Genomic DNA, 111,119 nt, shown 5'->3' with positions numbered 1-111,119 from the left:
AACAGGTCGGGCCGGATATGCGCCGCCGCCGCGATCATGCCCGTGCCACCCAGGCAAAGCGTCGACAGCGATTGCAGGTCTTCACCCGCCAGCACGTTCATTCGGCCGTCGGCGATCAGCGCCAGCGTCTTCGCAAGCGACCCGCCGCAGTCCTTGATGGCGGCGATGTTGGGGTGCGCCGCCAACGTCAACAGGGTTTCCGTGTCCAGCGTCGTGCCCGTCCGGTAGGGAATGTCGTAGAGCACCAGGGGAAAACGCGACGCATCGGCCAGACAACGGAAGTACGCCGCCGCGCCTTCCTGCCCGGCCCGCACGTAATATGGCGCGGGCGCCAGGATGCCCGCCAGCGGCCGGGTACCGAACGCGGACAAACGCTGCAGCACGTGGCCCTGATGGTTGCCGGCCAGGCCCATGACAACAGGCAGGCGGCCGGCCTCGGTCAGCACGGTGTCCAGCACGGCCAATTGCTCGGCGTCGTCCAGCGACGCGGCTTCCCCGGTGCTGCCGCACACGACCAGCCCGTCCACGCCCGCCGCGGCGTAATGGCGGACCAGCCGGCGCAAGGCGCCTCCGTCCACGGCGCCGCCGGAAAACGGCGTCACCAGCGGCACCCAGACGCCCTGGAAAAGAGAAGATTGAGACGGCATGAGAACACTCCTTCGATGTAAGCGGACCGTGGTGGTGGCCGTACAGAAGTGCTCGGGATATCAGGGGGTGCGCAGAGGCGCCAAAGCGCCGCCAGGAGGCCGCTGTTCCGTCGCCCATCTGACGGAACAGCATGCTCCGGTCAGATGAGCGGCTGTTTTTTGGATTTCAGGCCGACGGCAGCCAGCACCACGCCCAGGGCGCGGAGACAGGAAGCAGATTGGAAGGCCTGATGAATCATGAATGTTTGGAACGCGCGATAAGCGACGGATGCAGAAATCTACCGGGCGCCTGCCACCGTGTCAACGGCGGCAGGCGCAACGTTCGAATGCGTGCCGCGCCGTTCAGCCCAGACTGGCCAGGAACACCGCGCACAGTGCTTCCATGCCCCGGCGGTCGTCTTCGTCGAAACGGTCAGGCACCGGGCTGTCCACGTCCCACACGCCGATCAGTTTGCCCTGATGCACCAGCGGCACGACGATCTCGGAGCGGGACGCGGCGTCGCAGGCGATATGGCCAGGAAACGCATGCACATCGGGCACCAGCTGCGTCTGGCGCTGGCTGGCCGCCGCGCCACATACGCCGCGGTTCAGCGGAATGCGCACGCAGGCCGGCTTGCCCTGGAACGGTCCCAGCACGAGTTCCGTGCCGTCGAAGAAATAGAAACCCGCCCAGTTCAGGTCGGGCAGGGCCTGGTAGGCCAGTGCGCTCAGGTTGGCGGCATTGGCGATGCGGTCGGGCTCGCCCTCCAGCAGCGCGCGGGCCTGGGCGGCCAGTTCGGCGTACAAGGCGGCTTTGGAATCGGCGACGATCGGGGCGGCTTCAAACATGGCGTCAAATGTAACTGTACAGGCGGTTATCGATGCAGGTGATTTTAGGGGTTTCGTCCGTTAAAGGGGCCGGGCTGCTACCGTATGGGACAATAGTTTTTTGTCGCAGTCCCCTTCACAAGCCTCTCCCTTTACCCTTCTTCTTCAAGAAGCAATCCATGGACAAGCCTTTCGAACCTGCGTTTTCCTTTTCGGAACGCGCTCAGCAACTTACCAGCTCCGCCATCCGCGAAATCCTCAAGGTCACCGAGCGCCCCGAAGTCATTTCGTTCGCTGGCGGCCTGCCTGCGCCCGGCGGCTTCCCGGTAGAAGTGGTACGTGCTGCATTCGACAAGGTATTGGCCACCAACGGCCGCGCGGCCCTGCAATACGGCCCCACCGAAGGCTACGCGCCGCTGCGTCAATGGGTTGCCGACGACCTGAACCGCGCCGGCGCCAATGTTGCCGCCGACCAGATCCTGATTGTCTCGGGTTCGCAGCAAGCGCTGGACCTCCTGGGCAAGGTGCTGATCGACAAGGACAGCAAGGTCCTGGTTGAAGATCCCAGCTACCTGGGCGCGCTGCAATCGTTTAGCCTGTACCAGCCGAAGTTCGTGCCGGTGCCCACCGACGAAGGCGGCCTGATCCCGGAAGCCATCACCCCTGAACTGGCCGACGGCGCGCGCTTTCTGTATGCGCTGCCCAACTTCCAGAACCCGACGGGCCGCACGCTGAACCTGGAACGCCGCATCGCGCTGGTCAAGCGCGCCGCCGAATTGAACCTGACCATCATCGAAGACGACCCCTACGGCGAACTGCGCTACGCAGGCGAGCCGCAGCCGGGCCTGGTGTCGCTGGCAGCCGAATACGGCGCCAACGTCGTGCGCCTGGGCACGTTCTCGAAAGTGCTGGCCCCCGGCCTGCGCCTGGGCTACATCGCCGGCGCGCGCCCGCTGATCAACAAGCTGGTGCAGGCCAAGCAAGCCACCGACCTGCACACGCCCACGCTGACGCAGATGGCCGTGTACGAAATCGTCAAGGATGGCTTCCTGGACGAGCACCTGCCCAACGTGCGTGAAATCTATCGCGCCCAGGGCACCTGCATGCTCGAGGCCATCAAGCGCGAATTCCCGTCCACCGTCACCTGGACCCAGCCGGAAGGCGGCATGTTCATCTGGCTGACGCTGCCCGAGCACATCGACAGCACCAAGCTGCTGGAAAAGGCCATCGCGCAAAACGTGGCCTTCGTGCCGGGCGCGCCGTTCTACAGCGGCGCGGGCCGCGCCAACACGCTGCGCCTAAGCTTCGCCACCGTGCCGGAAGACAAGATCCGCACCGGCATCGCTATCCTGGGCAAGCTGCTAAAAGGGGAGTAGAGCCCCCCCGAAGCGCCTGCGGCGCCTCCCCCAGGGGGCGCCGCGACGGACCGGCGGAGCCGGATCCGTGCGGCCCCGCTTTGAGCTGCGCTGGCGGCCTATGAGGGAGGTGCCTCGTAGGGGCGCCTGGCACGACGGAATATCCGGCGGCCGGACTGAATGTCCGGCCGTTGTTTTATGCTGTCGGCTTTCCCGACCATTTTCCGACCGTGACAGTGAGCGCTCCGCAACAATCTCCCGTCGACTTAAGCGACATCGTCTTCACCGACTGGGTCGAACGCTGGCTTCCCAGGTCGTGGCGGCCGTATGCCCGCCTGTGCCGCCTGGACCGCCCCATCGGCACGTGGTTGACGCTGCTGCCGGCCATCGCCGCGCTGGTCCAGTCGGCCGGCGGCCTGCCCGACTTGCAACGGCTGATCGTCTTTTCTCTGGGCGCCCTGCTGATGCGCGGCATTGGCTGCACGGTCAACGACATGTGCGACCGCAACTTCGACAAACACGTCGAACGCACGCGCTTCCGCCCGTTGACCAGCGGCCAGCTGACGATGAAAAACGCCGTGTGGTTCCTGCTGGGCCAGTTGCTGGTGTGCGGGTCCCTGCTGTTTTTCCTGAACGAAATGAGCCGCTGGCTGGCCGTGGCCGTGCTGCCCTTCGTCTTCATCTACCCGCTATGCAAGCGCGTCACGTACTGGCCGCAAGTGGTGCTGGGCATCTGCTTTAACTGGGGCATGCTCATGGCCTGGTCCGATACGCAGAACCACGTGCCGCTGGCCGCCGTGGCCATGTGGCTGGGCGCGGTGCTTTGGCAGGTGGGTTACGACAGCATCTACGCCTATGTCGACGTGCGCGACGACCGCAGCCTGGGGCTGCACTCCACCGCCATGCGCTTTGGCGACCAGGGCAAGCTGTGGATCGGCGGCTTCTACGTCGCCACCGTCTTGCTGTGGGCCTGGGGCGGCTACGCCATGGGCCTGTCGTGGGCGTACCAGGCGGGCATCGCCGCCGTCGCCGTCCATCTGGCATGGCAATTGAAGGTATTCGACATCCAGCGCCCCGACCGCAATTTCATGCTGTTCCGCGCCAACTTGTGGCTGGGCGCCCTGCTGGTGGGCGCCGCGCTGGCTGGCACGCTTATCCGCTGAGCCCGCATGCCGGCGCCCGGAGGCGATTGACCTTGCGCATTGCCGACGGCGCGGGATCGCGCGATCATGGGGTCCCGCCACGCTTACGGAGACAACGCATGCCTGCTTTGATCAAATCCCTGACGGCCGCCGTCGCCGCATGCGCCCTGTTCGGCGTATTGCCGGCGCAAGCCGCCACCGACTGCTCGGCACAACGCGGCTGCGCAGCCAAGTTCTGCGAGATCGAAAACGACATCGCGGCCGCCCAGGCCCAGAACAACACCCGCCGCGAAGCGGGGCTGCGCAAGGCCCTGGCCGAAGCCAAAGCCCATTGCACCGACACTCGCCTGCAATCGCAGCGCGAAGCCGACGTGCGTGAAAAGCAGTCGAAGGTGGCCGAACGCGAGCAGGATCTGAAAGAGGCGCGCGCCAAGGGCAAGCAGGACAAAATCGACAAGGCCCAGCGCAAGCTGGAAGAAGCCCAGTCCGAATACAACGCCGCCTTGGTCGAACTGAACCGCTAAGCCAGCCCCCCCCCGATTTCCCTTGCGCAGCCCCGGGCCCGTCCCGGGGCTGCGTTTTTCATGGGCCCTTGGCTGGCCTCCGGAACTACTACCTATTGCGTCATCAAATGGAAATATCGCCACCTATGGTGTCATTTGGAAGAATCGAAATCGATTAGTGCGGATTTTGGAAAGATGTTTTCAGGTAATAAGGGTTTATCCCAGGGTTGTTTGAGGACAGAATGCATCTCATCGGGACACAGCAAGCGAACCCCCAGCAATGAGGCCAGAGGTTCGGATCCCAAGCTCACAAGACACCGGAGGTCTGCTATGAAAACCCTTGCTACCGCATTGATGCTGTCCATGTCCGTCCTGGCTGCCGGCGCTCAAGCCGCTGAAGCCGACCAAGGCCCGACGCGCGCCCAGGTTCAAGCCGAACTGCAACAAGCCAAGGTTTCGGGCCAATACACGTTCGGTGAAGAAGGCTACCCCGCCGCCATCGCCCAGAAGTCCAGCCTGACCTCGCAACAAGTGCAAGCTGAACTGGCCCAGGCCAAGACCGCCGGCGAAGTCACCTTCGGCAACCTGGACTACCCGCCCACCGCCGCCGCTGAAACCGCCACGTCGCTGACCCGCGCTCAAGTGCAATCGCAACTGGCCCAAGCCAAGGCAGAAGGCCTGGTCACCTTCGGCAACATGGACTACCCCCCCATGGGCAGCTGATCGCCTGGCCTGAAAAGGCCCTGTGATCGCCCATCGAAAGCCCTTCGGCCACAAGCCGAGGGGCTTTGTTTTTGCCATTTCGACGTAGTTTTAAGTCATAACGACGTTAAATTAAGCCGTTACGACACTTTCGGATCTACAAATCGACAGCACTCCCGCATAGGATGAGGCCAACCCATCCCCCTCTACGCAGGAGTTGCACCATGTCCACCCCCAACCGTCCCATCGTTCTGCTGGGCGCCGGAAAAATCGGTTTCGCCATCGCGTTGATGCTCCAGCGCAGCGGCGACTACTCCGTCATGGTTGCCGACCAGGATCCCGCCCGCTTGGCCCTGCTGGCCGAGCTGGGTTGCGAGACGCGCCAGATCAGCGACGATGCTTCCGTGGCGCGCTGCATCGAAGGCGCCTATGCGGTCGTCAACGCGCTGCCGTTCCATCGGGCCACCGCGGTGGCTGGCTTGTGCGCGCGGGCAGGCGTCCATTACTTCGACCTGACCGAAGACGTCGCCAGCACCCACGCCATCCAGGCGCTGTCCGAAGACGCGCGCAGCGTGCTGATGCCGCAGTGCGGGCTGGCTCCCGGCTTTATCGGTATCGTCGGCAACGCGCTGGCGCGCCGCTTCGATACCTTGCTGGATTTGCGCATGCGCGTCGGCGCCCTGCCGCGCTATCCCTCCAATAGCTTGCGCTACAACCTGACGTGGAGCACGGAAGGGCTGATCAACGAATACTGCAATCCGTGCGAGGCCATCGTCGACGGGAAAATGACCAGCGTGCCCGCGCTTGAGGGCTATGAAACCTTCGCGCTGGATGGCGTCGAATACGAGGCCTTCAACACTTCGGGCGGACTGGGCACGCTGCCCGCCACACTGCTGGGCCGCGCGCGTAATGTGGACTACAAGTCTGTGCGCTATCCCGGCCACTGCAACATCATGAAGCTGCTGCTCAATGACCTGCGCCTGCGCGACCGCCGCGATCTGCTCAAGGACATTTTCGAGTCGGCCATCCCCACCACCGAACAGGACGTGATCGTGATCCAGGCCTCGGCATCGGGTTATCGCCACGGCCGGCTGGAAGAAGAGTCGTACCCGATCCGCGTATTCGGCACCGATGTGGACGGGCACCGCCTGAGCGCCATCCAGCTGTCCACGGCGGCAGGCATCTGCGCCGCGCTGGATCTGGTGGCACAAGGCGCGCTGCCCCAGCAGGGCTTCGTGGGCCAGGAGACGATCGACCTGGACACCCTGCTGAACAACCGCTTCGGCCGCATCTACGCGGGCAAGCCGCTGGCCTTGGCCGGCTGCGCCATCGCCGACCGTTAAGCGCCGGCGCATTCGCCGCCGCGGCGCGACGCTACGTCCAGCCCTCCAGACGCAGCGTCGCGCGCACCAGGCGCTGTTCTTCCTGCTCGATCTCGGCCAAGCTTTGACGCACGCTGTCCACATGGTCTGCCGCGGCCTTGCGGGCCAAGTCGGGCTGCCGACCGGTCACGGCATTGAACAGGCGCGTGTGCTGCCGGTCGATCTGGCGCTTCTCGGGTTCGCGGTGGTAAAGGTTGTTCACGCACGCGAACACAGAGCCCAACAACAGGTCGGTCAGCGATTGCAGCGTGTGCACCAGCACGGGATTGTGCGAGGCCTCGCAGATGGCCAGGTGGAACGCGTGATCCAGATGGGCGTGCGTGGCGGTATCGGTGGCGGTGCCCTGCGCCGCCACCATCTCGTCATAGCGTCGGCGGATCATGATGAAATCGGCCTCTGTGCCGCGGATGGCCGCCAACCGGGCCGACTCGGCCTCCAGCAAGGAACGCACCTCCAGCAGATCGTAGAGCGTGCGCGGCTGCGAGTTGAATAAGTGCATCAGCGGCCCGGCGTCCACTTTCGAAATTTGCGCGACGAATGACCCCTTGCCCTGGGCGGTATGAATGATCTCGCGCGCCCGCAGCAGTTTGAGTCCTTCGCGTAGCGCCGTGCGCGATACGCCCAGCTTTTCGGTCAGGCGCCGCTCGGACGGCAGGGCCTGGCCCGCCTTGAGCACCCCGTCCAGGATCAGGCGTTCGATCCGTTCGGCCACCTCGTCCGCCACCTGGCGGGGCCTCTCTTCTATTTCCGCGTACATGCAGTCTCCGGGACCAGTGGTATGACCAAGGCTTATTGACGATTTGGGTCGCTTGATCGCGTCACTGTAAGTTGCTGATATAAAACCATAAAAATAATAGTTTTGCCTGGCAGGACAAAAATAAACTGGTATGACCAGCTGGTTTTGATATAGACATTGCGGCAGGTGCGAACGATGATGTCAGGACAGATTCGCCCGGCGCCCGGCGCCGGCCAGCCCTTCTTATCGCTAGAGATCCGCATGACTCAACGCATCCAGCACCACGGCCTGCAAGTGGCGGCCAATCTCAATCAGTTCATCGAACAAGAAGCCCTGCCCGGCACCGGCCTGGATGCCGACGGCTTCTGGCAAGGCTTTGCGGTGCTGGTGCACGACCTGGCCCCCAAGAATCGCGCGCTGCTGGCCGAACGCGACCGCCTGCAAGCCGAACTTGACGCCTGGCATCGTGCTAACCCCGGCCCCATCACCGACCCGGCCGCCTACCGCAAGTTCCTGGAAGGCATTGGCTATCTGCTGCCGCAACCGGCCAGCGTGCAAGCCACGACCGACAACGTCGATACCGAGATCTCGCAACAGGCCGGCCCGCAATTGGTCGTGCCGATGTCGAATTCGCGCTATGCGTTGAATGCCGCCAACGCCCGCTGGGGCAGCCTGTATGACGCGCTCTACGGCACCGACGCCATTCCGGCCACCCCGGGCGATACCGGCAAGGGTTACAGCCCCGAACGCGGCGCCGCCGTCATCGCGCGCGCCCGTGCCTTCCTGGATACCGCCGCCCCGCTGGCCCAGGGTTCGCACGCCGACGCCCGCGGCTACACGGTCGAAGGCGGCCAGTTGCGCGTGGCGCTGGCCAACGGCGCCACCGGCCTGAAGTTCGGCTCGCAGTTCGCCGGCTACCAGGGCGACGCGTCCGCCCCCGTCGCCATCCTGTTGAAGAACAACGGGCTGCACTTTGAAATCCAGATTGATCGCGCCAACGCCATCGGCGCCACCGACGCCGCCGGCGTCAAGGACGTGCTGGTCGAAGCGGCGCTGACCACCATCATGGACTGCGAAGACTCGGTCGCCGCCGTCGATGCGGCCGACAAAGTCCACATCTACCGCAATTGGCTGGGCCTGATGAAGGGCGACCTGACCGAAGCCGTGACCAAAGGCGGCAAGACCTTCACCCGCAAGCTCAATCCCGACCGCGAATACACACGCCCCGACGGGTCACCGCTGACCCTGCATGGCCGTTCGCTGATGTTCGTGCGCAACGTGGGCCATCTGATGACCAACCCGGCCATCCTGGACCGCGACGGCCTTGAAATCCCCGAAGGCATTCTGGACGCCGTTGTCACCAGCCTGGCCGCGCTGCATGACCGCAGCGCCAAGCTGAATTCGCGCACCGGGTCCGTATACATCGTAAAGCCCAAGATGCACGGCCCCGTTGAAGCCGCGTTCGCCAGCGAACTTTTCGACCGCGTCGAAGACCTGATCAAGGTGCCGCGCAACACCTTGAAGATGGGCATCATGGACGAAGAACGCCGCACCAGCATCAACCTGAAGGCGTGCATCGGCGCGGCCGCGTCGCGCGTCGCCTTCATCAATACGGGCTTCTTGGACCGCACCGGCGATGAGATGCACTCCAGCATGGAAGCCGGCCCGATGCTGCGCAAGGGCGACATGAAATCCACCGCCTGGATTACCGCCTACGAACGCAACAACGTGCTGGTCGGGTTGGATACCGGCCTGCGCGGCCGCGCCCAGATCGGCAAGGGCATGTGGGCCATGCCCGACCTGATGGCCGCCATGCTGGAACAGAAGATCGCGCATCCCAAGGCCGGCGCCAATACCGCTTGGGTGCCCTCTCCCACCGCCGCCACGCTGCACGCGCTGCACTACCACCAGGTCGACGTGCAGGCCGTTCAGAAAGAGCTGGAACGCACCAAGCTGGACGACGTGCGCGACGATCTGCTGAGCGGGCTGCTGACCGTGCCGGTTGGCGACCCCGCCAAGTGGTCCGCCGCCGACATCCAGCAAGAACTGGACAACAACGTCCAGGGTATCCTGGGCTATGTGGTGCGCTGGGTGGACCAGGGCGTGGGCTGCTCGAAGGTGCCAGACATCCACAACGTGGGCTTGATGGAAGACCGCGCCACGCTGCGCATTTCCAGCCAGCACATCGCCAATTGGCTCCGCCACGGCGTAACCAACCAGGACCAGGTCATGGAGACCTTCAAGCGCATGGCGAAGGTGGTTGATGGCCAGAACGCTGGCGACGCGGCCTATCAACCCATGGCCGGTCACTTCGATACGTCGCTGGCGTTCCAGGCGGCATGCGCGCTGGTGTTCGAAGGTCTGACGCAGCCCAATGGCTACACCGAGCCGCTGCTGCACAAGTACCGCCTGCAATTCAAGAACGCCGTCTGATCGCGCGGCCCGCTGGCAAATCGAATCGGACCGCCCTGTGGCGGTCCTTTTTTTGTCTGGATGCCGGTTTCAGACACCCAAATAAATATCACTTTTTCGCACAGTCGTGCTAAATTTTTCCGCATGACTGCTAAAACGGAAAAAAGCGAGCTGACCTTCGCGGCCATTGTGGACGCGGCCGTGGACATGGCCGCCGCCCAAGGCATTGAAAGCTTGTCGCTTGGCCAAGTTGCCCGGCATCTGGGCATCAGCAAAAGCGGAGTGTTCTCGCGCGTGGGGTCGCTCGAAGCCTTGCAGCAAGCGGTATTGGACGAATACGACCGCCGCTTCGTAGCCGCCGTATTCACGCCCGCCATGGCCTATCCCCGCGGCCTGCCCCGCATGAACGCGCTGGTTTCGCTGTGGGTCGAACGGGCCAGCAACGTCGAAATGCTGACAGGCTGCATCTACGTGGCCGGCGCCTTCGAATACGACGATGTAGAGTCGCCCCTGCGCGCGGTGCTGGAAAGCAATTTGCGGCGGTGGCGCGCAGCCATGGTGCGCACCGTCACGCAGGCACTGGAGGCGGGCCACCTGCGGCCGGACACCGACCCCGAACAACTGGTGTTCGAAATCTACAGTTTGATGATCGGCCTGATGCACGACGCGCGTTTCTTGCGCGACCCGAAAGCGCCCACGCGCGTGCGCGCCGCCTATGACCGGCTGATTTCAACCTATCGCAGCTTTACTTACCTGGAATAACCCGTCCCCGCGCCGGCTCGTGCCGGCGTTCCTTTTCATCAATTTCGCACGACCGTGCGAATATTTAGGAGCCCGCCATGTGGATTCTGATCGCAGTCATCGCCGCCGGCCTGGTGGCGCAGCTATGGCGACAATGGCGCGCGTTGCTTCGGCAATTGCCCGACTGCGCCGAACATCTGGTGCTGTTCTAGTGGATACCGCGCATCCCGGTCTATATTCCGGGATATCCCTACCGAATCCCGTCATGCCGCGTTCAATCCATCTCTTGATCATTGATCCGCAGAATGATTTCTGCGATTTGCCCGAGGCCTACCTGCCCACGGACCCGCTGACCGGGGACATCACGCGGCCCGCGTTGCCGGTGGCGGGCGCGCACGCCGACATGCAGCGGCTGGCGCGTTTCATCGATGCCACCGCCCCGGTGCTGACCTCCATCACCGTGACGCTGGACTCGCACCATCGGCTGGACATCGCCCACCCCACGTTCTGGCGCACCGGCGACGGCGAGCCTGTCGCGCCTTTCACGCCGATTACCGCCGCACAATTGCACGCAGGCGATTTCCAGCCGCGGCATGCCGACGACCTGCCGCGCACCCGCTTGTATCTGGAAGAACTGGAAGCGCGCGGCCGCTACACCTTGATGGTGTGGCCCGTGCATTGCGAAATCGGCACCTGGGGCCACAACGTGCACGCCGACGTGCGCGCGGCCTACAGCCGGTGGGAAGACGCCGGCCAGTTCATCGTGCGCAAAGTGCCCAAGGGCGCCAACCCGTGGACCGAGCACTACAGCGCGCTGATGGCTGAAGTGCCGGACCCCGACGATCCGCGTAGCCAGCTCAACCGCAGCCTGGTCGACTCGCTGGATCGCGCCGAACTCATCCTGATCGCCGGCGAAGCCGGCAGCCATTGCGTGAAAGCCACGACGGAGCACTTGGCCGAACACCTGCCCGGCGGCAACCTGTCGCGCGTGGTGCTGTTGACCGACTGCATGAGCCCCGTCGCCGGATTCGCCGATGCGCAATCCCTCTTCCTGCAGCGCATGCGCGACCTGGGCGTGCAGGAACGCACCAGCGTGGACATGGCGCGCGCCTTGCAAGCCTGAGTCCGCACGGCGCGGACGCCAAACGTGACAACGGCCGCCTGCTTGGCGCATGGCGGCCGTGTATCAGGTGGTGCGAAACCGTTTGCTATGCGGTAGAGGCGGGCTTTCCGGCCTTGTCGCATTCCACGTACAACGCGCTGATGGCCTCGCACAAAGCGGGCGGCTGCTGAAACAGGCGCGCCACCAGCAGGCAGCCCTGCACCGTGGCGAACACTGCCCGGCCGGCCGCGTCGGCGGTGCCCGAAAATTTCAATGTGCCCTGCGCCGCGCCTTCGGCCAGCACACGCGCCAGCCATGCCTCATGCGCACGGAAGAAACCCTGCAGTGCGCCACGCACGCGATCGGACAAACTCATAACGTCGGCGGCCAGCATGCCGCCCAGGCAAAGTTCACCGGCGCCACAGGCGCGCGATTCCATCATGGATAGATATTGTTCCAGCTGCGCTTGCGCGGGCTGCGCGGTATCGATGGCGCGCACAGTGCCCAGCGCGCGGGCGCTGTAGGCCTCGACCGCTTCGTAGAGCAGGTCGTCCTTGCCTGGAAAGTAATAGTGGATGCTGGACGTCTTCACGCCCACATGCTCCGCCAGGTCGCGGTAGCTGAAACCATTGCATCCGCGCGTGCGGATCAGCTTCTCGGCGTGCGCCAGCAGCAGGTCTCGGGTGGTGTTGGGGGTCGGAGTGTCCATGGCTGAATATTACCTACTAATAGGTCGGTTCGTCATCGGGGGCCGCCCTATGTGCGGTCCAAGCGCCCGTGCGGACCCCGGCCGGGAAACATCCCGCCCCCCGGGGTCCGCATGTGCCGGCATCCTGCTTAGCCTTGCACGGGCGGGTAATCCAATTCACCGCTTTCAGTCAGGCCTTGGGCGCGAGCAGCGGCCAGTTCCTGCGTCACTTGGGCGCGGGTCTTGTCGTTGCCGACGGCGGCAAACGTGGTGGCGGCGTAGCCTTCTTCGCCGGACACCAGTTCACCGTTGGCGCGGGCGGCGGCCAGCTCTTGCTGCACTTGGGCGCGGGTGACCGTGCTTTCGGTATTCAGGGCGGGCGGGTAGTCCAGTTCGCCAGCTTGCGCGGCGCCGATGAAGGAAGCGGACAGGATCAGGGCGGATACGAGGGTCTTCATGGTTGATCTCCAGTAAGGATCAGTGCTGCATCAGAGATGGGGCAAGAAAGCTATCTATGGCTAGATAGATACGACTTCAAAAATGAGACTTCAAACATTCAGCCTTGGACGGGCGGGTAGTCCAGTTCGCCGCTTTCGGTCAGGCCTTGGGCGCGGGCAGCGGCCAGTTCCTGCTTCACTTGGGCACGGGTCTTGTCGTTGCCGACGGCGACGAACGTGGTCGCGGCGTAGCCTTCTTCGCCGGACACCAGTTCACCGTTGGCGCGGGCGGCGGCCAGCTCTTGCTGCACTTGGGCGCGGGTGACCGTGCTTTCGGTGTTCAGGGCGGGCGGGTAGTCCAGTTCGCCAGCTTGGGCGGCGCCGATGAAGGAAGCGGACAGGATCAGGGCGGATACGAGGGTCTTCATGGTTGATCTCCAGATAACGGGTTCGATGCGGGTTTCGGTTTAAGCTATCTACTTATAGATAGACAACAAGGGAAATAAAAAAGCGGTCCTACTGTATTTCTGGCTTCGGCGTCAGCGGCTTTGGTTTGGTTTGCTGCGTCGATGGATGAATCTTACCTACTACTAGATAGACAACGCAAGCGGGTATTGTGAAACAATATATTTCTTGATGCCGCCCCGTTCGAAGAATTCAGGGGCGGCATAGCGGTTCTGAGTCATGGACGGCTCCTGTCAGGAGCCGTCGTCCCTTACGCCCGTTCAGGCGGATAGCGTCTGCATGACTGCGTACAGGTCCGCCTTGCCTTCGAAGCCAATGCCGGGCAGGTCGGGCATGGTCAGATAACCATTGTCGACGGTCACGCCGTCCGGAAATCCGCCAAAGGGCTGGAACAGGTCCGGGTAACTCTCGTTGCCCCCCAGGCCCAGCCCCGCCGCGATGTTCAGCGACATCTGGTGACCGCCATGCGGGATGCAGCGGCTGGCCGACCAACCATGCTGCTTCAGCATGTCCAGCGTGCGCAGGTACTCCACCAGCCCGTAACTCAGCGCGCAATCGAATTGCAGCCAATCGCGGTCCGGACGCATCCCGCCGTAGCGGATCAAGTTGCGGGCGTCCTGCATCGAAAACAAGTTTTCGCCAGTCGCCATCGGCTTGTCGTAGTAGTTGCGCAGCGTGGCCTGCAATTCGAAGTCCAGCGGATCGCCCGCCTCTTCGAACCAGAACAGGTCGTACTGCGACAAGGCCTTGGAATACGCGATGGCGGTGTCCAGGTCGAAGCGTCCGTTCGCGTCCACCGCCAGCTTCTGGCCGTCTTGCAGCACGCTCAGGATTGAATCGATACGGCGCAGGTCCTCGTCCAGCGACGCGCCCCCGATCTTCTTCTTCACGACTGTGTAGCCACGATCGATATAGCTGCGCATTTCGTCTTTCAGTTTGCCGTGGTCCTGCCCGGGGTAGTAGTAACCGCCCGCGGCGTAGACAAACACGCGGCGATCGGCACGGCCATTGCCGTAACGATCCGCCAGCAGCTGGAACAAGGGCTTGCCCTCGATCTTGGCTACGGCGTCCCATACCGCCATATCGATCGTGCCGATCGCGACGGACCGTTCGCCGTGACCGCCCGGCTTCTCGTTCGTGAACATGGCGTCCCAGATCTTGTGGGGGTCCAGGTTGTTGCCCGTGGCGTCCAGCAGCGACTCCGGCGCCGCTTCCATGACGCGCGGAATGAAGCGTTCCCGCATCAGCTTGCCCTGGCCGTAGCGGCCATTCGAGTTGAAGCCGTAGCCGACAACCGGCTTGCCGTCCCGGATCACGTCCGTGATCACGGCGACCAGGCTCAGCGTCATCTTGCTGAAGTCGATATAGGCGTTACGGATGGGCGAACTGATGGGCAGGGTCTGCTCGCGAATCTCGACGATTCTCATGATGTGTCTCCGGGGTGCGACAGCGGCGCTTTGACAGGGGAACCGCTAGCGTAGCCGTGCCGGCTGGCACTAAGATTCACCTCTATTCATTTGATTATTCACTTTTAGTGAAAAGCGACATCGCCTCCGAACTGGAATTTTTTGTGCAGGTCGCGCGGCAGGGCAGCCTGTCGGCCGCCGCCCGCGAGCTGGACTTGACGCCGCCGGCCGCCACCAAACGGTTGGCGCTGATGGAACGCCGCTTGGGCGTCCGGCTGGTCAACCGCACGACCCGCAGCATCAGCCTGACCAGCGAAGGCGAGACCTATCTGTCCCACGCCGTGAAGATCCTGGCGGATCTGCGCGACATGGAAGATGCGGTCTCAAGCAGCGGAGCCACGCCACGCGGCCTGCTGCGGGTGAACGCCACGTTGGGCTTCGGCCGGACCACCATCGCGCCGCTCGTGTCCCGCTTCGCCAAGCGATACCCCGACGTCGAAGTCCTGCTGGAAGTCACCGACCGGCCCGTCGACCTGGTCGAAAGCGGTTTCGACTTGGCCATCCGCTTTGGCGAATTACCCGATAAACGCCTAAGCGCGCGGCGCATCATGACGAACCGCCGCTTCCTGTGCGCATCGCCCCGCTACCTTGAGCGCTTCGGCACGCCCGCTACGCTGGCCGATCTGGCGCGGCACCGCTGCATTCTCCATACGCAGAATGACGAAGCCCACGGCGTCTGGCGCTTCACGCGCGCCAAGCAGACAGAGGTGGTGAAGGTGCAAGGCGCGCTATCCAGCAATGACGGCGACATCGTGCTGGGCTGGGCCCTGGACGGCCACGGGATCCTGATCCGTTCGGAATGGGACTTGGCGAAGTACCTGGAAAGCGGCCGGCTACAAGTGGTGCTGCCCGATTTCCTGCTGCCTTCGGCGGATCTCTTCGTGTATTACCCCCAGCGCCGGCACCAGACGGCAAGGGCTCGCGCGTTCATCGATTTCCTGGCCGAACAGTTCCAGAAGTCGAGCGGCTAGATGGCGGCCGCCCCCGCTGCGGTTTTCAGCCACTGACTCAGGTCGCCTACCGCCGCGCTGGCGTCCGCGCGGAAATACAGGCGGAACCAGCCTCCCGTTTCTTTGAACCCCAGGGGCGCGAACAGCCTTCCTGCTTGCAGATCGCCCTGCACCAGCATTTCCGGCGCGATCGCCACGCCCAGGCCCACCGCCGCCGCGTCGAGCATGTGATTCAGTTGATCGAACTGGCGTTTTGGCCGAACCTGGGCGGGCAGCAATCCGCAGGACCGGGCCCACTGTTCCCAAGCCTCGGGCCGGGAAGAGGTCTGCAGCAGCGGCAAGCCCAGCACGTCGGCCGGCGTGGCGACCCGTTGGGCAACGTCGGGCATGCAGACGGGCCCTATCGCCTCGGGGAACAGCGGCATGGCGTCGATCCCTGCCGAGGCATGATCCTGGGCGACGATCAATACATCAACGACCCGACGCTCCAACAGGGAGATGTCGGTTGCCGTTTGCAGCCTGACCTGAATCTGCGGATGTTCGCGCTCGAAATGTTCCAGCCTGGGAATGATCCAGTTGGACAGCAAACTGGCCGGAGCGCCGACGACCACATCGGCAGATGCGGTTCTGCCGCGCAGCTCGACGCATCGTTGTTCGAGCATGTCGAAGGCCGGCTGGGAAGCCCGCAGCAGATCGTGGCCTGCGGCAGTCAGCCGCACGCCCCCCGAATGCCGTTCGAACAGCTTGCCGCCCAGCCAGGTTTCCAACTGCCGTATCTGCTGGCTGACCGCGCTGTGCGACACGCGCAGTTCGCCAGCGGCCAATGAAAGGTTCAAGTGCCGGGCGGCGCTGTCAAAGACACGCAGCGCGTTCATCGGGGGCAATTTTCGCATGCAGGAATATTAGAAAATCTAATAACGGAAAGCAAGAAATCTATGATTTATCAGGGAATTTTGTCTCGTTACCATAGCCTTAACGTGTTCAATGGGCTAAAGCCATGTCTCTTGCTCCCCACCCTGCCTCTCCCGATACGCTTGGGCAATTCGGCCAATATGGCGGCCGGTACATGCCCGAGACGTTGATCCCCGCGCTGGATGACCTGGAACGGACCTATCGCGGCGTTCTGAACGATGACGCGTTCTGGCACGAGTACCGGTCGATGCTGGCGGACTACGTCGGGCGGCCCAGCCCCCTTCTTTATGCCCGGGCGATCACCGAGTCGTTGGGCGGCGCCCGCATCTTCCTGAAACGGGAAGACTTGAACCACACCGGCGCCCACAAAATCAACAACTGCCTGGGCCAGATTTTATTGGCCCGGCGGATGGGCAAGACGCGGATCATCGCGGAAACCGGCGCTGGCCAGCACGGCGTGGCGACGGCCACCGTCTGCGCGTTATACGGCTTGAAATGCGTGATTTTCATGGGCGCGGTCGATGTCGAACGCCAAGCCCCCAATGTGGCCCGCATGAAGATGTTGGGCGCGGAAGTTCGTGCAGTACCGGAAGGAGGCGCCACGCTGAAAGACGCGATGAATGCGGCCATCCGCGATTGGATTGCCCACCCGGACGACACGTACTACCTGCTGGGAACCGGCGCCGGGCCGCACCCATATCCCTGGATCGTCCGCGAATTCCAAAAGGTGATCGGCGAAGAGACCCGCGCGCAGATCCTGCAAAAGACAGGGCGCTTGCCCGACGCGATGATCGCCTGCGTGGGCGGCGGCTCGAACGCAATCGGCCTCTTCTACCCGTTTCTGGGTGATGCCCAGGTCCAGTTGCATGGCGTCGAGGCCGCCGGACATGGCGTCGGCACCGCGTATCACGCGGCCAGCATCGGCGCGGGCCGGATGGGCGTGCTGCATGGCTGTTGCAGCTACTTCCTGCAGGATCCAGACGGCCAGATCACGAACGCGCATTCGATTTCGGCCGGGTTGGATTATCCCGGTGTCGGGCCGGAACACGCCCTGCTGCACGACACTGGCCGGGTGAACTATGTCTCGGTGACTGACGACGAAGCCGTCGACGCCTATCGGTGGCTGACGCAGAAGCAAGGGATCATCCCCGCCCTGGAAAGCGCGCATGCCTTGGCCTATGCCCGAAAGCTTGCCCCGCGCCTGGATGCGGACAAGACCATCGTGGTCTGCCTGAGCGGCCGCGGAGACAAGGACCTGAACACCGTCGTGCAATTTGCCGGAGCATCGATATGAGCCGTCTTGAACATAAGCTCGCCGCGCTGCGAGCCGCCGGCAGAGCGGGGCTGGCCGCCTACTTCACGGCGGGCGACCCATCCTATGACGAATGCCTGCGCCTCTTGAATCGGCTACCCGCCGCCGGCGCCGACATCATTGAACTCGGCATGCCATTCAGCGATCCGGTAGCGGACGGCCCCGTCCTGCAATTGGCCAACGACCGCGCGATCCGCGCTGGCCAGACGATGCGACGGACGTTCGACCTGGTTCAAGCGTTCCGGCAGCAGGACCCGCAAACCCCGGTCGTACTCATGGGGTACCTGAACCCGCTCCTGCGGTTCGGCGTCGCGGAGTTCATGGCCGACGCGGGCCAGGCCGGTGTGGACGGGCTGATCATCGTGGACCTGTCGCCGGACCACGGCGGCGAAATCGGCAGGCTGGCGCAAGCCCATGGCATCGACATCATCCGGATGACGGCCCCGACGACGCCCGCCGCCAGACTGGACGCCGTGTTGCGCGGGGCAAGCGGTTTCGTCTACCACGTCATGCTGGCAGGGACCACGGGCGGCGCACTGCCGCCCGATGACGCGATCGCCCAGTCCCTGCAACGGGTAAGAGCCAGGACGCCATTGCCTATCGCGGCAGGCTTCGGCGTGCGATCCGCCGAGCAGGCTCGCGCCGTCAGCCGCCATGCCGACCTGGTCGCCGTCGGCACGCGGCTGGTGGACGTATTGGCAACGGACGGCATCGACGCGGCGTTGAATGAGGTTCGAAACCTATCCGACGGCATTCGGGCCGGGGCCTGAACGACGCGTGGCCCGTGTTTGCGGCACAAGTCGGCCGGTTTAGCTCTGGCCCCGCCCTCCTTGAGCACGCCGGTGATTTATTCCTTCGTGGATTACTTCTGCATTGCCATTCGTTTGTAATCGAAGTCCGCCGCTTTTTCGTAAGGAACCCGGCCAGTGCTCGGGTTACTCAGGCCAGTCATGACATTTGAATGGATTGGATATGTGGCCGTCTAACGTTGGCTCAAAAACACAAGAAGGCTTCGCTCCGCGGGCCGATAAAAGGGGAACACGTGATACAGGAGGGGATGTAAACGTATCCGTGCAGCCCTCGCCCCCGTCGCGCGTGAAACCAGCCGCTACCGTATCAACGGGCAACCCTCTTCACATGCTTTCAATGGCTCGACCGCCGGAGACTCCAACGCAATCCGGCATTATTTCGACGCAGTCGTACATTCAACGAAGCTCGACTGAATCGCGGCCTTATGACTTTTTACGTTCTCTAACTGCGGCAATGGCCAAAGGCGCGCACGCGGGCTTGGAGAAAATGGTGCAGTCCCCCTTCTACGAACCCTTTCGGACAGCCACGATCTCGTTCAACGACGCTAACGACACTAGGCTGCTGTTAGGGTTTGCCATTGCCTGCGACGCACTGACTCCGGACAACTTCGAAAAATGGCGATTCAATAAGGACACGTTAATGAGTGTCGATTCCGGCGATATGAACGTGCTGTACTACGTCGTGAATAAGAAAAGCGTCGCGCTCGCCGATAAATTTATGTCACTTGCCCAAACGGTGCTAAGCGAGAGAGAGCTTTCAGCTTTTGTGACGGGTCGCGCCAAGAGCGGCTGGACCAATCTTGCTACGGCAATCATCAACGGTTTATATGGAACAGCAGGGCGGATGATTGGACTGGGAGCAGATATAAATAATGTCGATGGAAGCGGTCGAACCGTATTGCACATTGCAGCATTAAGCGTGTGCCAAGACACGTCAGAACATAGCAGGGCCTTTCTGGATTATGTTTTGACGTTGCCTGGCCTACGCGTGAGCAAGGCAAATTCGCTGGGCGAAACAGCTCATGATCTCTTAAACAACTATCCGCTTGAGCAAGCGAAGGTCGCAGCCGTTATAAATACGCAAGCTAAGGTTTCCGCCCTACTAAACTAGTATTTTTCTGTTTAGCGAAGCTGTCGCAGAAACGCGATGCCGGTAACGGATATAGGCGTCTAGAGAAAAAGTGATGTAAATGGAAAAACCCCGACAAGCCGTAGCGTTGCCGGGGTTTTTTTAGATTTGAACTGACGCTTTTTTTTAGAACGGAATATCGTCGTCCATATCCGCCAGGTTGGCGCCGCTGCTGGCCGGAGCCGCTGCGGGAGCCGGGCGCTGTTGGGGCGCCGGGCGTTGCGCCGGGGCGCGTTGCTGTTGCGGACGCGACGGTGCGTCGTCGTAGCCGCCGCCACCGCCGAAGCTTGCGCCACCGCCGCCGCCGTCTTCGCGGCCGCCCAGCATTTGCATCTGGTCAGCCACCACTTCGGTGCTGTAGCGGTCAGCGCCGGTGTCCTTGTCTTGCCACTTGCGCGTCTTCAGGCGGCCCTCGATGTAGACAGAGCGGCCCTTCTTCAGATATTCGCCGGCGATTTCAGCCAGGCGGTTGTACATGACGACGCGGTGCCATTCGGTTTCTTCGCGCTTTTCGCCGCTGGCCTTGTCCTTCCAGGACGAAGTGGTGGCAATCGACATGTTGCAGATTGCCGCCCCGTCGGGGCTGTAGCGGACTTCCGGGTCGCGTCCCAGATTGCCCACGAGAATGACTTTGTTAACCGATGCCATGCCGTTGTCCCTCTGTTGTTGTCAGCCTGCGCCTGTGCGTTGCCGCGAGCGCGCCGGCAACAACATAAAAAGCGATGTTGAAGACCGGCTTCATGAAACACGCCGGTCATCGCAACGATGACCGGCGACGCCGGGTGAAGCCCTAATTTGGTACGTATTATCGACGAAAAGCGGCTGCCGCGCCAAACGCCATTGGTGACAAATCCGTCCAGCCCGGAAAACGAATTCGGGGCGGTTGGCCGGCGTAGACGGCACGATCGGCGACGGTTCCATGCAGTCGGGGACGCATCCCCGTGAAGTCATGCCAGAGGCCGAAGCGCCCAGGTCACGGCCAGCCAAATCGCGGACAGGACGGCGGCGCCGATGAAAACCGCGCTTGCGCCTGAATGCGATGCCAGCCATCCGCCCAGCGCGCCGCCCGCGAACAGGCCAGCCGCCTGGGCCGTGTTGTAGAAGCCCAGCGCCAGGCCTTTGTAGGCCTGCGGAGCCACGCGTGACACCAGCGACGGCTGCAGCGCTTCCAGCACGTTGAAGGCCACGAAGAATCCCGTCAGCGCGATGGCCAGCGTGTAGAAACCGTGACTGGCCGCCGGCAACAAGGCGCACACGACCACCAGGCCCGCCACGGCCGCGCGCAAGGCCCCCCGGTGGGCGCGACGCTTTTCCGCGACGAAAACCACGGGCACCATCAGCACGAACGACACCAGGATGACGGGCAGATAGACCTTCCAGAGTTCGCGCGCGTCCAGGCCGCCAACTTTAGCCAGCAGGGCCGGCACCACGACAAACAGCGACACCTGGATCAAATGCAGCACGAACACGCCAAAATTCAGGCGCAGCAGATCGCGGTGGGTCAGGACTTCACGCGCATTGGCCCCCTGCATGGTGCGGGCCTGCGTGCGTGGCACCACCGGCACGACAAAGCGCGCCACCGCCAGGCAGACGACGCCCAGACAGGCGATGGTCCAGAACAGGCCCGACAGGCCCCACCAGCCGACCAGCACGGGGGACAGGACGAGCGACACGGCAAACGACAGGCCGATCGACCCGCCCACCATGGCCATGGCGCGCGTGCGCACCTCGTCGCGGGTGGCGTCGGCCAGCCAGGCGGTCACGGCGGCGGAAATGGCGCCCGCCCCCTGGATGGCGCGCCCGATGGTGATCCAGTAGACGTCCGTCGCCTGGGCGCAGACGATGCTGCCGGCCACGAACAGCAGCAGGCCGAACAGCACGACCGGGCGCCGGCCCCAGCGGTCGGAGGCCAGCCCGAACGGGATCTGCATGAACGCCTGGGTCAGCCCGTACATGCCCAGCGCCAGGCCGACCCGGGCGGGATCGTTGCCGCCTGGCAACCCGGCGGCGGCCACGGCGAACACCGGCAACAACAGGAACAGCCCCAGCATCCGCGCGGCGAACAGGCCGGCCAGCGCGATGCTGGCGCGGCGCTCGGAAGGGGTCAATTTCAGTCTGGTATCTGCCGGCATGCGGAAATTTCAACAATGACAAGGGCGGGCGCGCGTGAATGTCACACGCTCACGGTCTGATCTAGCGGTGCCGCGCCGGCCCCGGTTCAGTCCAACTTGACGGACTACCCTGAACACGGGGGGATTCGGCGCGCTATAGTACCAAGTTGGCCTTTGAAACCGCTTAAAAGAGCCTATGGACGCCCGACCGACGTGACAATACGCATCCGGGGTGCACGCACCCACAATCTTAAGAACGTCTCGCTGGACCTGCCGCGCCACAAACTGGTGGTCGTAACCGGCCTGTCCGGTTCGGGCAAGTCGTCCCTGGCGTTCGATACGCTGTATGCGGAGGGCCAGCGACGTTACGTGGAAAGCCTGTCCGCGTATGCCCGCCAATTTCTCCAGCTGATGGACAAGCCGGACGTGGACCTGATCGAGGGCCTGTCGCCGGCCATCTCGATCGAACAGAAGGCCGCGGGGCACAATCCGCGCTCCACGGTCGGCACCATCACCGAGATCCACGACTACCTGCGCCTGCTGTACGCACGCGTGGGCACGCCCTACTGCCCCGACCACGGCCTGCCCCTGCAAGCACAAAGCGTCAGCCAGATGGTCGACGCGGTGCTGGGCTGGACGCCCGAGACGCGCCTGGCCGTGCTGGCGCCCATCGCACGCGGCAAGAAAGGCAGCTTCGAGGACGAATGCGCCAGCCTGCAAGCACAAGGCTACGTGCGGCTGCGCATCGACGGGCAACTGGTTGAGATCGACGGCATGGCGCCGTTGAAGAAAACCGAGAAGCACGATATCGACGTCGTCATCGACCGGCTGCGCATCAAGCCCGAAAGCAAACAACGCCTGGCGGAGAGCTTCGAAACCGCCTTGCAGCTGGCCGACGGCCGCGCGCTGGCGCTGGACATGGACAGCGAGCGCGAACAGGTCTTCTCCAGCCGCTACGCCTGCCCGGTGTGCAGCCACAGCCTGCCGGAGCTGGAACCGCGGCTGTTCAGCTTCAACAACCCGATGGGCGCCTGCCCCAGTTGCGACGGTATCGGCCAGGTGGGCTTCTTCGACCCCAAACGCGTCGTCGCCTTCCCGGAACTCAGCCTGGCCGCCGGCGCGATCCGCGGCTGGGACCGCCGCAATGCCTTCACGCATTCACTGCTGACCAGCCTGGCGGCGCACTACGAATTCGACATCGAAGCCCCTTTCGAAGAGCTGCCCGAAGCGCTTCGCGACAAGGTGCTGTACGGCTCCGGCGAAGAAGAAATCTCGTTCCTGTACCTGAACGAGAAAGGCCGCAGCACCGTCAAGCGGCACACGTTCGAAGGCGTGATCCCGAACCTGGAGCGCCGTTGGCGCGAAACGGATTCGGCCACCGTGCGCGAAGAGTTGGGCAAGTACCGCAATATCAAGACCTGCCCGGACTGCGCCGGCTCGCGGTTGCGCCCCGAAGCACGCAATGTGCTGATCGGCCACGATCCGCGCGGCGGCGAACGCCATGGCCAGGCCATCTATGAAGTCGAAGCCATGCCGCTGTCCGCGTGCCTGGCCTGGTTCCGCGACCTGAACCTGACCGGCTCCAAGCAAGAGATCGCGCAGCGCATCGTGCGTGAAATCGAAGCGCGGCTTAGTTTCCTGAACAACGTCGGCCTGAACTACCTGTCGCTGGACCGCAGCGCCGACACGATCTCGGGCGGCGAAGCGCAGCGCATCCGGCTGGCCAGCCAGATTGGATCGGGGCTGACCGGCGTGATGTACGTGCTGGACGAGCCCTCCATCGGCCTGCACCAGCGCGACAACGACCGCCTGATCGGCACCCTGCAGCACTTGCGCGACTTGGGCAACAGCGTCATCGTCGTCGAGCATGACGAAGACATGATACGCATGGCCGACTGGGTCGTGGACATGGGACCCGGCGCGGGCGAGCACGGCGGCGAAGTGGTGTCGCAAGGCGATCCCGACACCGTGCAGCGCGACCCGAATTCGCTGACGGGCCAGTACCTGAGCGGCGCGCGCGAGATCGCGATCCCGCCGCGCCGCCCGGTCAACGACGAACTGCCCTGGCTGACCCTGACCGGCGCCAGCGGCAACAACCTGAAAGACGTGGAGCTGCGCATCCCGGCCGGGCGGCTGGTCTGCGTGACGGGCGTGTCGGGATCCGGCAAGTCCACGCTTGTGAATGACACGCTGGCGGTCGCGGTATCGCGCCAGCTGCACCATGCGCAAAGCGAGCCCGCCCCCTACGTGTCCATGCAGGGGCTGGAGAACTTCGACAAGATCATCAGCGTGGACCAAAGCCCCATCGGGCGCACGCCGCGCAGCAATCCTGCCACCTACACGGGCCTGTTCACGCCCATCCGCGAACTGTTCGCCGGCGTGCCGGAAGCGCGCACGCGCGGGTACGATCCGGGCCGATTCAGCTTCAACGTCAAGGGCGGCCGCTGCGAGGCCTGCCAGGGCGACGGCGTGGTCAAAGTCGAAATGCACTTTCTGCCCGACATGTACGTGCCTTGCGACGTCTGCCACGGCAAGCGCTACAACCGCGAAACGCTCGAGATCCGGTACCGCGGCCGCAATATCAGCGAAGTGCTGGACCTGACGGTCGAGCAGGCGCTGGAGTATTTCGACTCCGTGCCGGCGATTTCCCGCAAGCTGCACACGTTGATCGACGTTGGTCTGTCTTATATTCGTCTGGGCCAAAGCGCGACCACGCTGTCGGGCGGCGAAGCGCAGCGCGTGAAGCTGTCCCTGGAGCTGTCGCGCCGCAGCACCGGGCGCACGCTGTACATCCTGGACGAGCCCACGACGGGCCTGCATTTCCGCGATATCGAGCTGCTGTTGCAAGTGCTGAACCAACTGGTCGATAGCGGCAATACCGTACTCATCATCGAACACAACCTGGACGTCATCAAGACGGCGGACTGGGTGATCGACATGGGTCCGGAAGGCGGCGACGGCGGCGGCTATGTGGTGGCGCAAGGCACGCCCGAAGACGTGGCGGCGGCAGAAGCCAGCCACACCGGGCAGTACCTGGGCAAGCTGCTGCGCCGCAATGCAGGACGATGACCCCGCCCATTGAAGCGAACAACCCCGGCCCCACTGCGTAAGGAAATACGGCATGTACACCTTGATCATCGGCAACAAGAATTACTCTTCGTGGTCTTTGCGCCCGTGGATCGCGCTGCGGGCCACGGGGGTTGCCTTCACCGAGCAAAAGCTGGGGTTCTTCACGGAAGCGTTCTCGCGCCAGGTGGGCGCGGTATCGCCCGCCGGCCTGGTGCCCGTGCTGCTGGACGGAGATTTCGCCGTCTGGGATTCGCTGGCCATCTGCGAGTACGTAGCCGAACAGCACCCCGACGCGCAGCTATGGCCTGAAGAGGCGAAGGCGCGCGCCCGTGCACGGTCGCTGGCGGCGCAGATGCACAGCGGGTTTTCGGCGATGCGCCAAGCCATGCCGATGAACGTCGAAGCCCATCTGCCCGGCATCGACCTGCCCGAAGCCGCCAGGCAGGACATCTCGCGCCTGCAATCCATCTGGCATGACACGCGGGCGGAATTCGGCCAGGGCGGCCCGTTCCTGTTCGGGGCCTTTTCGATCGCGGACGCCTTCTTCGCGCCGGTCGTGTCGCGCTTCACCACTTACGGCGTCGCGGCCGCCGGCTCCGTGCGCGACTACATGGACGCGGTGTTGGCGCTGCCCGCCATGCAGGAATGGATGCGCGATGCGCGCGCGGAAGCCACGTTCGTTCCCGAAGACGAGCCCTACCGCAAGCATCGCTAACGCGTTATCCCACCCGGTCAATCGTGCAGCCGCTGCGCCATGAACGCGCGCAGCAGCGCCATCGCGGGCGCTTCGGTCCGGCCGGTCAGCGTCACCAGCGCGAACAGCGCGTGGCTGCGCAGGGGTGGATCGCTGGGCAATTCGATCAGCTCGCCGGCCGCGATACCGGCGCGGGCCGCGCCCACGATCCCCAGAAACACCGCGTCGGAGACGCGCACCGCCTCAAGCAGGCTGCCGATCTCGTCGCAGCGCAGGCGCACCGACACGCGCGGGTCCGGCTCGATGCCGAAGTGTTCGATCAGGATCCGCTCGGTGTCGGCGGCAAGGAAGGTCGACGCCAGGGGATAGGCCGCGATCTCGGCGAAGCGCGGCGGCCGCGCGCGGCGGGCCAACGGATGCGCGCGGCGGCAGATGAAGCCGGCACGCATCTGCGAGACCGGTTCGATACGCAGATCCGCGGCAGGCGCGATGCCTCGGGTATCAACCACCAGCGCATCCAGGCGCCGTTCTCGCAGCAGCGCCAAATGCGCCTCTAGCGGCCCGCGCATAAGCTCCAGGTGCAATTGGGGATGGCGCTGCGCAACATGCGTCAGCAATGGCGTCATCAGCATCGCGCCAGGCCCCGAGCCCAGGCCGATGCTGATGGTCCCTTGGTCCCCGTGGGTCAAGAGTTCCGCGCTACGGCGCAATTCCGCCGATTCGAACAGGATTCGGCGCGCCCGGCCGGCCACGGTCAAACCGAACGGAGTCAATTCGGTGCGCTTTCCCATACGGTCAAGCAGCAACGCGCCCAGGTCTTCCTCTAGCAGGCGCACGCTGCGGCTCAGCGCCGATTGCGTCAGATGCAGGCGTTCGGCCGCGCGGCTGAATGAGCCCGCTTCGGCCACGGCCAACAGGTGTTCGAGCTGCTTGAGGTTCATGCCTTGCTATGAGTTTTTTTTCTAGCTTCCAGAATAACAATTCGTTAGACAACTAGCGAGGCCAGTCCCTAGCATGCGAATCACAATCACATCACAAGGGGAAACTCGTGAGCATGCTTTCCGTTTACCTGCGCCCGGCGGCGCGTGTCTTGGCGTTGGGCGCGGTGTTATTGCTGGCCCAGGGAGCCCAGGCGGCGGACTATCCCAGCCGGCCCGTCATGATGATGGTGCCCTACCCGGCCGGCGGCACGTCCGATGCCATTGCCCGCCTGGTGGCGCCCCCGGTATCGAAAACGCTGGGCCAACCCGTGCTGGTCGAGAACCTGGGCGGTGTCAGCGGCGCGCTGGGCGCGCAGAAAGTCCTGGCGGCCAAGTCCGACGGCTACTACCTGTTCCAGGGGTCACCCAACGAGCTGATCCTGTCTCCTATCGCCAACCCCGCGGTCAAACTCAAGAGCGAGGACTTCCGGCTGGTGCAGATGATCGGCATGGCGCCGCTGGTGATCGTGGCGCGCCGCGACCTGCCGGCCAACAGCGCCGACGACCTGGCCGCGCTGGCGCGATCGCGCTCGGCGTCGCAGCCGCTTACCTTCGGCAGCGTGGGCGTCGGTTCGCTTTACCACGTGCTGGGCGAACACCTGGCCCGCACGCTTGGCGCCACCATGGTCCATGTGCCCTACAAAGGCGGCGCGCCGCTGATGCAGGATATCGGCGGCGGTCAGGTCGATCTGGCCATCCTGCCGCTGTCGCAGCAGCAGATGGCCTTGGCTGAACAGGGCCGCGTCAAGCTGCTGGCCACGCTGGACCCGCAACGCAGCCAACTCCCCTCCCTGACCGCGGTGCCGTCCGTCAATGAAGGGCAACAGTTGAAGGGCTTTAACTTCACCACATGGACTGGCTATTTCGTAAAGCGCGACACCCCCGAAGACGTCGTCCTGCGCCTGCACGCGGCGCTTAACAACGCCATGCAGGACCCCGCCGTGAAGCGCGGGCTGGAATTCCAGAACATCAAGGTGTCGGAACCGATGGACGCGGACGCAGCGCAAGCGATGTACCGCGCCGAGACGAGCCGCTTCCGCGAGATCTCGCACCGCGTGGAATTGGCCGATAAACCCTGACCGCGGCACTTAACAACAAGGAACCACCCGCCATGCATCCGATTCTGCAGACCCTTACCGCCCAAGCCGACGCGTTCATCGCCATCCGGCGGGACATCCATCGCCATCCCGAGCTGGGCTTCCAGGAATTTCGCACCAGCGACCTGGTGGCGCAATGCCTGACGCAATGGGGCTATGACGTGGAACGCGGCTTGGGCGGCACAGGCGTCGTGGGGCAATTGCGCCGCGGCAACGGCGGCAAGCGCCTGGGGCTGCGCGCCGATATGGACGCGTTGCCCATCCAAGAGGCCACCGGCCTGCCACACGCCAGCGGCAACGATGGCGTCATGCATGCGTGTGGCCACGACGGCCACACCGCGATGCTGCTGGCGGCGGCCCACCACCTGGCCCGGCACGGCGACTTCGACGGCACGCTGAACCTGATCTTCCAGCCTGCGGAAGAAGGCCTGGGCGGCGCCAAGCGCATGATGGAAGACGGGCTCTTCGCGAAGTATCCCTGCGACGCCATCTTCGCCATGCACAACATGCCTGGCCACCCGCAAGGCCGCCTGCTGCTGCGCGATGGCCCCACCATGGCCTCGTCCGATAACGTCACCATCGTGCTGGAGGGCGTGGGCGGACACGGCGCGGTGCCGCATCGCGCCGCCGATCCCGTCGTCGCCGGCGCGGCGATCGTGATGGGATTGCAGAGCATCGTCGCCCGCAATATCGATCCCTTGCACATGGCGGTGATCACCGTCGGCGCGTTCAATGCCGGCCGCGCCAACAACGTCATCCCGCAGACCGCCACGCTGAAGCTCAGCGTGCGTGCGCTGGACCGCGACGTACGCGATACGCTGCAGGCGCGCATCACCGAGCTTGTCCACAATCAGGCTGCCAGCTACCAGGTGCAGGCAACGATCGACTATGGCCGCGGCTATCCGGTGCTGGTGAACACCCCGGCCGAAACCGATTTCGCGCGGCAGGTGGCGATAGAGCTCGTCGGCGCCGACAACGTGGATCCGCAGACGCGGCCGCTGACCGGCAGCGAAGACTTTGCCTTCATGCTGGAGGACGTGCCCGGTTCTTACCTGCTGGTGGGCAACGGCGACGGCTCGGCGGACGGCTTCAATAGCGGGCATGGCGCCTGCATGGTCCACAACCCCGGCTACGATTTCAACGACCACAGCCTGCCCGTGGGCGCGGCGTACTGGGTCTTGCTGACGCAGCGCTATCTGACGCGCTGACGCGTGCCCTGGCCGGCCTACGCCATCTGGAACAAGCGTTTGTGTTCGCGGATGGCGTAGCGGTCGGTCATGCCGGCGATGTAGTCGGAGATGGCGCGGGCCTGGTCATTGAAGGCCGGGCGACGGTAGTCCGGCGGCAGCAGGCGCGGGTCTTCCAGGAAGGCCGCGAACAGTTCGCGCACGATGCGGCGCGCCTTGGTGGTCATGCGCAACACTCGATAGTGCCGGTACAGGTTGTCGAACAGGAACTTCTTCAGCGCATCGGCCTCGCGGCGGATGTCGTCCGAAAAACCCGCTAGCGGCGGCGCGTGGCGCACATCGTCGACGCTGGCCGGCGCGGCGTCGCGGATGCGCGCCAGCGACGTTTGCGTCAGGTCCACGATCAGCGTGTTGATCATGCGGCGGATGGTCTCGGCCACCGCGCGGCGCGAGGCCAGGCCCGGATAGCGGTCCAGCACGTAAGCGTGGTGGCGTTCGAAAATTGAAACCTCTTGCAGCTGTTCCAGCGTGATCAGCCCGGAGCGCAGGCCGTCGTCGATGTCGTGGTTGTTGTAGGCCACCTCGTCCGCCAGGTTGGCCAGTTGCGCTTCCAGCGATGGCTGGGTGCGGTTCAGGAAGCGTTCGCCCACATCGCCCAGCTGGCGCGCATGCGCGGCCGAGCAGTGCTTCAGGATGCCTTCCCGCGTTTCAAAGCAGAGGTTCAAGCCATTGAAATCCGCATAGCGTTCTTCAAGCTCGTCGACCACGCGCAGGCTTTGCAGATTGTGCTCGAAGCCGCCCGCCTCGGGCGCCAGTTCCCGCATGCACGCGTTCAGTTCGTCCTGGCCGGCGTGGCCGAACGGGGTGTGGCCAAGATCGTGCGCCAGCGAGATGGCCTCGGTCAGGTCTTCGGACAACCCCAGGCTGCGGGCCAGCGTGCGGGCAATCTGCGCCACTTCCAGGCTGTGGGTCAGGCGGGTTCGGAACAGGTCGCCTTCGTGGTTCACGAAGACCTGCGTCTTGTATTCCAGGCGCCGAAAGGCGCTCGAATGCACGATGCGGTCGCGATCGCGCTGGAATTCCGTCCGATTTTCAGGGGATGGCTCGGCAAATTTCCGGCCGCGCGATTGAGACGGGTCGGATGCGTAGGAAGCCAGTTCTTTCATCTGCAACACCGTCTCCGGTCGCGGTTATTGGGTGGTGCGGGCCAGGACGGCGCGCACCGCGTCGTCCGGGGCAGCCTGCATGAAGGCTTCGCCGATGCGCGGCATGAGCACGTAGCGGATCGAGCCGCCCTCGGTCTTCTTGTCTACCTGCATCAGGTCCAGCCAGCGGTCGGCGCCCAGGTCGGGCGCCACCACGGGGCAGCCGATGGCCGCCACCAACGCGCGCACGCGGTCGACGTCGGCGCGGTCGAAGCCGGCCACGTCCACCGACAGTTCCGCCGCCTGCACCATGCCGCAACCGACCGCCTCGCCATGCAGCCAGGCGCCATAGCCCAGGCCGGATTCGATCGCGTGGCCAAAGGTATGGCCCAGGTTCAGGATGGCGCGCAGGCCGGACTCGCGTTCGTCCTTGCCCACCACCTGCGCCTTCAGTTCGCAGGAACGGCGGATGGCGTAGGCGACGGCCTGCGGGTCCAGGGCGCGCAGCTGCCGGACGTTGTCTTCGCACCAGGTCCAGAAAGCCGGGTCCAGGATCAGGCCGTACTTGATCACTTCAGCCAGGCCGGCGGACACTTCGCGCGCCGGCAAGGTGTTCAACACATCGGTATCGATTTCCACCGCCACCGGCTGGTAGAACGCGCCAATCATGTTCTTGCCCAGCGGATGGTTGACGGCGGTCTTGCCGCCCACCGACGAATCCACCTGGGCCAGCAGCGTCGTGGGCACTTGCAGGAAGCGCACGCCGCGCATGTACACCGCCGCCGCGAACCCCGTCATGTCGCCGATCACGCCGCCGCCCAGCGCCACCAGCACGCAGCGGCGGTCCAGGCGATGGGTCAGCAGGGCATCGAATATCAGGTTCAGCGACTGCCAGTCCTTGTAGACCTCGCCGTCGGGCAGTTCGATACGCAGCACCCGCTTGCCGGTGCGGGCCAACGCCGCCTCGGCGCGTTCGCCGTACAGCGCCGCCACGGTGGGGTTGGTCACGACCGCGATCGCGGTGGCGTCGGCGGGGATGCATTGGTCCAGGGCATCGATGCGGCCGGGGCCGATATGGATCGGATAGCTTCCGCCCGGGGTGTCGACGTCAACAACGTTCATATACGCTTCTCAAAGGCTTGTAATTGCGGCAGCAGCGCCTTGACCAGGGTGTGGATGGGCGTCGAGCCGGTTTCCACCACCAGATCGGCGACTTCCTTGTAGAGGGGCTCTCGCAGGGTCATGAGGTCCCGCAGGGTGCCGCGCGGGTCGGCGGTGGCCAGCAAGGGGCGGTTGCGGTCGCGGCAGGTCCGGCGGAACAATTCGTCCACGCTGGCCCGCAGGTAGACGACGATGCCACGTTCGTGCAGGCGCTGGCGGTTTTCCTCCGCCAGGATCGCGCCGCCTCCGGTGGCAAGAATAATGTTGCGCCGTTGGGTACACTCTTCCAAGGCGGCGGATTCACGGCGACGAAAACCGGTTTCGCCCTCGATTTCAAAGATTACCGGCACCCGCACGCCGCAACGCGCCTCGAGCTCATGATCCAGATCCATAAACTCGCGTCCCAACGCACGCGCCAGGCTCCGGCCGATGGTCGTTTTGCCCGCCCCCATCATTCCGACCAGGAAGACGGGCAGGTCGTGCGGCAACGACACGGTCTTGCCTGTGCACTCGACGGCGCAAGGCAGATTTTCAGGCCCCTCGTCGGAGGGCGCTGGGTCCGGATCAGCCTCCGGACATGAGTTGGCGGAAAAGTTCATGACGGCATTATCACATCTGCCGCCAGTTGCCCGCGCACCACATTGAACTATCTTGTTACAGAAACCGATCCCCCGCGCTAAGCCGGGCCCGGAGAGTCCCGTAAAATCGCCGCGATGAGCAAGCCCCAGAATTCCTCCAAGAAAGACAAGCCCGCCAAGAGCGGCTCCCCGATACTGCGATTCTTCGTGAAGGCCGGCATCTTCTGTGCCGGCCTGTTCCTGTGCGGCGTACTGCTGGCGGGGATGGCGTTGGCGCTGGCCTGGCCAAACCTGCCGGACCTGAACGCGATGACGGACTATCGCCCGCGGGTGCCGCTGCGCGTCTATACGGCGGACCGCGTCCTGATCGGCGAATTTGGCGAAGAACGCCGCAACGTGCTGCGCTTCAACGAAATTCCGGACGTCATGAAGTCCGCGGTGCTGGCGGCCGAAGACGACCGCTTCTACCAGCACGGCGGGATCGACTGGATGGGCGTGGCGCGTGCCGGCCTGACCAACCTGATCAACATGTCGAAGACGCAGGGTGCCAGCACGATCACGATGCAGGTGGCGCGTAACTTCTACCTGTCGTCGGAAAAGACCTATTCGCGCAAGTTCTATGAGCTGCTGCTGACGTTCAAGATCGAATCCGAGCTTACCAAGGACCAGATCCTTGAGCTCTACATGAACCAGATCTACCTGGGCCACCGCGCCTACGGTTTCGCCGCGGCGTCGCGCGCCTACTTCGGCAAGCCGTTGTCGGAAGTGACCCCGGCTGAAGCCGCCATGCTGGCCGGCATCCCGAAAGCCCCGTCGCGCTTCAATCCGATCTCGAACCGCCCCCGCGCCGAATTGCGCCAGCGCTACGTGCTGGGCCGCATGCAATCGCTGGGCTACCTGACCGAGCCCGAATACAAGCAGGCGATGGCGCAGCCGATCGTCATGAAATCGGCGGAAGGCACGCCGGCAGGCGGCTATTCCATCCACGGCGAGTACGTGGCCGAACTGGCCCGCCAGTTGCTGTACAACGTGTACCAGGACAACGTCTATTCGCGCGGTATCAACATCTACACCACCGTGCAGTCGAAGGACCAGGAAGCGGCTTACCGCGCCGTGCGCGAAGGCGTGCTGGAATACACGCGCCGCGCGCCCTACCCCGGCCCCGAAGAGCAGTTGGACCTGCCCCCGGGCACCGAGAACAATCCGGCCGCGCTGGACGAATTCCTGGACGGCGTGTTCGACAAGTTCAGCGACAGCGGCGACCTGCTGACCGCGCTGGTGCTGTCGGCCAGCCCGACCGAGGTGAAGCTGGCACGCAGCTCGCGCGAAATCATCACCGTCACCGACAAGAAGGTGCTGGGCGTCGTGGCCCGCGCGTTAAACGACAAGGCCAAGCCCGAACAGCGCATCAAGCGCGGTTCCGTCGTGTACATCCGCAAGTTCGGCGACAACTGGGAAATCATCAATCTGCCGTCGGTGCAGGCGGCGTTCGTGGCGCTGGCCCCGCAGGACGGCGCCATCCGCGCCATGGTGGGCGGCTTCGACTTCTATCGCGGCAACTTCAACCGCGTGACGCAGGCATGGCGCCAGCCGGGCTCGAACATCAAGCCCTTCATCTACGCGGCCTCGCTGGAGCGCGGCCTGACGCCGGCCACGCAGATTTCCGACCAGCCGTTCGAACTGACCGCCGCCCAGACGGGGTCCAAGGCCTGGAACCCCAAGAACTACGGCAACCAGTACGAGCCCATGCTGACCCTGCGCCAGGGCCTGTACAAGTCCAAGAACATGGTGTCGATCCGCATCCTGCAAGCCATCGGCCCGCAGTATGCGCAGGACTACCTGACCCGCTTCGGGTTCGACAAGGCCCGTCAACCGGCCGTGCTGCCGCTGGCGCTGGGCGCGGGCTCGGTCACGCCCCTGCAGCTGGCTGGCGCGTTCTCGGTATTCGCCAATGGCGGCTACCGCGTCACGCCCTACCTGATCGACCGCGTCACCGACAGCAACGGCAAGGTCATCATGCAATCCAAGCCGGTCGTGGCTGGCGACGCGGCCGCACGCGCCATCGATCCGCGCACCGCCTGGATCATGGACGACATCCTGCGTGGCGTGGCCACCTACGGCACCGCGGCACGCGCCCGGGCCCTGCTCAAGCGCAACGACATCGCCGGCAAGACGGGCACCACCAACGAATCCGTGGACGCCTGGTTCTCGGGCTACACACCGAACCTGGTGGCGACGTCTTGGCTGGGCTTTGACCAGCCCAAGTCGCTGGGTTCACGCGAGACCGGCGGCGGCGTCGCCATGCCGATCTGGGTCGACTACATGCAGGACGTGCTGAAGGGTGTGCCGGAAGAAAAGCCGCGCGCCCGGCCGGACGGCATCATCGTCGAAAACGGCGAGTTCTACTTCTCGGAATTCCCGCCTGGGCAGGCCGTGGCCCGCCTGGGGCTGGCGGAAGCCGACACGCTGGGAGAGTTCCTGCACGGCCTGGGCAGCAGCAACGAAGACACGAAGATCAAGGTTGCGCCAGGCGTCGGGACGCAAAACACCGCGCCCTGGTCGCAGAAGATCCCGTTCTAAAAAAATGGCCGGCCTTGATAGGCCGGCCTTTTTTTATTGGGGTGGCGAGGTTTACAGTTTCAGCGTCACGGGGACGCCTGCCGCGGCGGAGCAGATTTGGGACAAGGCGTCGGGCAGTTGCGGGCCGCCTCGGGTATCGTTCCAGTGTTGGCCGTCGTAGCGGTAGTGGAAGCCGCCGCTGCGCGCGGCCACCCACAGCTCCTGCATGGCGGCCTGGCTGTTCACCACGACGTGGGTATTGTCCTCGAACACCATCGTCAGCACGTTGCCGCTGCGGCTGGCTTCGACGTCAACGTCGAGCGACGCCGCCCAGTCATCGGCCTGGCTTTCGATGCTGTCCAGCACCTGGTCGATCAACGCAAGAAATTCGGTTTCGGTCATAATCGAGCCTGCAAGAATTACGGAGTTCCCAGTGTTCCAATTGGCATTCAGCCGCATGGCTCTTCGCATTGTAGCCACGCTCTTGGCCTCCGGCATGGTTGCGGCCTGCGGGTACAAGGGGCCTTTGTATATGCCGACGCCTGACGGCAAGCCGCCGTCGCGCACGCCGACGCAGACCGCGCCGCAAATTCCACCTGCGCCGACGATCCCATGACGCCCGCCTATCCCGCGCAGCCAGACCTGGCCGGCCATCCCTACTTCCAGTACCGCAATAACGTACTGTACGCCGAGGACGTGCCGCTGGACCATCTGGCGCATGGGCTAGGCACACCGCTGTACGTCTATTCGCGCGCCGCGCTGAAAGCCGCCTGGGAAACCTACCGCAGTGCGGTTGGGCTGCGCCCGGTGCTGGTCTGTTACGGCATGAAGGCCAATTCCAACTTGGCGGTGCTGAAGGAATTCGCGCGCCTGGGCGCCGGCTTCGACATCGTGTCTGGCGGCGAGCTCAAACGCGCGCTGGCCGCGGGCGCCGACCCGTCCAAGATCGTATTTTCGGGCGTGGGAAAGCAGGCCTGGGAAATGCGCGACGCACTCACGGCCCAAGTGAAGTGCTTTAACGTCGAATCCGTGGCGGAATTGCACCGCCTGTCGGAAGTGGCCGAAGACATGGGCCTGCGGGCCCCGGTGTCGCTACGGGTCAACCCGGATGTCGACGCGCAGACGCACCCCTATATCTCCACCGGCCTGAAAGAAAACAAGTTTGGCATCGCCATCGACGCGGCGCTGGACGCCTATCGCACGGCGCGATCCTTGCCGGGCCTGGACATCGTGGGCGTCGATTGCCATATCGGCTCGCAGCTGACTGACATCAGCCCCTATTTCGACGCGCTGGAAAAGCTGCTGGACCTGATCGACACGCTCGGCCGGGAAGGCATCCAGATCGCGCACCTGGACCTGGGCGGCGGCCTGGGCATCCGCTATGCGGACGAGACACCGCCTTCGCCCATGTCCCTGCTTGACCGCGTCTTTGAACGGCTGAACGCACGCGGCCACGGGCACCTGCATGTGGTGCTTGAACCCGGCCGCTCGCTGGTCGGCAACGCCGGCGTGCTGCTGACCACGGTCCAATACCTGAAGCATGCCGACGCGCGCAACTTCGCCATCGTCGATGCGGCGATGAACGACCTGCTGCGTCCGGCGCTGTACGACGCGTTCCACGGCGTGCGGGCCCTGCGGCCACGCGCGGACGAACCCACCGACTACGACATCGTCGGCCCGGTCTGCGAAAGCGCCGATTGGCTGGCTCGGCAGCGCCCCCTGGCGATCCAGCAGGGCGACGTGCTGGCGGTGGAATCGGCCGGCGCCTATGCCATGGCCATGGCCAGCAATTACAACGCGCGCGTCCGCCCGGCCGAAGTCATGGTCGATGGCGACAAGTACTACGTGGTGCGCCAGCGGGAAACGCTGGACGACCTGCTCAAGGGCGAGTCCACGCTGCCTTGAGCCGGCTCCCGCCGGACAGCGGCCGCGTCAGGCAGCCCATGCGCGCTTTCCCGTCTGTTCACTTGAACTCGTGCGAAATGACGGCGGGCCGGTTCGGCGCGACGCTCAGCGTCATGCTGTGCTCTCCCGCCGACGCGTTGCGCACCGTCACCTGGTAGCGGCCCGGCGCCAGGGAAAGCTCCCGCAGCGGCGGGCTTACCCCGCGTGAACGGCCATTGACCAGCACCTCGCCCCACGGACGCACCGCCACGCGGACCACCACGGGCGCGGCTTTGGGTGGCGTCGGCGGCACCGCAGCCGATGGCGGGGGCATATCGGAGGTGCCGGCTGCGGCGGCCGGACCAGCGCCCGGCGGGCCGGCTTCGGAGGGGGGTTCGGGAGCGGGTTCAGGGCTGGAGCTGGCTTCAGCGATCGGCTCGGCGACGGATGCGACGGGCGCGACGGCAGCCGGCGCAGGCGCCGCAGCGACAGGAGGCGTGGTGGGAGGCGTCGTTTGAGGCGCAGCCTGGGGCGCAGCCTGGGGCGCAGTCTGAGGCGCAGTCTGAGGCAAGCCCTGCGGCGACGCTTCGGGTCCGACAGGAGGCGCGGCGGGAGGCACCTCCGGCGCTCGTGCGGGAGACGGGGACGATGTCTGCGGCGTACCGGCCAATTGCACGGGCGGCGTCGTCATTCGGACCCACGCATAGCCTCCACCGGCCAGCAGCAGGGCAAACATCACCAGCATCAACGGCGACATGCGCCGACGACGAACCGGGATTTCCGGCGGCGCCTGTGTCAACACACCAGCCGTGGAACGCGCCAGTGCGTCGTCATCGGCAGGACGCCCGTCCGTCGGCGATGCCGCGAGGGGGATGAAGGCGGGTTCGTCCGTGGGCGTGGGCTCAAGCTCAAACTCAGGCTCAGGCTCACGCTCAGGCCCGGGCTCTGGCCCAGGCCCAGGCCCAGGCTCCGGCTCAGGTGCGGACATGAGCGTGGCCGTGCGCTCCGCTGCCTGCAATGCCCCCATCGCCGCGGCAAACGCCGCCACGGTCGCGGGCCGGGCGTGCGCGGGCATCGCCAGGCCGCTGTCGACCGCGTCGCAGAATGCCTTGCCGTAGGCGTCTCCGCCCCAATCCGCCAGCGGCACGTAGTCGTCGCGCACACGACGCGCCAGCGCGCTGGACGGCGCGCTGCCGGTCGCCAGGAAATAGGCCAGCGCCGCCACGCCATAAACGTCCGTCCAGGGGCCGCAGGGATAGGCCGGGTCATCCGTGTATTGCTCGAACGCCGCGTAGCCGGCTTGCCGGGGCGCGTCTTCCGCGTCGGGCGCCGGTGCGACGGGCGGCGTCGCCAGAACGGCCTCGCGCGACGGGTCACCGCCCACGGCAGCCGGACAAATGCCGCCGTGCACCTGCCCCGCCTCGTGCAGGGCCGCCAGCGGCGCGGCCAGGCCGGCAACGATCCGGGTGATCGCCGCTTGCCGTGCCGGGCCCGGCGGCAGGCGGATAAGCGCTTCCAGACCCGGCTCGCCGGGGGCGGCGGGGGCGGTGATGTGCGGGTCCGGCGGCACTGCAGAAGGGCTGGACATGTGCGGTCCTCCGGGATCGAAAAGGGTCATGGCCGCCACGTGGGCAGCGACGAGAACAGGCGGGCGAACAAGGTGGCATTCAACGCGCCACCATGGACATAGGTCTGCAACGCCGCGCCGTCGGCCTGATTGGTCCACCAATAGCTGGTGTGCGAGCTGGGATTGAAACAAAACGGCAGATCCGGCCACGCGCCCAAGGCGCGGCGTGCCACGGGCGCCGTATCCGGCTCCCGCCCGGCACGCAGGATGTCCATGATGTCGTTGCCCGCTGGCGGGGCGGCCTGGCGTGGCGCGGCGGGCGGCATGCGCACCTGCTGCAGGCTGCGGTCGAACTGTTCGGGCGCGCAGCCATGGCGCACCGCGGCCAGCATGCTGGCGCCCACCTGGCGGTAGTAGTCGCTGGCGCCGTCCAGGATGCTGCTGTGATATTGCGCGGGCGGCAATGCCACGACCACGCAGAGGGGATAGCCGCGCCCCACCCGGTCACGGCTGGGCGTTATGCAGCCCAATTGCGCCACGCCCGCGCCGGGCCCGGCCGGAATCGCGAAATTCCAGATGGGCGCGGACGCGAAACTGCGCGCCGCGGCGGCGTCGGGCGCCTGCTTAAGCGCCATCAGCCCGAATTGCAGCCAGCGGTCCCACCACGCGATCAGTTCACGCGGCAAGCGCCGATGCACGAAATCGCCTGCGGCCGGGATCTTGCCATACCAGCCTACCTGTCCGAACGCTACGCCTAGCTCCATGTCCCTGTCCTGGTCACGACGCGCCGGGGCAGGCGAAGCCCTGCATCTCGGCAAGATGAAAGGGGCTTTTAACGCTGCTGGCGGTGATCTCCAGCACCACCTTGCGGCCGCCCAGATCGAAGGTGGCCAAAGTGATCTCCGGCGACGCGCCGCGTTGCAACTGCGCACGGTCCAGCATGCGGTTCAGCGCCCACGGGCCCGACGTCGTCATGCCTGCCGCGCCGCCTTGCGGCGTCAATTCGATGCGCACCTGATTGCTTCCTCGCGGGCCCGGCCATTGCACCGTGGTCGCCACCTGCGGCCCGTGCGCATAGCGCACCGCCTGGCCGTCCACGTCCATCACGAACTGCGTGATGCCCTCGTCCATCTCGACCGGCCGGATGGCCACCCGATAGGACGGCATGGGGTTGCCGGCCATGAAGTACACATCGCGGATGACGCCGGCGCGCTGGAAGGCGTCCAGCGTGGCGGAGTTACCGCCCGACCGCCCATCGACGCCGGGCTTGAAGCGCCAGCGCTGCCCCGAAACGTCGATCTGGGTCGCAAGGTTCTTTTGGAAGAAATCGTCCATCATGCCGTTGGGCGCGAACAGGCGCGCCATGTCATTGGGCGCCACGTCCCGCGTCGACCGACTGGAAAACGGGTAGCGTCCCGCCACCGACTGGCCGCAGAACACGCCAATGGTGGCGGACACGGTTTCGCCCATGCGCGCCCTTGCCACATCGGACACTTCCCCCGAGGCGTTCACCGACAGCGAATTGAGCACATCGCGCAAGGGGCCGGGCAGCCGGCCGGCTTCGGCGCGCAGCTTCGTCACCGAGTCCGAGCTGGGCGCCGGACTGCCGCTGCGCAGGGCGGCGTCCGCGGCGGTCAGGTAGGTGTAGAGCTCGTTGATGAGGCCCGTGGTCGCGGCAATGGGCGGGGCGGCGCCCGTCGCGCCGCCTTCGCCTTGCGCCAGCCGGCGATACGGCTCGAAGTACTGGTCCACGATGCGTTCCAGTTTTTCATCGGACGCGTCGGCGCGCGTGGCCGCGTCCGGCCCGGTGGGGCCGAACATCTGTTCCAGCGCTTCGCGCGTGCTGCTCACGCGGTCACGCGCCTGATCCACCAGCGACCGGTCGTCCTTGCCCGATTCGCGTAGCAATGCGGTCTCTCGCGCGACGCCGCGCACCAGCTGCACCAGCGGCGATTCCGGCGCCGACAGGGTTCGCGCCATCTGGATGTTCTGCAGCAAGGACTTGCTGGGCGCCAGCTGCAAGTCGTTCAGATAGCCGTCCCACTGCGCCACATAATCGTTCATGTAAAGGCGCTTGATACCGGCCACCAACTGGCGCTGCGCCGCTTGGTCCAGCAGCCCGGGCGCAGGAATATTCAAGATCCAGGCATCGTCTGACCGCAGCACCTCCGCCACGCTGGCGACCCGCTTGTTGAACACGTCCCAATAGCCCCGATAGCTGTACAGCGACGGGATGCCCTGGCTTAGCGGCTTGCCGCTCTTGCGCACGAACACGGCGCTGGCCTGCGCGCCGCCCAGCGTTACCACCGTGTTCTCGGGCGCCGCATGGGTATTGGCCAGCGTGCGGCGCAGTCGGCTGTAGGCCCGTTGCGCCAGCGTGTAGCGCGCCAGCTTCTCGCGGGCCTGCGCCACCAGCGCATCGTCCTTCGGAAACGGCGACGCCAGCACGCGGCCCTGCGTCAGGTTGCGCAGATGTAGCGACAACTGTTCGTACTGACGGCGCGTATAGCCGTCCGGCAAGGTAGCCTGCATGTCGGACAACAGCCACGCATGCATGAACTCCGGGTCGTAGCGGTCGGCCTCGTACAGCATCAGATAGGCGCGCAGCGCTTCATACGAATACTCAAGGTCGCTGGCCGACGCGTCCCGCAGCGCCGCCTCGACACGCCGCGCCACTTGTGGCAACAGCACCTGGTCCAGCGTGTTGTCATAGACGCCCTGCGCGGCCGCTTGCAGCTTCTGGCCCTGATACAGCCCGAAGCGATAGCCAAGCGGCGGCTTATCGATTTCAAACGCTTCATGCCGCGGCAGATACCACAGGCTGTCCAGGAAAGGCATCAGGCCCAGCAAATCGCCCGTGCGCGTGATCTTGATGTCGCGCGTCAATTTTTCCACGGCGGGCACGCGCCGCGCGACCTCGTCCACATAGGCCGCGTTGTTGCGGTAGCTGAGCGCCCAGCCTGCGATCAGCGCGACGAACATCGCGGTGACCAGCCCATAGCCTGCCCAATGCAGTTGCCGGTAGCGGCGTTCCCAACGGAGGTTGCGTCCCGCCAGCCCCGCTTCGCGGAAGATGACATCTCGCAGCAGGTTCTTCAGGAAGTAGCTGCGGCCCTCGCCTTCGCCCGATATGCCGGACGCCGGGGCGGCGGCGCCTTCGATACGCAGATAACGCTTGAGGTGCCCGGTTACCTGGTCGAACGTTTCGCCGCCCTGGGTGCCGCTGGTGAAGTACACGCCCCGCGGAATCACCCGGGCTTCGAACTTCGACGTGGCGAACACGTCGCTCAGGAAATGGCCCAAGATGGCTTGAAGCCCGGCGAATTGCTGCGGCAGCATGTAGGCAAGCGCGCGGCGCGACGGATCTTCCTCGGCCGCCACCACTTCCGGCAGCGCGTCGTCCAGGCGCCGTTGCAGCAGTGCGTACTCTTCGTGGAAGGCCTCGTAGAGGTCAAAGCCGGGCTCCTGTGCACGCGCGTAGGGCAACGTAAAGCCCCATACCTGCGCCAGCTCGTCGCGGCTGAAGGAAGCGAAATATTCTTCAAAGCCGGACAGCAGGTCGGTCTTGGTCACCAGCACATAGACGGGAAACGCAATGCCCAACTGTTCGCGCAATTCCTGCAGGCGCCGCCGCAGCACCGCGGCATGCTGCGCCCGTTCCGCATCGGACGCAGACAGCAGGTCTTCGACGCTGACCGTCAGCATTGCGCCGTTGATCGGCTGCCGCCCACGGTACTTGGTCAGCAAGCCCAGAAAGCCGCGCCACTCTTGCTCGTCGCCCGTCGGGTCGCTTTCGTGGGTGGTGTAGCGCCCGGCCGTATCCAGCAGCACCGCATCGTCGGTGAACCACCAATCGCAATTGCGGGTGCCGCCTACCCCGCGCAAGGCCACCTTTCCGTAGCGCTCGGCCAACGGGAAATTCAGCCCCGAATTCACCAGCGCCGTGGTCTTGCCCGACCCGGGCGCGCCGATGATTACGTACCAGGGCAGCTGATACAGGTATTGCTTAGAGAAGCGATCCAGCGGGCGGCGCTTGCTGCGGCTCTCGAAGCGCGTCTTGCGCAGCAGTTCGACCGCCTCGTCGAATCGCGCCTCCAACTGGCGTATTTCATCGTTCTCCGCGGTCTCTTCCACGGCCTTTTCGGCGCGTGGGCGGGGCCGCAACTGACCCAGCAACTGCGCATTCAAGCGCCCTTCCCGCCATTTTCGCCACAAGAGGCGCAGCAGCCATATCGCGAATATCGCCACGATCACGATAATGCGCACCGCCTCGCTTTCCAGCGGGCGCACGGTGCCCACCGCGACAAGCGGCCCCGCGATCCAGATCAGCAGCGCCAGGGCCACCAGCCCCAGGAAGTTCCACACGCGCCGGCTGAAAAACCATCCGAACAGCCTGTAGATCATTGTCGGCCTCCCTGTCCATCATCCTCATGCGGCGTGGGCGGCACCAGCACGGTGATCTCTACCCGACGATTCAGCGCGCGCCCTGCAGCCGTATCGTTGGGCGCCACCGGATCGGCGTCTCCGCGGCCTTCCGCCCGCACCCGCCCCGGTTGCCCCAGGCGTTGCTCCAACATGTCTTTGACGGCGTCGGCGCGCGCCTGCGAAAGATGCCAATTGGACGGAAAACGCGCGCTGCGCATCGGCGTGTTGTCGGAATAGCCGCGCACCAGAATCGCGCCCTGGGTCTGACGCAGCGCATCCGCCACGCGCGACAACACCGGCAGGTAGGGGTCGCGCACGGAACTCGCGCCGGACTCGAACACCCCGTCGCCGCGCAGCACCACCACGCTGCGGTCGACTTCGTCGCGCACGCTTACCAGTTGGTCGCGGATCTCGGGTGCCAGGAACAATGCCAGCCGAGGCGCCGGCGCTGGCCGTTTCGCGACCGCCGGCGCGATTTGCACCGCGGGCGGCTTGAGCTGGCTGATGGACGCGAACACGCGATCCGACTCGCTGCCCAGCCGCCAACCCAGCCCCCAGTACAGGGCCAACGCAAGCACGGCGGCCAGCGCGCCAAACACCCACAAAGGCACCGGCAGCCGACGCAGGGGCGTCTGCGCCGGCGCGTCGCGCCAATGCGGAGACAAGGCCAGCGCGTATTCGCCGCGCGCGCTACGAAGGATGCGCAACAGCCGCTGACGCAACGTTTCCAGCTGCGAGCGGCCATTGTCCATCACGCGGTAGCGGCCTTCGAAACCCAGCAACAGGCAGTAGTACAGCAGCTCCAGCAGGTCCAGATGCTGCGCGGGATTCTGCGACAGCTTGGCCAACAGCTGAAAGAATTTCTCGCCACCCCAGGTCTCGTTGTGGAACGTGACCAGCAGGCTGTGCGCCGACCACACGCCGCCTCCGCCCCACGGCGTCAGCGCCGCGGCCTCATCCAGCGCGGTGCACAGGCAGTAGCGCGCGCCAAGAATCGTCTCGTTCGAAATACCCGCCTGCTGCGCGCGCAACTCGAACTGGCGGATCTCGTCCAGCAAGTGCTCTCGCAGCATGGCCGCCGACGGATGCGCCGCAGTTGCGCGGATCTGCGGGATCAAGTCCAGCAGCGGGTTGGCCGCCGCCACCAGCGGGTTTGTCCCACTGATGACATAGTCATGGGGCCGCAACCGGCCGGCGCCTTGGGCGGCGCTATCGCCCAGCCCGCCCGGCGGTGCGGACATCGTGTGATCCGATGCGTGCATAGCTCTCTCCGCGCTTAATCGCGCAATGCCCAGAACTCCATCGTCAGCCCCGGAAAGTCACCGGCCAGATGCAGCGCAAGCGCGCCGGTGCGTTCCAGCTGTTTCCAGAATTCGCCGCTTTTATCCAATTCGAAATACACGTGCCCGGCGTTGTAGGGAATCTGCCGTGGCGCCACCGGCAGCGCGCGCACCGTCACGCCGGGCAATTGCAAATGCACCAGGTCGCGGATGCGTTCGACGGGGCCGATCTTGACCTGCGCGGGAAAGCGCGCGCGCACGGTGTCCGCGCCCAGGTCCGCATGCACCGCCAACACGAAGCCGGCGGTCTGTAGCAGTTCGGCGTCCGTGATCTGCGCCACCCTCACACCCTGGCCCCTGTCCTGCAGCGGGATCTGCAAAGCGCGCTGCTCCAGCACTGCCGACAACGAACGGCGCAGCTCGGCCATCAACGGCGCGAAGCTGGCCTGCAGGTCGTCGTGGACGTACTCGGGCAGCACCTCCGGACGCCGCGTCGCGGACGTGAACGTCGACAGGTCGCAGGCCAGCATCAGCCAGTCGTGGAACAGGCGCTCCGGATGCAGGGCGGCGCTTTGCCGCGCATGCCACAGCGCGCCCAGGTAGCGGTTGACGGTTTCCAGCAGCATGAAGTCGGAAACTTCAGAGACGCCTCCCCGGCCGGGTTGTGACAGGCGCTCGGCCAGCGCCTCGCTGCGGGCGCCCAGCAGGCCGTACAGCTCGTTGACCAGCCCCCGCAACACCGGATGTTCACCCGCCGCCAACCAGGGCGCCACGTATTCGTCGTCCAGCACCACCCGGTTGTCCTGGCGGCGCTCCATTACGCGCGCCACGCCCAGGCCCAGCCAATCGTCGGTCAACTCGTTTTCCAGCATCAGGCGCAGCCGCAGGCGGCCCAGTTGCAGCAGGGCCGGCTCCAGCCCCATCGAACCGGTGTCTTCCACATCGGCTTCGTGCACCAGATAGCGCGCCAAGGTGTCCTCTTCACCTTCGTAGATCACGTCGGTGGCGCCCGGCCGCGCGCGCGGCATCGCCAGCAGGACCCGCGTGCCACGTATCTGCGGCGGCACCTCCAGCGCGGCGGGCGCAGCATCCGGCTCCGAAAAGTCGAAGGGCGTGCCGTCGGGCATGACACCCTGCGCCTGCGTCAGCACCAGTTTGCCGATCGCCAGCGCATCGCGGTCCAGCGACAGTTGGCTGAAACCCCAGAAGAACCCTTGCGCCGCGGCCGCGCGCTGCTGCGCCACATGCAGCAGATGACGTTCAAGCTGCTGGAAATGCTGGGGCCGCAGGAACATTCCCTCCGACCAGATCACTTTGTCTTTACTCACCATGGTCCGGTTCTCTTATTGTGTTTCTAAAAGGGCCACCACGAACGTTCGCGGTCCACTTCCTCCAGCCCGGCGCGCTTGACCGCGACTTTCACCGTTTCCTCGTTCGGCGAAAACTGCCAGACCTTGTAGATATTGGTGTCCTGGGGTTCGGGTAGCGGCACCAGCAGGCGCCATTTGCTTTGTTCGAGCTCCCGGTAGGCCGCCACCACGCCCACCACGCGCGCCTCCGGGTTGCCGGGGTAACGCAGCACCTTGGTCTCGCCCGGCCGCAGGATCACTTGTTCGGTATTAAGCAGCTCGGCGCCCAGCGCCGCCTGCGCGTCGGCCTGCAAGGTGAAGAAATCCCGCGATTCGAAGGTGCTGGCCGACTTCAATTCATAGATGGTTACCTGCACCGGCGACGGCCTGCCGCTGGCGTTCGCGTTCACCTTCGGATCCGCGCGCAATTCAATGGCATAAGGCGCTGGCACACGCTTGGCCGTGGACGAACACCCTGTGATCAACGCGCCGGCCGCCAGGCTCGCGGCGATCAGCGCGGCACGGCGCAATAGCCCGCGGGCCCGATATCCCGCGAGGACTGTTCGATGGAGTAAAGCGTCCATAAGACCTCGGAAATAAAAACACACACGTCTGTTACGCCGAGACGCACCCCTGCCGCGCAGGGCCGCTATCATCGGCGCAATAGCCTTGTCTCTTCTTCTTCGACCGACACGCCCGCGCCATGAAACAGCTCGTCCGTATCAGCTTTATGTTCCTCTTCGCGGTCCTCGCGGCCTGTACTTCGGCCCCTTCGCCGCAAGCCGCGGACGCCTTGCAGCAAGTCCGCGACGAATACGCCGCCAGCCAGTTCGGCGCCGTCGCGCGCACCGTCGCCACGTCCGATGCCTTGGCCACCGCGCCCACGCCCATGCGTGTCGAAGCCTTGAAGCTCCAGGCCTTCAGCTACTGCGTCATCGGCTATCGGCAACTGTGCGAAGACAGCTTCGCCCGCATCCTGCAACTGCAACCTTCGTTCGAACTCGCGCCCAACGAAACCGGGCATCCCCAATGGGGGCCCGCCTATCGGGCAGCCAAGGCCGCCCAGGCCCACTGAGGCGCCGCAGGCGCCAAGGAGACAGGCATGAAGCTCACCGCGTTCCAACATGCCGGCAATCCGGCCTTCGAACCCATTCATGCCGAATTCATGGCGCCCGGCGGCACGGTGGGACGCAGCCTTGAGAACCACCTTGCCCTGCCCGACCCGGCACGCGGGATTTGCCGCGTACAGGCGGCCATCCGCGTCAATAGCGCGGACGCCACCGGTTTCCTCGTGAACCTCAGCAGCATGAGCACGGTCAGCGTCAACGGCCGCCCCGTGGCGCAGGATCAAGAGGTGCCGCTGATCCCGGGCGACGAGCTCCAGATCGGCGCCTACCGGCTGCGGGCGGAAGCCACCACGCCCGCCGTGGATGCAGCGTCGCCGGCCGCCGTGATCGACGACGACATCTTCAGCGACCTCATCGGGCCCGGCACCTTGCCGGTCGGCAGCGCCCCCGACGTATCCACCCATCCCTTCGACCTGGCGTCCGCGCAAGCGCGCAACCCCGACGACCCCTTGCGGCACCTGCCGCCGGGCGATGCCGCGGTGTCGCGCCCCATCACCGATCCGCTGGCGCTGTTCGACACCCCCGGCGAGGGTCCGCCCAGCGTCTTCGCCGACAGCACGCCATCCACGCTGCCCAACCAGGACCCGCTGGCCGAACACCGCAGCCACCCCGTCGACGCTGCCTTGGGCGCGCCGCGCGAGGGCACGGACGGCCGTAGCGCGTCCGACCACCTTCGCGAAGTCGGCAGCTACATGCGCCCCGCGCCCGTGAAAAAAGCAACCGACGGCAACGGCCGCTAGCGGTTCACGCGTAGTCATAGTCATAGCAAAACTCCCCGGCATCCACGGACAGACGCACGCCCCGCAGCCGGCGGTCCTGCATCGACGCGCCCAGCAATTCGCGGCTGATCTGCGGCAGGACCGTATTGGTGAGAATGGCGTCCACCATGCGCGCCCCCGACTCGACTTCCGTGCAGCGCGCCACCACCAGCGCCGTCGCGTCGGCCGCCACGTCCAACGCAACCTCGTGATGCGCCTGCAGCCGGCGGCGCACCCGTTCGAATTGCAGGTCCACGATGCGCGCCAGCATGGCGTCCGATAGCGGCAAGTAGGGCACCGTGACCAGCCGGCCCAACAGCGCCGCCGGGAAAGCCTGGAGCAACGGTTCCCGCAGCGCCGCCGCCAATCCTTCGGCGTCGGGCATCAGCGCGGGGTCGCGGCAAAGGGCGGCGATGCGGTCCGTGCCGACGTTAGAGGTCAGGATGATCACGGCGTGGCGGAAATCGATGTAGCGCCCTTCGCCGTCCTCCATCCAGCCCTTGTCGAACACCTGGAAGAAAATCTCGTGCACGTCGGCATGCGCCTTCTCCACCTCGTCCAGCAGCACCACGCTGTAGGGCCGCCTGCGCACGGCCTCGGTCAGCACGCCGCCTTCGCCGTAACCCACGTAGCCGGGCGGCGCGCCTTTTAACGTCGAGACCGTGTGCGGCTCCTGGAATTCGCTCATGTTGATGGTGATCAGGTTCTGCTCTCCGCCATACAGGGCCTCGGCCAGCGCCAACGCGGTCTCGGTCTTGCCGACGCCGCTGGGGCCGCACAGAAGGAACACGCCCACCGGCTTATCCGGATCGGTCAGCCGCGCGCGCGATGTCTGGATGCGGCGCGCCACCGCCTCAAGTCCGTCGCGCTGACCGATCACGCGCTTCTCCAGCGTATCGGCCAGCGCAAGCACGGCCTGCGCCTCGTCGCGCACCATGCGCCCCACGGGGATGCCGGTCCAATCGGCCACCACGGCAGCCACGGCCGCCGCATCGACCGACACATGGATCATCGGCGCTTCGCGCAGATCCAGTGCCGAGGTTTCCCGCGCCAGCGCCTGCCGCGCGGCGGCCTGTTCGGACGCCGACCCGTGATCCAGCGCCTGGCGCAGCGAAAACACCTTCGCCGCCAACGCGCGCTCGTCCTCCCAACGTGCCGCCAAGGCCTGTTCCGCTTGTGTCGCGTCAGCGTGTTCCGCAACCAGACGTTCAAGACGCTGGGCGTCACCCGCGCCAAGATGAAGCTCGCGCCGGGCGATGCGCTGCGCGATTTCCAGCGTCTGGATGCGCCGCCGCGCATCTTCCAGGGCCGGCGGCACGGCGTGCTGGCTGATGGCCACGCGGGCGCAAGCTGTATCCAGCAACGCCACCGCCTTGTCGGGCAACTGCCGCGCGGGGATGTAGCGGTGCGACAGGCTTACTGCGGCGGTGATCGCCTCGTCCAGCAGCAGCACGCCATGATGGGTCTGCAGGGTCTCGGCCAGGCCGCGCAGCATGCCGAATGCGCGCGCTTCGTCCGGCTCATGCACTTGCACGACCTGAAAGCGCCGGCTTAGCGCCGGGTCTTTCTCGATGTGCTTCTTGTATTCCGACCAGGTGGTCGCGCCGATGGTGCGCAACTGGCCGCGCGCCAGCGCCGGTTTAAGCAGGTTGGCGGCATCGCCCGTGCCCGCCGCGCCGCCCGCGCCCACCAGCGTATGGATCTCGTCGATGAACAGCACAATGGGCCGTTCGCTGGCCTGGACCTCATCGATCACGCCGCGTAAGCGCTGCTCGAACTCGCCCTTCACCCCCGCGCCGGCTTGTAGGAGGCCGATGTCCAGCAGATACAGCGACACGTCGCGCAAGGGCGGCGGCACATCGCCGGCCGCCAAACGCAAGGCCAGCCCTTCCACCACGGCGGTCTTGCCCACGCCGGCCTCTCCGGCCAGCAGCGGATTGTTTTGCCGGCGTCGCATCAGCACATCGACGATTTGGCGAATCTCTTCGTCGCGCCCGGACACGGGGTCGATCGCGCCAGCGCGTGCCTTGGCCGTCAGGTCCACGGCAAACCGCTCCAGCGCTGCAAGATTTCCCCCCTGCGCCGCATCGACGTCTGACGCGTCGGTGGCCGACGCGTCAGCGGCCGCTTCCGGCGAACCCTGCGTCATCTGGCGCATCTGCGCCAACAGCTTGTCGGGCTCGATGCGCGAGAACTGCGGCGACATGCCCAGCAACACGTGGCGCAACGCATAGGTGGTGACCAGCCCCGCCAGCAGGTGGCCGCTGCGAATGCGGGCCGCGCCATAGCGCAAGGACCCCAGCACCCACGCCCGTTCAACCGCGTGGTCGATGTGCTCCGACAAGTCGGATACCGATCCGGCGCCGGCGGGCAGCCGGTCCAGCTCGGCCGTCAGGTCGGCTTGCAATTGCGCCAGATCCAGGTCGAAGCCGCGCGCGATGCGATGCAGATCGCTGTCCTGGCACTGCAGGATCTGATGCATCCAGTGCACCAGCTCCACATAAGGATTGCCCCGCAGCTTGCAGAACGCCGTGGCGCCTTCCAGCGCCTGGTAGAGCGCAGGATTGAGCTTTCCGAAGAGTTCGATGCGGCCGATATCCGACATGGCGTCATGACGCGTTCAAGCGCGCGCATTCCTGGAAGGTTGAGCCGGCGAGCGGCCACGTGCCGGCGTTTGCCCCCGGCGCTCATAGTCCAGCAACAGATCGCACGCGTCTCCCTGCGCCGGCCGTCGCCGGCCCAGCCACGCCGACAGGCCCAGCGGCCGTGGGGCGCCCAGGGCCAGTCCCCTCGCGTCTTCGGCGCGCAGCACGGGCCGCACGTCCCAGGCCAGTTCCACGCCGACGTAGTGCCTGACCCAATGCGTCAATTGCCGGGCGCGCAGACCGCCCGGCAGGAAGCTCGTGTAGTCCTCCAGCGTCAGCGGCCCGAGTTCGATCCGGAACTTGTGCTGGGCGTCGCGCACGGCGACGCCCAGCACCGTGTCGCGCCCCAGCCCCGCCATGCCGCCCAGGCCCAGCCGTTGCTCGGGTTCCAGGCGGATCCACTGCGGGACGAATTCGCAAATGCGCACGGGCAGCCCGAAAAAACACTGCAGGATGTGCTTAAGCCCTTCGGGGTTGCGCGTCTGGCGCACCAGATGCCCCGCCATGAAGTACTTGGCGTGGTCCAGCACGGCATCGCGCCGCCGCATCGACGGCTCGCCCAGATGCAGCAGGCTGGCCACGTACCGCGTGAAGCGCTCTTCCTTGCGATCCAGGCTGACGGTGCTTTGCGCGTCCGCCCAGGCCCGGTAGAACAGCAAGATGAGCCGGTGATGGAACACATCGGCGAACGCGGACAGGGTGCGATCCCCGTAGTGCGCCATGCGTTCATGCGCGTGCTCGGTCAGGTGCAGCGGCAAGGGGCCGTTGGGGCCGAACAGGCCAAACCCGTATATGGACATCTCCGCCGGCCGGCCCTCGCGGCCGGCCCGGGCGCGCGCCACGGTGGACGGCGCGAAGGCCATCGACGGTTCCTGCCGCATGCGCACAGGCTCGTAGCGCGCCACGGTCTCGCGTCCCAGCGGCTTGCGCGCGCCGGCTTGCGCATCGATCCAGCGCAGGGCGTGAAAAAGGTCGTGCGCATACGGCTCGCGCTCAAGGGCGCGCCACCATTGCGCCACCGCCTCGTTTTCATCGGTGGCGCCAGCGGGAACCGGATCGGCGACAGGTTGCGTGACGTCCACCGCGTCACCCCATGTGTATTTGCTTGGCGTCCACCTTGACCAGGTCGGAACCCGTCACCAACGTGTACGACGCGTGCAGCCGCGCGCTCTGCTCGGCCTGATAATCGATGGAGCCTGCCCGCACCTGTTCTACCTCGCTCACGCTGCGCATCGACAAGCGCGCCATGAGGGTCATGCGGTCCAGCACCGCCTCATAGTTCCTTCCGACAAGCAGGGTCTCGCCCACCGTGGCGTGCAACTGTTCCGCCACCAGCCGCACGCGCTTGCACGCGTGGCGTTCGTCTTCGGCTTCGATCGCGTATTCGGGCGTGCGGATACGCACCGCGCGCTGGCCTTGCAGCAGCACGTCACCCGCGCTTTCCACCCGCACGTTTCCGCCGTTCGACCGCAGCACCAGTTCGCCTTGCGCCTCCAGCGTGGTGTGCGCAGGCGCTGCCTGCACGGTGACCGCAATGAGGTACACCCGCGACGGATCCGGTCCGCTGATCAGCACTTCGTCGCCCGGTCGCGGCGCCAGCAGGCAGCTGGCGGCGCGCCGCGTGCTCCACATGCGGCCATCGCACGCAACGGCGTAGCTGCCGTCGGGTTCGCAGCACAGCACCTCGCCCAGCAGATGGACGGGGTCATAAGCGATGCGGTTCAAACTTGCGGCGGATTTCATCTTGCGCTCCTGTTCATGGCGGGTCGACGGCTAGACTGCGGGCCGGCGACCCATGCGGGGCTTGAAGCGGGCGACTTCGCCGCGCTGCAGGGTCGACAGGACCAGCTCCGACATCATGTTGATCGAGACATGGCGCGCGAAAAACTGCTCAAGCACGGCGCCGAACAAATACGGACTGATGCCGGAAAAGGCCGCTTCGTCCACTTGCAGCGCAATGCGCACGCCGCGTCCATGCACGATGGGGCCCGGCACCGGCAGGCGGTGATAAACGGGCTTGGCGCTGACATGCCGCAAACCGGAAATATGCTTGCGCACGGCGGGGTCGGCCAGGTTGCCGTAGACGTGCAGCATCTCGCGCAGCGTCTGGGCACCCTGCTCCGTGTCCAGATCCGTCAGGCTCAGATAGTTCAGGCCCAGGTGGCTGATCAGATGCCAGGTGGCGGCGTTTTCGGCCAATGCCGCGCAAGGGCGTGTCGGCCCATGCAGCACCTTCACCGCGCGAACCGGCGCCGATACCCGCAGTGTCATGTCCGTGTCGGTACCCAAGGGCAACAGCATCGGCATATCGCGGTTGGTGCACAGCGTCTCAAGCGACAGGTGACGCAACTGGCCGGAAAACGGCGCTTCCTGCCGGTCCACCAGCGACAGGAACACTTCGCTGCCGGTGTAGCCGGTGCGGGTGCCATTGCGTAGTGCCGTGTCGGAGATCAGGCGCGGCTCGCGGCGCACGGAAAAGTACGCGCCATAATCATCGGGATCGCTGCCCAATGATCCATAGAACGGGCGGAATTCCTGTTCCTGTTGCTGCGCCGACGCATGGCCGGTGACGCGCGTCACGCCAAAGACTTCGTAGTCCAGCGGACGGCTGCGATCGACCACCACGTGATACTCCGACGTGCGCGGCGTCACTGCCACGCGGTCCGCGCGCTTGGGAAACAGATTGATCACCGGCGCGCAATGCAGCGCCAGATTGGCGGCGGAGATCGCTCCCTCCAGTTCCGGCGCGGCAGTGGAGAACAGCAAGGTCAGGTCAAAGGCGCGCGTCTCGCGCGGGGCGCCTTGCGGTTGGGCCGCACTGCGCAAGCCCGCCTTCAAGCCATTCACGCTGAAGAACAGGTAACGCCGCGCGAAAGCAAAATACTCCTGCAGCAGGCGGTAGCCCTGGAACACGCGCGCGTCGCCGGGCAACAAGGCTTGGTCATCGGCAAAGCCCTCGTGGCGCACCGCGCTTGCCGGCAACTTGTTGATCCACGCCACCGGCCGCGAGGTGTCATGGCCCAGCACCGCCACCGTGTGTCCCATCAGCACTTCCAGCAAGCGCTGCATTTGCAGGTCCTGCCCATTCAGATGAAACACCAGTTGATCAAGGTCCAAGTCTTCCAGGCGCTGGCCGCCGCCAATCTCGATCCGGATGCGCAACGCGCTCAGCACGCGCCCGGTCCGGCCCGCCAGGCCCAGCCGCGCCAGCGGCAGATCCTGTGGCGCCGCGGTGAACTCGGCCTGAATCACCTGCAAGGGCCACAGGCGCACAGCGTGCCCGGTCGTGAACTCGCAGGGCGTCTGTTCACCACGCGGCACGCGTCCGCGCAGCACCGTGCCGCGCGGCAATTCGAAGCCGCCCGCCAGCGTGCCCTCGTTCATGCTCGGGGAAAACTGCACAATCGCCATCGACGGCGTGGGCGCCAGGTAGTTGGGATACACCACCTCCAGCAAGCGCTGCGAGAAACGCGGAAACTCCGCGTCCATCTTCATCTGGATACGCGCGGTCAGGAAACTGAAGCCTTCGAGCAGCCGCTCGACATACGGGTCCGCGACCTCCGTCGCGTTCATGCCCAGGCGCCCGGCCACCTTGGGATAGGCCTGCGCAAATTCCGCCCCCAGCTCCCGCAGGTACACCAGCTCGCGGTTGTAGTAGTCCAGCAGACGGGCATCCATCAGACGCCACCCAGGTCGCGCAGATCCATATGGCCGCTTTCCAGGTCGATGTCCGTGCGGAACAGAAATTCAAGCGGATGCGGCACGCACCACAGCATGCCCCGGATCTCCAGGCTCAGCACGTTGTGGTGTTCCAGCGTGCCGGTGTCGGTGACGCAGCGCACCTCGACAGAGGAGTCCAGAATGCGCGGCTCAAACGCCGAAATCGCATTGCGGATCGACTCTTCCACGTCGATCCAGTCGATCTCCGACATGCGCTTTCCCGCCATGGCGCGCACGCCGAAATTCACCGTCGATGCCGCAACGGGACGATGCGCCGACAAGTCCTGGGACGTTTGCAGATTCACCGTATTGAGCAACCAACGCAGGTCCCGCAGCACGGCCGCGCGCAACTGCTCATGCGTCAGCATGGCGTTGTCGCGCGGCTCCGTGCGGCGGGCCGGATCGTTGTCCATCAAACGATCCAGCAACGACGGCTGCAGGCGGTCGCGCGCCGCGCGCTGACTGGGCGATAGCGGCGCCCATCCGGCGGGGTCGTCGGCGTGGCCCATCAGGCAAGCTCCAGGATGCGGATATCTAGCAGCGCGAAATCGCCCACGTCGGTCATCCACATCTTCTGGCCCACGCCGGCATAGGAGTCGCCGCGGAGTCCGCGCCACTCGGTCACCCGCGCCAGCTTCACCGAATCCGGCAGGTCGACCATGCGCGCGCCCGGCGCGGGGGGGTACCGCGCCGGCACCAGGCCCTGCAGCACCTGGCCATCCGCCAGCTCGATCTCGGCACGGGCCCACACCATGTCGCACACGCCTTCCGGTGCCAGCAGGCGCACGCGCTTAACCGCCGTAAACGGCAGCCAGGCGTACCGCCCTCCTCCCAGGAACTCGAAGACCGGCCCCAGGCGGCTGTCGCCGTCGCAGATCCACTGAAACGGCAACGGCGCATCGTGCATGACGCTTTGCACCGCCCCCGCGCCCGCTGCGGCATCCTGCAAGGCTTGGCCGCGCAGCGCCGCGGCCTCGTCAGCGGCTCCTCGACTGTCCAGGCGCAGCGCCGACACCAGCGCCTGCATCCAATCGCCGGACTCGCCCAGCAAGACCGGCTCGCCCTCGCCGGCAAGCACGGCTTCGCGCTCGCGTTCGGCCGCGATGGCGCAGGCGTACAGCGCCACCATGGGGCGCGCCTGCGCGCTAAGCTCGCCACAGAGGGCCAGTTGCTCGGCGGCGCGCGCCCAATCGCCCTGCACCGCCAGCAATTGGAACAGTTGCGCGCGCAGATCCGCGTCGGCCGGCCGGCGGCGGATCTGCGCCTGCACATCATCCAGCTGGCCAGACAGACTGATCGCGCCGAAAGGAACGGCAGCTATAGACATGGAGGATCCGCCCTAGCCGACTTCCTTGTTCTGCTTGATATCCCAGGCCACCAGGCTTTCGGCGCCCTTGCCGCCCTTTTCGGTCTGCTCCCAGTATTGCTGCTTGACCTTGGCCGCCTGGAACGCGAAGTTCACCACCACGCCTTCGGCGCTGCGATCACCCGAAATCTGCACCGACGACACCAGCACGTCTTCCAGCGTGATCTTCGAATACTCGACTTGCTCTCCACCCGCCTTGCACATGGACAGCTCGATCTTGCTCAGGTGCTTGCCGCTGGCGCAATGCTTCATCACCGCAGGCGCGGCCTTATCGATACGCGCCACCACGTGCAGGTCATTGAAGCTGGCTTTGCCCGCGCCCAGGCCGCCGCCGCTGGCCATATTGCCTGGCTGCGTCGCGCCCCACGAGAAGGACACGATGTCGGTCCAGTCCTTATGGTTGGCGTCTTTGGATTCGCCGTTGGCCCCATCGATTTTCATGAACATATCCACAGCCACATCTGTCTCCTGGAGTTATCGAGCGCGGCTGCGCCCGTCTTGTCTGACACTCAGCCTTCGTTCTGCTTAAGCGAAGGCAGCTTGGACACCAACCGCAACGACACCGTCAGCCCCTCAAGCTGATAGTGCGGCCGCAGGAAAAACTTGGCGGAGTAATAGCCCGGGTTGTCCTCGATCTCCTGCACTTGCACTTCGGCCGCCGCCAGCGGCTTGCGCGCCTTGGTTTCCTGCGACGAGTTCACCGGATCGCCGTCCACGTAATTCATGATCCAGTCGTTCAGCCACCGCTCCATGTCGTCGCGTTCGCGGAACGAGCCGATCTTGTCGCGCACGATGCACTTCAGGTAGTGCGCAAAGCGGCAGCAGGCGAACAGGTAGGGCAGGCGCGCGGCCAGCTTGGCGTTGGCGGACGCGTCGGCCTCGTAGTACTCATGCGGCTTCTGCAGGGACTGCGCGCCAATGAAGGCCGCGAAGTCGGAGTTCTTGCGGTGCACCAACGGCATGAAGCCGTTCTTGGCAAGTTCGGCTTCGCGCCGATCGCTGATCGCGATCTCGGTCGGGCACTTCATGTCGACGCCGCCGTCATCACTGGGAAAGCTGTGGCACGGCAGGTTCTCCACCGCGCCGCCCGATTCCACGCCACGGATGGATGTGCACCAGCCGTACAGCTTGAACGAACGGTTAACGTTGGCGGCCATCGCATAGGCGGAATTGGCCCAGGTGTAGCGGTCGTGGTTGGCGCCGTCGGTATCCTCTTCAAAGTCGAACTCGTCGACCGGATTGGTGCGCGCGCCATAGGGCAGGCGGGCCAGGAAGCGCGGCATTGCCAACCCGATATAGCGCGAGTCCTCGGACTCACGCAGGCTGCGCCACGCGGCATACTCGGTGTTGGTGAAGATCTTGGTCAGGTCGCGCGGATTGGCCAGCTCCTGCCAAGAATCCATCTGCATCACATTGGGCGACGCGCCCGCGATAAACGGGCAGTGGGCGGCGGACGAGATCTTCGCGATTTCACCCAGCAACTCCACATCCGGCGGACTATGGTCGAAGTGATAGTCGCCCACCAGACAACCAATCGGTTCGCCGCCAAACTGGCCGTACTCTTCCTCGTACACCCGCTTGAAAATGGGGCTCTGGTCCCAGCCCACGCCTTTGTGGCGCTTGAGGGTGCGCCCCAGCTCCGCCTTCGACAGGCTCATCACGCGGATCTTCAATAGCTCGTCGGTTTCGGTGTTGGTGACGAGGTAATGCAGGCCGCGCCACGCGCCTTCCAGTTGCTGAAAGTCCGGGTGATGCATCACGCCGTTGATCTGTTCGGACAGCTTGCGATCAATCTCGGCGATGATCGCCTGAATGGTGCGATAGGCGTCCGATGACAGGCCGACCCCGCTATTTTCCAGCGCCTGATGGGCCAAGGTGCGCACGGCATGCTCCACCGCCTCTCGCGCCTGCTCGGTCTTGGGCTTGAACTCTTTTTTCAGAAGCGCGGACAGGTCGTCCGCCTCCAGGGTCTCGACAGCACGCGCGTCCGCGCGTTTGGCCACTGCGGTCATGGCATTCTCCGAAAAGCGGTTCGAACGGAAACTAGGCGGCCCGGTCCGCGCCTGCGGAATCGGATGCGGGCGCGGCGTCGGGCTTTGGCGCGGCCGCCAGCGCATTCATCAGCGCAGGGTTCTTCAGCACGTTGCCAATCAGTTCCTCGGCGCCCGTCTTGCCGTCCATGTAGGTCAGCAAGTTGGCCAGCTGGGTCCGCGCGGTCAGCAGTTCATTCAACGCGCCGACCTTTTTGGCGACCGTGGCTGGCGAGAAGTCGTCGATGCTCTCGAACGTGATGTCCACGTTCAGATTGCCTTCGCCGGTCAGCGTGTTGGCCACCTGAAACGCCGCGCGTGGCTGGATCGAACGCATGCGTTCATCGAAATTGTCGATATCGATGTCCATGAACTTGCGCTCGCCCACGTCCGGCTGCGGCGTTTCGGATTTGCCGGCCAGATCGGCCAGCACCCCCATCACGAACGGCAGCTGGATCTTGCGTTCCGCGCCGTAGATCTCCACGTCGTACTCGATCTGCACGCGTGGCGCGCGGTTTCTGGCAATGAACTTCTGACCGCTTCCTTTCAGGCTGGTCGCCATGGTGTTGTCTCCTCTTGTTGGTGTCCGGGGCTGGCCTGCTTACGATTCCGGCCGGCTCCCCGTGTCCCGCGGCAGCCAGGCCTCGAATTGCTCGAGGCCTTGGGGCGCCAGGTTCCTGATGATGTCGTGAAAGCTCAAGGGAATGAGTTGCTGCGCGCGGCGGATGAGATACGGCGCGGGGTGCCCGGGCTCGTTGGCCTCGAAGTAGGCGCACACCTTGCCCAACATGGCCATGGCCTCCTCACGCGACTGGATCCGGGCATCCTGCCCGCGTGTGCCGGCGGCCGGCGCGGCAATGCCGGCCGGTGTGGCCGCCGCAGGCGTGGCGGCATCTTGGCCCACGGCGGCAGTCGCTTCCGGCGCCGCATTCGGCGGGTCGCGCGCCGCGTCCAGCACGACGTCCAACGTCCGCAAAATAGCGCTGTAATCCGGCGTCCAGGCGACGCCAAGCTTGTCGGTCACCAGCTTCTGCACGCGCCGCAGCGCATCCGCGGCGGACGCCAGCGCCAGCACGCCGGCCTCGCGTTGCGTCCATGCTTCGCGCAGGCGCGCGACCACGCGGGGGCGCCCGCCGGGGTAGCAGTCCGCATCCTGGCGGCTGCCATCAAGCAGCGCCTCGGTATCTCGCAAAGACAGTTGGCCGTGCACGCCGTTGACCAGGCTCGCCGACCGCACGCTGCGCGCGCAACCCAGCATGTCGCCGAACGCCGCCAGGGCGTTCATGCGCGGCATCGGGTCGTCTTCGCCCACGCTGTCCAGGCGCGGATGCACGGGCTCCCAATAGCGTTCCAGGGTGTCGACGGCCAACGCCAGCCCGTCCGCGTACCCAGGCAGGCCACGTATCTCGGTCCATGCGCAGGTCAGCAGGCCAATCACGCGCAGGTCCCGCGTGCGTTCAAGCAGCGCGCGGGCCAGGCGTTCGACCTCGCGCCAGTCGGGCGGCTGCGCGGCGATGATGGTCGAGCCGAACTGTTGTTCGTCCCGGCCGGCCGCGGCTTGCTGCAGCTGCAGGAAGTCAGCGTCGTATTCGAGGTCGTCCCCGCAGGGCAGACGTGAATCGAGTGTATTGAGGATATCGGCGAAGTCCATAGTCATTGCTTAAATGCCTGGGGATGCTGCCTGGATACAACCACTACGCTCCGCGCTGCTTCACGGAAGGTGAATTCTAGGCACGTCTTTCCGCATGCAACGGACAACTAACAACTTCAGATTTTTCTTACAGGCAGCTAACAACCCCCTAAACAATTGAACACTTGTGACCCAGCTACGCTGATGTTTTGACATACTCCTTACGCGCAGAGGGCGCAGTCGCAAGCGTTGTTACCGAACCGTAAAAAACACAAAAGCATGTGATAGCGCTTCTCGGCCGCTTTGGGCGGTGCCTACAATCGGCGCTCACGCTGGCGGCAGACCGGCGCGCAGGCAGAATCAGAGACAGACGTCCCCGGCGCCAGCGAGGCCCTTACGGCCACGCCCGCCCTTTACGAGCGGCCCCATTGCGTGGCCGGCCATCCCTTTGCAGTCATCGTGGCGCGCGCGCTTCGCGCGTCCGCGAGCATCCAGAACAAGCAAGCGCAGCAGCAGGTGAATTCTCATAAGGAGACGATGAGATGGACCGCAACGTGCCAAGCGAACGTGTCGTCAAGGCACACACGCCCTTGCCGCCGGAACAGCTGAAGTTCCGCAGCGTGCACGGCGCCGAGAGTCTTTCGCAGCTGTTCGAACTGGAGGTCGAGCTGGTCTCGGAATCCTATTCGCTGGACATGAAGTCGCTGCTGGGAAAACCGCTGACGCTTGAAATCGAAACCGCGTCGTCCACGCCGCGCTATCTCGGCGGACACATCACGCGCTGCATGCTGATCGGCCGCGAAAACAACACGTCGCGCTACACCATCTACCGCGCCACGGTGCGCCCGTGGCTCTGGTACCTGACGCAGACCTCGGACAACAAGATCTTCCAGAACAAGAGCGTGCCCGACGTTATCCGCGAAGTGCTCAAGGACTACGCCTACCCGGTGGAGTTCAAGCTGACGGAAACCTACCGCAGTTGGGAATACTGCGTGCAATACCAAGAGACCGACTACGCCTTCATCTGCCGGTTGATGGAGCACGAAGGCATCTACTTCTGGTTCAAGCACGACAACGGCAAACACACGCTGGTGCTCACGGACGACATCACGCAGCACGAGCCCGTTCCCGACTACGAGCAGATCCCCTATTACGGGCCGGACCGCATCACGGTCCCGCGCGAAGACTACATCCACAAGTGGGAAGTCGCCGAACAGATCACGCCCGGCGCGTTCGCCACCACCGACTACCACCCCCTGACGCCCGCCGCCAGCCTGGAGGCGCGCCGCAACAATCCCGGCGCCTACGACCACGGCGACCTCGAGATGTACGAATGGCAAGGCGGCTACACCAACCCCGACGACGCGGAACACTACACCCGGGTGCGCTTGCAAGACCTGCAATGCCGGCAAGAACAAAGCACGGGCTCATCCAACGCACGCGGCCTCTCTCCCGGCCATCTGTTCACGCTACGCAACCATCCGCGGCAGGCCGAGAACCGCGAGTATCTCGTCGTCAGCACCTACTACCGGATCCGCGAATCGGGCTACGCCAGCGGCCAGATCGACGCGGGCGACTTCGACCTGGAGTTCGTCGTGGTGCCCTCCAGCACGCAGTTCCGCGCGCCGCGCATCACGCCGATCCCGCGCACGCACGGCCCTCAGACCGCGACGGTCGTAGGCAAACAGGGCGAAGAAATCTGGACGGACAAGATGGGCCGCGTGAAAGTGCAGTTCCACTGGGACCGCTACGGCAAGAAGGACGAAAACAGCTCGTGCTGGGTCCGCGTGTCCAGCCCATGGGCCGGCGGCGGTTTCGGCGGCATCCAGCTGCCGCGCGTGCGCGACGAAGTGATCGTGGACTTCATCGGCGGCCAGCCCGACCGTCCCATCGTGATCGGTCGCGTCTTCAATGCCAACAACCTGCCGCCCTGGGACCTGCCCGACAACGCGACGCAAAGCGGCTTTCTCAGCCGCTCCAAGAGCGGCACGCCCGCCACCGCGAACGCGTTGATGTTCGACGACAAGAGCGGCAGCGAACGCATTTGGCTGCATGCCGAGCGCGAGCTCTGCACCGAGGTCGAGGCCAACGAAATTCATTCGACGGACCTGAATCGCAACACCACCATCGGCGAGAACGACACCACCAAGATCGGCGGTTTTCGCGACACCAAGATCACCGGCACCGACAACCTTGAAGTCGGCAAGCGCCGCGATGTTTTCGTCAAAGGGCATGAGGAATACACCGTCAAGGCATCGCGCACCGTCAACGTCAAAGACGGCCTGATGGAAGAGAAGTTCGACAACGGCTTGAAGACGACCGTTGCCGCGAAAGGCGAGGAACGTGAAGTCACGGGGCTGTTCAAGGAAACGCTGAAGACCGGCCAGCAGGTGTATGTCGACGAAGGCGATTCGCTGCATCACGTCAAGACGGGCACGCTGACCGAAAAGGCCAAGGGCAAGGTCGAACTGCTCTCCACCGATGCCAATATGGACGTGAAGGCCAAGACCGCGATGCTCGTGCAATCGGAAACCGCCACGATGGACCTCAAGTCCAAGGGCAAGATGCACATGGAATCGGAAGGCGCCACGGTGATGATCAAGGCCGACGGCAACATCACGCTGAAGACGCCGGCGGACGTCGTGATGGACGCGGCCAACGTCAAGGATCTTTCCAAAGAGAGCTGGCTGCAGGCCACCCCGTTTTCCATCGGCCTGGCGGTGGCCAAGGCGGAATTCGGCCTGCACCGCGTGGCGTTGTTCCGCACGACGGTCATGCTGAACACCTCATTCACCAACTACGCCATGATCAGCAACATCGGGCAAATGCTCTCTTACCGCACCACGGGTGCCGGCTATTCCTTCGATGCCGTGGAGGCGAAGAAAGTCGGGCTTGGCGCGTCGATGGTCGGCCTCTGGACCATCATCTGAAGCCGCCATGTCGGACTTCATGACTGCCTGGCCGGATTGGGCAAAGTGGGTCGCGCTGGGCTTGCTGCTGTCGGCCGTGCAGGCGGGCGTCATGCTGTGGCGCGGCCACAAGCGCCGCGCGGCCGCGCGCCTGCAAGCACAACGCCTGCAAGCCGTGCGCATCGGCGGTGTGGCCAGCACGGCTTGCGTCACTGCCGCGCGCGACACGCGCAGCCGCATCGGCGACACCCTGTATTTCGTCATCGAGCTGGACCTCGACGTGGCCGCCACCGCCGCCACCCCGGCGCTCACCCGCACGCTCGCCGTACCGTTGTCGCCGCTGCATCTGGCCGACTTCGGCGTAGGCAAGACCGTGCGGGTGCGCGTGGACGCCGCCACGCATGAAATCGTCGTGGACCAGCCCACCGGATAACCCATGAAGACCATCAAGCCTTTCCGCCTGGGCATCCTTACCCGGCCGTACCGCTGGCAGCGCCGCGATCTGCTGGGCGTGTCGGTCTTCGCGCTGGTCGACATCGCGCAAACGCCGGCCACCTTGTTGACTGACCAGGAACTCTGGAAGCTGGCCGCCGCAGAGGGCATCGGCGCGCTGGACCTGGCCACGCCAAAACTTCACCCGGAAGTGCTGGTCACGGGGCACGCCTATCCGCATGATGCCAAGCGCCCGGGCGCCTGCGGCGTGCGCCTGAAAGTCGGCACGATAGACAAGTCGCTGCTGGTGTTCGGCGACCGCTACTGGGTCGATGGCAAGGCCACCGCGCCGCAGCCGTTCGAGCGCATGCGGCTGGACTGGAGCCGCGCCTACGGCGGGCCTGACGTCGCCGAAAACCCGCTGGGCATCGGTGCGCAAGACGAAGAGATCAACGGGGTACGCGTGCGGCGTCTGCCGAGCGTCGAGCACCCACTACAGCGGATCAGCGCCCCCGGGCAACGGGTCGCCCCGGCGGGCTTTACCGCGTTGCCCCTGGAGTGGCCGCAACGGGCGGCGCACATGGGCCGCGAGTACGGCCAGGAATGGCTGGAGCATGACTTCCCCGGGTTTGCGCCCGACATGGACTGGCGCTTCTTCAACGCGGCCCAACCCGATCAATGGGGGCCTGCGAACACGGCGCTTGCCGGCGGCACGGACTACGAGCTGTGGAACATGCATCCCGAACAGCCGGTGTTGCGCGGACGACTGCCCGATTGGCGCGCGCGCTGCTTTGTCAGCCGCCAGGCCGACGGCAGCGCGCTCGAAGAGGCCGACCTGCGGCTGTCCACCGCCTGGTTTTTTCCCGACCATACGAAAATGGTGCTGATCTGGCACGGCGTCCTGCCCGTGCGCGAAGACGACGCGGCCGACATCCGGCACATCATGCCGGCGCTGGAACACGCCGGGCAGCCGAAAGAGGTGGCCTACTACCAAGACGTGGTGCGGCAACGCCTGGACCCCGAACTGGGCGCGGTTTACGCCCTGCTGGATTCGCAGCTCGTGCCGGAAGACCTTTGCGGCGGATCGCCGGAAGACGATGCGCAGGCGTCGGCCACGCGTCCCTCCCACCGGAATCTGCATGCCGGCGCCGCGCGGCGCCACGCGCGCGAACGCGAGTCGCTGCTGGCACAGGGCCTGGATCCGGACCGCTACATGGTGCCGCTTGAGCCGCCCCCCACCGCGCCCAAGCTTGCCGACCTGCCGCAGACGATTCTGCGCATGCAGCAAGAGCTGGAAGAGGCCAAGCGCCTGTCCAGCGGAACCGCGGCACGCGCGCTGGCCGACCCCAACCTGCCCGTCATGGCCGAAGTGGCCGGCGTGGACATGGACACGCTGCGCCGGCAGGAAGACGACGGCAAGCTGCCCGCCGGTTTCGATCCCCGCAAGATCAAGCGGCATCTGGCCGAATTCGACGCCAGCCCGCATGCTCAGGCCCGGCGCGCAACGGCCGAAGGCGACGGAACACCGCCGCTTGCCGAAACGCTCGGCGTGCAGGTTCATCAGGCCTATCAGCAATCCGCGCACCATTTCGCCCCGCCCCCGCCCATGCCGCCGCTACGTGCGCAGCGCACCCGCCGCAAGCTGGACGCGCGCCTGAAAACCAACCGCGACTGCCGCGACATGAACCTCACCGGCGCGGACCTATCGGGCATGGATCTTTCGGGCGTCAACTTTCAACGCGCGATCCTGGCAGGCGCGACGCTCGTCGACGCGCGGCTGGACGGCAGTGACCTCACCGATGCCGTGCTGACGGGCGCCGACCTGACGCGGGCCGGCATGCGCCGCGTCAACCTGACACGCGCCAACCTGGGCCGCACGCAGTGCCGGCAGACCGACTTCACCGAGAGCCAGATGGTCGACACCACCTGGGACCATGCTCACTGCGAAGACTGCTGCTTTGTCGATAGCGCATGGCACCAGGGGCGTCTGCACCAGGCGCGGCTGCTGCGTTGCGACCTCACCCGGGCGCGGTTCGACCAATGGGCGGCCATGAACGCCACGCTGGAAGCTTGCCGCTTTCGCGACGTGCGGCTGGATCAATGCGTGTTCATGCAAGGCGCGCTCGCGGATGCCGACTTCTCTGGCGCGGCGCTCGTGCGCGTGAGCTTCATGGATGTCGCCTTCTCCGGCGGCTTCACTATGGAAAACGCCACGCTGGACGGCTGCGCCTTCGCAGGCCGCGTCGAGCTGGCGGGCGCCTGCCTGCGCGGCATCCAGTTCAAGCATGGCAGCGCGCGCGGCGCAACGCTGACCGGCGCCGACATGCGCGGCGCTCGACTGAGCGCCAGTGATTTCTCGGAATGCCATTTTCAAGACGCCGACCTGAGCGGCCTGATCGCCCCCGACACGTACTTCGTGCGCGCGGATTTCACCGGCGCCCGGCTGCGCAACGCCAACTTGATCAACAGCCTGCTGGGCAAGGCCATCTTTCTGCGCGCCGATCTTGCCGGCGCGAACTTCTTCCGTGCCGATGTCGCGCAGACACTCATGGACGACAGCACCGGGCTTGACCATGCCTACACGCAAGGCGCGAAGCGCTGGCCCGCCCGGCAGCCGGAGCACCCCGCATGAACCGCGACGCGTTGATGGACCGCGTGCGCCATGGCGAACCGATCCAGCACCTGAAGCTGGCGGGCGTTGATCTCTCGGGCCTGGATCTGGCGGGCGGCTTCTTTGATCATGTGGACTTCAGCGGCGCGAAGATGCAAGGCTGCCAGTTGCAAGACAGCCAGTTCATCCACTGCGTCCTGACGCGTTGGGACGCCAGCGGCGCCAATCTGGACATGGCGCGCCTGATCCGCTGCCAGGCGCCAGGCGCCCTGCTCGGCGGCGTCCGGCTCCATGGCGCCAGCTTTACAGAATGCGACCTGACCGGCGCCAGTCTTGACCAAGCCGATTTGCACGAGTCGACCTTCACCGCCACCTCGCTTGCGGATGCCTCGCTGCGATCCGCCCGGGTGCAGCGCTCGGTATTCTCACGCGGCGACATGGCAGGCGCCGACCTGTCGCAAGCCCAACTCAGCGACACCTTGTTCCATCAGTTGGATTTGCGCCGCGTCACGTTAGCGGGCGTCAATGCCGCCAGCACGATGTTCATCGAATGCGACCTGTCGGAACAGGATTTTTCCGGACGAGCCTACCCCCTGTGTCATTTCACGGATTGCCAGTTGGACGCTGCGGACTTCCGCCATACCGACCTGCGCCAGGCCGGGTTCAAGGGGTCGTCGCTGCGGGGCGCGCGCTTTGCCGGCGCATCCGCCCCGCAGGGGCTTTTTCCGCTGGCCGATCTACGCGGCGCCAACCTGCAAGGCGGCCGTTTCGACGGCGCCATCTGGGCAGAAGCGACCCTGGATGACGCAACCTTCCAGGGCGCCAGCCTGGCGCTGTGCATCTTCCAGCGCGCGCGTTGCGCCGGCACCGACTTTCGCGGTGCCCATCTTGCCGACGCTGATTTTTCCCTGGCCGACCTGAGCCTGGCGGACCTGCGCGACGCCACCTTCCTGCGCACGCGCATGCACCGGGCGCTGACGCGTGGCGCGCGTTGGACGCAGCGCCACGGCATTATCGAAAACGATGCGCCCTTGCTGGAAGCCGAACTGTGGTCGGCGGCACGCGCACCCCTTTGACCTCGGCGTGGCACCGCTGCGCCGCCATCGCATCAGGAGTGGAAAACATGCAAGTACTCTGCCAGTTGCCCAGTGTCGGCCTTGGATTCCCCGACGTCTGCAAGACCCCGGTGCCGCCCGTGCCGCATATCGACGTGTCGACATCGTCCATGGGTATCCCCGTGGTCTGGAACGTATGGTTAAGCTGCGCGCCGATGCACAACATGGTCACACCCATTCCCGTCACCTTGGGCGATACCGCCGGCGTGGGCGGCGGCGTGATATCCCAGACGTTCATGGGCCAGGCCCGTTACATGACCGGGGCGTTCACCGTCCTGGTGCGTGCCGCCCCGCTCGTCCGCGTAAGCAGCCTGACGGTGCAGAACACCATCAACACGCCGGGCGTCAAGGTAGCCACGCCGCAGAAATCGATGTTCGCGCTGGCGGCGTGACCCTGCTTGGCTCGGGCTACAGTTCGCCGTAGGAATGCAGGCCGGACAGGAACATGTTCACGCCCAGGAAGGCAAAGCCCGTGATCAGCAAACCCATCAGCGCCCAGTAGGCCGCCATGGTGCCGCGCAGGCCTTTGATCAGGCGCATGTGCAGCCAGGCCGCGTAGTTCAGCCAGACGATCAGCGCCCAGGTCTCCTTGGGATCCCACTGCCAATACGCGCCCCAGGCGTCGGCCGCCCACAGCGCGCCCAGGATGGTCGCGACCGTGAAGAAAGCGAACCCGACCGCAATGGCGCGATACATGATGTCGTCCAGCACTTCCAGCGACGGCAGCGCCGCGGCAATGCGGCGGCGGCCCAGCAGGATGGCCCCCACGATCACGGCGCCAATGCCGAAATACAGCATCCAGGTCGCCGACAGGCCGTCGGTGCGGAACACCATCGGCTCGGCGCACAGCAGCACGCCCAGAACGAACAGCGGCGCCAGCTTGGCCCACGACGTGGTCTGCCCGTGCTGCTTGATCAGATAGGCAAAGCCCACCATCGCCGCCAGCGAGAACGTGCCATAGCCAATGAAGTTGGCCGGCACATGCAGCTTCATCCACCAGCTCTTCAAAGCCGGCACCAACGGCTGGATCTGCCCGGCGTCGCGCGTGAACGAATACCACAGCAAAAAGACCACGGCCGACGTCACCACCAGCAGCACGAAGCCGCCCAGCGCACGGGTCGCGTACTTGCGTTCGTAATACAGGTAGAACAGCGCCGTGATCAGCGAAAACAACACAAAGACTTCATACAGGTTGCTGACCGGGATGTGGCCCAGGTCCGGCCCCATCAGATGGCCTTCGCGCCAGCGCACCAGCAACCCCGTGACGCCGGCGAAGACGGCGCCCCAGGTCAGCGCCGTGCCCAGCCACGCGGCCGTGGGACTGACCACGCCGATCCAGTAGCAAACCATCGCCAACGCGAACAGCGCACACATCCACAGAATGGCGGACTGGGACGAGAACAGGTACTTCAGGAAAAACACCTGTTCGGCGCGAGCCAGGTCATTGCCGTACAGCACCAGCGCCAGCCCGGCCGCGATGGCACAGGCGATCATCAGGTGGCGCAGGGGCCGCCACAGCCAGCCCAACCATACCAGCGCCGGCACAGTGCCGCACAGGATGATCTTCTCGTAATAATCCATCGCGTTGCCGTGACGGGTCAGCGCGAACGCGGCGCCCACCGACAGCAACAAAAAGAAGACGACGTCGGTCCAGTCCGGCTTGCCACGGCGGGCGCGGCTATCGCCGGTTTCCGACAGATTGTCTTGCCAGAGCGTGTCCGGCGACGAGGGATGGGTAGTGGTCGTAGTCGACATAAATGAACCTTAAGACCTCTTCTGGCGCAGCAGCGCCTGCTTGAAGCGTTCGAACTCTTGATTGAAGTCGAGTGTACGCTTCTGGGACGTCATGGCCGCCATCACACTGCTTCCGCTTTCATTCGGCTTCACCCAGATCCAGATGCGGCGATCTCGAATATAGAACATCGAGAACACCCCCAGAACCAGCAGCAGGCTACCCAGGTAGACGGTGTTCTTGCCCGGGGTGCGGCTGACCTGGAACACGCTGGCCTGCACGTGGTTGAAGTCAGCCAGCGACAGGAAAACCGGCGCCGGGTACACGGTCAGGTCCGATAACGCCGCCACGGCCAGACGCGACCACACGGCCGCGCGCTCGCCTTCAGGCCCTTCGGACGCCACGGCCGGCAGGCCGGCACGTTCCCGTTCGATGGCGCGCAATTCGTTCATGCTGGCGCCGATCAGGCGGATCACCACGTCGGCCGCGCGCTCCAGGTCGGCGGCGGGCGTGTTGGCCTGCAGGAAGGCGGCGACGGCTTGCAGCCCGCCCGACGAGAACGTCTCCAGCGCGCGTTCCGCGGCCGTCTGCAAGGGCTGGCGATCCGCGCCCGACGGACTGTTGCGCTCGGCAAAGCGACGGGCCGCCTCCTGGCGCGCCGCCGGGTCGGCCAGCGTCGCGCGCAGACGCATGAATTCGGCGATGGAACTGTCGTCGTCGGCGGGGATGCGCAGGTAGCGGAACGGCTCGGACGCATTGTTGCGCACGCCGGCCAGGAACACGCTGGCGCCGTCCAATTCCATGGGCAGCATGTAGTTCTGGAATTCGTGCGCCTGCCCCGCATCGTCGATCAGCTTGTATTCGACGCTGGGCCCCACGTTGCGCAGGTTTTCGTTCTTCTTGCCCGCCGCGCTGCCGGACACCGACGCCACATGCTCGGCGAAGCTGCGGTTATCGCCCTTGGGATCGCCGCGCGTCAGGTCTTCCACATTGATCGGGCGCATGGCCGTGATTTCGACGCCCATGCTGCGCGGGCCGTTCGCGGTGTGAGCGGTTACTTCGGCGGTCTTGCCCACCGTGCCGTCGACGGCGAATGCCTTGCTGTCGGAACCTACCAGCGGGTAGCCTTTCAGCACCACCGTGCTGCCGCCATCGTCAAAGCTGGATTGATAGACGGTCATGCCCTTGAAGCGCAAAGGTTCGTTGACTTCAATGGTGGAATCGAACGTCTTGCCGGTGTCGGGGTCGGTCACTTCAACTTCGCTGACAAACCGGCTGGGCATGCCGGTGGAGTAGTAGTCGACGATGAACTTCTTCAGCTTCAGCGTGAAAGGCATGGGCTGCACCAGGGCGCCGTCGCCCACCATCACGACCGCGGTGCTGGCCTGGCCTCCCTCGGGCACCAGGACGCTGGCGCGAAAGCTCGGGTTGTCCACCGACAGGCGGCCACTTTCCGGCACTTCCGAGATCAGCATGTTCTCGACGATGGGCTTCTTGCCGCCCAGCATGACCTGCAACCGCACAGGCAGTTCGCTGTCCAGCAGGCCGCCAATGCAGATGATGACCATCGCCGCGTGCGCGAACACGTAGCCCAGCCGATTGGCGCTGCCCTTCTTGGCCGCCAGCATCACGCCGTCGTTGTCCGTCCGTTGGCGCACGGCGTAGCCCATGCGTTCCAGCATGGATTTCAGGCCGGCTGCCGTCTGCGGCACATCGGTGGGAGCTTCGGTTTCGACGCGGTGCGGAAAACCGCGCAGGCTGCTGGCCCGCACGTGCTCGCGGAACGAACGCGCGTCGCGCAGCATCTTGGGTGCGTTGCGGATCAGGCAGACCGAGGTCGACACGACCAGGAAGCCCATGATCAGCAGGAACCACCAGCTGTTGTAAACGTGCCAGATCGAGAACTTGTCGAACACTTCGAACCAGAACGGGCCGAACTGGTCGATGTAGTTGTTCGACGAGCGATTCTGCTGCAACACGGTCCCGACCAGGCTCGCCACGCAGATGAACATCAACAGGCTGACGGCGAAACGCATCGAACCGAGCAGTTCGAAGAAATCGCGGGGCAGGCTGCGCAAGGAGGGGCGGGTATGGGTTCGTGTTGAATTCATGAAAAAAGGGGGGCCGCGCAATCGGCTACCCCCCTCATAGACAGCGCATGGCGGAAAGAGGTTCCGTCATGCCCAAGTTGCATGAACGCGGACCAGCCGCGCGCGTTGCAGGCTTACGCCTACCGCAGGCCAGCCGCGTAGTCCGACACCGCCTTGATATCGGCGTCCGACATCCGGTCCGCGATAGCGAACATGATGTCGTTCTTGCGGTCGCCGCTGCGGAACAGCTTGAGCTGCTCTTCGATGTACATGGGGAACTGCCCCGACAAGCGGGGGTATTGGCCGGGCAAGCCCGCGCCATTGGCAGAGTGGCATGCCGCGCAGGCGGGCACATTGCGTTCGGGCAACCCGCCGCGCCAGATCTTTTGACCCAGATCAACCAGCTTCTCCTGGCCGGCCGTGGCGGGCTCTTTCAGCGGCTGCTGCGCCAGATACAGCGCAATGTTCTGCATGTCGGCCGGCGTCAGGTTCTGCGCCATGGCCGTCATCGGGGTCGGATTACCGCCAGCGCCATTGCGCACGGGCAGCTTGGCGCCTTGCTTGACCTGGAAGTCGGCCAACTGCTTGGCCAGGTATTCGTGGGGTTGCGCGGCCAGGTTGGGGTTCACCGGGATGGTGCTGTTGCCCGCCGCGCCATGACAGGACGCACAGGCGATAATGCCTCTTGAGGCATCGCCCTGGTCAAACAGCTGCCCGCCCTTGGCGGCATCTGGCTTGGCCGGGCCTGCAGCGCCGTCAGCGGCGAAACTGGGTGAAGTTAAGGCGGAGGCGCCGAGCAACAGCCCGCTCGCAACCAACATCCGGGACAGCACACGCTTCATGAAGACCTCGACGATCGCATCGATCAAGGCGCAAAAAGGCGCCCACGCCTGCCCCGCACACCTTGGAGAACCGTCTCGAACCTGGTTTGCCCATTCTGCCTTCCAGGCAGCCACCGGCAACCCAAAGAGTAAGCAAAAAAGACGGCTCCGCGCACGGGGACCACTGTTGCAAACGCCGGATTATACAATAGGGCTCGAAACCAACCGTATCCAAAGCCCATCCGTGTCCCTCCTACATCGCGCCTCCTTCCTTACCTCCGCAGCTCGCCTCGACCAGTTGCCGGCCGCCGGCGCTCCCGAGGTCTGCTTTGTCGGCCGCTCGAACGCCGGCAAATCCACGGCCATCAACGTGCTGTGCAACCAGCGCCGTCTTGCGTTTTCCAGCAAGACGCCGGGCCGCACGCGCTTGATCAACATGTTCGGCTTGCCCGACCCGCTGGATCCGGAAGGCCACATCGGTTTTCTCGTCGACTTGCCCGGCTACGGCTACGCCTCGGTTGCCCGCAACGAAAAAGAAAAATGGGCCGACATCCTTGGCGGTTACCTGCGCGACCGCGAGTCGCTTGCCGGCATCGTGCTGCTGATCGACATCCGCCGCGGCGTCACCGAACTCGACCGCCGCCTGGCCAACTTCATCGCCCCCACCGGACGCCCCGTGCTGGCGCTGCTGACCAAGGCGGACAAGCTGCCTTACGGCCAGCGCATGCGCACCGTCTTCTCGGTCCGCAAAGACCTGGCCGACATCGGCGCCCTGCACACCATTCCTTTCTCGGCGCCCGAGCGCATCGGTCTGGAAGAGGCCGGCGCCCATATCGAAAATTGGATTTCTCCCAAGGTCGTACCATGAACCCGCAGATCATCACCCCCGAGTTTCCGGTTTCCCGCCCCCGCCGCCTGCGCCGCGACGACTTCACCCGCCGCCTGGTGCGCGAGAACGCGCTGACGGTCAATGACCTGATCTACCCCGTCTTCGTCGCCGAAGGCACCGGCTTGCAGCAAGCCGTGGCGTCGCTGCCCGGCGTGGTCCGCTATTCGCTGGACACCCTGCTGCCCGTGGCCGAAGAATGCGTGAAGCTGGGCATCCCGGTGCTGGCGCTGTTCCCCGTCATCGACGCGTCGCTCAAGACGCCCGACGGCATCGAAGCGACCAATCCGCGCGGCCTGATTCCGCGCGTCGTCGCTGAATTGAAAAAGCGTTTCCCGGAACTCGGCATCCTGTGCGACGTGGCGCTGGATCCCTACACCAGCCACGGCCAGGACGGCGTCATCGACGACAACGGCTACGTGATCAACGAGTTGACCGTCGAGATCCTGGTCAAGCAGGCGCTGACGCAAGCCACCGCCGGCGTCGACATGGTGGCGCCCAGCGACATGATGGACGGCCGCATCGGCGCCGTGCGCCGCGCGCTGGAAGCCAACGGCCATATCCACACGCAAATCATGGCGTATTCCGCCAAGTACGCCAGCGCGTTCTACGGCCCGTTCCGCGACGCCGTGGGCTCGGCCACCAACCTGGGCAAGTCCAACAAAATGGCTTACCAGATGGACCCGGGCAATCTGGATGAAGCGCTGCGCGAAGTGGCCGCCGACCTGCAGGAAGGCGCCGACATGGTCATGGTCAAGCCCGGCATGCCGTATCTGGACGTGCTGCGCCGTGTCAAGGACACGTTCCGCGTGCCGACCTTCGCCTACCAGGTCAGCGGTGAATACGCGATGATCAAGGCCGCCGCCGCCAATGGCTGGCTGGACCACGACAAGGTCATGATGGAAGCGCTGCTGGCGTTCAAGCGCGCAGGCGCCGACGGCATCCTGACGTATTTCGCGATCGAAGCGGCCAAACTGCTGAAAGCCCAACGCTGATCGCGCCGCGTATGGCTGGCCGGGCGTCTCCGGCCAGCGGGCCAGGCCAGTGATGGCCTAGCCCGCGCGTCCGCCTCGCGGCGCGGCGGGCGCCACGCGGCGCAGTCCCAGCCACGTTCCGCCCAGCACGCAAGCCAGCCCCACGACATGCGTCAGCGTGACGTGCTCGTCCAGGAACAGGGACGCAAACAGCAGCCCGAAAATCGGCAGCCAATTCACGAACAAAGACGCGCGGCTGATACCCAGACGCGCGATGCCGGCGTTCCAGATGATGTTGCTGACGCCCGAGGCGATCACCGCCGAGAACATCAGAACCAGCCATGGCCACCACGTCATCTGCCACGTGTCCGCCTGATACGACGCGGGCGTCATTGCCGCGTGCGCCACCAACATCACTCCACCCGCCAGATACATGTACCAGAGCATGCCCAGCGGATCCATGGTGCGCGACATGCGCTGGATGACCAGGCCGCCGAACACGAACACCAGCACGGCCACGAACACGACGGCGTCGCCCCAGCCCGTCAGCCCGAACTGCGCGCCGCTTCCCGCCACCACCATGCCCACGCCCGCCAGGCCCAGCATGGCGCCAGAGATGCGCACCAGCGTCAGTTTTTCACGGTAGAAAATGGCCGCCAGCAACGCCGACAGCAAGGGGCTTGTCGCCATGATCAGCGTGCCGTTGGCCGCCGACGAAAACCGCAGCCCGGACACCAGCGCGATCTGGTGCGCATACACCACCAGGAAACCCGCCAGCGCCGCCCAGCCCAGTTCCACGCGGCCCAGCTTGGGGATGCGGCCGCGGCGAGCCTTGATGATGAGGGTGACGGTGATGAACGCGACGACAATCCGAACGGCGGCCAGCGCCTGGATGTCCATGTGCTGCGTCAGGTACTTGATAGAGACGATGTTCAGGCCCCATGTGGCCATGACGAACATCAATTGAATATAGATAAGACCGTTCCGGTCTTGGCTTGCATCAACTGTCGGGGACGTCACGGGCGCCGGCCTGAAGGGAGTGGAGTGCGCCGCCCACGCGGCGCAGCAGCCATGGTATACGCCCGGACGTCAGCGCACCAGCACCTTGTCCAGCGATTCCGTGAAGCGCTTGGCGTCCTGGAAACCCACCACGCGGGCGTCCGGCAATTCCTTGCCGCCCGGCTCGAAGAACATGATGCCCGGCGGGCCGAACAAGCGGAACCGCTTGAGTAGCGCGCGGTCGTCGGCATTGTTCGCGGTCACGTCGGCCTGCACCAGCAGCATGCCCGACATGCGTTGCGCCACGCCGGGGTCCGTAAAGGTGAAGCGCTCCATTTCGCGGCACGACACGCACCAATCGGCGTAGAAATCCAGCATGACCGGCTGGCGGCTTTGCGCCAGCAGCGCGTCCAGCTCGGCGTTGTTGCGCACGCGGGTGAAATGGACTTCACCGCTTGCGGCCGTGGCGCCTGCCGGCACGCCGGCGCGCGACGCCAGGTGCGACAGCGGTTGCAGTACATCGCGTCCGCCGCTCGCCGCGCCGATCAGCCATGCTGCGGCGGCCAGCGCCAGCAGCAGGCCCAGCCCCTTGCCGAACATGCGTGCCGCGCCCGCGCCCGCCGGCAACGCGTCGAAGGCCCGCAGCATCACGGCGGACACCACCGCCAGGAAGGCCCAACCCGCCATCTGTACCCACGTGGGCACCACGGGAATCAACATCCACCACGCGGTCGCCAGCAGCAACATGCCGAACAGGCGCTTCACCCCATCCATCCAGGGGCCGGCCTTAGGCAGCAGCGCGCCGGACGAGGCGCCCACGATCAGCAACGGCACGCCCATGCCCCAGGCCATGGCGAACAGCGCCGAGCCGCCCAGGACCACATCGCCCGTTTGCGAGATATACAACAGTGCGCCCGCCAGCGGCGCGGCCACGCAAGGCCCCACGATCAGCGCGGACAAGGCACCCATCACCAGCGCGCCCGTGTAACGCCCGCCCGGAATGCGGGACGAGCGTTCGGCCAACTTCGCCTGGATGCCCGACGGCATCTGGAAAGTAAAGGCGTCGAACATCGCCAACGCCAGCACGGCCAGCAAGATGGCGAACAGCGTCAGGATCCAGGGGGTCTGCAACCAGGCAGCCAGCCCCGCGCCGCTCAGGCCCGCGGCCACGCCCAGCGCGGTGTAGACCACCGACATGCCCAGCACGTAAGTCGCAGCCAGCGCCAGGCCACGGCCGCGCGTCGGCCGCGACTGCGTCGCGCCGCCCAGGACAATCGAAGACAGAATGGGAATCATCGGCAGAACGCACGGCGTGAAGGCCAGCAACAGACCCAGCACCAGGAACACGCCCGCGGTCTTGGCCCAGCCCAGCCCGCCCAGCGCATCGGCCAGACCGGTGTCGCCCGCGTCGAACAGCGCGCTCAACCCGCCCTTAGAGGCGCCCGTAGAGGCGCCCGACGAAGCCGCCGAAGCCGTGCCCGAAGACGCCTGCGCCAAGGCCCCGCCCGCCAGCGCGTAGCCGCCCGCCACCGGCGTCAGCTTCACGCTGCTGTCCATGGGCGGATAGCACAGGCCGGCATCCGCGCAGCCCTGGCCGGTCAACGTCAACGTGAAGGGTTGCCCGCCAGCGCCGACCGGCACGCGGATCACGACGTCCTTGTGAAAGACCTCCATGTCTTTCTCGAAGGTGGGGTCGTACTTGACCTCGCCCTTGGGATAGACCGCCTCCCCAAGCGTCGTCGCGCCGATGGGGCTGATCGTGATGCCAAAGCGTTCGCGGTACATGTAGTAGCCGGGCGCAACCTTGTAGCGCAGTTCCAGCGTATCCGGCGCCGTCATCTGCGCGCTGAACACAAACGCCTTTTCGGGTTCCAGGAACTCGGCTTCGGCATGCACCGCCGCCTGCCACCCCATCAGCAACAGCGCCATCGCCAGGAACATCAGGCATTGCCTGAACAGGGCATGGGCCGCGCGGGCAGCGCGGGAGGCGTGAATCGGGCGCCGCGGCGCGCCGACAATACCGGCAAGTGACAACATCAGTCTCTCTTGTTCTGCGTGACGGCCGTCTGTTCGCGCACCCAATCCAGATAAGGCGCCGCGCCGCCAATAACGGGCAGCACGATGATCTCGGGCACATCGTAAGGGTGCATTTGCGCCAGGGCCTGAACCACTGCCTGATGGCGCGCGTAGGTGGTCTTGATGTGGATGGGGACTTCTTCCGCCCCTTCGACCTCTCCGTTCCACAGGTAGATGGACAGGCCGGGCGCGCCAAGGTTCACGCAAGCCGCCAATCCGTCCTCGACCAGCACGTGGGCGATGCGCTTCGCGAGCAGCAGGTCGGGCGCATTGCTGATGACCAGCACGACGTCGTCATCGCGCAACATGGAGCCTCCTTGGGATACCCGTGTGGGATGTAACTCAGGGTATTTTATCGGTATTGCGGCAGCTGCCCGGCCCCGCAGGCCCGCCCTCGCCGCCAAGCCATCCGTTTCCATCGAGGCCCGCATGTCCGACAACTGCCTGTTCTGCCGCATCGCCCGGCACGAGATCCCCGCGCACATCATCCACGAAGACGAGCGCCTGCTGGCCTTCCTGGACATCCAGCCGGTGCGTCCGGGCCACGTCCTCATCATTCCAAAGCAGCACTATCCCTACTTCGAGGACATGCCCGCCGACCTCGCCGGCCATATCCTGAACCTCGGGCAGAAGCTTGGACGCCACATGAAGCGCCTGTATGCCGTCGAACGCGTGGCCTTCGCCTTTACCGGCATCCACGTGGCCCACGCTCATGCCCACGTCATTCCGATGCATCACACACAAGACGTGACATCGACGCAGTACATCGAGCAGCAAGACCTGACGTTCAAGATGCCGCCCCAGCCGCCTCAAGAGGCGCTGGCGGCCACCGCGGCGCAGTTGCGGGGGGAATTGCACGCCTCGTGACGCCAATCGCGTGGCGGGCGCGCAAATAAAACAAGGGCGGGTCCGAAGACCCGCCCTTGTCGCTTATCGAGCTACCGAGGATTACTCGGCGCTGTCCGCAGCGGCTTCATCAACTTCCGGACGGTCAACCAGTTCCATGAAAGCCATGGGAGCGTTGTCGCCTTGACGGAAGCCCATCTTCAGCACGCGGGTGTAGCCGCCGTTACGGGCCGCGTAGCGCGGGCCGATTTCGGCAAACAGCTTCACCACCGCATCGCGATCGCGCAGACGGGCAAATGCCAGACGCTTGTTCGCCAGCGTGGGCTCTTTGCCCAGCGTGATCAGGGGTTCGATGACGCGGCGCAATTCTTTCGCCTTCGGCAGCGTGGTCTTGATGGCTTCGTGGGTGATCAACGAAACGGCCATGTTGCGGAACATGGCAAGACGGTGACTGCTGGTGCGGTTGAGCTTACGCAAGCCATTACCGTGACGCATGATAAGTTTCCTTTGAATCTAAAGATGGCGTTCGCCATCGGGTTGCCGGCTCTTCTATCAACCTGCAATCAGGCCGCGGTCCGGTAGAAAACGGTGCATTTTACGACGATTTCGCAAACCGCCCGACGGGGTTGCCGGGCGTTGCAGGTGGCGCCCCGTTGCCGGGGTACCACCCGTTAAAACTTAGGGACGCTCCAGGCCCAGGGGCGGCCAGTTCTCGAGCTTCATGCCCAAGGTCAAGCCACGTGCAGCCAGAACTTCCTTGATTTCGTTGAGCGACTTGCGACCCAGGTTCGGGGTCTTGAGCAGCTCGTTTTCGGTACGCTGGATCAGGTCGCCGATGTAGTAGATGTTTTCGGCCTTCAGGCAGTTGGCCGAACGCACGGTCAGTTCCAGGTCGTCGACCGGGCGCAACAGCACCGGATCGATTTGCGGCGTGCCGCGAACCGGGGCTTCGTACGAATCGCCAGCGCCTTCCAGGGCCGCGAAGACCGAGATCTGATCCATCAGGATGCGAGCCGACTGGCGCACCGCTTCCTCGGGCGAAATCACGCCGTTGGTTTCGATGTCCAGAACCAGCTTGTCCAGGTCGGTGCGCTGTTCCACGCGGGCGCTTTCAACCGCGTAGCTCACGCGGCGGACCGGGCTGAACGACGCGTCCAGAACGATGCGGCCGATGGTGTGGGTGCGGTCTTCCGACAGCGCGCGCACGTTGCCCGGCACGTAGCCGCGGCCCTTCTCAACCTTGATCTGCATTTCCAGCTTGCCTGCGTCCGTCAGGTTGCAGATGGCATGGCCGGGGTTGATGATCTCGACGTCATGCGGCAGCTCGATATCGCTGGCCAGCACGGTGCCCGCGCCGGACTTGCGCAGAACCAGCGTCACTTCGTCGCGATTGTGCAGCTTGAAGACCACGCCCTTCAGGTTCAGCAGGATGTCGACGACATCTTCGCGAACGCCCGGGATGGTCGAGTATTCGTGCACCACGCCCGTCATCTGGACTTCGGTCGGCGCGTAGCCGGTCATCGAAGACAGCAGGATGCGGCGCAGGGCGTTGCCCAGCGTGTGACCGTAGCCACGCTCGAACGGCTCCATCACGATCTTGGCATGGTGCGTGCCGACCGGTTCGACTTCAATGGAGCGCGGCTTCAGGAAACCTTGAGTGGACATTTACTGTGTTCCTTTTCAATACCCTCGGCTCGTTACACCGATAAGGCTGATGGACAGGGTGAAACATGAAACTCGAACGACGCTGAAACGCCGGCCGATACTTACCGCAAAGCCCGCCCCACCAAAAGGCGGAAAGCGGGCTGCTGCGGGACGTGCAAACGGGTCGCGAGACCAGCTTCGTGCCGGCACACCTGCGAAGGAGGCGCCGGCAGAGACCTGATTAACGCGAGTACAGTTCGACGACCATCGATTCGTTGATGTCGCGAGCGACGTCAGCGCGATCGGGGACCGACTTGAACGTACCGGTCAGCTTGGTCGAATCGACTTCCACCCATTGGGGGATGCCGATGCTGGTGGCCAGGTCGAGCGATTCCTTGATACGGCCTTGCGTCTTGGCCTTTTCGCGGATCGAAACGACGTCGCCAGCCTTGACCAGCATCGAAGCGATGTCAGCCGTGTGGCCGTTCAGTTCGATGGCGCGGTGGCTCACCAGCTGGCGAGCTTCGGCGCGCGTCGAGCCGAAGCCCATGCGGTAGACGACGTTGTCCAGGCGCGATTCCAGCAGCTGGATCAGGGTTTCGCCGGTGTTGCCACGGCGACGCTCTGCTTCAGCGAAGTACTTGCGGAATTGCTTTTCCAGCACGCCGTACATGCGCTTCAGCTTTTGCTTTTCGCGCAGCTGCAGGCCGTAGTCGGAAGTGCGGGCACCCGAAGTGCGGCCGTGTTGGCCAGGCTTGGAATCCAGTTTGCACTTGGAATCCAGCGAGCGACGGGCGCTCTTCAGGAACAGGTCAGTACCCTCGCGGCGCGAGAGCTTGCATTTGGGTCCAATATAACGTGCCATGTGGATTCCCTTTAGATACGACGACGCTTCGGCGGACGGCAGCCGTTGTGCGGAACGGGCGTGATGTCGGCGATGGACGAAATCTTGATGCCCAGCGCGTTCAGCGCACGGACAGACGATTCGCGGCCAGGACCGGGGCCCTTGATGCGCACTTCCAGCGTCTTGATGCCGTACTCCAGCGCGACGCGGCCAGCCGTTTCAGCGGCGACTTGCGCGGCAAACGGGGTCGACTTACGCGAACCCTTGAAACCAGCACCACCCGAAGTGGCCCACGACAGTGCGTTGCCCTGACGGTCGGTGATGGTGATGATGGTGTTGTTGAACGAAGCGTGAACGTGCGCGATGCCGTCCGAGACGTTCTTCTTAACCTTTTTGCGCACGCGCGAAGCGCCGCTGGTGGAAGCTTTCGCCATAATCCAGTTCCTCGATTATTTCTTCAGGGACGCAGCTGCACGACGCGGGCCCTTGCGGGTCCGTGCGTTGGTGCGAGTGCGCTGGCCGCGCACGGGCAAACCGCGCTTGTGACGCATACCGCGGTAGGTTCCCAGGTCGATCAAACGCTTGATCGAGAGCTGTACTTCACGACGCAGGTCGCCTTCAACCGTGAACAAACCAACATGTTCGCGGACGCGTTCCAATTCAGCGTCGTTCAGATCCTTGACCTTTTTGTCAAAGGGTACGTTTGCCGCTTCGCAGATTTTGCGAGCGCGCGTACGACCAATGCCAAAAATGGCGGTCAGTCCGATCTCGGCGTGCTGTTGCGGCGGGATGTTAATGCCAGCAATACGGGCCATGACTATTCCTTGAATAAATCTGTTGCGTAGTCGCTAACCCGAGTTAGCCTTGACGCTGCTTGTGACGCGGGTCGGTGCAGATAACACGCACCACGCCGTGACGTTTGATAACTTTGCAGTTGCGGCAGATCCGCTTAACCGATGCCATTACTTTCATGGTTGACTCCTAATTTTCCGTAATCCGGTTCCGCTCATTTGGAGCGGAAAACTATCCTGGCTCGCGTCAGATCATAGGGCGTGAGCTCCACTGTGACCTTGTCACCCGGCAGGATCCGGATGTAATGCATACGCATCTTGCCGGAAATATGGCCCAACACCACGTGGCCGTTTTCGAGCTTGACGCGAAATGTCGCGTTCGGGAGGTTCTCAAGAACCTCACCTTGCATCTGAATGACGTCGTCCTTGGACATTCTTTTGCTTACCGCATCGGCAAACCCGCGCCCTTGAAGTTGGCCTTCTTGAGCAACGAGTCGTATTGGTGCGACATCATGTAGGCTTGAACCTGTGCCATGAAATCCATCGTCACCACCACAATAATCAACAGAGACGTACCACCGAAGTAGAAAGGAACGTTCCAGCGCATCACCAAGAATTCAGGCAACAGGCACACCAAAGTGATGTACAAGGCACCTGCGAGCGTCAGACGCATCAGGATCTTGTCGATGTAGCGCGCTGTTTGTTCACCCGGACGAATGCCCGGAACAAACGCACCACTCTTCTTCAGGTTGTCCGCCGTTTCGCGGCTGTTGAACACCAGAGCCGTGTAGAAAAAGCAGAAGAAAATAATCGCGACGGAATACAGCGTGATGTAGAGCGGTTGACGAGGCGACAGGGCCGCAGCCAGGTCGCTAAGCCAGCGCATGTTCTCACTGCTGGAGAACCAGCTCGTGATCGTGGCCGGGAACAGAATGATCGACGACGCGAAGATCGGCGGAATCACCCCTGCCATGTTCAGCTTCAGCGGCAAATGCGAGCTTTGACCACCGTAGACCTTGTTGCCGACCTGACGCTTGGCGTAGTTCACCGTGATCTTGCGTTGTCCGCGTTCCACGAACACCACAAAAGCGGTAACCAACACCACCAGAGCCACAATGAACAGTGCCGAAAGCACGGACATCGCGTTGGTGCGTACCAGGTCCAACAGTGCAGCCAGCGCCGCGGGCAGACCCGCAACGATACCTGCGAAGATCAGGATGGAAATCCCGTTGCCCAGACCGCGTTCCGTAATCTGCTCACCCAGCCACATGACGAACATGGTGCCAGTGACCAGAGTCACAACGGTCGTGAAGCGAAACAGCATACCCGGATCGATCACCAGTCCCTGTTGGGACTCCAACGCTACCGAAATGCCCACTGCTTGCACCAGCGCCAGCACGACAGTGCCGTAGCGGGTGTACTGGGTAATCTTCCGACGGCCGGATTCGCCCTCTTTCTTGAGCGCTTCCAGCGACGGCACCACCACCGACATCAACTGCATGATGATGGATGCCGAAATGTACGGCATGATCCCCAGGGCAAAAATCGAGAAACGCGAGAGCGCCCCACCCGAGAACATGTTGAACAGGCCCAGGATCCCGCCCTGGTTCTGACGGAACAAGTCCGCCAGCGCATCCGGATTAATACCCGGTACGGGGATGTGTGTACCCAAACGGTAAACCACCAGGGCGAGCACCAGGAACACAAGACGGCGCTTCAAATCACCGTACCGTGCTCCGGTTTTGCCCAATGCCTGCGCGTTAGCCACTCGTCACCTCGTGATCAAGCAAGCGAGCCGCCCGCGGCTTCGATGGCGGTGCGAGCACCGGCCGTCGCGGTAATGCCCTTGAGCACGACCTTGCGCGAGAGTTCACCCGACTTGATGACCTTGGCGTAACGAACCGCCTGGCCAATCACGCCAGCCGCCTTCAGCACTTGCACGTCGACTTCGTCGATGGGCAGGGCTTGCAGGTCCGACAGACGAACTTCGGCATACAGGTGTTGACCGAGCGGGGTGAAACCACGCTTGGGCAGACGACGCTGCAGCGGCATTTGACCGCCTTCGAAGCCAACCTTATGGAAACCGCCCGAGCGCGACTTCTGGCCCTTGTGACCACGGCCGGCGGTTTTACCCAGACCCGAACCGATGCCACGGCCGACGCGGCGCTTGGCGTGCTTGCTGCCCTCAGCGGGCTTCAGCGAATTAAGTTGCATATCCGACATGGTGATTCCTTAGGCTTCCGAGACGGAAACGAGATAATCCACCTTACGGATCATCCCACGCACCTCGGGCGTATCGACCAGCACGCGGCTGCTGTTGATGCGACCCAAGCCCAAACCGCGAACCGTATCACGGTGCGATTGCTTGGTACCGATCACCGAGCGCACGAGGGTCACTTTGATCTGCTTCTGAGCCATGATTTACCCCAGGATTTCTTCGACCGACTTGCCGCGCTTGGCAGCAACATCGGCCGGGGTCAGGGAAGCGCGCAGACCATTCAACGTGGCGCGAACCATGTTGTAGGGGTTGCTCGAGCCCAAGCTCTTGGCAACCACGTTACGCACACCCATCACTTCAAAAATAGCGCGCATCGGGCCGCCGGCGATAACGCCAGTACCTTCAGCAGCCGGCGAGATCAGCACGGTAGCGGCGCCATGCTTGCCAACCACGGTGTGGTGCAGCGTGCCGTTCTTCAGCGCAACCTTGAACATGCCGCGGCGGGCCTGTTCCATTGCCTTCTGAACGGACACCGGCACTTCACGCGCCTTGCCCTTACCCATGCCGACGCGACCATCGCCATCGCCAACCACGGTCAGCGCGGCAAAGCTCATGGTGCGACCACCCTTGACCACTTTGCTCACGCGGTTGACCGCGATCATCTTTTCGCGGAGGCCGTCATCGTTCTCTTTTTCCGCGGCGTTCTTGCCTTGTACTTTAGCCATTTGACAGATCCTCGCTTAGAACTTCAGGCCGGCTTCACGCGCGGCATCGGCCAGCGCTTTCACGCGGCCATGGTAACGAAAGCCCGAGCGATCGAAAGCGACCAGTTCAATACCGGCAGCCTTGGCCTTTTCGGCCACGCGCTTGCCGACCAGCGTAGCAGCGGCAGTGTTGCCGCCCTGGCCGGTTTGGCCGGCCAGTTGCGCACGCACTTCGGCTTCCACCGTCGAGGCGCTGACCAGAACGCGATCGCCTTCCGGCGAAATGATGTTGGCGTAGATGTGCTGGTTCGAGCGGAAGACCGAGAGGCGGTGAACGCGCAACTCGTTGATCTTCCGGCGGGTCGGAACCGCACGACGCAAACGGGAAACTTTTTTGTCCATGATTCGTCCTTGCGTGCGCCGTTATTTCTTCTTGGTTTCTTTGATGACGACGCGTTCGTCCGAGTAACGCACACCCTTGCCCTTGTAGGGTTCGGGTTCGCGGTACGAGCGGATTTCAGCGGCCATCTGACCGACGACTTGCTTGTTGGCGCCCTTGATGACGATTTCCGTCTGGGTGGGGCATTCGGCCTTGATACCGGCCGGCAACTGATGCAAAACGTCGTGCGAGAAACCGAGCTGCAGCTTAACGGCATCGCCTTGGATCGAGGCGCGGTAACCCACGCCAACCAGGGTCAGCTTGCGCTCGAAGCCCTTGCTCACGCCGGTAACCATATTGGCCACCAGAGCGCGCACGGTACCCGACATGGCATTGGCGTGACGAGTTTCGTTGGCGGCGGCAAACGTGAGCTTGCCTTCGTCCATCGCAACCGTGACGTCGCCAGTCAGGGCTTGAGTCAGGGTGCCCAGCGGGCCCTTGACAATGATCTGATCCTGCTTGATGTCAGCTTCGACACCCTTGGGCAGTTCGACCGGATACTTAGCGATACGTGACATTCGAATTTCTCCTTAGGCCACGTAGCACAGCACTTCGCCGCCGACGCCGTTGGCGCGAGCCTTACGGTCGGTCATGACGCCGCGCGAGGTCGAAACGATAGCCACGCCCAGGCCGTTCATGACCTGAGGAATGCTGGTACGGCCCTTGTAGATACGCAGACCGGGGCGCGAAACGCGTTCAATGCGCTCGATAACCGGACGGCCAGCGTAGTACTTCAGGGTGATCTCGAGCTCAGGCTTGGCCTGGGTGCCCTTGATTTCAAAGCTGTCGATGTAGCCTTCGTCTTTCAGCACAGCGGCAATAGCCGCCTTCAGCTTCGAGGAGGGCATGCTCACCGTAACTTTGTCCACTTGCTGCGCATTGCGAATGCGGGTCAGCATATCGGCGATGGGATCGCTCATGCTCATAATGTATCTCCTACCAGCTGGCCTTGGTGATGCCGGGGATTTCGCCCTTCATCGCCATTTCACGCAGTTTGTGACGCGTCAGGCCGAACTTGCGGAACACACCGCGCGGACGACCGGTGACCACGCAACGGTTACGTTGGCGCGTCGGATTGGCATTGCGCGGCAGCTGTTGCAGCTTGAGCCGAGCTTGGTAACGTTCTTCGTCGGTCTTCGACTGATCGTCGATGATCGCCTTCAACTCAGCACGTTTGCCAGCGAACTTGTCAGCCAGCTTGGCGCGCTTGATGTCGCGATTGATGAGGGAAAGTTTTGCCACGTCATCAGCCCCTTAGTTACGGAACGGGAAGCTGAAGGCCGTCAACAGCGCCTTGGCTTCTTCGTCGGTCTTCGCGGAGGTGGTGATGCTGATGTTCAGCCCACGCAGCGCGTCGATCTTGTCGTACTCGATTTCGGGGAAAATGATTTGCTCTTTCACCCCGATGTTGTAGTTGCCACGGCCGTCAAATGCACGACCCGAGATACCACGGAAGTCGCGCACGCGAGGCAGCGCGACCGCAACGAGGCGATCCAGGAATTCATACATGCGTTGACCACGCAGCGTGACCATGCAACCAATCGGGTAGTTTTCGCGGATCTTGAAACCGGCGATAGCCTTCTTGGTCTTCGTCACGACAGGCTTTTGGCCAGCGATCTTGGTCAGGTCCGACACCGCGTGTTCGATAACCTTCTTATCGGACACGGCTTCCGAGACACCCATGTTCAGGGTGATCTTGGTGATGCGCGGCACTTCCATGACGCTCTTGTAGCCAAACTTGGCCTGCAGGTCGCCAGCGACCTTGCTCTTGTAGAAATCTTGCAAACGAGACATGTCTATCGCCCCTTACGCCTTGGCGCCGACAACGGCACCATTGGAACGGAACACGCGGACCTTGCGACCTTCGACTTCTTGAACGCCCACGCGGTCGCCACGACCGGTTGCGGGGTTGAAGAGCGCCACATTCGAGATGTGGATCGGCATGGTCTTTTCGACAATCCCGCCCGGGTTGTTAGCCATCGGGTTGGCTTTCACGTGCTTCTTGGCGATGTTGACGCCTTCGACCAGAACGTGGTCGGCATCAACACGAGCCAGCACGGTACCGCGACGCTTTTTGTCGCGGCCGGTCAGGACGATGACTTCGTCGCCTTTACGAATGTTGTTCATCGTAGGGCTCCTTACAGCACTTCCGGGGCCAACGACACGATCTTCATGAACTTCTCGGTACGCAGTTCACGCGTAACGGGTCCGAAGATGCGGGTGCCGATGGGCTCCAGCTTGGCGTTGAGCAATACGGCGGCATTGCCACCGAACTTAATCAGCGAACCGTCTTTACGGCGCACGCCCTTGGCGGTACGAACCACCACGGCATTGTAAATTTCGCCTTTCTTGACGCGTCCGCGCGGAGCCGCATCTTTGACGCTCACCTTGATGATGTCGCCGATACCGGCATAACGGCGCTTGGAGCCACCGAGCACCTTAATGCACATGACATGACGCGCACCAGTGTTATCGGCCACGTCCAGCGTGGTCTGCATTTGGATCATGATTTTTCCTGTTCCAACTTAACTGGAAATACGGTTTTCCCAATAAGGGAACACTGCAATTCCTGCCAGTTTTGGTCCCGTCAGGTCTGCCGCCCTGCTTTATGTGTTGTAGCGCTAGCGCTTTCGCCCTATCTCTACAACTGGTTGGCAACGCAACGACCCTGGGTTGAAATCCTGCGGGTATTCCCCCAACACGCCGACTAGTCTTCGAAACAACTTTCGGTTAACTGGATCGACAATCTGGGAAAGCTGATCATTCTAGCGTGGTTAAATTTTGAGCGCAAGCACTTTGTTGGAATGACGCACAAAACACCACGCCCCCTCTATGAAGAGAGCGGTTGCGAGCTATCCGCCCCTTATTTATGGCGATAAAAGCTCTTCTCCCAGGCATCGTGGTTGGCCTTGCCGCGCCGGATTTCGTCCGTGAACGGGGCCGCCCTGAGCACCAGGCGATTCAGCCATTTTACCGGAACCCGGCATGGCCGTTCAAAGTCCACGAACAACACGGCCCGCAAACCGTCCGTGTCGTTGTGCACTTGATGGGGATACAGGTCGTCGAACACCACGGCGCTGCCTTCGCGCCAGCTATAGCGTTCGCCCCCGACTTCGATCCAGCACCGGTCGGCTGGCTCGGGCACGACCAGCCCCAGATGCAGGCGCAGGACGCCGTTGTACGGGCCCGTGTGCAGCGGGATTCGCTTGCCGGGCTCAAGAATGGAAAAGAAGGCGCTACGGATGCCCGGGATTCCCTCCAGCGCGCGGGCCGTGGCCGGGCAGCTGGCCAAATTGCGCTCGGATCGCAGGCCGTAGCCCATGAACAGGAAGGTCTTCCATTGATCGTCGGACGTGATCATGCCCACATCGGGCGAGATCTCGTGGAAAGCCGGCAATTGCTGCCGCTGCGCCAGCAGCGCCGTCAGTTCGGCGCGGATGGCGGGCGTCTGCGCCTCCAGGGCCGCGATCCAGGGGAACTGGCTGTTCTGGAAGATAGGGCGGTCTCCCACCAGCGACGCCCGGGCGATCCGGTGGCGCAGCCAATCGATGAAGCGGAACAACACGCGGGAGTAGAGACTGGGCTTGGCGGCGGGACGCGCGTCGACGGATTGCACGATGGATTCGGTGATAGTCGGCCAAAGAGCCCCCATTGTGGCCATGCGCGCGGGGGCTTGCAAGACAGGGGGCCGCCGCCCTCTGATTGGCCCCAGCTTCGCACGCGGGAGTGGCCCTGCCTGACGCGAACAAGCTGGTTTAGACTGGCGCGGGCGACAGCGGTCGCAATCCATCCCTATTTCGCAAGGAACGACAGGCATGTATGAACAGTTGGCGCTGTATATCGACGGCGAATTCATCTCCGGCGAGGGTAGGCGCACCCAGGACGTCATCAATCCGGCCACGCTGGAAGTGCTTGGCCAGCTGCCGCACGCCACCGAAGCGGATCTGGACCGTGCGCTAGCCGCCGCCCAGCGCGCGTTCGAATCGTGGAAGAAGTCCTCGCCCATGGACCGTTCCGCCATTCTGCGCAAGGTCGCCACGCTGTCGCGCGAGCGCGCCAAGGAAATCGGCCGCAACATGACGCTGGACCAGGGCAAGCCGCTGGCCGAGGCCGTGGGCGAAGTCACGTCCTGCGCCGAGCATGCCGATTGGCACGCTGAGGAATGCCGACGCATCTACGGCCGCGTCGTGCCGCCCCGCAACCCGGACGTGCGCCAGTTCGTCGTGCGCGAACCCATCGGCGTCTGCGCCGCCTTCACGCCCTGGAACTTCCCGTACAACCAGGCCATCCGCAAGATCGCCGCGGCGCTCGGCGCCGGTTGCACGGTGGTGCTGAAAGGCCCCGAAGATTCGCCCAGCGCCGTCATGGCCATTGCCCGCATGTTCCACGACGCCGGCCTGCCCAAGGGGTGCCTGAACATCGTCTGGGGCGAGCCCGCCAAGATCTCCGACTACCTGATCCGCTCGCCGATCGTGCGCAAGGTCTCGTTCACCGGCTCCGTGCCGGTGGGCAAGCAACTGGCCGCTTTGGCCGGCGCACACATGAAGCGCGTCACGATGGAATTGGGCGGCCATTCGCCCGTGCTCGTGTTCGATGACGCCGACGTCGAGCGCGCCGCCGAGATGCTGGCCAAGTTCAAGGTCCGCAACGCCGGCCAGGTCTGCGTGTCGCCCACCCGCTTCTACGTGCAGGAAGGCGCCTACGAGCAATTCCTGGCGCGCTTCTCGGAGGTGCTGAAGAACATCAAGGTCGGCGACGGCCTGGAAGCCGGCACCGACATGGGCCCACTGGCTCATGAACGCCGCGTGCCCGCCATGAGCGCGTTCATCGACGACGCCAAGAAGCACGGCGGCAAGGTCGTGGTCGGCGGCGGCCCGCTGGACCGCAAGGGCTTCTTCTTCGCCCCCACGGTGGTGACGGATCTGCCCGACGATTCCATGCTCATGACCGAAGAACCTTTTGGCCCCGTCGCGCCGGTGGTCCGTTTCAAGGACACCGACGAAGTGCTGCGCCGCGCCAACAGCCTGCCCTTCGGCTTGTCGTCGTATGTGTTCACGAACTCGCTGAAGACGGCCACCAAGGTTTCGAATGGTCTGGAAGCCGGCATGGTCAACATTAACCACTTCGGCAGCGCGCTGGCCGAGACGCCGTTCGGCGGCATCAAGGACAGCGGCATCGGCAGCGAAGGCGGCCTGGAAACGTTCGACGGCTACCTGGTCACGAAGTTCATCACGCACATCTGACCGCTCGCCTGCGGAATCGAAAGCCCCACGGTTTGGTCCGTGGGGCTTTTTTTATCGCCGGGCAGCTGGAAAACAAAAGCCAACCGCCCCCCTACGAACTTGCCCGCAGGTCCCGCGGCGTCATGCCGAAGCGCCGTTTGAACAGGCGGCTGAAATGCGACGGGTGCGAAAACCCCACCTGGTAGGCCAGTTCGGCAATGCTGCGGTGACGGTGCTGCGGACTCAGCAGCAGTTCGCGGCACCTGTCCAGGCGTTGATCGAAGATAAAAGACTCGGCCGACAGGCCGCCCGCGCGCAGGATGCGGTGCAGGTACGCGACCGACACGCCGCACCCTTGCGCCACGGCCTGCGGCGACAACGCCGGGTCGGCCAGGTGCTGCCGGATGTAGGCCAGCACGCGCTGCCGATGCGCCACCGTCACGCTGCTGTCGGACTCGGACGCATGGCCCTGCCCCGATTGCACCAGGAACAGCACGATCAGGTCGATCAGGCGTTCGCCAAGTTCGGTGACCTCGGTGTCGGACCAGCCGCCCATACCGTTGAACAAGTGCTCCATGTAACTGGCCAGCATCGCGCCACGCGGGGAACCATCGTCGACGCGGAGTTTGTAGAAGTCGCCGACGCGGGAATCCCGTTGCGACAGCGCGCTGCGCGGAAAGGACACGCTCAGGCTGCGGTAGCCCGACGCGCCCAGCGCCGTCGCCTGATAAGGCAGGCTCTGGTTCATCAGGTACACACAGCCGGGCTCGACCTGGAATTCGCGGCCTTGTTGCCGCACGGCCAGCGGGCCGGCCAGCGGCAGTCCGAAGGTGTAGAACTCCTGGTCCAGCCGTGACACATTGCCTGCCGTGCGCTCCAGTTTCTGTCCCTGATAGTGCAGGTCATTGAACTGCAGGCTGGCGCGGCGCGCGTAGCGCACATGGCCCGCGAAATGGCTTGGCATGCCGCCGTGCACCTCGAACGGACCGAAAGCATCCGATAGCGCCGCGCGCCATTGCTCGCGCCGGTCAGCGCCGGCGCTGGCCGAAATGGCAAATTCCGTATTGGGCATGGCGCGGTCTCCTGTGCGCGGCGGGAAGCGCAATTTGATCTTGCGTCTACAACTTCTTGACTCACCCTGCTTTGGGGTGCGCGGCGCATTGTGGATGCGTTTGGCGCAAGTCTATAGTCAGCCCGATAAGCACACAACCTGGACAACCCGGGAGGAGACTCATGGCAAACGCGCCCGCAACGGCCGCCCGCCACGCGCCGGCTTCGCGCTATCTGCGCTGCGAAGGCCGTGAGCTGCACCTGACCGAATGGGGCGCGCCCGACGCGCCCCCCGTCATCATGTGGCACGGCCTGGCTCGCACCGGGCGCGACTTCGACGAACTGGCGAAGGCGTTGGCCAACGACTACCGCATCATCTGCCCCGACACGATCGGCCGCGGCCTGTCGCAATGGAGCCCCGAGCCCGTCGCCGAATACCAGCTGGACTTCTACGCGCGCCTTGCCCGCGCGCTGGCCGATGGTTTGTCCCTTGGACGGCTGCGCTGGGTGGGCACATCGATGGGCGGCGCCACCGGCATGCACGCCGCGGCCACGACGCTGCATGGCCGGGTCTCGCATCTGGTCGTCAATGACATCGGGCCCGAGCTTCCGCAGGCGGCCATCGACCGCATCCTGGCTTATGCGGGCAACCCGCCCGCGTTCGACACGGTCACCGAACTGGAGGCCTGGCTTCGCGTGGCCTACCGGCCCTACGGCTGGCAAAGCGACGAGCAATGGCGCCAGATGGCCGAAACCTCGGTGCGTCGGCTTCCCGACGGCCGCGTCACGGCGCATTACGACCCGGCCATCGTCGGACAGTTCAGCCATCACCCCGGCGACTATGACCGCTGGAGCGGCTACGACTCGCTGCGCATGCCGGTGTTGCTGCTGCGCGGCGCAGAGTCTGATCTGCTGCTGCCCGAGGTCGCCGATGCGATGACGCGGCGCGGACCGCGCGCCCAGCGCATCGACTTTCCCGATTGTGGCCACGCCCCCGCGCTGAACGTGCCGGCGCAGATCGACGCCATCCGCCGATTCCTGGCCACGCCGGACCGCTTGCAGGACCACACGGCGGCCACGCACGCCCGCTGATAACCGGAGACATCCATGAATCGCATTCTGCTTGCCGCGCTGGCGGCCCTTTGCATGAGTTCGGCAGCCGCCGCAAAAGACGTCGTCGTCGCCCACGTCTACGACAAGACGGGCCCGCTGGAGGCCTACGCCAAGCAAACGCAAAACGGACTGATGCTGGGCCTGGAGTACGCCACGCAGGGCACCATGACCGTGGCCGGCCGCAAAATCCGGGTGGTTGAAAAAGACAACCAGGGCAAGCCCGACGTGGCCCGCGCGCAGCTGGCGTCGGCGTATGCCGACGACAACGCCGATATCGCCGTGGGCCCCACCTCGTCGGGCGTGGCGCTGGCCATGCTGCCGATCGCCGAAGAGTACGAGAAGATCCTGCTGGTGGAACCGGCCGTGGCGGATTCGATCACGGGCGAGAAGTGGAATAAGTACATCTTCCGCACGGGCCGCAACTCGTCGCAGGACGCGATCGCCAATGCGGTGGCATTCGACCAGGCCGGCACGTCTATCGCCATGCTGGCGCAAGACTATGCCTTCGGCCGCGACGGTGTAAAAGCCTTCAAGGGCGCGCTGAAGAACGCCAAGATCGTGCACGAGGAATACCTGCCCGCCAACGCCACCGACTTCACCGCAGGCGCGCAGCGCCTGTTCGATGCGCTGAAGGACAAGCCCGGCCGCAAGATCATCTTCATCCTGTGGGCAGGCGCGGGCAACCCGTTCAAGATCGCCGACCTGGACCCCAAGCGATTCGGCATCGAGATCGCGACGGGTGGCAACACGCTGGCCGCGATGACGCCGCTGAAGTCGCTGGCCGGCATGGAAGGCGCCACCTATTACTACTACGGCATCCCCAAGAATCCGATCAACGACTGGCTGGTCACGGAACATCAAAAACGCTACGGCCAGCCGCCGGACTTCTTTACCGCGGGCGGCATGTCGTCCGGCATCGCCATCGTGGCGGCGTTGAACAAGACCGCGGGCGATTCCGATACGGATAAGCTGATCAAGGCCATGGAAGGCATGAGCTTCGACACGCCCAAGGGCAAGATGACGTTCCGGCCCGAAGACCACCAAGCCATGCAATCCATGTACCACTTCCGCATCAAGAACGACCCTTCGGTGCCATGGGCGGTGCAGGACCTGGTCAAGGAAATCACGCCCGACCAGATGGCCGTACCGATCCAGAACAAGCGCTGAAGGAACGCCACTGCGATGTTGGAAACCCAATCGCTCACAATCCGCTTCGGCGGGCATGTGGCCGTCAACGATGTCAGCTGCCGTTATGCGCCCGGCACGCTGACCGCCATCGTCGGCCCGAACGGCGCGGGCAAGACCACTTACTTCAACTTGATCTCGGGCCAGTTGCGCGCAAGCGCGGGGTCGGTGCGGCTGAACGGACGTGATCTGACTTCGCTGCCCGCGCCGGCACGCATGCACGCCGGGCTGGCCCGTGCGTTCCAGCTGACGCAGTTGTTTCCACGCCTGTCCGTTCACGAGAATGTCCGGCTGGCGCTGCAATCGCGCCAGCAAGGCATGAGCTGGCGCCAGATTCGCTTCTGGCGCACTTGGGACAACGATCGAGGCCTATTGGCGCGCGCCGACGCGTTGCTGGAACGCACGCGGCTGTCCGCAAGGCGCGACCAGCCCGCGGCGGACCTGCCGCATGGCGATCAGCGCAAGCTGGAGATCGCGATGCTGATCGCGCTGGAGCCGCAAGTCTTCATGTTCGACGAACCCACCGCCGGCATGAGCGTGGACGATGTGCCCGTGGTGCTGGAGCTGATCCGCGAGATCAAGAACGATCCCTCCAAGACAATCCTGCTGGTCGAGCACAAGATGGACGTGGTGCGCGAACTGGCCGACCGGATCGTCGTGCTGCACAACGGCCAGCTGATGGCGGACGGCGATCCCGCCACCGTCATCGCATCGCCGATCGTGCAGCAAGCCTATCTGGGCATGAGCCCGACGGAGCACAAGGCATGACCGCCCCGCTGCTGGAACTCAAGGGCGTGCAAACGCATATCGGTGCGTATCACATCCTGCACGGCGTGGATCTGGCCGTGCCGCCTGCGGCCGTGACCATGCTGCTGGGCCGCAATGGTGCGGGCAAGACGACGACGCTGCGCACGATCATGGGCCTATGGCGCGCCTCGCAAGGCCGGATCACGTTCGAGGGCATGCCCATTGGCGGCCCGGACACACGCAAGTCGCCTCCCGACATGGCGCGCATGGGCATGGCCTACGTGCCCGAGAACATGGGCATTTTCGCCGACTTGTCGGTCAAAGAGAACATGTTGCTGGCCGCGCGCCAGGCCCGCAGCGCCGAGCAACTCGATACCGCGCGGCTGGAATGGATCTTCGGCTTCTTTCCCGCCCTGAAGAAGTTCTGGCTGCACCCCGCCGGCAAGCTCTCCGGGGGCCAGAAGCAGATGCTGGCGGTTGCCCGCGCCATCATCGAACCCCGCCGACTACTGCTGATCGACGAGCCCAGCAAAGGGTTGGCGCCCGCCATCGTGCAGAACATGATCGATGCCTTCATCGAACTCAAGCAGGCGTCCACCACCATCCTGCTGGTCGAACAGAACTTCAACTTCGCGCAGCGGGTCGGCGACCACGTCGCCGTCATGGACAACGGCCGCGTGGTACACGCTGGCAGCATGCGCCAGCTTGCGGAAGATGAATCGCTACAGACACGCCTGCTGGGCCTGTCGCTAGGAAGCCACCAATGAGCGCCTTGGATATCGATGCCCCGCTGCCGCGCACGCGCGCGGACCTGCGCCCCGTTCTGCTGGTCGTGGCGCTGGCCGCCCTCGCCTTGCCGATGGTGGGGTCTTTTTCGACCTGGGTCACGCTGACGCTGGCGGGCCTGGCGATGGGGATGATCATCTTCATCGTGGCGTCGGGCATGACGCTGGTATTCGGGCTGATGGACGTCTTGAATTTCGGGCACGGCCTCTTCATCGCCATCGGCGCCTACATGGCGGCGACGGTGCTGGGCGGCATGGCCGACTGGACCCAGACAGGCAGCCTGTGGATGAATCTGGCCGCCGTGCTCCCTGCCATGATCGTGGGCATGCTGGTGGCGGGCGCCGTGGGCTTCGCGTTTGAACGCGTGATCGTGAGGCCTGTGTATGGGCAGCACCTCAAGCAGATCCTAATCACGATGGGCGGCATGATCATCGGCGAAGAGATCATCAAGATGATCTGGGGTCCGCAAACCCTATCGCTACCTCTGCCCGAGGCCCTGCGTGGCGCATTCCTGCTGGGCGACGCGGCCATCGAGAAATTCCGGATCGTCGCGCTGGCCGTGGGCGTTCTGGTGCTGGGCGGCATGCTTTGGCTGCTGAACCGCACCAAGCTTGGCCTGCTGATCCGAGCCGGCGTGGAAGACCGCGAGATGGTGGAAAGCCTGGGTTACCGCATCCGGCACCTCTTCGTAGGCGTGTTCGTCGCCGGATCGATGCTTGCCGGACTGGGCGGCGTGCTGTGGGGCATGTATCAGCAGTCGGTCGTGCCGCAACTGGGCGCGCAGGTAAACGTGCTGATCTTCATCGTGATCATGATCGGCGGCCTGGGCTCTACCGTGGGTTGTCTGATCGGCGCGCTGCTGGTGGGCCTGATGGCCAACTACACCGGCTTCCTGCTGCCCAAGGCCGCCCTGTTCTCGAATATCGCGTTGATGGTCGCGATTCTGTTGTGGCGCCCGCAGGGCGTGTATCCCGTCACGAATCGCTAGGAATCGCCAATATGTCTTTCCGCCTGCTTTCCGGCGACCCGCCCCGCAGCGCCGTCCTGGCACTGGTACTGATGGCCGTCGTCGCCCTGCTTGCCGCCGCGCCGTTCCTCTTTCCCGGCCCCAAATCGCTGGCGGTAGCCGCCAAGATCCTGGTGTTCGTGATTCTGGTCGCCAGCTACGATCTGCTGCTGGGCTACACAGGCATCGTAAGCTTCGCACACACCATGTTCTTCGGCATTGGCGCCTATGGCGTGGCGATCGCCAGTATCCGGATGGAACCCGGCTGGGCCGCCGTGTTCGCGGGCGTGGGCGGCGCGCTCGCGGTGTCGCTGGCTTTCGCGCTGCTGATCGGGCTGGCCAGCCTGCGCGTGCGCGCCATCTTCTACGCAATGATCACACTGGCCGTCGCGGCCGCCTTCCAGACGCTGGTATCGCAGCTGTCGGACCTGACCGGTGGCGAAGATGGCCTGAACTTCAAGGTACCCCAGGTGTTGCGGCCTGCGTTCCGCCCGCTCTCGGAGCCTCTGTTCGGCGTCACGGTCGACGGGCGCATCATTACGTATTACCTGATCGCCACGGTCTGCGCCTTGCTGTTTTTGATGTTGCTGCGCATCGTGAATTCCCCGTTTGGCCGCGTGCTGCAGGCCATCCGAGAGAACCCTTTCCGCGCCGAGGCCATCGGCTACCGCACCGTGCTGTATCGCAGCCTGTCCAATCTGCTGGCGGCCGGCTTCGCCACGCTGGCCGGCGCCATGTACGCGCTTTGGCTGCGCTACAACGGTCCGGATACCTCGCTGTCGTTCGAGATCATGCTGAACATTCTGCTGATGCTCGTGATCGGCGGCATGGGCACCATGTATGGCGCAGTGGTGGGCGCGAGTCTGTTCGTGTTTGCGCAGAGCTATCTGCAAGATGGCCTGCATGTGATCCACGACGCAGTGTCGAACGTCGCGCCGCTGGCCCTGCTGTTCGAGCCGGACCGCTGGCTGCTGTGGCTGGGGATCCTGTTCGTGGTGTCGGTGTACTACTTTCCGACCGGCATCGCCGGGCGGCTGCGGGAATTGGCGCGGCGGCGCTGACGGCCTTGACGGGTTAAGAAGCAGGAAGAGGCACGCACGGCAACGCCGCGCATGCTGTCCACCACGTCACTTCACCTTGCTGCTCAGGCGATCCAGGTCCCGACTCAGCTGATTGACCTGACGCTCAAGCGCCGAGATCTGCCGCTCGTTCGCGTTGTCGCTGCTCTTTCGGCTGCTGTCGTTTTGGTTGCGCTCAAGCGAGGCGATCTTCCTGCCTTGCTCGTCCACTTTGCGTTCCAGCGCGCGGTTCTGGGTCCGAAGCTCGTCCAGCGCGCGCGCCTGATCCCTGACTTGCTCCACTGCCTTCTCTAGCTCTCGCGCCTCGATTCCTGTACGCGGCTGACCGTCGCTGCCAAGGATCAGAATGCTGTCCCGATACGGCCGGGATACGCCCACGTCCTTGAAGTTGATGGTCTGAGCGTCGGCCGAAGGCGAATACGCCGTCCACGCCAACACCATGAAACTCGCAATGCCCAATCTGCCCGCGGCCTTGATCATTGACGCCACTCCTGTAATCAGAACTGCCAGCGCGTGCCTGCGCTGTCGGATTTATATCAGGAACCAGGACGCCCGCTGCACCATCCAACGCCAAGAGTCGCTACGCTGCGTTTCAACGGCGCATGATGGCGCGAAAGTCTCGCTATTTGCCGCTCTGCCGCAAGGTATCGGCTTCGCGCCGCAGGCTATCCACGCGTCGCTGCATCTCGTCGATCTTGCCGCGGCCAAGCTGCGATCCGCTGGGCGTGGGCGCCAGGGGCCGCATCGTCGAACCCGTGTTCAACGGCATCATCGCCGGTGGCGCCGTCGCAGCGTCGACGGGCTTCTGGTTAAGCAGGCGTTCAAGCAGCATCAGTTGATCGCGCTGCCCCTGCAGCACCTGCTCTTGTGTCGCCAGGGCTTGCTCGCCCTCGTCGTCGGCGCCGAAAATGGCAGCGTGGTCGCGCGATCCGGGGGGAAGCTTGACGCGGGGTTCGGGCCCCGCATTCAGGACGTTCTTGCCCGCGCGGGCGTCGTCAACGGGTGAAGCCGCAGTGACTTCCGCGCCGGACTCCCCGCGTTGCGCGCTGGCGGCGGCCCCGCATAGCGCGAGGCCAAGCATGCCGGCCTTGACGGCTTTGCGCATGATGTCCGTTACCTGCATGGGCCTGGATCTCCAGAACAAAAAAAAACGGCAAGGGGGTTAGCCCTTGCCGTTTTATATCAGAACGGCGAACCGTTCCGATGACGACTTAGATGATACGTGCGGCTTCAACCAGACGCACCACACGCCACGACTTCGAGCGCGAGATGGGACGGCCTTCAGCGATTTCAACCGTATCGCCTTCGTTGAATTGGTTCGATTCGTCGTGTGCCTTGTACTTCGCGGAGCGCACGATGATCTTGCCGAAGATGGGGTGCTTGACGCGGCGCTCAACGAGCACAACGACAGTCTTGTCCATCTTGTTGCTGACGACCTTGCCAACCAGCGTACGCTGGCGCTTGGCCACTTGGGTGTTTTGAGTTTCGCTCATGTTTATTTCCCTGCCTTCTCGGTCAGCAAGGTACGAACGCGCGCAATGTCGCGACGCACGTTGCGCAGCTGGCTGGTGTTGGCCAGTTGCTGCGTGGCCTTCTGCATACGCAGACCGAATTGTGCCTTCAGCAGGCTTTCGAGCTCTTTGCCGAGCTCGGCGGCGTCTTTCGAACGGAGTTCGCTAGCTTTCATGTTAGTACTCCTTAAGCACCGATATGACGCGCGACGAACGTGGTCGAAATCGGCAGCTTGGCAGCGGCCAGGCGGAAAGCTTCACGCGCGATCTCTTCGCTCACACCTTCCATTTCGTAGAGCACTTTGCCGGGCTGAATTTCAGCGACCCAGTACTCAGGATTGCCCTTACCGTTACCCATACGGACTTCGGCGGGCTTCTGCGAGATGGGCTTATCCGGGAAAATGCGAATCCAGATACGGCCGCCACGCTTGATGTGACGATTGATAGCACGACGAGCGGCTTCGATCTGGCGAGCGGTCAGACGGCCACGGCCGGTGGCCTTCAGACCGAATTCGCCGAACGACACGTGGGTACCACGAGTCGCCAGACCGGTGTTGCGGCCCTTCTGCTCTTTGCGATACTTTCTGCGAGAGGGTTGCAGCATGGTTATTCTCCTTCAGGCGCCGGAGCAGCGTCCGCCTTGCGGGGACCACCACGACCACGACCACCCGGACGACCGGTGCGAGCACCGTCCGGACGATCACCACGCGGAGCGCGGCGCGGACGACGTTCTTCTTCGCGCGGGGCAGCGGTTTCCGGCGGCAATTCGCCGTTAGCCAGCATGTCGCCCTTGTAGACCCAGACCTTGATGCCAATCACGCCATACGTGGTGTGGGCTTCGGAGGTGCCGTAGTCGATGTTGGCCTTGAGGGTGTGCAGCGGCACACGGCCTTCGCGATACCACTCGGTGCGGGCAATTTCGATACCGTTCAGACGGCCGGCGCTCATGATCTTGATGCCTTGGGCACCCAGACGCATTGCGTTCTGCATCGCGCGCTTCATTGCGCGACGGAACATGATGCGCTTCTCGAGCTGTTGCGAGATCGAGTCGGCAATCAGTTGAGCATCGGTTTCCGGCTTGCGGATTTCTTCGATGTTGACGTGCACGGGCACGCCCATCAGACGCTGCAGATCAGCCTTCAGGCTTTCGATGTCTTCGCCGCGCTTGCCGATCACCACGCCCGGACGAGCCGAGTAGACGGTGATGCGGGCATTCTTGGCCGGACGCTCGATGATCACGCGACCAACGGAGGCGCTCTTGAGCTTCTTTTTGAGGTACTCGCGAACGCGAATGTCTTCGGCAAGCATCGTGCCGAAGGCCTTGTCGTCGGCGAACCAACGCGAGGACCAATTACGGGTGACCGCGAGACGGAACCCAGTGGGGTGAATTTTCTGACCCATCGTGACTCCTTAAGCTCCGACCTTGACCGTGATATGGCAGGTCTGCTTCTCGATACGGTTGCCGCGGCCCTTGGCGCGAGCGGAGAAGCGCTTCATCGACTGAGCCTTGTCCACAAAAATCGTGGTGACTTTCAGTTCGTCGATATCTGCGCCGTCGTTGTGCTCGGCGTTGGCGATGGCGGACTCGACAGCCTTCTTCAGGATGACGGCAGCCTTCTTCGGCGAGAAGGTGAGGATCTCCAGCGCACGGCCGACCTTCTGACCGCGGATCAAGTCCGCAACCAGACGGGTCTTCTGTGCCGAGATATGCACCCCACGGATAATGGCAGTAGTTTCCATCGCTTACCTCTTCGCCTTCTTGTCCGCAGCGTGGCCCTTGAACGTACGGGTCAGCGCGAACTCGCCCAGCTTGTGACCGACCATGTTCTCGTTGATGTACACGGGGACATGCTGCTTGCCGTTGTGCACAGCGATCGTCAGACCGATGAACTCGGGCAGGATCGTGGAACGACGCGACCAGGTCTTGATCGGCTTCTTGTCTTTGCCCGCGACGGCCGTGTCCACCTTTTTGATCAGGTGAGCATCGACAAACGGGCCTTTCTTGATCGAACGTGACATAGTGTTCGCCTCTTACTTGCGCTTGCGCCGTTGGACGATCATATTGTTCGTCCGCTTGTTGCGACGGGTCTTGAAACCCTTCGCCGGAGTGCCCCACGGGCTGACCGGTTCGCGTGCTTCACCGGTACGGCCTTCACCGCCACCGTGCGGGTGGTCCACCGGGTTCATGGCAACGCCACGGACCGTCGGGCGGATACCACGCCAACGCATTGCACCGGCCTTGCCGATTTGGCGCAGGCTGTGTTCTTCGTTACCGACTTCACCAATGGTGGCGCGGCATTCGATGTGCACACGGCGGACTTCACCCGAGCGCAGACGAACCTGAGCGTAGATGCCTTCGCGAGCCAGCAGGACGGCGGAAGCGCCAGCCGAGCGGACCATCTGAGCACCCTTGCCAGGCAGCATTTCGACGCAGTGAATCGTCGTACCCACCGGGATGTTGCGGATCGGCAGGGTGTTGCCGGCGCGGATCGGGGCTTCGATGCCCGACAGCACAGTGGCACCCACTTCCAGACCACGCGGAGCGATGATGTAACGACGTTCGCCGTCGGCGTAGCACAGCAGAGCGATGTGCGCCGTACGGTTGGGGTCATATTCCAGACGCTCAACCTTCGCCGGGATACCGTCCTTGTCACGACGGAAGTCGACCAAGCGGTAGTGCTGCTTGTGACCGCCGCCACGATGGCGGATCGTGATGTGACCGTTGTTGTTACGGCCAGAACCACGGGTCTTCTTTTCCAGCAGCGGCGCGTAGGGCTCACCCTTGTGCAGGTTGGGGCTAACAACCTTCACCATGCCACGGCGGCCGGCCGAAGTCGGTTTAACTTTTACGAGGGCCATTTACTTCACCTCCGCAAAGTCGATTTCCTGGCCGTCCTTGAGCGACACGTAAGCCTTGCGCTCATTACGGCGACGGCCAACGAATCGGCCAAAGCGCTTGACTTTGCCCTTACGGTTGAGGACCTGCACGGACTCGACCTGCACCTTGAAGAGCAGTTCGACGGCAGCCTTGATTTCCGGCTTGGTAGCGTCAGCCACGACACGGAAAGCGACTTGCTGATTCTTCTCAGCGACGAACGTGGCCTTTTCGGTCACGATCGGAGCCAGAATGACTTGCATCAAGCGTTCAGCGTTCATCCCAGCATCTCCTCGAGTTGAGCGATGGCCGGCTTGGTGATCAGCACTTTCTTGTAGTGGACCAGCGACAACGGATCGGCATAACGGGGCTCGACAACAGCAACGTGCGGCAGGTTGCGGGTGGCGAGGTAAACATTCTCATCAACGCTGTCGGTGATGATCAGGACCGAGTCCAGGCCCAGGCTCTTCAGCTTTGCAGCTGCGTCCTTGGTCTTGGGCGATTCCAGATCGAACGATTCGACAACAGCGATGCGGTCTTCGCGAGCCAGTTGCGACAGAATCGAACGGATCCCGGCGCGGTACATCTTCTTGTTGACCTTCTGGCTGAAGTTCTCTTCGGGCGAGTTCGGGAAAATCCGACCACCGCCACGCCACAGCGGCGACGAAGTCATACCAGCGCGTGCGCGGCCGGTACCCTTCTGGCGCCAGGGCTTCTTGGTCGAGTGCTTAACTTCGGCACGATCCTTCTGAGCGCGGTTGCCGGCACGGGCATTGGCTTGGAAAGCCACCACGATCTGATGAATCAGCGCTTCGTTGAAGTCACGGCCGAAGATCGTATCGGGCGCGCTGAACGTAGCAGCGGCCTGACCTTGGTCGTTCAGGAGCTTGAGATCCATTTACTTACGCTCCCTTCTTGGCCGGGGCCTTGATGGCCGGGCGCACGACGATGTCGGCGCCAGCGTGGCCGGGGACAGCGCCCTTGACCAGCAGCAGGCCGCGCTCAACGTCAACGCGAACGACGTCGAGGTTTTGAACGGTGCGGGTGACATCACCCAGGTGACCAGCCATGCGCTTACCCGGGAAAATACGGCCCGGATCTTGTGCTTGACCAATCGAGCCAGGAACGCGGTGCGAACGGGAGTTACCGTGCGAAGCGCGTTGCGAACCGAAGTGGTGACGCTTGATGGTACCGGCGAAGCCTTTACCAATGGTCGTGCCCGTCACGTCGACCTGTTGGCCGGCTTCGAACACGGATTCCACGGCGATCACGGAACCGGCCGCAAATTCAGCGGCGCGAGCGGGATCAAGGCGGAATTCTTTAAGGATGCTACCGGCTTCAACGCCGGCTTTGGCGTAGTGGCCCGTTTGCGGCTGAACCACACGCGAGGCACGACGAGTGCCATAAGTCACTTGGATCGCGGCGTAGCCGTCGGTTTCCTGCGACTTAACCTGGGTCACGCGGTTGTTCGACACGTCCAGCACGGTCACCGGGATGGATTCACCTTCCTCGGTAAAAATGCGGGTCATGCCGACCTTGCGACCCACCAGCCCCAGCCGATGAGCGGCGGGCGTGGGTGTCGAATTCGACATCGTTTTCTCCATTCCCGACTGCGATTGGTCGGGGCTAATCGGGCAAAAGGTAACGGCCTTTGCCCTACGACTATGTTCAACCTGGGTCGAGGAGTAATTTGGGGGGATCAGTTGGGTTTTAGCCCATCCCGCCATCCCGTTCCCATAGTCAGTCTTGCCACAAAATGGCAAGCTTGGCATATTAGCATGTTTTTTCCAGTCAGCACAAGCACTTAGCCCGCTTGGGCTGTGTGCGGTGGGGCGGTTTTGCCACACTGCCGCGACGCGCCTTCCGCCCTCATGGAAACCAGCCCCCGCCGGGACAGTAAGCGCCCGCTAACTTACGGGCAGCCGGGCAGCAGCCTCAGCGTGCTTTCCAGACGCAGTCGCCGCCATGCCATGCGGCGCTGAAAAACAAAATGGCCGCACTCCCTGGGGAATACGGCCATTTTTTTGAACCTGCCGGCGAAGGTAGCAGGTCCGGTACGCCTTACTGCAGCGCGATTTCGACGTCGACGCCGGCCGGCAGGTCCAGACGCATCAGAGCGTCAACGGTCTTGTCGGTGGGATCAACGATGTCCATCAAGCGCTGATGGGTGCGGATTTCGAACTGGTCGCGCGACGTCTTGTTGACGTGCGGCGAGCGCAGGACGTCATAGCGACGGATACGCGTGGGCAGCGGCACCGGGCCGCGGACAACGGCGCCGGTACGCTTGGCGGTGTCGACGATTTCAGCGGCCGATTGATCGATCAGCTTGTAATCGAAGGCTTTCAAGCGGATACGGATCTTTTGGTTTTTCATGGCGTTTCCTAAAGAACGAGAGGCGAAGGCGACGAGGCGCCCTCGCTGGTTGTTTGCTGCTTAAGTGATCCGAATTACTTCAGGATCTTGGCGACGACGCCGGCGCCGACGGTACGACCGCCTTCACGGATGGCGAAACGCAGGCCTTCTTCCATGGCGATCGGAGCCAACAGCTTGACCGTCATGGCCACGTTGTCGCCCGGCAGAACCATTTCCTTGTCGGCCGGCAGCTCGATCGTGCCCGTCACGTCCGTCGTGCGGAAGTAGAACTGGGGACGATAGCCTTGGAAGAACGGCGTGTGACGGCCGCCTTCTTCCTTGGACAGGATGTACACCTCGGACGTGAAGTCCGTGTGCGGCGTGATCGAGCCCGGCTTGGCCAGAACTTGGCCACGCTGGACGTCTTCACGCTTGGTGCCGCGCAGCAAAATGCCCACGTTGTCGCCAGCTTGACCTTGGTCGAGCAGCTTGCGGAACATTTCAACGCCCGTGCAAGTCGTCTTGACCGTCGGCACCAGGCCCACGATTTCGATTTCTTCGCCGACCTTGACGATGCCGCGTTCGATGCGGCCCGTCACCACCGTGCCACGACCCGAGATCGAGAACACGTCTTCAACCGGCATCAGGAACGCGCCGTCAACAGCACGCTCAGGCGTCGGGATGTACGAATCCAGCGCATCGGCCAGAGCCATGATGGCCTGTTCGCCCAGTTCGCCCTTGTCGCCTTCCAGCGCCAGCTTGGCAGAACCCTTGACGATCGGGGTGTCATCACCCGGGAAGTCGTACTTCGACAGCAGTTCGCGAACTTCCATTTCCACCAGCTCGAGCAGCTCGGCGTCGTCAACCATGTCAGCCTTGTTCAGGAAGACGATGATGTACGGCACGCCAACTTGGCGGCTCAGCAGGATGTGTTCACGCGTTTGCGGCATCGGGCCGTCAGCGGCCGACACAACCAGGATCGCGCCGTCCATTTGCGCGGCGCCCGTGATCATGTTCTTCACATAGTCAGCGTGGCCCGGGCAGTCAACGTGCGCGTAGTGACGCGCTGCCGTTTCGTACTCGACGTGGGCGGTGTTGATCGTGATGCCGCGAGCCTTTTCTTCAGGAGTCGCATCGATCTGGTCGTAGCCCTTGGCTTCGCCACCGAACTTGTTCGACAGAACGGTCGTGATAGCTGCCGTCAACGTCGTTTTGCCGTGGTCAACGTGACCAATCGTACCCACGTTCACGTGCGGCTTGGTACGTTCAAACTTGCCTTTTGCCATGATCTCTATCCTTTAACTTTCAAGGAAACTTGAATCTGCCAGGCCGCCCGGATGAGCGGACCTGGCTAGGGTTATTTACTTGGCCCGAGCGGCGATGACTTCGTCAGCGACGTTCTTGGGAGCCTCGGAGTAATGCTTGAATTCCATCGTGTACGTGGCACGACCTTGCGTCAGCGAACGCAGGTTCGTGGCGTAACCGAACATCTCGGCCAGGGGCACTTCAGCCTTGATGGTCTTGCCGCCGCCGACCATGTCGTCCATGCCTTGGACCATGCCGCGACGCGAGGACAGATCGCCCATCACGGTACCAGCGTAGTCTTCCGGCGTTTCGACTTCAACGGCCATCATCGGTTCCAGCAGCACGGGGCTGGCCTTGCGCAGACCTTCCTTGAATGCCATGGAGCCGGCCATCTTGAACGCGTTTTCGTTCGAGTCCACATCGTGGTACGAACCGAAGAACAGCGTGACCTTGACGTCGACGATCGGGTAGCCAGCCAACACGCCCGAAGGCAGCGTTTCCTGGATGCCCTTGTCCACCGCGGGGATGTATTCGCGAGGAACCACACCGCCCTTGATGGCGTCCACGAATTCGAAACCACCGCCAGGAGGCAACGGCTCGACCTTCAGCACCACGTGGCCGTACTGGCCGCGGCCGCCCGACTGCTTGACGAACTTGCCTTCAACTTCGTCGCAGGTCTTGCGGATGGTTTCACGGTAGGCCACTTGCGGCTTGCCGACGTTGGCTTCAACGCCGAACTCGCGCTTCATGCGGTCGACCAGAATTTCCAGGTGAAGCTCGCCCATGCCGGAAATGATGGTTTGGCCGGATTCTTCGTCGCTGCGCACGCGGAACGACGGATCTTCCTGAGCCAGACGCGACAGCGCCAGACCCATCTTTTCCTGGTCAGCCTTCGACTTCGGTTCCACGGCCTGCGAAATCACGGGCTCGGGGAAAATCATGCGTTCGAGCAGGATGTGGGAGTCGATGTCGCACAGCGTTTCGCCGGTGGTCACGTCTTTCAGACCCACCACGGCGGCGATGTCGCCTGCCAACACTTCCTTGATTTCTTCGCGGTTGTTCGCGTGCATCTGCAGAATGCGGCCGATACGTTCCTTCTTGCCCTTGATGGGGTTGTAGACCGTATCGCCCGACTTCAGGACGCCCGAGTAAACGCGCACGAAGGTCAATTGACCCACGAACGGATCGCTCATCAGCTTGAATGCCAGAGCCGAGAACTTCTCGCTGTCGTCAGCCGAGCGCTTGACGGGATTGCCGTCATCGTCCATGCCGTCGACCGGGGGAATGTCCACGGGCGAAGGCAGGTAGTCGATGACCGCATCCAGCATGCGCTGCACGCCCTTGTTCTTGAAGGCGGTGCCGCACAGCATCGGCTGGATTTCGCCAGCGATGGTGCGTTGGCGGATGGCCAGGTTGATTTCTTCTTCGTCCAAGGAACCCGTTTCCAGGTACTTGTTCATCAGCTCTTCCGACGATTCAGCGGCAGCTTCAACCAGCTTTTCGCGCCATTCGTTGGCCAGGCCTTCCAGCTCGGCCGGAATGTCGTGGTAGTCGAACTTGATGCCTTGGCTGGCTTCGTCCCAAATGATCGCCTTCATCTTGACCAGGTCGACCACGCCTTGGAACGTGTCTTCGGCACCGATCGGGATCACGATCGGCACGGGATTGGCGCGCAGGCGGTTCTTCAACTGGTCATAGACCTTGAAGAAGTTTGCGCCGGTGCGGTCCATCTTGTTGACGAAGGCCAGACGCGGCACGCCGTACTTGTTGGCTTGGCGCCACACGGTTTCGGACTGGGGCTGAACGCCGCCCACTGCGCAGTAGACCATGCAAGCACCGTCCAGGACGCGCATGGAACGTTCCACCTCGATGGTGAAGTCCACGTGCCCCGGGGTGTCGATGATGTTGATGCGGTGTTCGGGATAGTTCTTTGCCATGCCACGCCAAAACGCCGTCGTAGCTGCCGACGTAATGGTGATGCCACGCTCTTGCTCTTGTTCCATCCAGTCCATGGTGGCTGCGCCATCATGCACTTCGCCAATCTTGTGATTGACGCCGGTATAGAACAGGATACGTTCGGTCGTGGTGGTCTTCCCTGCATCGATGTGCGCAGAGATACCAATGTTGCGATAGCGCTCGATCGGGGTTTTGCGGGCCATGGTGGATTAGTCCTTAAATTACCAGCGGAAATGGCTGAAGGCCTTGTTGGCCTCTGCCATCTTGTGCGTGTCTTCGCGCTTCTTCATCGCGGCGCCACGACCTTCGGAGGCGTCGATCAGTTCGCCAGCAAGACGCAGATCCATCGACTTTTCGCCACGCTTCTTAGCGGCTTCACGGAGCCAACGCATAGCCAGGGCCAGGCGGCGCACGGGGCGCACTTCAACCGGCACTTGGTAGTTGGCACCGCCAACGCGGCGGCTCTTCACTTCGACGATCGGCTTGATGTTGTTGATCGCCAGGCTGAAAACTTCGATCGGCTCTTTGCCGGTCTTGGTTTGCACTTGCTCGAGGGCGCCATAGACGATGCGCTCGGCGACGGCCTTCTTGCCGTCCAGCATGACGACGTTCATGAACTTGGCGAGTTCGACGCTGCCGAACTTGGGATCGGGCAGAATCTCGCGCTTGGGTACTTCGCGACGACGGGGCATTGTTGCTTCCTTGTGTCTGTTCAGTTGAACCGTGTTTCATTACACGGCCATGGCCGCCCATTGGGACGACCCCTTACGTGCCGCGCTCCATCCCAGAAACCGGAGGGCGCGGTCGCACTTCCCTAGTGACGGACTTCCGCCACGCGGGGGTACTGCTGACTCGTTATTAAGCCTTCTTCGGGCGCTTGGCGCCGTACTTCGAGCGGGCTTGCTTACGATCCTTGACGCCTTGCAGGTCGAGGGAACCGCGCACGATGTGATAACGCACACCGGGCAAGTCCTTCACACGACCGCCACGCACCAGAACCACCGAGTGCTCTTGCAGGTTGTGGCCTTCACCGCCGATGTACGAAATGACTTCGTAACCGTTGGTCAGACGCACTTTGGCAACCTTGCGCAGAGCGGAGTTCGGCTTCTTGGGGGTGGTGGTGTACACGCGAGTGCACACGCCGCGGCGTTGCGGGCAGTTTTCGAGCGCGGGGCTCTTGCTTTTGATGATGCTGACTTCGCGCGGCTTGCGCACGAGTTGGCTAATGGTAGGCATGACCTTTGAAATCCCTTTTACGTACCACTGGTAAGTACTTACGTACTCGTCTCCAGAAGAGTGTCTTTCGGAGAAGGCAGTTCGCGCAAAACCGCCTCAAACGTTCATATACGTAAAAGAGCGGGCTTGCCAACAAACTATGACAAACGCACAAAACTGGATGCCTCGGGGGCAGTCGGACCGATGGACCCAAAATAAAAGGCTCGTGACGCACCTTGATTTCGGACCCTGGACTGTTTACCCTTTAGCGTACAGATTTTGCGCGCGAAATAAAGCAGTAAGCCCTTTAGCATAACTGAGATCAAGGGGTACTGTCAAAGAAATTTGTAAACACCGCAGCGCGGCGCGCCGGCAGCAAGATGGCGGCAAGATGGTGGCGCGAAGGCAACGAGTTCGGTGCCGGTCGTGAAAAATGGGGCCATGTAGGCGGCGCCGCTTGTGGGCCGCTTGTGGGCCGCTGACCAGAATGCGGCCCAATCCTGCCCCCAATTTCGCCCGGATCGGCGGGGTGGCTAGGGGTAAGTCCCACTACACGAGCGCGTGTCCGGCAGTTTACCTGCGAGACGGGGCTACTGGTCGGCGAATAGGTAACCGCTGCCGTATACGGTACGAATCGGAAGCATGACGCCCGCCAATTCCGCCTTGCGGCGCAGACGACTGACGATTACATCGATGCTGCGCGAACCGCTGGCGCGCACGCCGCCTCCCTCCACCCGGAGTTCGTCGCCCAGCTCGGACCGGCCCACCGCCCTGCCCGCCACTTCGAGTAGCGACCGCACGATCAGGCGCTCGTTTGCCGACAGCGAAATCGCGGCGCCCGACGGTGCGACCAGCGTCCAGCCTTGATCCCGCAATTCCCATTGGCCACTGACCGTCTCGTCCGACACGGGATTTTCCTGGGCGGCGGGCAGCCGACGGGCCAGTGCCAGCAAAATGCAGGCGAGTTCACGCGGATCCTGGGGATCGGTCAAGCAAGCATCGGCGCCGCTTTGCAGGCAGCGCAGGCGGCTGTCCACGGACATGCCGCGGCCGGAGACGACGATCCCCATGGAAGACGAGCCATGCAGCCGGGCGACCAGGGCATAGCCGATTTCGCCCAGCGTCCCAACATCCAGGACGACGGCATCGTAGATACCGCTATTGAGCAATCCGAACAGCTCAAGAGACGTCGAGCAGCCACGAGCGGAGATCCCGGCCTGCAGCAGCGCGGACACAGCGGCGTTACGGGCCGCCTCGTCCGGCGACATCATAAGTATGCGCAATTGATTCATAGCTAATTTCCACCTCTAACCCAAAATCGCTCCATGTTGCTGAAATGTGACAGCGAGGCGTGGGGCAATTGAGACAGTGTGGCGTCTTGTTACGCAACAACTCCAGTCAAGATTCGTTAACTTTGCAATGTTTGACAGTTCTTTCCACAACGTAGCCAGCCACAGCGCCGCCCGAGTTATCATTCGATTACATACATCCGCTCCCCCTCTTGCAGTAGGGCGCCATAGGGCGCGCTTGCGTAGCAAACCCTCGCGAGAACACGTTTGATGAAAATCGCGTCGCTGGAAGACGACCTCGATCAAGCCCGGCGCATCCAGCAAGTGCTGGCTGCCGCGGGTTACACCTGCACCAGCTATCACCAGAGCCGTGACTTGCTGGCCGCACTGCGCACCGAGAACTTCGACCTGGTGCTGCTGGACTGGCATTTGCCGGATATCGACGGCGACGATGTGGTGCGCTGGCTGCGTGCCAATATCGGCCCGCGCGTGCCCGTCATTTTCCTGACGAACCGGTCTAGCGAAGACGACCTGGTGGAAGGGCTGCGTGCCGGCGCCGACGACTACATCGTCAAGCCTCTGCGACCGCTGGAGTTGCTGGCCCGCGTCGCGGCGTTGCTGCGCCGCAGCCAGATCGCCGAACCGGCCAACGACGCGTTCGACGTTGCCAACTACCGCGTCGAGCCAGCCGCACGCGTCATCTCGCTGAACGGCGCCGCGGTCAGTCTGGCGCCAAAAGAATTCGAGCTGGCGCTGCTGTTCTTTCGCAACCAGGGCCGCCTTATGTCGCGCGACGTCCTGGCGGAATGCGTCTGGAACCGGGAAATTCCCGCAACCTCGCGCACGCTGGACACGCATCTGTCGAACATCCGGCAGAAGCTGCAGCTACGCCCTGAGAACGGTGTGCGCCTTACTTCTTCCTACGCCCTGGGCTACCGGCTGGAGCTGATCGGCGCGTCGGAAGACACCCCGGCGCGCCCGTCGTAGCCGCCTTGCGCGCATCCCTGGAGAACAGATCGCTATGAGCCGCTGCCGCGCGCTTTCTTTGCTTGCCTTGCTTTCCTGTGCGCTGACGGCACCTGTCCATGGCCAGCCTGCCGGAGCCCTGGGTGATGACTTCATCTATCGCGTCCGCCAGGGCGACACCCTGATCGATCTGGCCACGCGATACACACGCAACCAGGCCAACTGGGCGCCGCTGCAGACGTTGAACAAAATCACCGCCCCGGAACTGCTGCCCATCGGACTGGAATTGCGCATCCCTTTGGCGATGATCCCGGAACGCGCCGCCGAGGCGCGGGTGCTGCACGTCAGCGGCCAAGCCAATATGAACGGCAAGCCGTTGCAGCAGGGCCAGAGCCTTTCCGAAGGCAGCACCGTGGTGACGGCGCCCAATGGCTTCGTCACGCTGGAGTTGGCCGACGGATCCAAGCTCACCTTGCCCGCGGGCGGGTCGGTCGAACTGGCGCGCTTGCGTCAATTCGAGGGCACGGCGCTGACGGACTCCGTCATCCATGTGCAGCGCGGCAGCGTTGAATCCTCCGTCGCCCCCACCGGCCAAGGCGTAGGCCGCTTTGAAGTGCGCACCCCAGTCGCCGTGACGGGTGTGCGCGGCACGCGTTTCCGCGTGCAAAGCGGCCCCGGTGGCGTGCATAGCGAAGTGCTGGAGGGCAGCGTGCGCCTGCAACCGCATGCCCCAGGGACCTCACCTGCCAAACCGGTTGCCGTGACACGCGGCTACGGCGCCGCCGTGCGCCACGACGGTAGTGTGTCGGGCGTGCGCGAATTGCTGGCCGCTCCGCAGCTCTCCCCCCCCGAACGGTCGGGCGGCGTCTGGACCAGTGCCTTCCCCCCCGTGACCGGCGCGCAAAGCTACTTGGTGCGTGTTTCACGCGATGCGGACGGTGCGCTGCCCGTATCGTCGGTCGCCTTCCCGACAAACACGATCCGTTTCACCGCCCCCGGCCCCGGCACGTACTACGTATCGGTGCGCGCCATCGATGACCTTGGCCTCAACGGCCAGGATGCGGTGGCGACGTTCGAAGGCGCAAATCAGCTGATGACGCCCTATGGCTTGGGGGTCGGCAGCGGTTCGGGCGAACCCATCATATTGACCGAATACTAGGGCCCGCTTCATGGCCGACGCTGTCGACACCGTTGACCGGACCTCGCGCTCAGGACTGTGGTTAACGATAGCGCTGGCGGTGCTGGCGGCCGTGCTGGGCTCGTTCAATGGGCTGGGCCGGATTGATCAGATTCTTTACGATCGTGTCGCCGGGCTGACCGGCCGCGCGGCAGACCCCGACATCTTGATTGTCGCCATCGACGACGCCAGCATCGATACGCTGGGACGCTGGCCCTGGCGGCGCGCCATCCACGCGGCGCTGCTGGACCGCCTGCAAGGCGCCCGCGCTGTCGGGCTTGACCTCATCTTCGCGGAAAGCGATACCGTCAACCCTGACGACGACCGGATATTGGCCGACAGCATTCGGCGCAACGGCCGCACCGTCCTGCCGGTGGTGCTGGACCGCCTGGTCAACCCGTCGTCCATGGCCGCCCCCATTTCTCCCTTGGCGCAAGCGGCCGCTGCCAGCGGTTTCATCAACGCCCGCATCGATTCCGACGGTGTCGTGCGCGAAGCGACGCTAGCGACCACGTTCGCCGACGAACGCCGCTTCCATCTCGCCCTGTCCATGCTCCAGGTCGGCGGCCAGGCCGATAAGGCGCAACAACTGCTGCAAAAGGCAGGCCCCGACGGCAACATCCTGATTCCCTACGCCGGCTCCACGGCCCATATGCGTACTGTCTCGTACCTGTCGGTGCTGCGCGGCGATGTGCGGCCCGACGAGATGCGCGGCAAGTATGTCCTGGTCGGCGCCTGGGCCACGGGGCTGGGCGACGCCTATCCCACGCCGGTCTCGCATGACCTCGCCGGCATGTCCGGCGTGGAAATTATCGCCAATTTGCTGCAAGCGGGGCGCGACGGCATTTCGTACCAGCGGCCCGCCGCCGCCTGGAACGCGCTGTTCTCCGCCCTGCCCGTGCTGCTGGCGTGTTTGGCGTTGTGGCGGCTGTCACCCAAGCGCGCGCTGCTGGTCAGCGCCGTCTTGGTCGGGGGCATTCTTCTGGTCTCGTGGATGTTGCTGGCCCACGCCAACCTATGGTTCGCGCCCACCGCCGCCCTGGTGGGCGTGGCGCTGTGCTATCCCCTCTGGAGTTGGCGCAGCCAGGAAGCCGCCCTGCGCTACATGGACAATGAATTACGGCGGTTACAGCGCGAGTACCCGCCGGTGTTGAACGAGGCCCGCGCCCAACTCACCGGCCCCAACGCATCGCTGGAAAGCCGAGTGGGCGAATTGCGGCGCGCACTGGCACGGGTGCGGAACCTGCGACGTTTCCTGGCCGATGGCCTTGACGGCATGCCCGACGCCACGCTGGTCTTCGATCAGGAAGGCCGGATGCAGTTCCGAAACCAAGCCGCCGTCTCGTACTTCCAACGCCTGGGCATGCGGCCTCCACGTGTCGGCCACCCCGCCACGCACCTGCTCGAGAAGACGATTTCCGACGACGCCACGCGGCAACGCGTGGCGGAGGCGCTAAGCGGGAAACGCCGCGCGGACGCCGCGTCGCCTTGGAGCGCCGACCTGGAAGTGCGCGATTATGCTGGCCGCGATCTGATCCTGAAATGCGCGCCCATCCACACCGCCGAAGGCAACTTCGCCGGCACCGTCGCCACGCTGACCGATATCTCACGCATCCGTCAGGCAGAGCGGCAGCGCGAAGAGACCCTGCGCTTCATCTCGCACGACATGCGCGCCCCACAAAGCTCTATCCTGGCGCTGGTGGAAATGAAGCAGGAGGCCGGTACACACGACGGCCACGCCGATACGCTGACCCGCATCGCCACGCTGGCCAACCGCACTCTGCATCTGGTCGACGACTTCGTGCACCTGACGCGCGCCGAATCCATGACGATCAGCGCCGTGGAATTGGACCTGGGCAGCCTGCTGCAAGACGGCGTCGACGAATTCTGGGCGTCTGCCCACAAGCGCGGCATCGCGTTGGACTTGCGCCTGCCGTTGCCCGCCGCCTACACGCGCGGCGACCAGACGCTCTTGATGCGCGCACTGTGCAATTTGATCGACAACGCCATCAAATACAGCCCCGCCCAGACACGGATCGAATGCGGCATCTCTGAAGCGCCCGGCTTCTGGTTGGTGTATGTCCGCGACCAAGGC

Annotated in this window: 114 protein-coding genes (2 of these 114 running past the window's edge); 39 read left to right on the top strand and 75 right to left on the bottom strand. The window is 64.1% G+C overall.

Annotated elements, in window-relative coordinates; all coding sequences use genetic code 11:
- Positions 1-647, bottom strand: the 5' portion of a protein-coding gene (gene dapA, locus ACI0FO_RS12630) for a 4-hydroxy-tetrahydrodipicolinate synthase (RefSeq protein WP_416027074.1). 247 nt of this gene lie to the left of the window's left edge; the window shows 647 of its 894 coding nt (coding positions 1-647); its start codon is at positions 645-647; the stop codon falls past the left edge of the window.
- A 342-nt stretch (positions 648-989) separates the two neighbouring features.
- Positions 990-1,475: a GAF domain-containing protein gene (locus ACI0FO_RS12625; protein WP_416027072.1), complete on the bottom strand. Its 486-nt coding sequence runs from the start codon at positions 1,473-1,475 to the stop codon at positions 990-992.
- 158 nt (positions 1,476-1,633) lie between these two features.
- Here ACI0FO_RS12625 and ACI0FO_RS12620 point away from each other — a divergent pair, with 158 nt between their 5' ends.
- From ACI0FO_RS12620 to ACI0FO_RS12600, 5 genes are all read left to right on the top strand, one after another.
- Positions 1,634-2,830: a PLP-dependent aminotransferase family protein gene (locus ACI0FO_RS12620; protein ID WP_416027070.1), complete on the top strand. Its 1,197-nt coding sequence runs from the start codon at positions 1,634-1,636 to the stop codon at positions 2,828-2,830.
- Between the two features lie 215 nt (positions 2,831-3,045).
- Entirely contained in the window at positions 3,046-3,972 is a 927-nt protein-coding gene (gene ubiA, locus ACI0FO_RS12615) for a 4-hydroxybenzoate octaprenyltransferase (RefSeq protein WP_416027069.1), read from the top strand.
- 98 nt (positions 3,973-4,070) lie between these two features.
- Positions 4,071-4,475 carry a DUF1090 domain-containing protein gene (locus ACI0FO_RS12610; RefSeq protein ID WP_416027067.1) on the top strand — a complete coding sequence of 135 codons (405 nt, stop codon included), beginning with the start codon at positions 4,071-4,073 and terminating at the stop codon, positions 4,473-4,475.
- A gap of 309 nt (positions 4,476-4,784) precedes the next feature.
- Complete coding sequence (locus ACI0FO_RS12605) at positions 4,785-5,177, top strand: DUF4148 domain-containing protein (RefSeq protein WP_416027065.1); 393 nt, start codon at positions 4,785-4,787, stop codon at positions 5,175-5,177.
- A 203-nt stretch (positions 5,178-5,380) separates the two neighbouring features.
- Positions 5,381-6,499, top strand: a complete 1,119-nt coding sequence (locus tag ACI0FO_RS12600) for a saccharopine dehydrogenase family protein (protein ID WP_416027063.1) — start codon at positions 5,381-5,383, stop codon at positions 6,497-6,499.
- Positions 6,500-6,530: 31 nt separating this feature from the next.
- On the opposite strand, the gene glcC is transcribed toward ACI0FO_RS12600, so the two are convergent.
- Entirely contained in the window at positions 6,531-7,295 is a 765-nt protein-coding gene (glcC, locus tag ACI0FO_RS12595) for a transcriptional regulator GlcC (protein ID WP_416027062.1), read from the bottom strand.
- A 240-nt stretch (positions 7,296-7,535) separates the two neighbouring features.
- Between glcC and ACI0FO_RS12590 the strand changes: the two genes are divergently transcribed.
- The 3 genes from ACI0FO_RS12590 to ACI0FO_RS12580 all read left to right on the top strand — a co-directional run bounded on the left by ACI0FO_RS12590 (position 7,536) and on the right by ACI0FO_RS12580 (position 11,550).
- The gene (locus ACI0FO_RS12590) at positions 7,536-9,707 is read left to right on the top strand and encodes a malate synthase G (RefSeq protein WP_416027060.1); all 2,172 of its coding nucleotides are present in this window, start codon (positions 7,536-7,538) and stop codon (positions 9,705-9,707) included.
- 123 nt (positions 9,708-9,830) lie between these two features.
- Entirely contained in the window at positions 9,831-10,448 is a 618-nt protein-coding gene (locus ACI0FO_RS12585; protein WP_416027058.1) for a TetR/AcrR family transcriptional regulator, read from the top strand.
- A gap of 244 nt (positions 10,449-10,692) precedes the next feature.
- Entirely contained in the window at positions 10,693-11,550 is an 858-nt protein-coding gene (locus ACI0FO_RS12580; RefSeq protein WP_416027056.1) for a cysteine hydrolase, read from the top strand.
- An 85-nt stretch (positions 11,551-11,635) separates the two neighbouring features.
- Here the strand turns inward: ACI0FO_RS12580 and ACI0FO_RS12575 are convergent, their stop codons facing one another.
- From ACI0FO_RS12575 to ACI0FO_RS12560, 4 genes are all read right to left on the bottom strand, one after another.
- On the bottom strand, positions 11,636-12,238 hold the full coding sequence (locus tag ACI0FO_RS12575; protein WP_416027054.1) for a TetR/AcrR family transcriptional regulator: 603 nt from the start codon (positions 12,236-12,238) through the stop codon (positions 11,636-11,638).
- A gap of 128 nt (positions 12,239-12,366) precedes the next feature.
- Positions 12,367-12,675, bottom strand: a complete 309-nt coding sequence (locus ACI0FO_RS12570; RefSeq protein WP_416027052.1) for a DUF4148 domain-containing protein — start codon at positions 12,673-12,675, stop codon at positions 12,367-12,369.
- A 98-nt stretch (positions 12,676-12,773) separates the two neighbouring features.
- The gene (locus tag ACI0FO_RS12565) at positions 12,774-13,082 is read right to left on the bottom strand and encodes a DUF4148 domain-containing protein (protein WP_105555758.1); all 309 of its coding nucleotides are present in this window, start codon (positions 13,080-13,082) and stop codon (positions 12,774-12,776) included.
- 297 nt (positions 13,083-13,379) lie between these two features.
- The gene (locus tag ACI0FO_RS12560; RefSeq protein ID WP_416027050.1) at positions 13,380-14,546 is read right to left on the bottom strand and encodes a mandelate racemase/muconate lactonizing enzyme family protein; all 1,167 of its coding nucleotides are present in this window, start codon (positions 14,544-14,546) and stop codon (positions 13,380-13,382) included.
- A 107-nt stretch (positions 14,547-14,653) separates the two neighbouring features.
- On the opposite strand from ACI0FO_RS12560, the gene ACI0FO_RS12555 reads away from it, so the two are divergent.
- On the top strand, positions 14,654-15,556 hold the full coding sequence (locus ACI0FO_RS12555) for a LysR family transcriptional regulator (protein ID WP_416027048.1): 903 nt from the start codon (positions 14,654-14,656) through the stop codon (positions 15,554-15,556).
- Here the strand turns inward: ACI0FO_RS12555 and ACI0FO_RS12550 are convergent.
- The gene (locus tag ACI0FO_RS12550; RefSeq protein ID WP_416027046.1) at positions 15,553-16,428 is read right to left on the bottom strand and encodes a LysR substrate-binding domain-containing protein; all 876 of its coding nucleotides are present in this window, start codon (positions 16,426-16,428) and stop codon (positions 15,553-15,555) included. The two genes, ACI0FO_RS12555 and ACI0FO_RS12550, sit on opposite strands and share 4 nt — an antisense overlap.
- A 104-nt stretch (positions 16,429-16,532) precedes the next feature.
- On the opposite strand from ACI0FO_RS12550, the gene trpB reads away from it, so the two are divergent.
- The 3 genes from trpB to ACI0FO_RS12535 all read left to right on the top strand — a co-directional run bounded on the left by trpB (position 16,533) and on the right by ACI0FO_RS12535 (position 19,679).
- On the top strand, positions 16,533-17,741 hold the full coding sequence (gene trpB, locus ACI0FO_RS12545; RefSeq protein WP_416027044.1) for a tryptophan synthase subunit beta: 1,209 nt from the start codon (positions 16,533-16,535) through the stop codon (positions 17,739-17,741).
- Positions 17,738-18,529, top strand: a complete 792-nt coding sequence (gene trpA, locus ACI0FO_RS12540) for a tryptophan synthase subunit alpha (RefSeq protein WP_416027042.1) — start codon at positions 17,738-17,740, stop codon at positions 18,527-18,529. The genes trpB and trpA overlap by 4 nt, the downstream gene beginning before the upstream one ends.
- 202 nt (positions 18,530-18,731) lie before the next feature.
- Positions 18,732-19,679 (top strand): hypothetical protein, encoded by a 948-nt coding sequence (locus tag ACI0FO_RS12535; protein WP_416027040.1) that lies wholly within the window; start codon positions 18,732-18,734, stop codon positions 19,677-19,679.
- A 144-nt stretch (positions 19,680-19,823) separates the two neighbouring features.
- On the opposite strand, the gene ssb is transcribed toward ACI0FO_RS12535, so the two are convergent.
- Both ssb and ACI0FO_RS12525 read right to left on the bottom strand, forming a co-directional pair.
- Positions 19,824-20,345: a single-stranded DNA-binding protein gene (ssb, locus tag ACI0FO_RS12530; RefSeq protein WP_169273366.1), complete on the bottom strand. Its 522-nt coding sequence runs from the start codon at positions 20,343-20,345 to the stop codon at positions 19,824-19,826.
- Between the two features lie 299 nt (positions 20,346-20,644).
- A complete protein-coding gene (locus ACI0FO_RS12525; protein WP_416027038.1) occupies positions 20,645-21,829 on the bottom strand; it encodes an MFS transporter in 1,185 nt (394 codons plus the stop codon).
- A gap of 192 nt (positions 21,830-22,021) precedes the next feature.
- On the opposite strand from ACI0FO_RS12525, the gene uvrA reads away from it, so the two are divergent.
- Entirely contained in the window at positions 22,022-24,877 is a 2,856-nt protein-coding gene (gene uvrA, locus ACI0FO_RS12520) for an excinuclease ABC subunit UvrA (RefSeq protein ID WP_416027036.1), read from the top strand.
- Between the two features lie 52 nt (positions 24,878-24,929).
- Complete coding sequence (locus ACI0FO_RS12515) at positions 24,930-25,592, top strand: glutathione S-transferase N-terminal domain-containing protein (protein WP_416027034.1); 663 nt, start codon at positions 24,930-24,932, stop codon at positions 25,590-25,592.
- 17 nt (positions 25,593-25,609) lie between these two features.
- Here the strand turns inward: ACI0FO_RS12515 and ACI0FO_RS12510 are convergent, their stop codons facing one another.
- Positions 25,610-26,512: a LysR substrate-binding domain-containing protein gene (locus tag ACI0FO_RS12510; RefSeq protein ID WP_416027032.1), complete on the bottom strand. Its 903-nt coding sequence runs from the start codon at positions 26,510-26,512 to the stop codon at positions 25,610-25,612.
- 113 nt (positions 26,513-26,625) lie between these two features.
- On the opposite strand from ACI0FO_RS12510, the gene ACI0FO_RS12505 reads away from it, so the two are divergent.
- Together ACI0FO_RS12505 and ACI0FO_RS12500 are read left to right on the top strand one after the other, a co-directional pair.
- Positions 26,626-27,630 (top strand): tripartite tricarboxylate transporter substrate binding protein, encoded by a 1,005-nt coding sequence (locus ACI0FO_RS12505; protein WP_416027408.1) that lies wholly within the window; start codon positions 26,626-26,628, stop codon positions 27,628-27,630.
- Between the two features lie 32 nt (positions 27,631-27,662).
- The gene (locus tag ACI0FO_RS12500) at positions 27,663-28,856 is read left to right on the top strand and encodes a M20 aminoacylase family protein (RefSeq protein WP_416027030.1); all 1,194 of its coding nucleotides are present in this window, start codon (positions 27,663-27,665) and stop codon (positions 28,854-28,856) included.
- Between the two features lie 17 nt (positions 28,857-28,873).
- Here the strand turns inward: ACI0FO_RS12500 and ACI0FO_RS12495 are convergent, their stop codons facing one another.
- From ACI0FO_RS12495 to ACI0FO_RS12485, 3 genes are read right to left on the bottom strand one after another with little or no spacing between them, the layout of a single operon-like run.
- Positions 28,874-30,001, bottom strand: coding sequence for a deoxyguanosinetriphosphate triphosphohydrolase (locus ACI0FO_RS12495; protein ID WP_416027028.1), 1,128 nt, complete (start codon positions 29,999-30,001; stop codon positions 28,874-28,876).
- 24 nt (positions 30,002-30,025) lie between these two features.
- Positions 30,026-31,102: a 3-dehydroquinate synthase gene (gene aroB, locus ACI0FO_RS12490; protein WP_416027026.1), complete on the bottom strand. Its 1,077-nt coding sequence runs from the start codon at positions 31,100-31,102 to the stop codon at positions 30,026-30,028.
- A complete protein-coding gene (locus ACI0FO_RS12485; protein ID WP_416027024.1) occupies positions 31,099-31,740 on the bottom strand; it encodes a shikimate kinase in 642 nt (213 codons plus the stop codon). The genes aroB and ACI0FO_RS12485 overlap by 4 nt, the downstream gene beginning before the upstream one ends.
- Positions 31,741-31,854: 114 nt before the next feature.
- On the opposite strand from ACI0FO_RS12485, the gene ACI0FO_RS12480 reads away from it, so the two are divergent.
- Complete coding sequence (locus ACI0FO_RS12480) at positions 31,855-34,299, top strand: penicillin-binding protein 1A (protein ID WP_105555743.1); 2,445 nt, start codon at positions 31,855-31,857, stop codon at positions 34,297-34,299.
- 51 nt (positions 34,300-34,350) lie between these two features.
- Here the strand turns inward: ACI0FO_RS12480 and cyaY are convergent, their stop codons facing one another.
- Positions 34,351-34,680 carry an iron donor protein CyaY gene (gene cyaY / locus ACI0FO_RS12475; RefSeq protein ID WP_105555742.1) on the bottom strand — a complete coding sequence of 110 codons (330 nt, stop codon included), beginning with the start codon at positions 34,678-34,680 and terminating at the stop codon, positions 34,351-34,353.
- Here cyaY and lptM point away from each other — a divergent pair.
- Positions 34,631-34,894, top strand: coding sequence for an LPS translocon maturation chaperone LptM (lptM, locus tag ACI0FO_RS12470; RefSeq protein WP_416027021.1), 264 nt, complete (start codon positions 34,631-34,633; stop codon positions 34,892-34,894). The genes cyaY and lptM overlap by 50 nt on opposite strands.
- Positions 34,891-36,183, top strand: a complete 1,293-nt coding sequence (lysA, locus tag ACI0FO_RS12465; RefSeq protein WP_416027019.1) for a diaminopimelate decarboxylase — start codon at positions 34,891-34,893, stop codon at positions 36,181-36,183. Before lptM ends, lysA begins: the two co-directional genes overlap by 4 nt.
- Positions 36,184-36,241: 58 nt before the next feature.
- On the opposite strand, the gene ACI0FO_RS12460 is transcribed toward lysA, so the two are convergent.
- From ACI0FO_RS12460 to tssJ, 6 genes are read right to left on the bottom strand one after another with little or no spacing between them, the layout of a single operon-like run.
- Positions 36,242-37,750, bottom strand: a complete 1,509-nt coding sequence (locus tag ACI0FO_RS12460) for a hypothetical protein (protein WP_416027017.1) — start codon at positions 37,748-37,750, stop codon at positions 36,242-36,244.
- A 26-nt stretch (positions 37,751-37,776) separates the two neighbouring features.
- Positions 37,777-38,493 carry a type VI secretion system-associated protein TagF gene (gene tagF / locus ACI0FO_RS12455; protein WP_416027015.1) on the bottom strand — a complete coding sequence of 239 codons (717 nt, stop codon included), beginning with the start codon at positions 38,491-38,493 and terminating at the stop codon, positions 37,777-37,779.
- Positions 38,494-38,506: 13 nt separating this feature from the next.
- A complete protein-coding gene (gene tssM, locus ACI0FO_RS12450) occupies positions 38,507-42,133 on the bottom strand; it encodes a type VI secretion system membrane subunit TssM (RefSeq protein WP_416027013.1) in 3,627 nt (1,208 codons plus the stop codon).
- On the bottom strand, positions 42,130-43,416 hold the full coding sequence (locus ACI0FO_RS12445; protein WP_416027011.1) for a DotU family type VI secretion system protein: 1,287 nt from the start codon (positions 43,414-43,416) through the stop codon (positions 42,130-42,132). Before ACI0FO_RS12445 ends, tssM begins: the two co-directional genes overlap by 4 nt.
- Positions 43,417-43,430: 14 nt before the next feature.
- Positions 43,431-44,765, bottom strand: a complete 1,335-nt coding sequence (gene tssK / locus ACI0FO_RS12440) for a type VI secretion system baseplate subunit TssK (RefSeq protein ID WP_416027009.1) — start codon at positions 44,763-44,765, stop codon at positions 43,431-43,433.
- A 23-nt stretch (positions 44,766-44,788) separates the two neighbouring features.
- A complete protein-coding gene (tssJ, locus tag ACI0FO_RS12435; RefSeq protein WP_416027007.1) occupies positions 44,789-45,367 on the bottom strand; it encodes a type VI secretion system lipoprotein TssJ in 579 nt (192 codons plus the stop codon).
- Between the two features lie 119 nt (positions 45,368-45,486).
- Here tssJ and ACI0FO_RS12430 point away from each other — a divergent pair, with 119 nt between their 5' ends.
- Together ACI0FO_RS12430 and ACI0FO_RS12425 are read left to right on the top strand one after the other, a co-directional pair.
- On the top strand, positions 45,487-45,858 hold the full coding sequence (locus ACI0FO_RS12430) for a TssQ family T6SS-associated lipoprotein (RefSeq protein WP_416027005.1): 372 nt from the start codon (positions 45,487-45,489) through the stop codon (positions 45,856-45,858).
- 27 nt (positions 45,859-45,885) lie between these two features.
- On the top strand, positions 45,886-46,650 hold the full coding sequence (locus ACI0FO_RS12425; RefSeq protein WP_416027003.1) for an FHA domain-containing protein: 765 nt from the start codon (positions 45,886-45,888) through the stop codon (positions 46,648-46,650).
- Positions 46,651-46,654: 4 nt separating this feature from the next.
- On the opposite strand, the gene tssH is transcribed toward ACI0FO_RS12425, so the two are convergent.
- The 10 genes from tssH to tssA all read right to left on the bottom strand — a co-directional run bounded on the left by tssH (position 46,655) and on the right by tssA (position 58,080).
- Positions 46,655-49,273: a type VI secretion system ATPase TssH gene (gene tssH / locus ACI0FO_RS12420; protein ID WP_416027001.1), complete on the bottom strand. Its 2,619-nt coding sequence runs from the start codon at positions 49,271-49,273 to the stop codon at positions 46,655-46,657.
- Positions 49,274-49,288: 15 nt separating this feature from the next.
- On the bottom strand, positions 49,289-50,395 hold the full coding sequence (tssG, locus tag ACI0FO_RS12415; protein WP_416026999.1) for a type VI secretion system baseplate subunit TssG: 1,107 nt from the start codon (positions 50,393-50,395) through the stop codon (positions 49,289-49,291).
- Positions 50,396-50,399: 4 nt separating this feature from the next.
- Entirely contained in the window at positions 50,400-51,056 is a 657-nt protein-coding gene (locus ACI0FO_RS12410; protein WP_416026997.1) for a DUF3540 domain-containing protein, read from the bottom strand.
- Between the two features lie 30 nt (positions 51,057-51,086).
- A complete protein-coding gene (gene tssF / locus ACI0FO_RS12405) occupies positions 51,087-52,991 on the bottom strand; it encodes a type VI secretion system baseplate subunit TssF (RefSeq protein ID WP_416026996.1) in 1,905 nt (634 codons plus the stop codon).
- Complete coding sequence (gene tssE / locus ACI0FO_RS12400; RefSeq protein WP_416026995.1) at positions 52,991-53,542, bottom strand: type VI secretion system baseplate subunit TssE; 552 nt, start codon at positions 53,540-53,542, stop codon at positions 52,991-52,993. Before tssE ends, tssF begins: the two co-directional genes overlap by 1 nt.
- The gene (locus ACI0FO_RS12395; protein WP_416026993.1) at positions 53,542-54,360 is read right to left on the bottom strand and encodes a type VI secretion system accessory protein TagJ; all 819 of its coding nucleotides are present in this window, start codon (positions 54,358-54,360) and stop codon (positions 53,542-53,544) included. The genes tssE and ACI0FO_RS12395 overlap by 1 nt, the downstream gene beginning before the upstream one ends.
- Positions 54,361-54,372: 12 nt before the next feature.
- Complete coding sequence (locus tag ACI0FO_RS12390; RefSeq protein ID WP_416026991.1) at positions 54,373-54,840, bottom strand: Hcp family type VI secretion system effector; 468 nt, start codon at positions 54,838-54,840, stop codon at positions 54,373-54,375.
- Positions 54,841-54,908: 68 nt separating this feature from the next.
- Positions 54,909-56,411 (bottom strand): type VI secretion system contractile sheath large subunit, encoded by a 1,503-nt coding sequence (gene tssC, locus ACI0FO_RS12385; RefSeq protein ID WP_416026990.1) that lies wholly within the window; start codon positions 56,409-56,411, stop codon positions 54,909-54,911.
- A 31-nt stretch (positions 56,412-56,442) separates the two neighbouring features.
- A complete protein-coding gene (tssB, locus tag ACI0FO_RS12380; RefSeq protein ID WP_416026988.1) occupies positions 56,443-56,991 on the bottom strand; it encodes a type VI secretion system contractile sheath small subunit in 549 nt (182 codons plus the stop codon).
- Between the two features lie 39 nt (positions 56,992-57,030).
- Positions 57,031-58,080: a type VI secretion system protein TssA gene (tssA, locus tag ACI0FO_RS12375; RefSeq protein WP_416027406.1), complete on the bottom strand. Its 1,050-nt coding sequence runs from the start codon at positions 58,078-58,080 to the stop codon at positions 57,031-57,033.
- Positions 58,081-58,601: 521 nt separating this feature from the next.
- Here tssA and ACI0FO_RS12370 point away from each other — a divergent pair.
- The 5 genes from ACI0FO_RS12370 to ACI0FO_RS12350 are packed head-to-tail and all read left to right on the top strand — an operon-like array spanning position 58,602 to position 65,518.
- Positions 58,602-60,989, top strand: coding sequence for a type VI secretion system Vgr family protein (locus ACI0FO_RS12370; RefSeq protein WP_416026986.1), 2,388 nt, complete (start codon positions 58,602-58,604; stop codon positions 60,987-60,989).
- Between the two features lie 7 nt (positions 60,990-60,996).
- Entirely contained in the window at positions 60,997-61,401 is a 405-nt protein-coding gene (locus ACI0FO_RS12365) for a hypothetical protein (protein ID WP_416026985.1), read from the top strand.
- Positions 61,402-61,404: 3 nt separating this feature from the next.
- Positions 61,405-64,032 (top strand): DUF2169 domain-containing protein, encoded by a 2,628-nt coding sequence (locus ACI0FO_RS12360; protein ID WP_416026984.1) that lies wholly within the window; start codon positions 61,405-61,407, stop codon positions 64,030-64,032.
- Positions 64,029-65,087, top strand: coding sequence for a pentapeptide repeat-containing protein (locus ACI0FO_RS12355; protein ID WP_416026982.1), 1,059 nt, complete (start codon positions 64,029-64,031; stop codon positions 65,085-65,087). The genes ACI0FO_RS12360 and ACI0FO_RS12355 overlap by 4 nt, the downstream gene beginning before the upstream one ends.
- Positions 65,088-65,134: 47 nt before the next feature.
- A complete protein-coding gene (locus ACI0FO_RS12350; RefSeq protein ID WP_105555970.1) occupies positions 65,135-65,518 on the top strand; it encodes a DUF4150 domain-containing protein in 384 nt (127 codons plus the stop codon).
- Between the two features lie 16 nt (positions 65,519-65,534).
- Here the strand turns inward: ACI0FO_RS12350 and ccsB are convergent, their stop codons facing one another.
- The 3 genes from ccsB to ACI0FO_RS12335 form a co-directional block, all read right to left on the bottom strand.
- A complete protein-coding gene (gene ccsB / locus ACI0FO_RS12345; protein ID WP_416026981.1) occupies positions 65,535-66,881 on the bottom strand; it encodes a c-type cytochrome biogenesis protein CcsB in 1,347 nt (448 codons plus the stop codon).
- A gap of 9 nt (positions 66,882-66,890) precedes the next feature.
- Positions 66,891-68,969: a cytochrome c biogenesis protein ResB gene (locus ACI0FO_RS12340; RefSeq protein ID WP_416026979.1), complete on the bottom strand. Its 2,079-nt coding sequence runs from the start codon at positions 68,967-68,969 to the stop codon at positions 66,891-66,893.
- A gap of 119 nt (positions 68,970-69,088) precedes the next feature.
- On the bottom strand, positions 69,089-69,790 hold the full coding sequence (locus tag ACI0FO_RS12335; protein ID WP_105555968.1) for a c-type cytochrome: 702 nt from the start codon (positions 69,788-69,790) through the stop codon (positions 69,089-69,091).
- 223 nt (positions 69,791-70,013) lie between these two features.
- Between ACI0FO_RS12335 and yihA the strand changes: the two genes are divergently transcribed.
- Positions 70,014-70,637 carry a ribosome biogenesis GTP-binding protein YihA/YsxC gene (yihA, locus tag ACI0FO_RS12330; protein ID WP_006227427.1) on the top strand — a complete coding sequence of 208 codons (624 nt, stop codon included), beginning with the start codon at positions 70,014-70,016 and terminating at the stop codon, positions 70,635-70,637.
- A complete protein-coding gene (hemB, locus tag ACI0FO_RS12325) occupies positions 70,634-71,650 on the top strand; it encodes a porphobilinogen synthase (RefSeq protein ID WP_416026976.1) in 1,017 nt (338 codons plus the stop codon). The genes yihA and hemB overlap by 4 nt, the downstream gene beginning before the upstream one ends.
- A gap of 57 nt (positions 71,651-71,707) precedes the next feature.
- On the opposite strand, the gene ACI0FO_RS12320 is transcribed toward hemB, so the two are convergent.
- From ACI0FO_RS12320 to cutA, 3 genes are all read right to left on the bottom strand, one after another.
- Complete coding sequence (locus tag ACI0FO_RS12320) at positions 71,708-72,589, bottom strand: DMT family transporter (protein ID WP_416027404.1); 882 nt, start codon at positions 72,587-72,589, stop codon at positions 71,708-71,710.
- 129 nt (positions 72,590-72,718) lie between these two features.
- Complete coding sequence (dsbD, locus tag ACI0FO_RS12315; protein WP_416026974.1) at positions 72,719-74,665, bottom strand: protein-disulfide reductase DsbD; 1,947 nt, start codon at positions 74,663-74,665, stop codon at positions 72,719-72,721.
- The gene (gene cutA / locus ACI0FO_RS12310) at positions 74,665-75,012 is read right to left on the bottom strand and encodes a divalent-cation tolerance protein CutA (RefSeq protein ID WP_105555714.1); all 348 of its coding nucleotides are present in this window, start codon (positions 75,010-75,012) and stop codon (positions 74,665-74,667) included. Before cutA ends, dsbD begins: the two co-directional genes overlap by 1 nt.
- Positions 75,013-75,133: 121 nt before the next feature.
- On the opposite strand from cutA, the gene ACI0FO_RS12305 reads away from it, so the two are divergent.
- Positions 75,134-75,571, top strand: coding sequence for an HIT family protein (locus ACI0FO_RS12305; protein ID WP_416026972.1), 438 nt, complete (start codon positions 75,134-75,136; stop codon positions 75,569-75,571).
- Positions 75,572-75,652: 81 nt separating this feature from the next.
- On the opposite strand, the gene rplQ is transcribed toward ACI0FO_RS12305, so the two are convergent.
- From rplQ to ACI0FO_RS12210, 19 genes are all read right to left on the bottom strand, one after another.
- On the bottom strand, positions 75,653-76,045 hold the full coding sequence (gene rplQ / locus ACI0FO_RS12300) for a 50S ribosomal protein L17 (protein WP_006216513.1): 393 nt from the start codon (positions 76,043-76,045) through the stop codon (positions 75,653-75,655).
- A 183-nt stretch (positions 76,046-76,228) separates the two neighbouring features.
- Entirely contained in the window at positions 76,229-77,215 is a 987-nt protein-coding gene (locus ACI0FO_RS12295; RefSeq protein ID WP_105555712.1) for a DNA-directed RNA polymerase subunit alpha, read from the bottom strand.
- A gap of 220 nt (positions 77,216-77,435) precedes the next feature.
- On the bottom strand, positions 77,436-78,059 hold the full coding sequence (gene rpsD, locus ACI0FO_RS12290) for a 30S ribosomal protein S4 (protein ID WP_105555711.1): 624 nt from the start codon (positions 78,057-78,059) through the stop codon (positions 77,436-77,438).
- An 11-nt stretch (positions 78,060-78,070) separates the two neighbouring features.
- Entirely contained in the window at positions 78,071-78,472 is a 402-nt protein-coding gene (rpsK, locus tag ACI0FO_RS12285; RefSeq protein WP_006216516.1) for a 30S ribosomal protein S11, read from the bottom strand.
- A gap of 15 nt (positions 78,473-78,487) precedes the next feature.
- Positions 78,488-78,853, bottom strand: a complete 366-nt coding sequence (gene rpsM / locus ACI0FO_RS12280; protein ID WP_006216517.1) for a 30S ribosomal protein S13 — start codon at positions 78,851-78,853, stop codon at positions 78,488-78,490.
- A 43-nt stretch (positions 78,854-78,896) separates the two neighbouring features.
- Positions 78,897-79,010 carry a 50S ribosomal protein L36 gene (rpmJ, locus tag ACI0FO_RS12275; RefSeq protein WP_003806928.1) on the bottom strand — a complete coding sequence of 38 codons (114 nt, stop codon included), beginning with the start codon at positions 79,008-79,010 and terminating at the stop codon, positions 78,897-78,899.
- 34 nt (positions 79,011-79,044) lie between these two features.
- Positions 79,045-79,263: a translation initiation factor IF-1 gene (infA, locus tag ACI0FO_RS12270; protein ID WP_003806927.1), complete on the bottom strand. Its 219-nt coding sequence runs from the start codon at positions 79,261-79,263 to the stop codon at positions 79,045-79,047.
- Positions 79,264-79,271: 8 nt separating this feature from the next.
- Complete coding sequence (gene secY / locus ACI0FO_RS12265; RefSeq protein ID WP_105555710.1) at positions 79,272-80,597, bottom strand: preprotein translocase subunit SecY; 1,326 nt, start codon at positions 80,595-80,597, stop codon at positions 79,272-79,274.
- A 14-nt stretch (positions 80,598-80,611) separates the two neighbouring features.
- On the bottom strand, positions 80,612-81,052 hold the full coding sequence (gene rplO / locus ACI0FO_RS12260) for a 50S ribosomal protein L15 (RefSeq protein ID WP_105555709.1): 441 nt from the start codon (positions 81,050-81,052) through the stop codon (positions 80,612-80,614).
- Positions 81,053-81,061: 9 nt separating this feature from the next.
- Entirely contained in the window at positions 81,062-81,247 is a 186-nt protein-coding gene (rpmD, locus tag ACI0FO_RS12255) for a 50S ribosomal protein L30 (protein WP_006216520.1), read from the bottom strand.
- A gap of 3 nt (positions 81,248-81,250) precedes the next feature.
- Complete coding sequence (gene rpsE, locus ACI0FO_RS12250; RefSeq protein ID WP_006216521.1) at positions 81,251-81,772, bottom strand: 30S ribosomal protein S5; 522 nt, start codon at positions 81,770-81,772, stop codon at positions 81,251-81,253.
- 15 nt (positions 81,773-81,787) lie between these two features.
- A complete protein-coding gene (rplR, locus tag ACI0FO_RS12245; protein WP_006227039.1) occupies positions 81,788-82,153 on the bottom strand; it encodes a 50S ribosomal protein L18 in 366 nt (121 codons plus the stop codon).
- A 21-nt stretch (positions 82,154-82,174) separates the two neighbouring features.
- Entirely contained in the window at positions 82,175-82,708 is a 534-nt protein-coding gene (gene rplF, locus ACI0FO_RS12240; RefSeq protein ID WP_105555708.1) for a 50S ribosomal protein L6, read from the bottom strand.
- 12 nt (positions 82,709-82,720) lie between these two features.
- Positions 82,721-83,116, bottom strand: coding sequence for a 30S ribosomal protein S8 (gene rpsH / locus ACI0FO_RS12235; RefSeq protein ID WP_006216525.1), 396 nt, complete (start codon positions 83,114-83,116; stop codon positions 82,721-82,723).
- A 10-nt stretch (positions 83,117-83,126) separates the two neighbouring features.
- Positions 83,127-83,432 (bottom strand): 30S ribosomal protein S14, encoded by a 306-nt coding sequence (gene rpsN / locus ACI0FO_RS12230; RefSeq protein WP_105555707.1) that lies wholly within the window; start codon positions 83,430-83,432, stop codon positions 83,127-83,129.
- Between the two features lie 12 nt (positions 83,433-83,444).
- Positions 83,445-83,984: a 50S ribosomal protein L5 gene (gene rplE, locus ACI0FO_RS12225; RefSeq protein WP_006216529.1), complete on the bottom strand. Its 540-nt coding sequence runs from the start codon at positions 83,982-83,984 to the stop codon at positions 83,445-83,447.
- Positions 83,985-83,996: 12 nt separating this feature from the next.
- Positions 83,997-84,317, bottom strand: coding sequence for a 50S ribosomal protein L24 (rplX, locus tag ACI0FO_RS12220; protein WP_105555706.1), 321 nt, complete (start codon positions 84,315-84,317; stop codon positions 83,997-83,999).
- 11 nt (positions 84,318-84,328) lie between these two features.
- Positions 84,329-84,697 carry a 50S ribosomal protein L14 gene (gene rplN / locus ACI0FO_RS12215; protein WP_046807446.1) on the bottom strand — a complete coding sequence of 123 codons (369 nt, stop codon included), beginning with the start codon at positions 84,695-84,697 and terminating at the stop codon, positions 84,329-84,331.
- Positions 84,698-85,053: 356 nt separating this feature from the next.
- Positions 85,054-85,806, bottom strand: coding sequence for an aspartyl/asparaginyl beta-hydroxylase domain-containing protein (locus ACI0FO_RS12210; RefSeq protein ID WP_416026963.1), 753 nt, complete (start codon positions 85,804-85,806; stop codon positions 85,054-85,056).
- Between the two features lie 199 nt (positions 85,807-86,005).
- Between ACI0FO_RS12210 and ACI0FO_RS12205 the strand changes: the two genes are divergently transcribed.
- On the top strand, positions 86,006-87,433 hold the full coding sequence (locus tag ACI0FO_RS12205; protein WP_416026961.1) for an NAD-dependent succinate-semialdehyde dehydrogenase: 1,428 nt from the start codon (positions 86,006-86,008) through the stop codon (positions 87,431-87,433).
- A 91-nt stretch (positions 87,434-87,524) separates the two neighbouring features.
- On the opposite strand, the gene ACI0FO_RS12200 is transcribed toward ACI0FO_RS12205, so the two are convergent.
- Positions 87,525-88,484, bottom strand: a complete 960-nt coding sequence (locus tag ACI0FO_RS12200; protein ID WP_416026959.1) for a helix-turn-helix domain-containing protein — start codon at positions 88,482-88,484, stop codon at positions 87,525-87,527.
- Positions 88,485-88,645: 161 nt separating this feature from the next.
- Here ACI0FO_RS12200 and ACI0FO_RS12195 point away from each other — a divergent pair, with 161 nt between their 5' ends.
- Genes ACI0FO_RS12195 through ACI0FO_RS12170 form a run of 6 tightly spaced genes read left to right on the top strand, consistent with a single transcriptional unit; the run spans position 88,646 to position 94,360 of the window.
- A complete protein-coding gene (locus ACI0FO_RS12195) occupies positions 88,646-89,554 on the top strand; it encodes an alpha/beta fold hydrolase (RefSeq protein ID WP_416026957.1) in 909 nt (302 codons plus the stop codon).
- 15 nt (positions 89,555-89,569) lie between these two features.
- Entirely contained in the window at positions 89,570-90,742 is a 1,173-nt protein-coding gene (locus ACI0FO_RS12190) for a substrate-binding domain-containing protein (protein ID WP_416026955.1), read from the top strand.
- Between the two features lie 15 nt (positions 90,743-90,757).
- Positions 90,758-91,528, top strand: a complete 771-nt coding sequence (locus ACI0FO_RS12185) for an ABC transporter ATP-binding protein (RefSeq protein WP_416026953.1) — start codon at positions 90,758-90,760, stop codon at positions 91,526-91,528.
- Positions 91,525-92,274 (top strand): ABC transporter ATP-binding protein, encoded by a 750-nt coding sequence (locus ACI0FO_RS12180; protein ID WP_416026952.1) that lies wholly within the window; start codon positions 91,525-91,527, stop codon positions 92,272-92,274. The genes ACI0FO_RS12185 and ACI0FO_RS12180 overlap by 4 nt, the downstream gene beginning before the upstream one ends.
- A complete protein-coding gene (locus ACI0FO_RS12175; RefSeq protein ID WP_416026950.1) occupies positions 92,271-93,281 on the top strand; it encodes a branched-chain amino acid ABC transporter permease in 1,011 nt (336 codons plus the stop codon). The genes ACI0FO_RS12180 and ACI0FO_RS12175 overlap by 4 nt, the downstream gene beginning before the upstream one ends.
- A gap of 11 nt (positions 93,282-93,292) precedes the next feature.
- Positions 93,293-94,360 (top strand): branched-chain amino acid ABC transporter permease, encoded by a 1,068-nt coding sequence (locus tag ACI0FO_RS12170; RefSeq protein WP_416026948.1) that lies wholly within the window; start codon positions 93,293-93,295, stop codon positions 94,358-94,360.
- A 66-nt stretch (positions 94,361-94,426) separates the two neighbouring features.
- On the opposite strand, the gene ACI0FO_RS12165 is transcribed toward ACI0FO_RS12170, so the two are convergent.
- The 18 genes from ACI0FO_RS12165 to ACI0FO_RS12080 form a co-directional block, all read right to left on the bottom strand.
- Positions 94,427-94,858: a hypothetical protein gene (locus tag ACI0FO_RS12165; RefSeq protein WP_416026947.1), complete on the bottom strand. Its 432-nt coding sequence runs from the start codon at positions 94,856-94,858 to the stop codon at positions 94,427-94,429.
- Positions 94,859-95,000: 142 nt separating this feature from the next.
- On the bottom strand, positions 95,001-95,501 hold the full coding sequence (locus ACI0FO_RS12160; RefSeq protein ID WP_416026945.1) for a hypothetical protein: 501 nt from the start codon (positions 95,499-95,501) through the stop codon (positions 95,001-95,003).
- Positions 95,502-95,589: 88 nt separating this feature from the next.
- A complete protein-coding gene (rpsQ, locus tag ACI0FO_RS12155; protein WP_006227023.1) occupies positions 95,590-95,871 on the bottom strand; it encodes a 30S ribosomal protein S17 in 282 nt (93 codons plus the stop codon).
- Between the two features lie 2 nt (positions 95,872-95,873).
- Positions 95,874-96,065, bottom strand: a complete 192-nt coding sequence (rpmC, locus tag ACI0FO_RS12150) for a 50S ribosomal protein L29 (RefSeq protein ID WP_003806912.1) — start codon at positions 96,063-96,065, stop codon at positions 95,874-95,876.
- 11 nt (positions 96,066-96,076) lie between these two features.
- The gene (gene rplP / locus ACI0FO_RS12145) at positions 96,077-96,493 is read right to left on the bottom strand and encodes a 50S ribosomal protein L16 (RefSeq protein ID WP_006216552.1); all 417 of its coding nucleotides are present in this window, start codon (positions 96,491-96,493) and stop codon (positions 96,077-96,079) included.
- 2 nt (positions 96,494-96,495) lie between these two features.
- Positions 96,496-97,290, bottom strand: coding sequence for a 30S ribosomal protein S3 (gene rpsC / locus ACI0FO_RS12140; protein ID WP_006227022.1), 795 nt, complete (start codon positions 97,288-97,290; stop codon positions 96,496-96,498).
- Between the two features lie 9 nt (positions 97,291-97,299).
- Positions 97,300-97,629, bottom strand: coding sequence for a 50S ribosomal protein L22 (rplV, locus tag ACI0FO_RS12135; RefSeq protein ID WP_006227021.1), 330 nt, complete (start codon positions 97,627-97,629; stop codon positions 97,300-97,302).
- 3 nt (positions 97,630-97,632) lie between these two features.
- Entirely contained in the window at positions 97,633-97,908 is a 276-nt protein-coding gene (gene rpsS, locus ACI0FO_RS12130; protein WP_006216555.1) for a 30S ribosomal protein S19, read from the bottom strand.
- A 12-nt stretch (positions 97,909-97,920) separates the two neighbouring features.
- Positions 97,921-98,748 (bottom strand): 50S ribosomal protein L2, encoded by an 828-nt coding sequence (gene rplB, locus ACI0FO_RS12125; RefSeq protein WP_006227020.1) that lies wholly within the window; start codon positions 98,746-98,748, stop codon positions 97,921-97,923.
- Positions 98,749-99,045 (bottom strand): 50S ribosomal protein L23, encoded by a 297-nt coding sequence (rplW, locus tag ACI0FO_RS12120; RefSeq protein ID WP_006216557.1) that lies wholly within the window; start codon positions 99,043-99,045, stop codon positions 98,749-98,751.
- Entirely contained in the window at positions 99,042-99,662 is a 621-nt protein-coding gene (gene rplD / locus ACI0FO_RS12115; protein ID WP_105555697.1) for a 50S ribosomal protein L4, read from the bottom strand. The genes rplW and rplD overlap by 4 nt, the downstream gene beginning before the upstream one ends.
- 4 nt (positions 99,663-99,666) lie before the next feature.
- Positions 99,667-100,356, bottom strand: coding sequence for a 50S ribosomal protein L3 (gene rplC, locus ACI0FO_RS12110; RefSeq protein ID WP_169270130.1), 690 nt, complete (start codon positions 100,354-100,356; stop codon positions 99,667-99,669).
- Positions 100,357-100,825: 469 nt separating this feature from the next.
- The gene (gene rpsJ, locus ACI0FO_RS12105; protein ID WP_003806903.1) at positions 100,826-101,137 is read right to left on the bottom strand and encodes a 30S ribosomal protein S10; all 312 of its coding nucleotides are present in this window, start codon (positions 101,135-101,137) and stop codon (positions 100,826-100,828) included.
- Between the two features lie 74 nt (positions 101,138-101,211).
- Complete coding sequence (gene tuf, locus ACI0FO_RS12100; protein WP_183017046.1) at positions 101,212-102,402, bottom strand: elongation factor Tu; 1,191 nt, start codon at positions 102,400-102,402, stop codon at positions 101,212-101,214.
- Positions 102,403-102,477: 75 nt separating this feature from the next.
- Entirely contained in the window at positions 102,478-104,580 is a 2,103-nt protein-coding gene (gene fusA / locus ACI0FO_RS12095) for an elongation factor G (RefSeq protein ID WP_183017056.1), read from the bottom strand.
- Positions 104,581-104,598: 18 nt separating this feature from the next.
- Complete coding sequence (gene rpsG, locus ACI0FO_RS12090; RefSeq protein WP_006216561.1) at positions 104,599-105,069, bottom strand: 30S ribosomal protein S7; 471 nt, start codon at positions 105,067-105,069, stop codon at positions 104,599-104,601.
- A 166-nt stretch (positions 105,070-105,235) separates the two neighbouring features.
- The gene (gene rpsL, locus ACI0FO_RS12085; protein ID WP_005017264.1) at positions 105,236-105,613 is read right to left on the bottom strand and encodes a 30S ribosomal protein S12; all 378 of its coding nucleotides are present in this window, start codon (positions 105,611-105,613) and stop codon (positions 105,236-105,238) included.
- A gap of 569 nt (positions 105,614-106,182) precedes the next feature.
- A complete protein-coding gene (locus tag ACI0FO_RS12080) occupies positions 106,183-106,884 on the bottom strand; it encodes a response regulator transcription factor (RefSeq protein ID WP_416026938.1) in 702 nt (233 codons plus the stop codon).
- Between the two features lie 267 nt (positions 106,885-107,151).
- On the opposite strand from ACI0FO_RS12080, the gene ACI0FO_RS12075 reads away from it, so the two are divergent.
- The 3 genes in view from ACI0FO_RS12075 to ACI0FO_RS12065 are tightly spaced (at most 34 nt apart) and all read left to right on the top strand, a layout consistent with a single transcriptional unit that may run on beyond the window.
- On the top strand, positions 107,152-107,868 hold the full coding sequence (locus ACI0FO_RS12075; RefSeq protein ID WP_416026936.1) for a response regulator transcription factor: 717 nt from the start codon (positions 107,152-107,154) through the stop codon (positions 107,866-107,868).
- 34 nt (positions 107,869-107,902) lie between these two features.
- Positions 107,903-109,006, top strand: a complete 1,104-nt coding sequence (locus tag ACI0FO_RS12070) for a FecR domain-containing protein (protein ID WP_416026935.1) — start codon at positions 107,903-107,905, stop codon at positions 109,004-109,006.
- A gap of 10 nt (positions 109,007-109,016) precedes the next feature.
- On the top strand, positions 109,017-111,119 hold the 5' portion of the coding sequence (locus tag ACI0FO_RS12065) for a CHASE2 domain-containing protein (protein WP_416026933.1). 213 nt of this gene lie beyond the right edge of the window; the window shows 2,103 of its 2,316 coding nt (coding positions 1-2,103); it begins with the start codon at positions 109,017-109,019; its stop codon lies beyond the right edge, outside the window.

Source organism: Achromobacter marplatensis (assembly GCF_049060505.1).
Classification (GTDB): domain Bacteria; phylum Pseudomonadota; class Gammaproteobacteria; order Burkholderiales; family Burkholderiaceae_B; genus Achromobacter; species Achromobacter marplatensis_A.
The sequence above is the reverse complement of the archived record's forward strand: the minus strand, read 5'-3'. Positions and strand labels throughout refer to the sequence as shown.

Bases quoted from the DNA above. Each gene is read 5' to 3' on its own strand.
- ACI0FO_RS12625 (WP_416027072.1), bottom strand. From the start codon at position 1,475: ATGTTTGAAGCCGCCCCGATCGTCGCCGATTCCAAAGCCGCCTTGTAC.
- ACI0FO_RS12620 (WP_416027070.1), top strand. From the start codon at position 1,634: ATGGACAAGCCTTTCGAACCTGCGTTTTCCTTTTCGGAACGCGCTCAG.
- ACI0FO_RS12610 (WP_416027067.1), top strand. From the start codon at position 4,071: ATGCCTGCTTTGATCAAATCCCTGACGGCCGCCGTCGCCGCATGCGCC.
- ACI0FO_RS12605 (WP_416027065.1), top strand. From the start codon at position 4,785: ATGAAAACCCTTGCTACCGCATTGATGCTGTCCATGTCCGTCCTGGCT.
- ACI0FO_RS12600 (WP_416027063.1), top strand. From the start codon at position 5,381: ATGTCCACCCCCAACCGTCCCATCGTTCTGCTGGGCGCCGGAAAAATC.
- glcC (WP_416027062.1), bottom strand. From the start codon at position 7,295: ATGTACGCGGAAATAGAAGAGAGGCCCCGCCAGGTGGCGGACGAGGTG.
- ACI0FO_RS12590 (WP_416027060.1), top strand. From the start codon at position 7,536: ATGACTCAACGCATCCAGCACCACGGCCTGCAAGTGGCGGCCAATCTC.
- ACI0FO_RS12585 (WP_416027058.1), top strand. From the start codon at position 9,831: ATGACTGCTAAAACGGAAAAAAGCGAGCTGACCTTCGCGGCCATTGTG.
- ACI0FO_RS12580 (WP_416027056.1), top strand. From the start codon at position 10,693: ATGCCGCGTTCAATCCATCTCTTGATCATTGATCCGCAGAATGATTTC.
- ACI0FO_RS12575 (WP_416027054.1), bottom strand. From the start codon at position 12,238: ATGGACACTCCGACCCCCAACACCACCCGAGACCTGCTGCTGGCGCAC.
- ACI0FO_RS12570 (WP_416027052.1), bottom strand. From the start codon at position 12,675: ATGAAGACCCTCGTATCCGCCCTGATCCTGTCCGCTTCCTTCATCGGC.
- ACI0FO_RS12565 (WP_105555758.1), bottom strand. From the start codon at position 13,082: ATGAAGACCCTCGTATCCGCCCTGATCCTGTCCGCTTCCTTCATCGGC.
- ACI0FO_RS12560 (WP_416027050.1), bottom strand. From the start codon at position 14,546: ATGAGAATCGTCGAGATTCGCGAGCAGACCCTGCCCATCAGTTCGCCC.
- ACI0FO_RS12550 (WP_416027046.1), bottom strand. From the start codon at position 16,428: ATGCGAAAATTGCCCCCGATGAACGCGCTGCGTGTCTTTGACAGCGCC.
- trpB (WP_416027044.1), top strand. From the start codon at position 16,533: ATGTCTCTTGCTCCCCACCCTGCCTCTCCCGATACGCTTGGGCAATTC.
- trpA (WP_416027042.1), top strand. From the start codon at position 17,738: ATGAGCCGTCTTGAACATAAGCTCGCCGCGCTGCGAGCCGCCGGCAGA.
- ACI0FO_RS12535 (WP_416027040.1), top strand. From the start codon at position 18,732: ATGTGGCCGTCTAACGTTGGCTCAAAAACACAAGAAGGCTTCGCTCCG.
- ssb (WP_169273366.1), bottom strand. From the start codon at position 20,345: ATGGCATCGGTTAACAAAGTCATTCTCGTGGGCAATCTGGGACGCGAC.
- ACI0FO_RS12525 (WP_416027038.1), bottom strand. From the start codon at position 21,829: ATGCCGGCAGATACCAGACTGAAATTGACCCCTTCCGAGCGCCGCGCC.
- ACI0FO_RS12515 (WP_416027034.1), top strand. From the start codon at position 24,930: ATGTACACCTTGATCATCGGCAACAAGAATTACTCTTCGTGGTCTTTG.
- ACI0FO_RS12510 (WP_416027032.1), bottom strand. From the start codon at position 26,512: ATGAACCTCAAGCAGCTCGAACACCTGTTGGCCGTGGCCGAAGCGGGC.
- ACI0FO_RS12505 (WP_416027408.1), top strand. From the start codon at position 26,626: ATGCTTTCCGTTTACCTGCGCCCGGCGGCGCGTGTCTTGGCGTTGGGC.
- ACI0FO_RS12500 (WP_416027030.1), top strand. From the start codon at position 27,663: ATGCATCCGATTCTGCAGACCCTTACCGCCCAAGCCGACGCGTTCATC.
- ACI0FO_RS12495 (WP_416027028.1), bottom strand. From the start codon at position 30,001: ATGAAAGAACTGGCTTCCTACGCATCCGACCCGTCTCAATCGCGCGGC.
- aroB (WP_416027026.1), bottom strand. From the start codon at position 31,102: ATGAACGTTGTTGACGTCGACACCCCGGGCGGAAGCTATCCGATCCAT.
- ACI0FO_RS12485 (WP_416027024.1), bottom strand. From the start codon at position 31,740: ATGAACTTTTCCGCCAACTCATGTCCGGAGGCTGATCCGGACCCAGCG.
- ACI0FO_RS12480 (WP_105555743.1), top strand. From the start codon at position 31,855: ATGAGCAAGCCCCAGAATTCCTCCAAGAAAGACAAGCCCGCCAAGAGC.
- lptM (WP_416027021.1), top strand. From the start codon at position 34,631: ATGCTGTCCAGCACCTGGTCGATCAACGCAAGAAATTCGGTTTCGGTC.
- cyaY (WP_105555742.1), bottom strand. From the start codon at position 34,680: ATGACCGAAACCGAATTTCTTGCGTTGATCGACCAGGTGCTGGACAGC.
- lysA (WP_416027019.1), top strand. From the start codon at position 34,891: ATGACGCCCGCCTATCCCGCGCAGCCAGACCTGGCCGGCCATCCCTAC.
- ACI0FO_RS12460 (WP_416027017.1), bottom strand. From the start codon at position 37,750: ATGTCCAGCCCTTCTGCAGTGCCGCCGGACCCGCACATCACCGCCCCC.
- tagF (WP_416027015.1), bottom strand. From the start codon at position 38,493: ATGGAGCTAGGCGTAGCGTTCGGACAGGTAGGCTGGTATGGCAAGATC.
- tssM (WP_416027013.1), bottom strand. From the start codon at position 42,133: ATGATCTACAGGCTGTTCGGATGGTTTTTCAGCCGGCGCGTGTGGAAC.
- ACI0FO_RS12445 (WP_416027011.1), bottom strand. From the start codon at position 43,416: ATGCACGCATCGGATCACACGATGTCCGCACCGCCGGGCGGGCTGGGC.
- tssK (WP_416027009.1), bottom strand. From the start codon at position 44,765: ATGGTGAGTAAAGACAAAGTGATCTGGTCGGAGGGAATGTTCCTGCGG.
- tssJ (WP_416027007.1), bottom strand. From the start codon at position 45,367: ATGGACGCTTTACTCCATCGAACAGTCCTCGCGGGATATCGGGCCCGC.
- ACI0FO_RS12430 (WP_416027005.1), top strand. From the start codon at position 45,487: ATGAAACAGCTCGTCCGTATCAGCTTTATGTTCCTCTTCGCGGTCCTC.
- ACI0FO_RS12425 (WP_416027003.1), top strand. From the start codon at position 45,886: ATGAAGCTCACCGCGTTCCAACATGCCGGCAATCCGGCCTTCGAACCC.
- tssH (WP_416027001.1), bottom strand. From the start codon at position 49,273: ATGTCGGATATCGGCCGCATCGAACTCTTCGGAAAGCTCAATCCTGCG.
- ACI0FO_RS12410 (WP_416026997.1), bottom strand. From the start codon at position 51,056: ATGAAATCCGCCGCAAGTTTGAACCGCATCGCTTATGACCCCGTCCAT.
- tssF (WP_416026996.1), bottom strand. From the start codon at position 52,991: ATGGATGCCCGTCTGCTGGACTACTACAACCGCGAGCTGGTGTACCTG.
- tssE (WP_416026995.1), bottom strand. From the start codon at position 53,542: ATGGGCCACGCCGACGACCCCGCCGGATGGGCGCCGCTATCGCCCAGT.
- ACI0FO_RS12395 (WP_416026993.1), bottom strand. From the start codon at position 54,360: ATGTCTATAGCTGCCGTTCCTTTCGGCGCGATCAGTCTGTCTGGCCAG.
- ACI0FO_RS12390 (WP_416026991.1), bottom strand. From the start codon at position 54,840: ATGAAAATCGATGGGGCCAACGGCGAATCCAAAGACGCCAACCATAAG.
- tssC (WP_416026990.1), bottom strand. From the start codon at position 56,411: ATGACCGCAGTGGCCAAACGCGCGGACGCGCGTGCTGTCGAGACCCTG.
- tssB (WP_416026988.1), bottom strand. From the start codon at position 56,991: ATGGCGACCAGCCTGAAAGGAAGCGGTCAGAAGTTCATTGCCAGAAAC.
- tssA (WP_416027406.1), bottom strand. From the start codon at position 58,080: ATGGACTTCGCCGATATCCTCAATACACTCGATTCACGTCTGCCCTGC.
- ACI0FO_RS12370 (WP_416026986.1), top strand. From the start codon at position 58,602: ATGGACCGCAACGTGCCAAGCGAACGTGTCGTCAAGGCACACACGCCC.
- ACI0FO_RS12365 (WP_416026985.1), top strand. From the start codon at position 60,997: ATGTCGGACTTCATGACTGCCTGGCCGGATTGGGCAAAGTGGGTCGCG.
- ACI0FO_RS12360 (WP_416026984.1), top strand. From the start codon at position 61,405: ATGAAGACCATCAAGCCTTTCCGCCTGGGCATCCTTACCCGGCCGTAC.
- ACI0FO_RS12355 (WP_416026982.1), top strand. From the start codon at position 64,029: ATGAACCGCGACGCGTTGATGGACCGCGTGCGCCATGGCGAACCGATC.
- ACI0FO_RS12350 (WP_105555970.1), top strand. From the start codon at position 65,135: ATGCAAGTACTCTGCCAGTTGCCCAGTGTCGGCCTTGGATTCCCCGAC.
- ccsB (WP_416026981.1), bottom strand. From the start codon at position 66,881: ATGTCGACTACGACCACTACCCATCCCTCGTCGCCGGACACGCTCTGG.
- ACI0FO_RS12340 (WP_416026979.1), bottom strand. From the start codon at position 68,969: ATGAATTCAACACGAACCCATACCCGCCCCTCCTTGCGCAGCCTGCCC.
- ACI0FO_RS12335 (WP_105555968.1), bottom strand. From the start codon at position 69,790: ATGAAGCGTGTGCTGTCCCGGATGTTGGTTGCGAGCGGGCTGTTGCTC.
- hemB (WP_416026976.1), top strand. From the start codon at position 70,634: ATGAACCCGCAGATCATCACCCCCGAGTTTCCGGTTTCCCGCCCCCGC.
- ACI0FO_RS12320 (WP_416027404.1), bottom strand. From the start codon at position 72,589: ATGTTCGTCATGGCCACATGGGGCCTGAACATCGTCTCTATCAAGTAC.
- dsbD (WP_416026974.1), bottom strand. From the start codon at position 74,665: ATGTTGTCACTTGCCGGTATTGTCGGCGCGCCGCGGCGCCCGATTCAC.
- cutA (WP_105555714.1), bottom strand. From the start codon at position 75,012: ATGTTGCGCGATGACGACGTCGTGCTGGTCATCAGCAATGCGCCCGAC.
- ACI0FO_RS12305 (WP_416026972.1), top strand. From the start codon at position 75,134: ATGTCCGACAACTGCCTGTTCTGCCGCATCGCCCGGCACGAGATCCCC.
- rplQ (WP_006216513.1), bottom strand. From the start codon at position 76,045: ATGCGTCACGGTAATGGCTTGCGTAAGCTCAACCGCACCAGCAGTCAC.
- ACI0FO_RS12295 (WP_105555712.1), bottom strand. From the start codon at position 77,215: ATGTCCACTCAAGGTTTCCTGAAGCCGCGCTCCATTGAAGTCGAACCG.
- rpsD (WP_105555711.1), bottom strand. From the start codon at position 78,059: ATGGCACGTTATATTGGACCCAAATGCAAGCTCTCGCGCCGCGAGGGT.
- rpsK (WP_006216516.1), bottom strand. From the start codon at position 78,472: ATGGCGAAAGCTTCCACCAGCGGCGCTTCGCGCGTGCGCAAAAAGGTT.
- rpsM (WP_006216517.1), bottom strand. From the start codon at position 78,853: ATGGCCCGTATTGCTGGCATTAACATCCCGCCGCAACAGCACGCCGAG.
- rpmJ (WP_003806928.1), bottom strand. From the start codon at position 79,010: ATGAAAGTAATGGCATCGGTTAAGCGGATCTGCCGCAACTGCAAAGTT.
- infA (WP_003806927.1), bottom strand. From the start codon at position 79,263: ATGTCCAAGGACGACGTCATTCAGATGCAAGGTGAGGTTCTTGAGAAC.
- rplO (WP_105555709.1), bottom strand. From the start codon at position 81,052: ATGTCGGATATGCAACTTAATTCGCTGAAGCCCGCTGAGGGCAGCAAG.
- rpmD (WP_006216520.1), bottom strand. From the start codon at position 81,247: ATGGCTCAGAAGCAGATCAAAGTGACCCTCGTGCGCTCGGTGATCGGT.
- rpsE (WP_006216521.1), bottom strand. From the start codon at position 81,772: ATGGCTAAAGTACAAGGCAAGAACGCCGCGGAAAAAGAGAACGATGAC.
- rplR (WP_006227039.1), bottom strand. From the start codon at position 82,153: ATGGACAAAAAAGTTTCCCGTTTGCGTCGTGCGGTTCCGACCCGCCGG.
- rplF (WP_105555708.1), bottom strand. From the start codon at position 82,708: ATGTCACGTATCGCTAAGTATCCGGTCGAACTGCCCAAGGGTGTCGAA.
- rpsH (WP_006216525.1), bottom strand. From the start codon at position 83,116: ATGAGCATGAGCGATCCCATCGCCGATATGCTGACCCGCATTCGCAAT.
- rplE (WP_006216529.1), bottom strand. From the start codon at position 83,984: ATGTCTCGTTTGCAAGATTTCTACAAGAGCAAGGTCGCTGGCGACCTG.
- rplX (WP_105555706.1), bottom strand. From the start codon at position 84,317: ATGAACAACATTCGTAAAGGCGACGAAGTCATCGTCCTGACCGGCCGC.
- rplN (WP_046807446.1), bottom strand. From the start codon at position 84,697: ATGATCCAAATGCAGACCACGCTGGACGTGGCCGATAACACTGGTGCG.
- ACI0FO_RS12205 (WP_416026961.1), top strand. From the start codon at position 86,006: ATGTATGAACAGTTGGCGCTGTATATCGACGGCGAATTCATCTCCGGC.
- ACI0FO_RS12200 (WP_416026959.1), bottom strand. From the start codon at position 88,484: ATGCCCAATACGGAATTTGCCATTTCGGCCAGCGCCGGCGCTGACCGG.
- ACI0FO_RS12195 (WP_416026957.1), top strand. From the start codon at position 88,646: ATGGCAAACGCGCCCGCAACGGCCGCCCGCCACGCGCCGGCTTCGCGC.
- ACI0FO_RS12190 (WP_416026955.1), top strand. From the start codon at position 89,570: ATGAATCGCATTCTGCTTGCCGCGCTGGCGGCCCTTTGCATGAGTTCG.
- ACI0FO_RS12185 (WP_416026953.1), top strand. From the start codon at position 90,758: ATGTTGGAAACCCAATCGCTCACAATCCGCTTCGGCGGGCATGTGGCC.
- ACI0FO_RS12180 (WP_416026952.1), top strand. From the start codon at position 91,525: ATGACCGCCCCGCTGCTGGAACTCAAGGGCGTGCAAACGCATATCGGT.
- ACI0FO_RS12175 (WP_416026950.1), top strand. From the start codon at position 92,271: ATGAGCGCCTTGGATATCGATGCCCCGCTGCCGCGCACGCGCGCGGAC.
- ACI0FO_RS12170 (WP_416026948.1), top strand. From the start codon at position 93,293: ATGTCTTTCCGCCTGCTTTCCGGCGACCCGCCCCGCAGCGCCGTCCTG.
- ACI0FO_RS12165 (WP_416026947.1), bottom strand. From the start codon at position 94,858: ATGATCAAGGCCGCGGGCAGATTGGGCATTGCGAGTTTCATGGTGTTG.
- ACI0FO_RS12160 (WP_416026945.1), bottom strand. From the start codon at position 95,501: ATGCAGGTAACGGACATCATGCGCAAAGCCGTCAAGGCCGGCATGCTT.
- rpsQ (WP_006227023.1), bottom strand. From the start codon at position 95,871: ATGAGCGAAACTCAAAACACCCAAGTGGCCAAGCGCCAGCGTACGCTG.
- rpmC (WP_003806912.1), bottom strand. From the start codon at position 96,065: ATGAAAGCTAGCGAACTCCGTTCGAAAGACGCCGCCGAGCTCGGCAAA.
- rplP (WP_006216552.1), bottom strand. From the start codon at position 96,493: ATGCTGCAACCCTCTCGCAGAAAGTATCGCAAAGAGCAGAAGGGCCGC.
- rpsC (WP_006227022.1), bottom strand. From the start codon at position 97,290: ATGGGTCAGAAAATTCACCCCACTGGGTTCCGTCTCGCGGTCACCCGT.
- rplV (WP_006227021.1), bottom strand. From the start codon at position 97,629: ATGGAAACTACTGCCATTATCCGTGGGGTGCATATCTCGGCACAGAAG.
- rpsS (WP_006216555.1), bottom strand. From the start codon at position 97,908: ATGTCACGTTCGATCAAGAAAGGCCCGTTTGTCGATGCTCACCTGATC.
- rplB (WP_006227020.1), bottom strand. From the start codon at position 98,748: ATGGCCCTCGTAAAAGTTAAACCGACTTCGGCCGGCCGCCGTGGCATG.
- rplW (WP_006216557.1), bottom strand. From the start codon at position 99,045: ATGAACGCTGAACGCTTGATGCAAGTCATTCTGGCTCCGATCGTGACC.
- rplD (WP_105555697.1), bottom strand. From the start codon at position 99,662: ATGGATCTCAAGCTCCTGAACGACCAAGGTCAGGCCGCTGCTACGTTC.
- rplC (WP_169270130.1), bottom strand. From the start codon at position 100,356: ATGTCGAATTCGACACCCACGCCCGCCGCTCATCGGCTGGGGCTGGTG.
- rpsJ (WP_003806903.1), bottom strand. From the start codon at position 101,137: ATGAAAAACCAAAAGATCCGTATCCGCTTGAAAGCCTTCGATTACAAG.
- tuf (WP_183017046.1), bottom strand. From the start codon at position 102,402: ATGGCAAAAGGCAAGTTTGAACGTACCAAGCCGCACGTGAACGTGGGT.
- fusA (WP_183017056.1), bottom strand. From the start codon at position 104,580: ATGGCCCGCAAAACCCCGATCGAGCGCTATCGCAACATTGGTATCTCT.
- rpsG (WP_006216561.1), bottom strand. From the start codon at position 105,069: ATGCCCCGTCGTCGCGAAGTACCCAAGCGCGAGATTCTGCCCGATCCC.
- rpsL (WP_005017264.1), bottom strand. From the start codon at position 105,613: ATGCCTACCATTAGCCAACTCGTGCGCAAGCCGCGCGAAGTCAGCATC.
- ACI0FO_RS12080 (WP_416026938.1), bottom strand. From the start codon at position 106,884: ATGAATCAATTGCGCATACTTATGATGTCGCCGGACGAGGCGGCCCGT.
- ACI0FO_RS12075 (WP_416026936.1), top strand. From the start codon at position 107,152: ATGAAAATCGCGTCGCTGGAAGACGACCTCGATCAAGCCCGGCGCATC.
- ACI0FO_RS12070 (WP_416026935.1), top strand. From the start codon at position 107,903: ATGAGCCGCTGCCGCGCGCTTTCTTTGCTTGCCTTGCTTTCCTGTGCG.